The 87,071-nt window shown below is 59.2% G+C and carries 87 protein-coding genes; 49 read left to right on the top strand and 38 right to left on the bottom strand.

Translation table 11 applies throughout. The features are described 5' to 3' along the window. Nucleotides 1-925: 925 nt before the first annotated feature. On the bottom strand, nt 926-1,189 hold the full coding sequence (locus AN476_RS16665; RefSeq protein WP_054462728.1) for a DUF2312 domain-containing protein: 264 nt from the start codon (nt 1,187-1,189) through the stop codon (nt 926-928). Between the two features lie 210 nt (nt 1,190-1,399). On the opposite strand from AN476_RS16665, the gene AN476_RS16660 reads away from it, so the two are divergent. Then, complete coding sequence (locus AN476_RS16660) at nt 1,400-1,618, top strand: hypothetical protein (RefSeq protein WP_054462727.1); 219 nt, start codon at nt 1,400-1,402, stop codon at nt 1,616-1,618. 70 nt (nt 1,619-1,688) lie between these two features. Here the strand turns inward: AN476_RS16660 and AN476_RS16655 are convergent, their stop codons facing one another. Beyond that, entirely contained in the window at nt 1,689-1,901 is a 213-nt protein-coding gene (locus AN476_RS16655; protein ID WP_054462726.1) for a hypothetical protein, read from the bottom strand. A 431-nt stretch (nt 1,902-2,332) separates the two neighbouring features. On the opposite strand from AN476_RS16655, the gene AN476_RS16650 reads away from it, so the two are divergent. The 4 genes from AN476_RS16650 (at nt 2,333) to AN476_RS16635 (ending at nt 4,677) form a co-directional block, all read left to right on the top strand. Continuing rightward, nucleotides 2,333-3,196: an MBL fold metallo-hydrolase gene (locus AN476_RS16650; RefSeq protein WP_054462725.1), complete on the top strand. Its 864-nt coding sequence runs from the start codon at nt 2,333-2,335 to the stop codon at nt 3,194-3,196. 183 nt (nt 3,197-3,379) lie between these two features. Beyond that, a complete protein-coding gene (locus tag AN476_RS16645; RefSeq protein WP_054462724.1) occupies nt 3,380-3,808 on the top strand; it encodes a YeeE/YedE family protein in 429 nt (142 codons plus the stop codon). Then, nucleotides 3,808-4,242, top strand: coding sequence for a DUF6691 family protein (locus tag AN476_RS16640; protein ID WP_054462723.1), 435 nt, complete (start codon nt 3,808-3,810; stop codon nt 4,240-4,242). Before AN476_RS16645 ends, AN476_RS16640 begins: the two co-directional genes overlap by 1 nt. A gap of 9 nt (nt 4,243-4,251) precedes the next feature. Beyond that, the gene (locus AN476_RS16635) at nt 4,252-4,677 is read left to right on the top strand and encodes a TIGR01244 family sulfur transferase (RefSeq protein ID WP_054462722.1); all 426 of its coding nucleotides are present in this window, start codon (nt 4,252-4,254) and stop codon (nt 4,675-4,677) included. 251 nt (nt 4,678-4,928) lie between these two features. Here the strand turns inward: AN476_RS16635 and AN476_RS16630 are convergent, their stop codons facing one another. The 5 genes from AN476_RS16630 to AN476_RS16610 form a co-directional block, all read right to left on the bottom strand. Then, nucleotides 4,929-6,284 (bottom strand): FliM/FliN family flagellar motor C-terminal domain-containing protein, encoded by a 1,356-nt coding sequence (locus tag AN476_RS16630; RefSeq protein WP_054462721.1) that lies wholly within the window; start codon nt 6,282-6,284, stop codon nt 4,929-4,931. 68 nt (nt 6,285-6,352) lie between these two features. Beyond that, nucleotides 6,353-9,046 carry a sensor histidine kinase gene (locus AN476_RS16625; protein ID WP_054462720.1) on the bottom strand — a complete coding sequence of 898 codons (2,694 nt, stop codon included), beginning with the start codon at nt 9,044-9,046 and terminating at the stop codon, nt 6,353-6,355. Next, nucleotides 9,046-9,381, bottom strand: coding sequence for a hypothetical protein (locus tag AN476_RS16620; RefSeq protein WP_172684843.1), 336 nt, complete (start codon nt 9,379-9,381; stop codon nt 9,046-9,048). Before AN476_RS16620 ends, AN476_RS16625 begins: the two co-directional genes overlap by 1 nt. 73 nt (nt 9,382-9,454) lie before the next feature. Continuing rightward, on the bottom strand, nt 9,455-9,868 hold the full coding sequence (locus AN476_RS16615; RefSeq protein WP_054462719.1) for a response regulator transcription factor: 414 nt from the start codon (nt 9,866-9,868) through the stop codon (nt 9,455-9,457). A gap of 95 nt (nt 9,869-9,963) precedes the next feature. Further along, a complete protein-coding gene (locus AN476_RS16610; protein WP_054462718.1) occupies nt 9,964-11,262 on the bottom strand; it encodes a helix-turn-helix domain-containing protein in 1,299 nt (432 codons plus the stop codon). A gap of 233 nt (nt 11,263-11,495) precedes the next feature. Between AN476_RS16610 and AN476_RS16605 the strand changes: the two genes are divergently transcribed. The 5 genes from AN476_RS16605 to AN476_RS16585 all read left to right on the top strand — a co-directional run bounded on the left by AN476_RS16605 (nt 11,496) and on the right by AN476_RS16585 (nt 16,847). Continuing rightward, nucleotides 11,496-12,842 carry a substrate-binding protein gene (locus AN476_RS16605; RefSeq protein ID WP_054462717.1) on the top strand — a complete coding sequence of 449 codons (1,347 nt, stop codon included), beginning with the start codon at nt 11,496-11,498 and terminating at the stop codon, nt 12,840-12,842. 177 nt (nt 12,843-13,019) lie between these two features. Further along, nucleotides 13,020-14,042: a branched-chain amino acid ABC transporter permease gene (locus tag AN476_RS16600; protein ID WP_054462716.1), complete on the top strand. Its 1,023-nt coding sequence runs from the start codon at nt 13,020-13,022 to the stop codon at nt 14,040-14,042. Nucleotides 14,043-14,045: 3 nt separating this feature from the next. After that, nucleotides 14,046-15,248 carry a branched-chain amino acid ABC transporter permease gene (locus AN476_RS16595; RefSeq protein WP_054462715.1) on the top strand — a complete coding sequence of 401 codons (1,203 nt, stop codon included), beginning with the start codon at nt 14,046-14,048 and terminating at the stop codon, nt 15,246-15,248. Between the two features lie 12 nt (nt 15,249-15,260). Next, nucleotides 15,261-16,016: an ABC transporter ATP-binding protein gene (locus tag AN476_RS16590; RefSeq protein WP_054462714.1), complete on the top strand. Its 756-nt coding sequence runs from the start codon at nt 15,261-15,263 to the stop codon at nt 16,014-16,016. 75 nt (nt 16,017-16,091) lie between these two features. Then, on the top strand, nt 16,092-16,847 hold the full coding sequence (locus AN476_RS16585) for an ABC transporter ATP-binding protein (RefSeq protein WP_054462713.1): 756 nt from the start codon (nt 16,092-16,094) through the stop codon (nt 16,845-16,847). Between the two features lie 156 nt (nt 16,848-17,003). Here the strand turns inward: AN476_RS16585 and AN476_RS16580 are convergent, their stop codons facing one another. Further along, nucleotides 17,004-17,387: a CVNH domain-containing protein gene (locus AN476_RS16580; RefSeq protein WP_054462712.1), complete on the bottom strand. Its 384-nt coding sequence runs from the start codon at nt 17,385-17,387 to the stop codon at nt 17,004-17,006. Nucleotides 17,388-17,503: 116 nt separating this feature from the next. Continuing rightward, on the bottom strand, nt 17,504-19,024 hold the full coding sequence (locus AN476_RS16575; protein ID WP_054462711.1) for a class I adenylate-forming enzyme family protein: 1,521 nt from the start codon (nt 19,022-19,024) through the stop codon (nt 17,504-17,506). A 134-nt stretch (nt 19,025-19,158) separates the two neighbouring features. Here AN476_RS16575 and AN476_RS16570 point away from each other — a divergent pair, with 134 nt between their 5' ends. The 4 genes from AN476_RS16570 (at nt 19,159) to aat (ending at nt 22,480) form a co-directional block, all read left to right on the top strand. Further along, nucleotides 19,159-19,698 (top strand): LuxR C-terminal-related transcriptional regulator, encoded by a 540-nt coding sequence (locus tag AN476_RS16570; protein WP_054462710.1) that lies wholly within the window; start codon nt 19,159-19,161, stop codon nt 19,696-19,698. A 194-nt stretch (nt 19,699-19,892) separates the two neighbouring features. Further along, nucleotides 19,893-20,393, top strand: a complete 501-nt coding sequence (gene accB / locus AN476_RS16565) for an acetyl-CoA carboxylase biotin carboxyl carrier protein (protein WP_054462709.1) — start codon at nt 19,893-19,895, stop codon at nt 20,391-20,393. A 9-nt stretch (nt 20,394-20,402) separates the two neighbouring features. Continuing rightward, nucleotides 20,403-21,752, top strand: a complete 1,350-nt coding sequence (accC, locus tag AN476_RS16560) for an acetyl-CoA carboxylase biotin carboxylase subunit (protein ID WP_054462708.1) — start codon at nt 20,403-20,405, stop codon at nt 21,750-21,752. A gap of 95 nt (nt 21,753-21,847) precedes the next feature. Then, on the top strand, nt 21,848-22,480 hold the full coding sequence (gene aat, locus AN476_RS16555; protein WP_054462707.1) for a leucyl/phenylalanyl-tRNA--protein transferase: 633 nt from the start codon (nt 21,848-21,850) through the stop codon (nt 22,478-22,480). Here aat and AN476_RS16550 read toward each other — a convergent pair. The 7 genes from AN476_RS16550 to AN476_RS16520 all read right to left on the bottom strand — a co-directional run bounded on the left by AN476_RS16550 (nt 22,429) and on the right by AN476_RS16520 (nt 27,213). Next, nucleotides 22,429-22,821: a DUF2155 domain-containing protein gene (locus AN476_RS16550; protein WP_371257360.1), complete on the bottom strand. Its 393-nt coding sequence runs from the start codon at nt 22,819-22,821 to the stop codon at nt 22,429-22,431. The two genes, aat and AN476_RS16550, sit on opposite strands and share 52 nt — an antisense overlap. Further along, nucleotides 22,821-23,273, bottom strand: coding sequence for an outer membrane lipid asymmetry maintenance protein MlaD (gene mlaD, locus AN476_RS16545; RefSeq protein ID WP_054462706.1), 453 nt, complete (start codon nt 23,271-23,273; stop codon nt 22,821-22,823). Before mlaD ends, AN476_RS16550 begins: the two co-directional genes overlap by 1 nt. Nucleotides 23,274-23,374: 101 nt before the next feature. Then, nucleotides 23,375-23,761, bottom strand: coding sequence for an NADH:ubiquinone oxidoreductase subunit NDUFA12 (locus tag AN476_RS16540; protein WP_054462705.1), 387 nt, complete (start codon nt 23,759-23,761; stop codon nt 23,375-23,377). A 113-nt stretch (nt 23,762-23,874) separates the two neighbouring features. Beyond that, nucleotides 23,875-24,438 (bottom strand): glyoxalase superfamily protein, encoded by a 564-nt coding sequence (locus AN476_RS16535; protein ID WP_054462704.1) that lies wholly within the window; start codon nt 24,436-24,438, stop codon nt 23,875-23,877. A gap of 195 nt (nt 24,439-24,633) precedes the next feature. After that, nucleotides 24,634-25,005, bottom strand: a complete 372-nt coding sequence (locus tag AN476_RS16530) for a RidA family protein (RefSeq protein WP_054462703.1) — start codon at nt 25,003-25,005, stop codon at nt 24,634-24,636. A 163-nt stretch (nt 25,006-25,168) separates the two neighbouring features. Next, nucleotides 25,169-26,437: an ATP-dependent Clp protease ATP-binding subunit ClpX gene (clpX, locus tag AN476_RS16525; RefSeq protein WP_054462702.1), complete on the bottom strand. Its 1,269-nt coding sequence runs from the start codon at nt 26,435-26,437 to the stop codon at nt 25,169-25,171. A 143-nt stretch (nt 26,438-26,580) separates the two neighbouring features. Continuing rightward, nucleotides 26,581-27,213 (bottom strand): ATP-dependent Clp protease proteolytic subunit, encoded by a 633-nt coding sequence (locus tag AN476_RS16520; RefSeq protein ID WP_054462701.1) that lies wholly within the window; start codon nt 27,211-27,213, stop codon nt 26,581-26,583. Nucleotides 27,214-27,560: 347 nt separating this feature from the next. On the opposite strand from AN476_RS16520, the gene AN476_RS16515 reads away from it, so the two are divergent. Then, on the top strand, nt 27,561-28,568 hold the full coding sequence (locus tag AN476_RS16515; RefSeq protein ID WP_054462700.1) for a GlxA family transcriptional regulator: 1,008 nt from the start codon (nt 27,561-27,563) through the stop codon (nt 28,566-28,568). Between the two features lie 91 nt (nt 28,569-28,659). On the opposite strand, the gene AN476_RS16510 is transcribed toward AN476_RS16515, so the two are convergent. Continuing rightward, entirely contained in the window at nt 28,660-30,270 is a 1,611-nt protein-coding gene (locus AN476_RS16510; protein WP_054462699.1) for a class I SAM-dependent methyltransferase, read from the bottom strand. 331 nt (nt 30,271-30,601) lie between these two features. Between AN476_RS16510 and AN476_RS16505 the strand changes: the two genes are divergently transcribed. Beyond that, nucleotides 30,602-31,969: a hypothetical protein gene (locus tag AN476_RS16505; RefSeq protein WP_054462698.1), complete on the top strand. Its 1,368-nt coding sequence runs from the start codon at nt 30,602-30,604 to the stop codon at nt 31,967-31,969. A gap of 102 nt (nt 31,970-32,071) precedes the next feature. Here AN476_RS16505 and AN476_RS16500 read toward each other — a convergent pair whose 3' ends face one another. The 9 genes from AN476_RS16500 to AN476_RS16460 form a co-directional block, all read right to left on the bottom strand. Then, nucleotides 32,072-33,127, bottom strand: coding sequence for a c-type cytochrome (locus AN476_RS16500; protein WP_054462697.1), 1,056 nt, complete (start codon nt 33,125-33,127; stop codon nt 32,072-32,074). Next, complete coding sequence (gene soxC, locus AN476_RS16495; RefSeq protein ID WP_054462696.1) at nt 33,111-34,403, bottom strand: sulfite dehydrogenase; 1,293 nt, start codon at nt 34,401-34,403, stop codon at nt 33,111-33,113. The genes AN476_RS16500 and soxC overlap by 17 nt, the downstream gene beginning before the upstream one ends. 112 nt (nt 34,404-34,515) lie before the next feature. Next, entirely contained in the window at nt 34,516-36,213 is a 1,698-nt protein-coding gene (gene soxB / locus AN476_RS16490) for a thiosulfohydrolase SoxB (RefSeq protein ID WP_054462695.1), read from the bottom strand. Between the two features lie 113 nt (nt 36,214-36,326). Further along, nucleotides 36,327-37,178, bottom strand: a complete 852-nt coding sequence (soxA, locus tag AN476_RS16485) for a sulfur oxidation c-type cytochrome SoxA (RefSeq protein WP_054462694.1) — start codon at nt 37,176-37,178, stop codon at nt 36,327-36,329. A 75-nt stretch (nt 37,179-37,253) separates the two neighbouring features. Then, nucleotides 37,254-37,583: a thiosulfate oxidation carrier complex protein SoxZ gene (soxZ, locus tag AN476_RS16480; RefSeq protein ID WP_054462693.1), complete on the bottom strand. Its 330-nt coding sequence runs from the start codon at nt 37,581-37,583 to the stop codon at nt 37,254-37,256. Between the two features lie 67 nt (nt 37,584-37,650). After that, the gene (gene soxY / locus AN476_RS16475; RefSeq protein ID WP_054462692.1) at nt 37,651-38,070 is read right to left on the bottom strand and encodes a thiosulfate oxidation carrier protein SoxY; all 420 of its coding nucleotides are present in this window, start codon (nt 38,068-38,070) and stop codon (nt 37,651-37,653) included. A 51-nt stretch (nt 38,071-38,121) separates the two neighbouring features. Next, nucleotides 38,122-38,598, bottom strand: a complete 477-nt coding sequence (gene soxX, locus AN476_RS16470) for a sulfur oxidation c-type cytochrome SoxX (protein ID WP_054462691.1) — start codon at nt 38,596-38,598, stop codon at nt 38,122-38,124. 125 nt (nt 38,599-38,723) lie between these two features. After that, nucleotides 38,724-39,317: a thioredoxin family protein gene (locus AN476_RS16465; protein WP_054462690.1), complete on the bottom strand. Its 594-nt coding sequence runs from the start codon at nt 39,315-39,317 to the stop codon at nt 38,724-38,726. A gap of 65 nt (nt 39,318-39,382) precedes the next feature. Continuing rightward, entirely contained in the window at nt 39,383-40,120 is a 738-nt protein-coding gene (locus AN476_RS16460) for a cytochrome c biogenesis CcdA family protein (protein ID WP_054462689.1), read from the bottom strand. Nucleotides 40,121-40,250: 130 nt separating this feature from the next. Between AN476_RS16460 and AN476_RS16455 the strand changes: the two genes are divergently transcribed. The 11 genes from AN476_RS16455 to mdoH all read left to right on the top strand — a co-directional run bounded on the left by AN476_RS16455 (nt 40,251) and on the right by mdoH (nt 54,729). Further along, entirely contained in the window at nt 40,251-40,703 is a 453-nt protein-coding gene (locus AN476_RS16455) for a hypothetical protein (protein ID WP_157063785.1), read from the top strand. Between the two features lie 64 nt (nt 40,704-40,767). Beyond that, nucleotides 40,768-41,109: a helix-turn-helix transcriptional regulator gene (locus AN476_RS16450; protein WP_054462688.1), complete on the top strand. Its 342-nt coding sequence runs from the start codon at nt 40,768-40,770 to the stop codon at nt 41,107-41,109. A 195-nt stretch (nt 41,110-41,304) separates the two neighbouring features. Next, nucleotides 41,305-42,363: a YeeE/YedE family protein gene (locus AN476_RS16445; protein ID WP_054462687.1), complete on the top strand. Its 1,059-nt coding sequence runs from the start codon at nt 41,305-41,307 to the stop codon at nt 42,361-42,363. Between the two features lie 164 nt (nt 42,364-42,527). Then, on the top strand, nt 42,528-44,558 hold the full coding sequence (locus tag AN476_RS16440; protein WP_054462686.1) for a PhoX family phosphatase: 2,031 nt from the start codon (nt 42,528-42,530) through the stop codon (nt 44,556-44,558). Nucleotides 44,559-44,832: 274 nt separating this feature from the next. Beyond that, the gene (locus tag AN476_RS16435) at nt 44,833-45,321 is read left to right on the top strand and encodes a DUF302 domain-containing protein (RefSeq protein ID WP_054462735.1); all 489 of its coding nucleotides are present in this window, start codon (nt 44,833-44,835) and stop codon (nt 45,319-45,321) included. Nucleotides 45,322-45,469: 148 nt separating this feature from the next. Further along, entirely contained in the window at nt 45,470-47,089 is a 1,620-nt protein-coding gene (locus AN476_RS16430; protein ID WP_054462685.1) for a thiamine pyrophosphate-binding protein, read from the top strand. Beyond that, nucleotides 47,076-48,317, top strand: coding sequence for a CaiB/BaiF CoA-transferase family protein (locus AN476_RS16425; protein ID WP_054462734.1), 1,242 nt, complete (start codon nt 47,076-47,078; stop codon nt 48,315-48,317). Before AN476_RS16430 ends, AN476_RS16425 begins: the two co-directional genes overlap by 14 nt. A gap of 276 nt (nt 48,318-48,593) precedes the next feature. Continuing rightward, complete coding sequence (locus AN476_RS16420) at nt 48,594-49,958, top strand: tetratricopeptide repeat protein (RefSeq protein ID WP_054462684.1); 1,365 nt, start codon at nt 48,594-48,596, stop codon at nt 49,956-49,958. 84 nt (nt 49,959-50,042) lie between these two features. Further along, nucleotides 50,043-51,323 carry an OpgC family protein gene (locus AN476_RS16415; protein WP_054462683.1) on the top strand — a complete coding sequence of 427 codons (1,281 nt, stop codon included), beginning with the start codon at nt 50,043-50,045 and terminating at the stop codon, nt 51,321-51,323. Further along, nucleotides 51,320-52,828: a glucan biosynthesis protein gene (locus AN476_RS16410; protein WP_054462682.1), complete on the top strand. Its 1,509-nt coding sequence runs from the start codon at nt 51,320-51,322 to the stop codon at nt 52,826-52,828. The genes AN476_RS16415 and AN476_RS16410 overlap by 4 nt, the downstream gene beginning before the upstream one ends. After that, nucleotides 52,825-54,729, top strand: a complete 1,905-nt coding sequence (mdoH, locus tag AN476_RS16405) for a glucans biosynthesis glucosyltransferase MdoH (RefSeq protein WP_256363956.1) — start codon at nt 52,825-52,827, stop codon at nt 54,727-54,729. Before AN476_RS16410 ends, mdoH begins: the two co-directional genes overlap by 4 nt. Before the next feature lie 168 nt (nt 54,730-54,897). Here the strand turns inward: mdoH and AN476_RS16400 are convergent, their stop codons facing one another. Together AN476_RS16400 and AN476_RS16395 are read right to left on the bottom strand one after the other, a co-directional pair. Next, complete coding sequence (locus tag AN476_RS16400) at nt 54,898-55,779, bottom strand: PHB depolymerase family esterase (RefSeq protein WP_054462681.1); 882 nt, start codon at nt 55,777-55,779, stop codon at nt 54,898-54,900. Further along, entirely contained in the window at nt 55,767-56,273 is a 507-nt protein-coding gene (locus AN476_RS16395) for a rhodanese-like domain-containing protein (RefSeq protein ID WP_054462680.1), read from the bottom strand. The genes AN476_RS16400 and AN476_RS16395 overlap by 13 nt, the downstream gene beginning before the upstream one ends. 366 nt (nt 56,274-56,639) lie before the next feature. Between AN476_RS16395 and AN476_RS16390 the strand changes: the two genes are divergently transcribed. From AN476_RS16390 to selD, 7 genes are all read left to right on the top strand, one after another. Then, complete coding sequence (locus tag AN476_RS16390) at nt 56,640-59,510, top strand: monovalent cation/H+ antiporter subunit A (protein ID WP_054462679.1); 2,871 nt, start codon at nt 56,640-56,642, stop codon at nt 59,508-59,510. Nucleotides 59,511-59,527: 17 nt separating this feature from the next. After that, nucleotides 59,528-59,881, top strand: coding sequence for a Na+/H+ antiporter subunit C (locus AN476_RS16385; RefSeq protein ID WP_054462732.1), 354 nt, complete (start codon nt 59,528-59,530; stop codon nt 59,879-59,881). Then, nucleotides 59,878-61,440, top strand: a complete 1,563-nt coding sequence (locus AN476_RS16380; protein WP_054462678.1) for a monovalent cation/H+ antiporter subunit D — start codon at nt 59,878-59,880, stop codon at nt 61,438-61,440. Before AN476_RS16385 ends, AN476_RS16380 begins: the two co-directional genes overlap by 4 nt. Next, on the top strand, nt 61,437-61,934 hold the full coding sequence (locus tag AN476_RS16375) for a Na+/H+ antiporter subunit E (protein ID WP_054462677.1): 498 nt from the start codon (nt 61,437-61,439) through the stop codon (nt 61,932-61,934). Before AN476_RS16380 ends, AN476_RS16375 begins: the two co-directional genes overlap by 4 nt. Further along, entirely contained in the window at nt 61,931-62,203 is a 273-nt protein-coding gene (locus AN476_RS16370; protein WP_157063783.1) for a K+/H+ antiporter subunit F, read from the top strand. Before AN476_RS16375 ends, AN476_RS16370 begins: the two co-directional genes overlap by 4 nt. Nucleotides 62,204-62,218: 15 nt before the next feature. Further along, the gene (locus tag AN476_RS16365) at nt 62,219-62,605 is read left to right on the top strand and encodes a Na+/H+ antiporter subunit G (protein ID WP_054462676.1); all 387 of its coding nucleotides are present in this window, start codon (nt 62,219-62,221) and stop codon (nt 62,603-62,605) included. Between the two features lie 145 nt (nt 62,606-62,750). Further along, complete coding sequence (selD, locus tag AN476_RS16360; RefSeq protein ID WP_054462675.1) at nt 62,751-64,910, top strand: selenide, water dikinase SelD; 2,160 nt, start codon at nt 62,751-62,753, stop codon at nt 64,908-64,910. An 11-nt stretch (nt 64,911-64,921) separates the two neighbouring features. Here selD and mnmH read toward each other — a convergent pair whose 3' ends face one another. The 4 genes from mnmH to AN476_RS16340 form a co-directional block, all read right to left on the bottom strand. Then, a complete protein-coding gene (mnmH, locus tag AN476_RS16355; protein ID WP_054462674.1) occupies nt 64,922-65,974 on the bottom strand; it encodes a tRNA 2-selenouridine(34) synthase MnmH in 1,053 nt (350 codons plus the stop codon). 81 nt (nt 65,975-66,055) lie between these two features. Further along, nucleotides 66,056-66,802, bottom strand: coding sequence for an SOS response-associated peptidase (locus AN476_RS16350; protein WP_054462673.1), 747 nt, complete (start codon nt 66,800-66,802; stop codon nt 66,056-66,058). Nucleotides 66,803-66,861: 59 nt separating this feature from the next. Then, a complete protein-coding gene (locus AN476_RS16345; protein ID WP_054462672.1) occupies nt 66,862-67,170 on the bottom strand; it encodes a DUF1992 domain-containing protein in 309 nt (102 codons plus the stop codon). Nucleotides 67,171-67,273: 103 nt separating this feature from the next. Continuing rightward, the gene (locus tag AN476_RS16340; RefSeq protein ID WP_054462730.1) at nt 67,274-68,860 is read right to left on the bottom strand and encodes a bifunctional UDP-sugar hydrolase/5'-nucleotidase; all 1,587 of its coding nucleotides are present in this window, start codon (nt 68,858-68,860) and stop codon (nt 67,274-67,276) included. A 225-nt stretch (nt 68,861-69,085) separates the two neighbouring features. Here AN476_RS16340 and AN476_RS16335 point away from each other — a divergent pair, with 225 nt between their 5' ends. From AN476_RS16335 to arsC, 4 genes are read left to right on the top strand one after another with little or no spacing between them, the layout of a single operon-like run. Beyond that, nucleotides 69,086-69,424: a DUF952 domain-containing protein gene (locus tag AN476_RS16335; protein ID WP_054462671.1), complete on the top strand. Its 339-nt coding sequence runs from the start codon at nt 69,086-69,088 to the stop codon at nt 69,422-69,424. Then, nucleotides 69,421-69,852, top strand: a complete 432-nt coding sequence (locus AN476_RS16330; RefSeq protein WP_054462670.1) for a DUF1330 domain-containing protein — start codon at nt 69,421-69,423, stop codon at nt 69,850-69,852. Before AN476_RS16335 ends, AN476_RS16330 begins: the two co-directional genes overlap by 4 nt. Beyond that, the gene (locus AN476_RS16325) at nt 69,849-70,907 is read left to right on the top strand and encodes a quinone-dependent dihydroorotate dehydrogenase (protein ID WP_054462669.1); all 1,059 of its coding nucleotides are present in this window, start codon (nt 69,849-69,851) and stop codon (nt 70,905-70,907) included. The genes AN476_RS16330 and AN476_RS16325 overlap by 4 nt, the downstream gene beginning before the upstream one ends. After that, nucleotides 70,904-71,245, top strand: coding sequence for an arsenate reductase (glutaredoxin) (arsC, locus tag AN476_RS16320; protein WP_054462668.1), 342 nt, complete (start codon nt 70,904-70,906; stop codon nt 71,243-71,245). Before AN476_RS16325 ends, arsC begins: the two co-directional genes overlap by 4 nt. Before the next feature lie 7 nt (nt 71,246-71,252). Here arsC and AN476_RS16315 read toward each other — a convergent pair whose 3' ends face one another. From AN476_RS16315 to AN476_RS16305, 3 genes are all read right to left on the bottom strand, one after another. Next, nucleotides 71,253-72,572, bottom strand: a complete 1,320-nt coding sequence (locus AN476_RS16315) for an MATE family efflux transporter (protein WP_054462667.1) — start codon at nt 72,570-72,572, stop codon at nt 71,253-71,255. Between the two features lie 66 nt (nt 72,573-72,638). After that, nucleotides 72,639-73,154 (bottom strand): PaaI family thioesterase, encoded by a 516-nt coding sequence (locus AN476_RS16310; RefSeq protein ID WP_054462666.1) that lies wholly within the window; start codon nt 73,152-73,154, stop codon nt 72,639-72,641. Beyond that, entirely contained in the window at nt 73,151-73,573 is a 423-nt protein-coding gene (locus AN476_RS16305; protein ID WP_054462665.1) for a PaaI family thioesterase, read from the bottom strand. Before AN476_RS16305 ends, AN476_RS16310 begins: the two co-directional genes overlap by 4 nt. Before the next feature lie 128 nt (nt 73,574-73,701). Between AN476_RS16305 and AN476_RS16300 the strand changes: the two genes are divergently transcribed. From AN476_RS16300 to AN476_RS16250, 11 genes are all read left to right on the top strand, one after another. Continuing rightward, nucleotides 73,702-74,070, top strand: coding sequence for a MerR family DNA-binding transcriptional regulator (locus AN476_RS16300; protein WP_054462664.1), 369 nt, complete (start codon nt 73,702-73,704; stop codon nt 74,068-74,070). A gap of 372 nt (nt 74,071-74,442) precedes the next feature. Further along, nucleotides 74,443-74,847, top strand: a complete 405-nt coding sequence (locus AN476_RS16295) for a MerR family DNA-binding transcriptional regulator (RefSeq protein ID WP_054462729.1) — start codon at nt 74,443-74,445, stop codon at nt 74,845-74,847. An 83-nt stretch (nt 74,848-74,930) separates the two neighbouring features. Beyond that, nucleotides 74,931-76,712 carry an acyl-CoA dehydrogenase C-terminal domain-containing protein gene (locus AN476_RS16290; protein ID WP_054462663.1) on the top strand — a complete coding sequence of 594 codons (1,782 nt, stop codon included), beginning with the start codon at nt 74,931-74,933 and terminating at the stop codon, nt 76,710-76,712. A gap of 89 nt (nt 76,713-76,801) precedes the next feature. After that, the gene (locus tag AN476_RS16285; protein ID WP_054462662.1) at nt 76,802-77,014 is read left to right on the top strand and encodes a hypothetical protein; all 213 of its coding nucleotides are present in this window, start codon (nt 76,802-76,804) and stop codon (nt 77,012-77,014) included. A 43-nt stretch (nt 77,015-77,057) separates the two neighbouring features. Then, nucleotides 77,058-78,209 (top strand): acyl-CoA dehydrogenase family protein, encoded by a 1,152-nt coding sequence (locus AN476_RS16280; RefSeq protein WP_054462661.1) that lies wholly within the window; start codon nt 77,058-77,060, stop codon nt 78,207-78,209. A 280-nt stretch (nt 78,210-78,489) separates the two neighbouring features. Further along, entirely contained in the window at nt 78,490-79,122 is a 633-nt protein-coding gene (locus AN476_RS16275; RefSeq protein WP_054462660.1) for a glutathione S-transferase family protein, read from the top strand. 10 nt (nt 79,123-79,132) lie between these two features. Continuing rightward, nucleotides 79,133-80,344, top strand: coding sequence for an acetyl-CoA C-acetyltransferase (locus tag AN476_RS16270; protein ID WP_054462659.1), 1,212 nt, complete (start codon nt 79,133-79,135; stop codon nt 80,342-80,344). Beyond that, nucleotides 80,344-80,829, top strand: coding sequence for a cupin domain-containing protein (locus tag AN476_RS16265; RefSeq protein ID WP_054462658.1), 486 nt, complete (start codon nt 80,344-80,346; stop codon nt 80,827-80,829). Before AN476_RS16270 ends, AN476_RS16265 begins: the two co-directional genes overlap by 1 nt. After that, entirely contained in the window at nt 80,826-83,030 is a 2,205-nt protein-coding gene (locus AN476_RS16260) for a 3-hydroxyacyl-CoA dehydrogenase NAD-binding domain-containing protein (RefSeq protein ID WP_054462657.1), read from the top strand. Before AN476_RS16265 ends, AN476_RS16260 begins: the two co-directional genes overlap by 4 nt. Before the next feature lie 251 nt (nt 83,031-83,281). Continuing rightward, nucleotides 83,282-83,620 carry a hypothetical protein gene (locus tag AN476_RS16255; RefSeq protein ID WP_054462656.1) on the top strand — a complete coding sequence of 113 codons (339 nt, stop codon included), beginning with the start codon at nt 83,282-83,284 and terminating at the stop codon, nt 83,618-83,620. Nucleotides 83,621-83,881: 261 nt separating this feature from the next. Beyond that, complete coding sequence (locus AN476_RS16250; RefSeq protein ID WP_054462655.1) at nt 83,882-84,976, top strand: hypothetical protein; 1,095 nt, start codon at nt 83,882-83,884, stop codon at nt 84,974-84,976. A 231-nt stretch (nt 84,977-85,207) separates the two neighbouring features. On the opposite strand, the gene AN476_RS16245 is transcribed toward AN476_RS16250, so the two are convergent. The 3 genes from AN476_RS16245 to AN476_RS22500 all read right to left on the bottom strand — a co-directional run. Continuing rightward, the gene (locus tag AN476_RS16245; RefSeq protein WP_054462654.1) at nt 85,208-85,870 is read right to left on the bottom strand and encodes a Hint domain-containing protein; all 663 of its coding nucleotides are present in this window, start codon (nt 85,868-85,870) and stop codon (nt 85,208-85,210) included. A 100-nt stretch (nt 85,871-85,970) separates the two neighbouring features. Next, a complete protein-coding gene (locus AN476_RS16240) occupies nt 85,971-86,660 on the bottom strand; it encodes a sulfotransferase family 2 domain-containing protein (RefSeq protein WP_054462653.1) in 690 nt (229 codons plus the stop codon). A 228-nt stretch (nt 86,661-86,888) separates the two neighbouring features. Then, nucleotides 86,889-87,071: IS30 family transposase (locus AN476_RS22500; protein ID WP_172684842.1), on the bottom strand; the 183-nt coding region annotated here is incomplete at its 5' end.

Below are 87,071 nucleotides of genomic sequence, written 5' to 3'. Positions count from 1 at the left end.
TCGGGGGGCAGGTCACAACTTCGGTGAGATCTTCATCCTTCGGTCTTACAATGTGTGCCATCTGTACTAGCCCGGTGTTGGTTTGCCGCTTTTGCCGAACGTCCGAAACTTTTTTCGAACCTGCTCATCAAGGCGATAGCTAGCAGTGCAAATGAACACAGAGCGCCCAGTCAACTAAGGCAAAGTGACTTCCAGGCTTCCACCGCGTGGTTGACGGACCCTTCTCTCCGAATCTTAAAAACTGTGTCCAAAATGCACAGGTTTCATGAGAGAAGAAGGAATTTTCGGCGACCTAGCTGCTTGCCCCCGAATCTTCAAACATCTCAGAAGCAACAGGGGCTGTTTACCCTTAAGGCCAGGAAGTCGTCGGAACCGACGGGCGCTAGCCAGACGCGCGGAAGAACGCCAGCCCCTCTCTCAGCCATCTTCTCAATTCCTTCAATCCGATGTACGCATCTACTCCCGGCAGTTCAGCTGCGGTGGAACTTTGCTGTTCGAAGCGGGCTATGAAAACTCCAGTTGGCCCTATACAGGGCATAAATTAGCAGCACCTAGAGAAAGTATCGCGCCTCGATGTTGGGCCAGCGATAGTAAATAATCCAACCTCCAAGCAACAGCCACAGACATCAACTTCGTGAATAACTAGACCAGAATGATCTAGACGAATACAAGCCCCGCTCTCGAACCTTGATTCAAAAACATGACGCTTAGAGCCGCAAATTTAAAAAATGAACTCGGGGTGGAAAAGGCGATGTTTCAAGCTTCCAAATATCTCCGAAACGGTGAGTCAAAGGAACCTTCGGGCTCTACCGCCCGCTGGCCCGAAACAGCTTCACTATTTGAGGGTTACGCTGTTTCGGGCCAGCTAGTAGCTGAAGTTCCTACACAACAAGAATTTCTGGTCTCGTCGCACGTGTAAGCGCTTTTAATTCATGCCCAGGGCTTCTTTGTACATTTCAAGCACCGCTTCTTCTTCAGCGATATCGTCTTTGTCACGTTTGCGCAGGCGGATAATGGTTCGCACCACCTTTACGTCGTAGCCACGCCCTTTGAGTTCCGCAAAGACTTCTTTTTGCTGCTCTGCAATGTCCGCCTTTTCCTGATCAAGACGCTCAATACGCTCGACGAACTGTCGCAGTTCTCCTGCCGTCACTTTGTAGGAGTCGCTCGCTTCTTCATAATCTGTCATGGGTGCCTCATATTACTGCTGTCACGAGATAGGGTTTGGGGCAAGGGGATAGCCGTTGACCTGCCCTATCGCAAGGCAGGAATGGACTGGCCGCGATTTCTCGCCTTTCGCCCCTCAGGGTTCCCGCCGCCGCGCCGACGTGCCGTGGCTTGTGTCCCTGCCGACAATCCGCTAATCGCAGGCGCGTGCAAATGATGCAGGAGCCGCAGCATGTTTGAAATTCTCGTCTGGGCCGGAGCCGCCCTGTCGATTGCAGGCCTGGTCGGCCTGATGTGGTGCATCGTGCACGTGATCCTGGCGCGGCGCAAAAACCTGAGCGATGACGCGCTGCGCGCGGTAGTGCAAAAAGTCCTGCCCTACAATCTGGGCGCCCTGTTTCTGTCGGTGATTGGCTTGATGCTGGTCATGGTCGGCATTTTTCTGGGCTGAGCCCGAAAATTCCACCGTACAGTCCAGGGTCAGCCGAACCCGGCTGACCAATGGTTTATGCAATTTGCCTTTAGACCGGCATATTGTCGAATTGGTTTTCCGCTTCTTCCTCGGACAGATCTACATCCAATTGATGCAAGCGACGCGGCACCGTAACACCCTCGATTCTCAGATCGCTCATTAGGCGTGCATATTCCGACCGCAGCTTCAGACGCCCCTCTGCCGATTCCTGTCGAATTCTTTCAGCCAGCTTTTCGGCCCTATTCAGCAACTCGCTACTCATGATGTTCACTCTCCTCCAATAATTTCCGGACCTGCCTTGGTGCACGAGACCACTCCCTAGCGGCAGTCCTGATGGCCCTGCCCTCTGCCATAGCCGCTGTCACAAGTGGCTGTAACAGCCCTCTGGGCGGGCAGAAATCCGCTCTCCGGACTGAGGCGCCTGACTGGCTTCACAACCGTCAAAGCAGCTGTCACACTTGGGGCAACAGCGGCAATGTCCTACCAGGCCCTGTGGACAGACACTGCCTAACCCCAGTGAGGCAGGCCGTCTTTGAGACAGGTCAAGACCACGACAAAACAGGGCCCAAGCTGCCTATTGAGCGCCCCGCGCCACAAGTACTTTGAGAATATTCACGGATCAAAGCTACCGCAACACTTGAAACATATTCTTTATTTTGTATATATCAAATGAAACGAAAGGGAGAGCCCAAAATGAACCCCACTGTCAAAGCCTTTTTCGACGAGGCAACCAACACGGTTTCCTATGTCCTGCGGGATCCTGATGGCTCTGCCTGTGCTGTGGTCGATTCCGTTCTGGATTTTGACCATGCCTCGGGCCGCACTGATACGGCCTCGGCGGATCAGATCATCGCCTGGATCAAAGGGGAAGGCCTGCGCTGTGAATGGATTCTGGAAAGCCATGTGCACGCAGATCACCTATCGGCGGCGCCCTATCTTCAGGAGCAGCTGGGCGGCAAGATCGGCATCGGCGAGAACATCACCGTGGTCCAGGACACCTTTGGCAAGGTTTTCAACGAAGGCACCGCCTTTCAACGCGACGGCAGCCAATTTGATGCGCTGTTCAAGGAAGGCGACAGCTTTATGATCGGCCAGCTGCGCGGCGAGGTGCTGCACACCCCCGGTCATACCCCGGCTTGCCTGACCTATGTGGTCGGCGATGCTGCCTTTGTGGGCGATACATTGTTCATGCCTGATTTTGGCACCGCGCGGTGCGATTTCCCGGGCGGCTCATCTGCTGAGCTCTACCAATCGATTCAGAAAATTCTGGCGCTGCCGGATGAGACGCGCATCTTTGTCGGCCATGACTACAAGGCCCCCGGTCGGGACGATTATGCCTGGGAAACCACGGTTGGCGAACAAAAGGCGCTGAACATTCATATCGGCGAAGGCCGCCCCATCGAGGAATTTACTTCGATGCGTGACGCCCGCGATGCCACCCTGGCGATGCCTCGGCTGATCCTGCCCTCGCTGCAGGTCAACATGCGGGCAGGCCAGATGCCAGAGCCCGACGATCAGGGCGATGTCTTTTTGAAACTGCCAGTCAACAAGATCTGATCATCTGGCTTCATCACCGGGCGGCCCCTGGCCGCCCACCTTACCACGGGGTGGGCACCGTGCGACAGAGAGCACGATCTGTCGCAAAGCCTAGCAGCCCCGGACGATCTGCCTCGCCAGTACTCTCGCCAGTACTCCTGGGGCCCGAGAACTCGACACACATGACGAAGGAAACGCGCGAAAATGGAAATGGATTGGATCTGGGGGCTCGTTGGCGGCGGCCTCATCGGGTTGGGAGGCGCAGTCTTCCTGCTCGGCAATGGCCGCATCATGGGAGCCAGTGGCATCCTGGGCGGCCTGGTCGACGGCACCGGACGCGGCAACTTTACCGAACGGTTGGTCTTTCTACTTGGCGTGGTGGTCACACCGATGCTGCTTTTGCCGCTCTACAAGGATGGTGTCGACACGCATATGACCAGCAATATCGCCGTGATCATCGCGGCAGGTCTTTTGGTGGGCATCGGCACCCGAATTGCCAATGGCTGCACCTCGGGCCATGGGGTCTGTGGCATCTCGCGCCTGTCGCTGCGCGGCATCGTCGCCACTGTCTTTTACATTCTGGCAGGCGGGCTCACCATCGCCCTGTTCCGCCACATCCTGGGAGTAATCTGATGCAGCGTTTGTTTCTGTCCCTGCTCTCCGGCGCATTATTTGGGGCTGGTCTGTTTGTATCCGGCATGACGGACACCACCAAGGTACAGGGCTGGCTGGATGTTTTTGGCAATTGGGATCCGACCCTTGCCTTTGTCATGGGCGGCGCCATTGTGCCCATGTTCATCGCCTGGCGTCTGACGTCCGGGCGTCGCCCGCTGGTCGGCGGCGACTTCCCGGCGCCACCACGCCCTGAGATGGATCACCGGCTGATCACTGGCTCGGTGCTCTTTGGCATGGGCTGGGGCTTGGCGGGGCTATGCCCCGGTCCGGCGATTGCCTCGCTCAGCTATAATGGCTCTGGTGGGCTGATCTTTATGGGAACGATGCTCCTGGGCATGGTTGCAGCCCCGATTTTCGGGCGGCAACTGGACGGGCTGGCCGCAAAGGTTTAAAGACACATCATGGATGCACGTGTACTCACACCCCGCTACGCCGTCTCGCCGCAGATCTCGGTTGAAGACATGCCTGCTATTGCCGCCGAGGGCTTTAAGACGGTGATTTGTAATCGCCCCGATGCCGAAGTTCCGCCCAGTCATCAGGCCGCCGCAATCCGCGCCGCCGCCGAAGCCGCTGGTCTCGAGTTTCGTGAATTGCCGCTCACGCATCAGACGATGACACCTGAAAATGTTGCCCAACAGCGCGCCTATTACGAGGAATGCCCCGGCCCGGTTCTGGCCTATTGTGCCTCAGGGACCCGCTGTTCGGTGATTTGGTCCCTGGGCGTTGCCTCTGAAATTAACCCGGATGAAATACTCCGCATGACCAGCGCGGCTGGCTATCAGCTGGATGGGCTGCGCCCGGCGCTGGAAGCTATTGCAACCACATAAGGCTTAGCCTGCGCGCTCCGCAACAGAGGCTAATCTGACAGCGCGCTTTGCCCTTGATGCCGGGCTCGATCCACAGGGATCGGGCCCGGTTTGGCTTTGGGCGCCCGCGCATAGCAAAGGGCCGTGCCCCCTAGAGCCTTTTCTTCAACCCCGGCTCAGGAGTGGAAAGCCCCCGCAAACAGCAAAACGCCACAGAGTGACGTTTCCTTTGCCTTGGATTTTCAAATCCAAATCTCAGCTGATTTTTGATCCTAAAGACCGGGAGCGGCATCGCCTTCAAGGCCGGCAAGCTTGGAAATCTCAGCCGCCGCGTCATCGGGGTTGAATTGATCCATGCCATCGCCCAGCCCAGCAAGATCCCCCATCGGAGCCGCAGCCAGATCATTTCCGAGCCCGGCTCCCAGGTCCCCCAGATCCGCACCGAGGTCAGCGCCCAAATCTCCCCCGAGGCCAGCACCAAGGTCGCCGCCCAGTCCACCGCCCAGTCCACCGCCCAGATCGCCGCCCAATTCCATGCCCAGATCGTCAGACATAGGGTCCATCTCCAGCCCGCCTGCCGGAGCCGCAAAGCCCATAGGGTCATCCAGTGGATCCTGAAGATCCTGGGCCGCAATCCCCAGATCCAGCGCAGGAGGTTCATCCATCATCGGCAGAGCCGCAGGCGCTTCCGATCCAATACTATCCGCAAAGCCATCGCCCATCTGGCCGGTCTCGACTTCCACCGCGCGCCCTGTGCTGACCCGTATGGCCCGTGCCCCGTTCAGCTGCCCCAAACGCCCCTTGGCAATCGGCTGCCCACCAATATCGATCAAATCGGTTTCATACAGGAAAGCCTGATCCAGCGGCAGAATTTCCCCTACTTTCAGTGCCGAGAATTCATTCAGAGGCACCCGCACCTTACACAGAATCGCCGAGAGCTCCGCCCGCATGGCCCCCATACCGCCCGCCAGAGACGGCCCGGTTTTGGCACCGCTGAGGCCCAGCTCTTCCAGGCTCGGTTCCGGCAAGATCAGCTTGAGCTCGCCCTGCATGGCTCCCACGGCCAAATCAACGGTCAGGCTGATCAGGCGATAGTCTTCGGCCTCCAGCCCCAGAATTAGCGAGCGCACGTTCTCCACCTGGGCCCCATAGCGGTAGCCGGAAAAGATCATCTGATCCTTCTCGCCCTGCAACAGCGCCTGAACCTTGCCAAAGGATTTCTCCAGGAACTCCGCCGTCATGGCCGCATCGGTCGGGGTATAGTTGCGCTCAGAAGGCGCCTTGCCCATGATCTGGCCAATGGTCTGCTTTTGGATCAGGGCCGTCACCAATGCGGCATCCATGGTGGCCGCCCCAAGGCGGCCATTGGGACCATCCAGAACCACAATCAGATCTTTGTCGGACAGGTCGTCGACCAGATCTTCGGGAACTCGGTTCACCTGGCGGGCCGCCAGTACCGCCAGCGGTAGGTCGCATTGCTCGGAGGCCGCGCGCGCAAGCGATCGGCGCAGGGCTTTGAGGGTAATTGAGGCCTTTTGTGCCGCTCCCCCGTCCTTTGACGCCGCAAGTTTGCGCGCGAGTCCACTGGACCCGCCGCTACCAGCTTGCTGTTTTTCCGCTTCAGACATCAGCCATCAACCTGCACGTTTTGCGCTCCCTTTTGAATTGTCTTAACGACCGTTCGTTACCAAGATCTTTAAAACCCTGTGCCAGAGAGGATTTTCCGCTCAATCGGCAAGGAAATTCTGAAACTGCCTCCCTTTTGCCCAAGCAGGTAGCAAATATCCCCCTCCAGGCGCTGCATGATCTCGCGACAAATCGCCAAGCCAAGCCCTGCGCCCCCGGCCCTCTCTGGGCTAACACGCGAGAATTTCTCAAAAATTAACTGCTGGTGATCCAGCGGAACCCCGCTGCCATTGTCGGTGAAATCTATCCAGATCTCCCCCAGGGCACAGGTCACACGAATGGTTAACTCCGCGGAGTCTGCATCACAATACTTCTGCGCATTGGCGATCAGGTTGATAAAGACCTGCGCCAGGCGATCGAGGTCAGAGGAGATGCGGATATCTTCGGTTTTGCGATCCCGGATGACCTCGATCGGATGATCAGATCCCGCCAGAGCTGTTGAAACCGCGTGGTCCATCACCTCCTTCAGCGTGCCCGCCGACATGTTCAAACTCACCTGACCGCTTTCCAATACGCTCAGGTCCAACAGATCATTCAATAGACGGGTCAGGCGCAGGGCCTCATCATGAATGATGGTGGCATAGCGTGTTTTCTCGGCCAGAGGCATGTCGCCGTCGTCCCGCAGGATCTCTGAAAAGGCCCGGATCGAGGTCATAGGCGTCCGCAACTCGTGGCTCACCTGGCTGAGAAAGGCATCTTTTTGTTGGGAAATCTGGGTTAGCTTCTCATTCGAGACCCGCAGCTGCCGCGCGGTGCGGGACAGCTCAGCGGATTGTTCTTCCAACTGGTTGGAGTATTCCAGCATCTGCGCCGTTTCATCCGCCACCGCCAGAAGATCCTGCACCGACACCGAAGATCCGCCGACAATCTGGCCGATCATCGCATGGGCGGCTGCCGCACCAATGGAAGCGCCAAGCTCGCGCTCCAGTCGCTGCAGAAAGGCAGGCGTTGGCTCTGGCAGGGTGCCACGCCCCCCTTGTCGGGCCAATTCGCGATGAAAGAAGGCCTGCGCCTCGGTGGCGCCAAGAATGCGCTGTGACATCACCATCAGGTCTTCGCTCTGCGCCACTGATCCAGTCCAGCCGCGCGGACCCGAGGAATGTTCAAACACATTGACAAACTGCGCGCCCTGCAGCCGCTCGATTGGGCTGGGGAAAGTCATCAGCGAGACGACACAAAACACCACAGCATTGAGGCTCATCGACCAGAGCACCGCATGCACGGTTGAATCCAGCCCCTCGATGCCAAACAACGCCTGTGGGCGCAGCCAGGACAGGCCAAACAGCCCTTCGGCCAGGATATGATCCGGCAGCAGCCCGCCGCCGAGTGCTGGCAGCAGCATGGTATAGACCCAGATGGCAAAACCCACGGTCAGCCCGCTCAACGCCCCCGTACGGGTGGCGCCACGCCAGAACAGCCCTCCGACAAGGGCCGGCAACATCTGCGAAATCCCGGCAAAGGAGATCAGCCCCACCGCCGCCAGCGCCGCGCCGCCACCAGAGAGCTTGTAGTAGAAATAACCCAGCCCCAAAATGACCGCGATGGAGATCCGGCGAGCAAAGAGCACGACATTGCGTACATCCCCCGAAACCGAGGCGCCCTCGCCGCCCTGCAGATGCAGCCAGATCGGCATAACCATATGATTCGACACCATGGTCGACAACGCCATGGCCGCCACAATCACCATCGAGGTCGCCGAGGAAAAGCCGCCAAGAAAGGACAAGACCGCAAGCCCCTGCTGCCCCTGCGACAGCGGCACCGTCAGAACAAAGAGATCCGGGTTGGAGCCTGCCGGCAGCAGCTCCAGCCCAATCGCAGCGATCGGCACCACAAACATCGAGATCAGCAAAAGGTAGAGCGGAAAGGCCCAGGCCGCGACCCGCAGATGGCGCTCGTCTTCGTTTTCCACCACCATGACCTGAAACATCCGCGGCAGGCAGACAAAGGCGGCAGCAGAGAGGAAGGTAATGGTGGCCCAACGCCCACCATCAACCCGCCAATCCCCGATCCGCGAGGCGTCAATCCGCGCCAGGGTCTCACTCACCCCATCCGACAGGCCCCAGACCACAAAGATACCCACCGCCAGCAGCGCTACCAGCTTAACCACAGCTTCCAGAGCCACGGCAGTGACCACCCCATGATGCCGCTCATTGGCGTTCAAATTGCGGGTGCCAAACAGAATGGCAAAGATCGCCAGGCCAGCCGTCACCCAGAACACTGTCGTGGTTTCATGATAGCTGCGCAGAGGATCGGCTTCGGCAAAGATTGCAAAAGACAGGGTAATGGATTGCAATTGCAGAGAAATATATGGGGTGATGCCAATCACCGCGAGCACAGTAACGCCAATAGCCAGGGCGTTTGACTTGCCATAGCGTGCCGACAGAAGATCCGCGATGGAGGTCACCCTCTGGCTGCGCCCCACCCGGACCAGCTTGCGCAGCCCCCACCACCATCCAACCATTACCAGGGTGGGCCCCAGATAGATGGTCAGAAACTCCAGCCCGGATCGCGCCGCATATCCAACCGCCCCGTAAAAGGTCCAGGCCGTACAATAGATTGACAGCGACAGGGTGTAGATGAGCGGCGAACGCATCCAGGCCGCGCTTTGGCCACGCGCGGCGCGACGGTCCGCCAAAAAGGCGACAAAGAACAGCAGCGCCACATATCCCAGACAGACCAGAGCCAGAACATTGAGCGAAGCCATCAGTCGCGCTCGTCCTGCGGGCCGCCTTCGGTCCAGTGTCCGGTCCAATGCCCGGCCCAAAGCCGGACCGCGACGCCAAAGGCAAGGCTGGCCGCGATCAAACCGCCCCAGACCACAAAGATATAGGTGATCGCCGCTGAGGTGGTCATGCCACCATGCGTGTCAGGGGCTGGATAGGGGTCTGGATTGGGCCACATCAATGGAACGGCAAACAACAAGGCGCCCATGAGCGGCAAAAGGCGGGCAATATCCATCAACCGCCGACGCCGATAGGTGCGCCGCTCGACAAAAGGGCTATTTGGCTCATCCTGCGGCCCTGCCCCGTCACCACGCATTATCGCTTCTCCAAGCGCGGCTGCGCAGCATACTGTGCGCCCCCCGGCTCGCGATCTGCACAGGTCTGCAGGGTCACTGCGCCGCATCCTGTGCTGTCGCGGGGCGGAGATCCTGATAGGCCTGCGCATAGAGATCACGCACCGCCGTCAGCACTTCGGAATTGGAAAAGGGCTTGGTCATGAAGCGCGTCACACCGGCCTTTTCCGCCATCTCGCGATCTTTGAGCTGGCCGCGCGCGGTCAACATCAGAACCGGCAGCGGCTGCATCTCCTCCACAAGGCGCAGTTCCTGAATGACCTCCAGCCCGCTTTTTCCCGGCAACATCAGATCCAGGATCACCAGATCCGGGTTCGCGGTTTGAATCACCTCAACCGCGTCGCTGCCGTCTCCATGCACATCCACGCTCCAACCGTCGCGGGTCAACAGGAACCGAATGGCCTCTGCGATATTTGGCTCATCTTCAATCAAAACGACATGTCTGCTCATTGGCAGATATTCCTCCCAGCGCGGCTGCGTCAGACAGTTTTGCCTGTGGCCACGTTCTCATCCCGCCCCAGACTACCCTCGCGCGCCCGCACCTGTCAAAACTCTTCCTTCAGGATCGAGGGCTCACGTCGCGCTTCACAGGCCTTGCGGGGGCAGATCCGGCAGCTGGCCCCCACCGGCTGCGCCTCTGCCGGGACATCGCGCTGCGGCAAAATCAACATGACCGCGTGATAAAGCGGATCTCGCTCAAAGGAGCCAGGCACCTGGTTCCATGCCACTGCCAGGCATTCAAACCCCAGAGCGCTGCGCCCCTGCTGCACCACATTGCGCCGCAATGGCACGTCAGGCCGTTGCAGGGCCGTGTAGACAGGCCAGAGCGGACAGGAGGCGCCAAATCGCGGCAGGGCAAATCCGGCCACGGGTTTGCGAAACAGGATCGAACCCGAGACATCACAAACAACCAGCCCCGCCTCTTGTCCCAGAATATCAACGGGCAAAACCCCCAGACGACGCAGAACCACAGGCAGCGTGACACTAAACCGCAGCGCCAAGGCCGAAGGATCCACCCCTTCGGACTGTATGATCCGCGCCACCTCTTTGAGCGGCATTTGCTGCGCGTCGCTCTGATATTGCTCAAGCGCCCCGCGGGCAATCATGCGGGAGGCCTCGCTCACCAGCTGCGGCGCTGCGGCTATCAGCGTTTTGGGGTCCGTGTTCCCCTGCTCCAGTTCCGGAAAGTGATAGCCGTGCGACAGAAAGAACTCCTCGGCCTCTTCCTGCGGCACCCCGCGCCGTTCGGCGCTGCTATCACTTTCATCAAGAAAATTCACCAGTGCGCGGCTGCTTTCGGCCAGCCGTAAAGAGTCTTCATTCAGGTTATTGTGAAACCGATCGCGCCATTCCGCCTCCAGCTCGCCGGTTTCCGCCAGGATCGAGGCCGTGGATCGGATCGCAGCCGCGGTGGACAGCACTTCGTGCAACGAGGCGGCAAGATGCGGGTCATGGGTCAGCCGGTCCGACAGGGTTTCAACCGTGCGCTCCAACCGGGTGATGCGCTGATGATTGCTGGCCAGGACCTCGGCCCAGCCGGGAAAACGACCGGCGAATTCATCGGTACGGTCAAGCTCGGCCACCTTTGGCCCCGCATCCGCTGCTGCCTCGCGCAGCGCCGCGATCAAGGCGGCCTCAGCCCCCTCGGTCAGCATCGAGGGCTCCACTCCCAGAACCTGCGCCAGATCGACAAGCAATTTGCCGCCGATTCTGCGGCGATTGTGTTCGATCAGATTGAGGTAGGAGGCCGAGATACCGGCCTTGCGCGCCAGTTCCGCCTGGCGAATACCAAGCATCAAACGACGTTCCCGAATACGGCTGCCTGTCAACGTGTCGCGTGCCATGAGTTGCCCCCCTGTCAAAACTCTAACTTTTCAAAGACTTTCTGCGCCGCAACATAAGAAACTTTACAGAACCCCATCGCATACTGTGCATTTGTTTACAGAATAGATGATCATTTCAAGGGTTTTATTGCGCAATTTTACAAGTCCCTCCCATACTGATTTTGCACAAAACGTGCAGACGCCTGGGCAGAAGTGAGGAGCTGCTCAGCGTTTTACACATAAGGGAGGATTAAATGTCCAAGTCAGCATTCTCGCGTCGCGGGGTCCTGAAATCAGGCGCTCTCGCAGGCACTGGCCTTGCGCTTCCAACGATTTTCACCGCGTCTTCCGCAGCCGCGTTCACCAATAACCCAACCGGCAGCTCGGTAACCCTGGGTTTCAATGTTCCCCAGACCGGCCCCTACGCCGATGAGGGCGCCGACGAGCTGCGCGCCTATCAGCTGGCTGTTGAGCACCTGAACGGTGGCGGCGACGGCGGCATGATGAACACCTTCTCGTCCAAAGAGTTGCAGGGCAACGGTATCCTGGGCAAAGAAGTCAAGTTCGTCACCGGCGACACCCAGACCAAATCTGATGCGGCCCGCGCTTCGGCCAAGTCGATGATCGAAAAAGACGGCGCGGTCATGATCACTGGTGGCTCGTCCTCCGGTGTGGCAATCGCTGTTCAGGGTCTGTGCCAGGAAGCTGGCGTGATCTTCATGGCTGGTCTGACACACTCCAACGACACCACCGGTAAAGATAAGAAAGCCAATGGATTCCGTCACTTCTTTAACGGTTACATGTCCGGTGCTGCCCTGGCACCCGTGCTGAAGAACCTCTATGGCACCGACCGTAACGCCTACCACCTGACCGCCGACTACACCTGGGGCTGGACGCAGGAAGAATCCATCGCGGCCGCAACCGAAGCGCTCGGCTGGAACACCGTGGAAAAAGTGCGCACCCCACTGGCTGCCACTGACTTCTCGTCCTACATCGCGCCCGTTCTGAACTCCGGCGCGGACGTGCTGGTTCTGAACCACTACGGCGGCAACATGGTGAACTCGCTGACCAACGCGGTTCAGTTTGGCCTGCGTGAGAAGGTCGTGAATGGCAAGAACTTCGAAATCGTTGTTCCGCTCTATTCGCGTCTGATGGCGAAAGGTGCGGGTGCCAACGTTAAGGGCATCCACGGTTCCACCAACTGGCACTGGTCCCTGCAGGACGAAGGCAGCCAGGCCTTTGTGCGCTCCTTTGGTACAAAATATGGCTTCCCACCCAGCCAGGCTGCGCACACCGTTTACTGCCAGACATTGCTCTATGCAGATGCGGTTCAGCGCGCGGGTTCCTTTAACCCATGCGCGGTTGTCGAAGCTCTGGAAGATTATGAGTTCGACGGTCTGGGCAACGGTAAGACACTGTATCGTGGCGAAGATCACCAGTGCTTCAAAGACGTTCTGGTCGTACGTGGTAAAGAAAACCCCACGTCCGAGTTTGACCTTCTTGAAGTTGTCGAAGTCACACCTGCTGCACAGGTTACTTACCCTGCGGATCACCCAATGTTTGCCGGTGGTGCATTGGGCAGCTGTAACTCCGGCGCCTAAGTCAGGTCGCCTCAGCCGGGCGCTCTCGCTTAGCGCCCGGCACTTAATCTTTATTCTGACATCCCGGTTTCACCTGCCGCGGCCTTGGCCGTAGGGGCGTGCCGTTAAGACGGGGCATGAGGCCTCGCAGGGTCGGAATCCACCACTTCCACATCGAAGAACCCAAGGGTGGGGACTATGGACGCAATCCTATTGCAAATTTTAAACGGGCTGGACAAAGGCTCTGCCTATGCGCTGATCGCGCTAGGCCTGACACTCATTTTTGGCACGCTGGGCGTGGTGAACTTTGCGCATGGCGCCCTGTTCATGATCGGCGCCTTCTGTGCCGTCACCGTGCAGCGTATCCTCAACCTCAGCTACGAGGTCGTCGACGAAACCCAGAAGGACTTCCTCGGCAACCCGCTGAAAGTAAAGACATCCTATGTGGAAAGTTGGTTCGGTCCTGAAATGGGCGGCGCCATAATAGACTGGGCAGTGCCCATCGCCATCCTCTTTGCCATTCCGATCATGATCCTCATCGGATTTGTCATGGAACGCGGGCTGATCAAGCATTTTTACAAGCGTGAGCACGCGGATCAGATCCTGGTGACCTTTGGTCTCGCCATTGTCTTGCAGGAAGTGATCAAATACTTCTACGGTGCCAACCCAATTCAAACCGCCTCCCCCGAGGCTTTGAGCGGCGTTGCAAATGTTGGCGCGCTCTTTGGGACTGAGATTTTCTATCCGGTCTGGCGGATCGTCTACTTCTTCTTCTCGGTTGTCATCATCGGCGGCATCTTCTCCTTCTTGCAGTTCACCACCTTTGGCATGGTTGTTCGCGCAGGCATGGCAGATCGTGAGACCGTCGGATTGCTGGGCATCAATATCGACCGCCGCTTTACCATCATGTTTGGGATTGCCGCTGCCGTCGCCGGTCTTGCCGGGGTCATGTATACGCCGATCAACTCCCCCAATTACCACATGGGCATGGACTTTCTGGTGCTGAGCTTTGTGGTTGTGGTTGTGGGCGGTATGGGCTCCCTGCCCGGCGCCGTTCTGGCCGGCTTCATGCTGGGAATTCTTGAGGCCTTTGCCTCGATGAACGAGATCAAATCTATCCTTCCCGGTATCGACCAAATCATCATCTACGTCGTTGCGATCATCATTCTGCTCACCCGTCCGCGGGGTCTCATGGGCCGCAAAGGTGTGATGGAGGAATAACACATGTTCGGACTTGATAATAAAGACACTCGGTTGCTCTTGGTCGTCGCTGTACTGACGCTCTGCGCTCCCTTCATCCTCAATCCTTTCCCCACCGACAGCGCCATGGCGCAGTTCAACGCGGGCTACCCGGATCTGATGCAACGCTTTGTGATCTTTGGCATCTTTGCCATCGGTTTCAATATTCTCTTTGGCCTCACCGGCTATCTCTCCTTTGGTCACGCCGCCTTCCTGGGTGTGGGGTCCTACTCTGCGGTCTGGATGTTCAAACTTCTGAGCATGAACGTGGTGCCTGCCATCCTGCTCTCGGTGGTGATCTCAGGCCTGTTTGCGCTGCTCATCGGCTTTGTCTCGCTGCGTCGCTCTGGCATCTACTTTTCGATCCTGACACTGGCCTTTGCGCAGATGTCCTTTAACCTCGCCTATTCGGTTCTCACCCCGATCACCAATGGCGAAACCGGCCTGCAGCTCACCCTGGACGACCCACGCGTTCTGGGCGTATCGGCCACGGCTGACGGTTCAATCCCCGTGACCAACCTGTTTGGCATGGAAATGCGGTCGACCTTTGAAATGGCTCTTGGCCCCTGGGCCTTCCAGTTCAACGCCGGCTACTACCTTTGTGCCTTGATCCTGTTGGCGGCTTTTTACCTGTCGATCCGGATTTTCCGCTCGCCCTTTGGCATGATGCTGCGGGCTGTTAAATCCAACCAGCAACGGATGAACTATACTGGCCTCAACACCAAGCCCTACACATTGGCGGCCTTTGTGATTTCCGGCATGTATGCGGGTCTGGCGGGTGGTCTGATGGCCTCGATGGACCCCCTTGCAGGCGCCGAGCGTATGCAGTGGACCGCGTCGGGTGAAGTGGTTCTGATGACCATTCTCGGCGGTGCTGGCACCCTGATTGGTCCGGTTCTGGGCGCTGGCTTCATCAAATACTTCGAGAACATCTTCTCCAAGATCAACGACCACGTTCTGCACAGCTGGTTCAGCTTTATGCCAGACGGGCTCGAGGACTTTGTGGTCTTCATCATTCACCCCTTCATCGGTAAGGGCTGGCACCTGACCCTGGGCATCCTGTTCATGCTGGTTGTGGTCTTCCTGCCGGGTGGTCTGGTCGAAGGTGGTCAACGCATCGCCAAATGGGTGAAGGGTCGCAAGAACAAAGACGACTCCGCCTCTGCCACAAAAACCCCTGCGGAATAAGGAGACGGATTGATGGGTATTCTTGAAGTCAAAAACGTAGGCAAACGCTTTGGTGGCCTGCAAGCGCTGGGAGATGTCAATCTCAGCGTCAAGGAAAACACCGTCCACGCCATTATCGGACCCAATGGCGCGGGCAAATCAACCCTGCTGAACTGCCTCGTGGGCAAGCTGATCCCGGATACCGGATCAGTAATGTTCGACGGGCAGTCGGTGCTGGGGCGCAAACCCTATGAGATCAACCAGATGGGCATCAGCCGCGTCTTTCAAACCCCTGAGATCTTTGGCGATCTCTCGGTGTTGGAAAACATGCTGATCCCCTGCTTTGCCAAACGGGATGGCGCGTTCTCTCTGAATGCGATCACCTCGGTTCCCAGCGAAAAAGATGTGCTGGAAAAGGCCGAAGCCATGCTGGAAGAGATGAACATGGCGGACAAGCGGCACATGCACGCGGCCTCCATGTCGCGCGGGGATAAACGGCGCCTTGAGATCGGCATGTGCCTGTCTCAGGAACCGCGCCTGCTCTTGTTGGATGAACCCACCGCCGGTATGGCGCGGGCCGATACCAACAACACCATTGATCTGCTGAAGGAGATCAAGGAGCAGCGCGACATCACCATCGCTATCATCGAGCACGACATGCATGTGGTGTTCTCTCTTGCGGATCGGATCACCGTTCTGGCCCAGGGCACACCTCTGGTCGAGGATGATCCGCAAAACATCCGTGGCAATCCAAAAGTACGCGAAGCCTATCTCGGCGAGTCGGCGTAAACGGACATTCCCGGCCCATCCCGACAGGCGGCAAACCTGCATCGGGATGGGTCAGGGCAAGAAAGGACAAGACAGATGAACGTCAAACCCGACTTCTCCAAGAACGCCAACCAGGCGACCACCGCGCCGGCCTTTCTGTCGGTCTGGGACATGCATGCCTATTATGGCGAAAGCTATATCGTGCAGGGCATCAACTTTAACGTCCATGAGGGCGAAATCCTGGCACTGCTGGGCCGCAACGGCGCTGGCAAGACCTCAACCCTGCGCTCCATTGCCCGCACAGGATCCCCAATGGTGACCCAGGGGGAGATCTGGCTGGATCACCAGCCGCTGCACCTGATGGAGAGCCACGAGGCAGCCGCCGCCGGTCTGGGGCTGGTGCCCGAAGATCGCCGCATCATTGCCGGGCTCACGGTTGAAGAAAACCTGCAGCTGGCCCAGATTGCCCCGCCCATCGGCTGGTCGATCGACCGTCTGTATGACCTGTTCCCGCGTCTGGGCGAGCGTCGCAAGCAAGAGGGCGTGACCCTGTCAGGTGGCGAACAGCAAATGCTGGCCATCGCCCGCGCTCTGGCCCGCGATATCAAGGTGCTGCTGCTGGATGAACCCTATGAAGGCCTCGCGCCGGTGATCGTGGATGAGATCGAAAAGACACTCATGCACGTCAAAGAACAGGGCATGACCACCATTCTGGTGGAACAGAACGCAGTCCGGGCACTGGAGCTGGCCGATCGCGCTGTGATCCTGGACACCGGCGGCATCGTCTTTGACGGCACCGCAGCTGAGGTTCTGGAAAATGCCGAGCTGCGCGCCGAATACCTGGCGATCTGAATTTTAGAACACTCCCCGTTGCGCGGGCCAAAAGCCTAAAGCAACATCTCCCTGACCGGCCTCCCTTTGGGACGCCGGTCTTTTTTTTTTCATTGCAGACCACGAAAAAGGCGACACAATGTGCCGCCTCAGTTTTGCTTGGCTCAATATCGAGCGCTAGTAGGACAGAACCCCATTCTGATTGGAGATGCCTTCTATTTCGATCGAGGTTTCGAGGAATTCGCCATTTGGGGCACGGCAATTTGCCGTCAGCGTCACGGACCTGAGGTCGCTCAACAATGCGATGTTGCCACAGCTTTGCTGGAACGAGCTTGGCGCGCCATCATGGGTCAAGATGCCATTTTGATTAGAGATCCCACGGATGACGATGCTGGTCTGATTGGCCTCGCCATCGCTACGCAGGCAGGTCGCCGTAATCCCGGCCTCACTGCCCAGATACGAGAATTGGAAATTTGAGCAGGTGTTCTGAAATGAGCTCCCGGCCAAAGCGGCAGTGCTCAAGACCGCCGCGGAAACGGAAAGCGCAACAAGTAGCTTCATGGTAATACCCCCTAAGGTGAAAATAGTGCAGTCATAACAACCACACCAAGACCCTAGCCAACTTGGCCGTTAATACAAGCCAGGTCAGCCTGGCTCCGCACAGCCTCCCCAAGGCCCTATTGTTCTGAGGTAGCGTCTTTCGCCAATCGCGCTCTCAGCTCGGTCTTCAGGACCTTGCCATAGTTGTTCTTGGGCAGCTCTTGAACAAAGACAAAGGCCTTGGGGCTCTTGAAGCGGGCAATCTGATCACGACACAGCGCGTCCAGCTCGGCCTCAGATGCCTGCCCAACCACAAAGGCCACCACCTCTTCGCCCCAATCCGCATGGGGGCGCCCCACAACCGAAACCTCCTGCACCAGAGGGTGCATCAGCAGCACCTCCTCTACCTCGCGCGGGTAGATATTGGACCCGCCAGAGATGATCAGATCCTTGGAGCGGTCCTGCAGGGTCAGATAGCCCGCCGCATCCAGAACCCCCATATCGCCAGTCATAAGCCAGCCCTCTTTCAGGGTTTCTGAGGTCGCTTCGGGGTTGTTCCAATAGCCGGGCATCACCGCATCGCCACGCACCATGATCTCGCCCAGCTCACCTGCCGGCAGGGGCCTCCCCTCAGGCGAACCGATCCGCAGCTCCACCCCGCTTTGGGCCCGCCCCACACCGGCCAGACGTGCCTTCCAGTCGGGATGGCTGCGGTCGCAAACCTCGGATCGCGTAAGCGCTGTGATACCCATCGGGCATTCGCCCTGGCCATAGATCTGGATAAAGATGGGGCCAAAATGCGCTTCGGCCTCGATGATATCGGCCAAATACATTGGCCCACCTGCATAGATCACGCTGCGCAGCCCCGCGCCGGTGCGCCCCTGGGCTTTGGCCACGGCCGTCATGCGGGTGACCATGGTGGGCGCGGCAAAGATCTGCACCCGGGTAAAATGCGCTGCCAGATCAAAGATCTCCATCTCGTTAAAGCCGCCCGAAACTGGGCAGACATGGGCGGCACCAACCAGAACATGCAGCATGTTATACAGCCCGGCCCCATGGCTCATCGGAGCGGCATAGAGGATCTGATCCGCGCCCGTGGCCGCATCCACATCCGCGAAATAGCTCAATGAAACCGCCATCAGCATGCGATGGGTGATCTGCACCCCCTTTGGCTGACCCGTGGTGCCCGAGGTGTAAAACAGCCAGGCCAGATCCTGCGGGTCACGCCTAGCTGGAGCTGCCACCGGAGCGGCCTGAAACAGCGCCTCATAGGCCTCAGTTTGGGTCGAAACGACCTGTGCCTTGACCCCGACCTCGGACAGGGCCTGATCCAGACCGGGGGTGACAAAGACCATGCGGGCCCCGGAATCTTGCAAAATATACTGGGCTTCGCGCCCATGCAGCTTGGCATTGATCGGCACCGCCGCCGCCCCGGCGTACCAGATGCCGTAGAGGGCGATCAGATAGTCGGGGCAGTTCTTCATGAACAGGGCGATGCGATCGCCGGGCTCAACGCCCTGCGCCAGCAGCCAGCCTGCCAGACGGGCCGCTTTTTGATGAAATTCCTGATAATCGGCCACCAAATCCAGCCCCAGAAACAGGGCCGGACGCGCGCCATCCGATTGCGCCTGCCGATGCAGCCATTGCGCGATATTCATCGCCTCATCTCCTCCTGAACTTCCGGCTCCCGTCCTCCCTCCCCGGAGTGTTGCGACAAAGAGCCTGTCAAAAACACCCTTCCATGGTGCAGCTTTCCCTTCAATTCCGCAAAAATACCCGGTTAATAGAGGCCATGAGCGATATAGCCTTTGATCATGCCCCTGTGGGCCTCGCCGTTTTGGAAAACCGCGTCATCAAGCGATGCAATCAGCAGTTTGCCCTCACCTTTGGTGGCACACCTGCGGATCACGCCGATGTGCTGATAGCCGAGCTGTACCCCAGCCAGGAAGATTACCATCGCATTGCGCAGGTGCTGCAGCAGGATGAAGGCGCTAAAACCGGGCTCTATAATGATGAGCGTATTATGCGTCGTCTCTCCGGTGAGCTGTTCTGGTGCCGGGTCCGGGGGCGCTCCATCAGCCCCGAGGCCCCCTTTCGCACTGGTGTTTGGTCCTTTGCTGATATTTCCGAGGATCGCCCCGTTGTCAGCCTCACTCCGCGTGAGCGCGAGGTGGCGATCCTGACTTGCAAGGGCCTTTCGGCAAAGGAAATCGGACTGAAGCTGGATCTGTCCTATCGTACGATTGAAACCCATCGCGCCCATCTATTGCAGAAGTTCAACGCCCGAAAGCTGCCCGAACTGGTGGCCAAACTCAGCGGCATGCCGCTCTAGATCAGCGGCCCGGCGGCAAAAATTCAGCGCAACGATTGCGAATCCCGCCGACTCTCCCCATCTTGTGGGCCATAAATCACTGCCAACCGACAGAGCTTTCCTTGTGGTAAAGCTTGCCCTATAAGCGCTTTAATTTCGGCCTGCCGTGTGTTGGTGGGCCTGTCGGAACCGGCAGAGGACACGCTGAGGATACAATGACCAACAAAACTCACGAAGCGGACGTAGCATTCATCAAGGCTCTGGCCGAATTGCTGCAGGAGAACGACCTGACCGAACTGGAGGTCAAGCGCGATTATAGCGAAGACGACAGCCTGAATGTTCGGGTCTCGCGTCAGACACAAGTTGTTGCCGCAGCCCCTGCTCCGGTTCAGATGGCGGCCCCCGTTGCAGCCGCGGTCCCCGCCGCAGCGGCGCCTGCTGCCGCAGCGGCCCCTGCGCCTTCGGATGATCCCGCCAGTCACCCTGGTGCTGTGACCTCCCCCATGGTGGGCACGGTCTATCTGCAGGCCGAGCCCGGCTCACCCGCCTTTATCTCCGTTGGCAAACAGGTCAACGAGGGCGACACGCTGTTGATCGTCGAAGCGATGAAGACCATGAACCACATCCCGGCGCCAAAATCCGGCACCGTCAAGCGCATCCTGGTTGAAGATGGTGCCGCCGTCGAATTCGGATCTCCGCTGGCCATCATCGAGTAAGGGCAGCCCATGTTTGACAAGATCCTGATTGCCAACCGCGGAGAAATCGCCCTGCGCGTGATCCGGGCCTGCCGCGAAATGGGCATCAAATCGGTTGCGGTGCATTCCACCGCAGATGCCGATGCCATGCATGTGCGTATGGCCGATGAATCGGTCTGCATTGGTCCGCCTTCAGGCGCGCAGAGCTACCTGTCTATTCCGGCCATTATCTCGGCCTGCGAGATCACCGGCGCCCAAGCGGTGCATCCCGGCTATGGCTTTTTGTCCGAGAACGCCAATTTTGTGCAGATCATCGAAGACCACGGGCTGACCTTTATCGGCCCTTCGGCGCAAGATATCCGCACCATGGGCGACAAGATCACCGCCAAGGACACCGCGCAGAAACTGGGTATCCCGGTGGTGCCCGGTTCCGAAGGCGGCGTTCCCACTGTGGAAAGCGCCCGCAAGGCCGCTGCCGACATGGGGTACCCTGTGATCATCAAGGCCACCGCCGGTGGTGGTGGGCGCGGCATGAAGGTGGCCACCTCGGCTGCTGACATCGATGTGGCCTTTTCCACGGCACGTTCGGAAGCAAAAGCTGCCTTTGGCAATGACGAAGTCTATATGGAGAAATACCTCCAGAAGCCGCGTCACATCGAAGTGCAGGTCTTTGGCGATGGCAAGGGCAATGGTGTGCATCTGGCCGAACGCGACTGCTCTCTGCAGCGCCGCCACCAGAAGGTCTTTGAAGAGGCCCCCGGCCCCTGCATCCCCCCCGAAGAGCGGGCACGTATTGGTAAAATCTGCGCCGACGCGGTTGGTGCGATGAAATACTCAGGCGCGGGCACGGTTGAATTCCTCTATGAAGATGGCGAGTTCTATTTCATCGAGATGAACACCCGTCTACAGGTGGAACACCCGGTGACCGAGGCCATCTTTGGTGTCGACCTGGTGCGCGAACAAATCCGCGTTGCGGCCGGCCTGCCGCTGTCCTTTACCCAGGAAGACCTGCAGATCAACGGTCATGCCATCGAGGTGCGCATCAACGCGGAAAAGCTGCCGAACTTTGCGCCCTGCCCCGGCAAGATCACCGCCTACCACGCCCCTGGTGGCCTGGGCGTGCGGATGGATTCGGCACTGTATGACGGCTATTCGATCCCGCCCTATTACGACAGCCTGATTGGCAAGCTGATCGTGCATGGCCGCGACCGCCCCGAGGCGCTGGCGCGTCTCAGCCGCGCCCTGGGCGAGTTGATCGTTGATGGGATCGACACCACCGTACCGCTGTTCCACGCCCTTCTCGCAGAGCCTGACGTTCAGTCCGGCGATTACGGCATTCACTGGCTGGAACGCTGGCTGGAAGAAAACCTCGGGGCCTAAAAGTCCCTATTGAACTGGGGCGCTTCTTTGCGGAGCGCCCCTTTCACATCCCCCACCTCTGCCGCAGTTTCCCATTTTGTTGTTCAGGCAAATTGATGACCCTCACACCGGATCTCTTGCTGCACGCCTATTCCATCGGTGTATTCCCGATGTCCGAGCACCGCGAAGACGATGAGGTTTTTTGGGTTGATCCCAAACTCCGTGGCATTTTCCCGCTCGATCAGTTCCATATCTCCCGCTCTCTGGCCAAAACCATCCGCCGTGATAACTATGAGATCACGGTGAACCGCGCCTTTGCTGAGGTGGTGGAAGCCTGCGCCGAGCGCGAGGAAACCTGGATCAATGAGGACATCCATACCGGCTATCAAGAGCTGCATGACCTGGGCCATGCCCACTCGCTGGAGGTCTGGGATCAGAACAGGTTGGTGGGCGGTGTCTATGGGGTTTCACTAGGCGCTGGGTTCTTTGGCGAAAGCATGTTTTCGCGTCAGCGTGACACCTCAAAAATCGCACTCGCCTATCTGATCGACCGGCTGCGCCAGGCTGGGTTTCAACTCTGCGATACCCAGTTTCTGACGCCGCATCTGGCCTCACTGGGGGCGATCGAGATCAGCCGCGCCGCCTATAAGGCCCGGCTACAGCAAGCCCTGCAGCACGAGGCCGATTTCAGCGCACCTCAGTTGCCCTCGCCGAGGCTGCTGTTGCAGCGGATGACCCAGACATCATAGCGCGCATGATCCAGCGCCGACAGAGCCGGGCTGGAGGCAATCATCCAGCCGTCAAAGAACAGTTCACCCTTTAGCGGGTCGCGTATGGTCAAATAGGCATAGGCATCCCCCGTTGGGTTTGCCACTGGGTAGCGACATTCCGTCAGCGTGACGATCAGCCCGTAGAGTTCCGCACTGCCCCCAATCTGGATTTCCACATCCAGAGTGTGGCCGTTGACCTTATCCAGCCCCCGCAGAACGGCTGAAACACCGCGCTCCGCTGGGTCCTGGGCCGCAATCGGTGCGGCCAGGGCCAGTGCGCAGCCCCCTCCCAGCGCAAGCTTACGAAACAGTGCAGAAATCACGAGTCGCCCCCGCTGCCAGAGACAAACTTCACCAAGAGTGAGATCAGGCTTACAGCGCCCTGGGTATCCAGAACCTCGTCGCCCGGTTCAAAATTGAAAGGCGAACCACCCGGCATTATCTCCACAAAATTCCCTCCCAACAGCCCCTCGGAGGAGATGATGACCGAGCTATCATCCGGCACCTGGATGCCTTCGAGGACCGAAAACCGGGTATCGGCCCGGAAGGTTACTGCATTCAGGTCAACCCCGGTCACAGTGCCGATCTTGACCCCGGCCAGCCGCACATCAGTGCCCACGCCCACGCCTTCCAGCGAACGGAAGGAAGCGCTCAGCTCGTAGCCGCTGTTGCCTGCCGACAGGCCCGCGACCTGCCCTGCATAGACGGCAAACCCGATAGCTGCTGCCAGGACCAGCCCGCCGGTCAGAACTTCTGTTGTGTTGTGCGACATTGCGTCTCTGCCTAAATCAATGGGTCAAAAAGAGGAAAGGACCAAAGAGCCGCTCCGCCCTTGGGTCCAGTGATATGTGCAAGCAATCCCGAGGCCGGAGCTTATTCCGGCACCCAGGCCTCATAGTCGTTGCGGGCTTCCGGGCGCGCGCCACTGCGGATGGATCCGGCCGGGGCATAGGCCTTCAATGTGCCAGTCAGGTTTTCCTGATGCGGCTTTTCCCATTCCTTATGCACCAGCGGCTTCTTGCTGGGCAGCTCGTCAAAGGTGCGGTGCAGCCAGCCGTGCCAGTCAGCGCCGATGCGCGAGGCCTCGACTTCGCCGTTAAAGATCACCCAGCGACGGCTGTCATCTGCAGTGTGGTAAAACACATTGCCCTGGTCATCCTCTCCCACCTTGATTCCCTTGCGGGCGGTAAAGATCTGGGTATTCAGCGTCTGACCATTCCACCAGGTCACAGCGCGCAAAAGAGTGTTCAGGATTCCCATGAATGCCTCCGAAGATTTCCCTATCCGTATGACGTAAATTCCCGCCAAGGTCCAGTGGCTTGCACCAGCATCCAAGGGCCCTGGCGGGTTTTGGCAAGTCTATCTGGAGAGCCTTAAGTTTCGGTAGCCTCGGTCAGCTGTTCACAGAAAGTCAACCGGTTGCCAAAGGGATCAGTCAGCGTGATCTGCAGCCCCCAGGGCACGGTTTCAATAGCCGGGTTCAGATTGGGGTAATCCTTGGCCTGCAGCTCTGCATGCAAGGCCTTCAGCTGTTGCATCGGAATAAAGCAGCGCCCACCAGGCGTGGCATCGCCATGATGCTCGCTCACATGCAACAGGCAGCCAGAGCGCGAAATCTGCTGATAGAGAGGCAGATGATCCGCATGTCGATGCTCCCAATCGACCCGAAACCCCAGATACCCGACATAAAAACCCTGTGCTTTGTCGCTGTCAAAGCTGCGGATGATCGGGATCGCCGGGCTGATCGGGATCGCAGTTGGCATCGGCGAACCCTTTGATTTTGCTTTGATTTGGGAGGCCAGAACATTCCAGTCTGGCAGATCAAACTGCCGCGCCACCAGCTCCAGAGATTGCGAATGGGAAAGCTCCAGCCCCTGCTCTGCTAAAGAGCTCCGCAGAGATTTTGCCATGGCTTTGGCATCGGTAAAGTTGCGCATTGCGCCTGTCCTTAAACAACGGAAGATCGTGTTGTCAGCGCGCGCATTACCTCAAGACCTTCCTATGCAAAAGACGAAGTTCTTGGCAGTTTTGATATGTTCACCCTGTCACTATGACTGCACGCGGCAGGCCATATCAGCCTGCCACTGTTTTAGATCCAATGCCCGGACAGGACAATCAAAAAGTTTACTAAATCAGGTGGTTTTTGAGGCCAGGGCCGTCACTTCAATCTCGATGCGGTACTTTGGATCAATCAGTCCCGTCTCTATCATAGTCGCTGCAGGCGGATTACCCCCAAAAACCTCCGCCAGCATTGGCCAGCAAGCCTCAAACTCCTCAGCCTCCGGCAGATAGTAATGCACCCGAACCACATCCGAAAAACCGACTCCGGCCTCTTCCAAAGCCTTGCCGATGATTTCCAGGGCCGAGCGACACTGGCTGACAACATCCTCCCCCTGCCCCACGGTGCCGGCAACATGCACAAAACCGCCCGCCACCACCGCACGGCAATAGCCGACTTTCTTTTCAAACTCACCGCCGGACGAAATTCGCCTAATCCTCGCCATCTGTCTTCCCTTTCATTTGGCCACAAATATCCTGGGGGTGAGGGTCCATAGGGCCCGAGGGGGCAAAGCCCCCTTCTCCCCCCGCAGGCAAAACAAAATGGCCGATGTCGTAAAACATCGGCCATCCCATCTGAGCTGATCTAACACCCCAATTTCAAATCTCTTAACCTGCCGAAGCCGGTTCTTTTTCCGCATCCTCATGGATCATCAGCGGCTGCGCATCCGAGGTCACAGCCTCTTCATTCACCACCACCTTGGAAACACTTTCCATTCCCGGCAGCTCAAACATGGTCTCCAACAGCAGATCCTCAAGGATCGACCGCAGGCCCCGCGCGCCGGTCTTACGCTCAATCGCGCGTTTGGCGATGGCGCTCAGCGCTTCGGGCGTAAAGTCCAGCTCGGTCTCTTCCAGCTCGAACAGGCGCTGATACTGTTTCACCAGCGCGTTCTTGGGCTTGGTCAGAATGGTGACAAGCGCGTCCTCATCCAGATCTTCCAAGGTTGCCAGAACCGGCAGACGGCCAACAAATTCCGGGATCAGACCAAATTTCAGCAGATCTTCCGGCTCCAGCTCCTGGAAGATCTCCCCAACACCGCGGTCATCATTGTTGCGCACATCAGCGCCAAAGCCCATGGCAGAGCCCTTGCCGCGCTGCGCAATGATCCGGTCCAGACCAGCAAAGGCGCCACCGCAGATGAACAGGATATTGGTAGTGTCCACCTGCAGGAACTCCTGCTGGGGATGCTTGCGACCGCCCTGTGGCGGCACCGAAGCAACAGTGCCTTCCATCAGTTTCAGCAGCGCCTGCTGCACACCCTCGCCCGACACATCGCGGGTGATCGAGGGGTTTTCCGACTTGCGGGTGATCTTGTCGACTTCGTCAATATAAACGATACCACGCTGCGCGCGCTCAACATTGTATTCCGAGGCCTGAAGCAGTTTCAGAATGATGTTCTCGACATCCTCACCGACGTAACCCGCTTCGGTCAATGTGGTCGCATCCGCCATGGTAAAGGGCACATCCAGAATGCGGGCCAGTGTCTGGGCCAGCAGGGTCTTACCGCAGCCTGTGGGGCCAATCAGCAGGATGTTGGATTTTGCCAATTCAATATCATTGCCAGCCTTTTGCGCATGGTTCAAACGTTTGTAGTGGTTGTGAACCGCCACAGACAGAACCTTCTTCGCCATGGCCTGACCAATCACATAGTCATCCAGAACTTCGCAGATATCTTTGGGGCTGGGCACACCATCGGTGGCCTTCAAACCAGAGGCTTTCGTCTCTTCACGGATGATATCCATGCAAAGTTCAACGCATTCGTCGCAGATGAACACGGTGGGGCCCGCAATCAGTTTGCGCACCTCATGTTGGCTTTTGCCACAAAAGCTGCAGTAAAGCGTGTTCTTGCTGTCGCCACTCGAATTCGTCGCCATGGTCTACCTTTCAGTCCGCTCGCAGTGCCGGCTTCTCCGGGCTCTGCGCCTATCAGTCAGCTTATGACAGCCCAGCGGCGGCCACAATGTCAAAATATGCGCCCCGCAGAACCGGGGCACATAGTGTAACTTATCAGCGAGCCTTAGCTCTTCTCGTCGTCACCTTTGGCGCGGTTTTCAACGATTTCGTCAATCAGACCAAAGGCTTTGGCCTCTTCAGGATCCATGAAGTTATCCCGTTCCAGCGCCGCTTCAACCTTCTCCAACTCCTGACCGGTGTGCTTAACATAGATCTCGTTCAAGCGGCGCTTCAGTTTCAGCGTCTCTTCAGCGTGGATCATGATGTCGGTGGCCTGGCCCTGGAAGCCGCCAGAGGGCTGGTGCACCATGACCCGGGAATTGGGCAGCGAGAACCGCATGCCTTTTTCACCAGCCGTCAGCAGCAGCGAACCCATCGAAGCCGCCTGACCAATCACCAGGGTCGAAACCTTGGGTTTGATGTACTGCATGGTGTCATAGATCGACAGCCCCGAGGTCACAACGCCACCAGGGGAGTTGATATACATCGAGATCTCTTTGCTTGGGTTCTCGGCCTCGAGATGCAAGAGCTGCGCCACGATCAGCGAGGACATGCCGTCATGTACCGGACCGTTGAGGAAGATAATCCGCTCTTTCAGCAGGCGGGAAAAAATATCATAGGCCCGTTCGCCGCGGCTGGTCTGTTCGACCACCATAGGGACGAGGGTATTCATGTAAGTTTCTCTGGGATCAATCATGCGAACCTGCCTGCGTTGTGTTATGTCTGGCACCATACCAGACAGAGTGTTACCCGAGTCTTAGTATCGCCCCCTTGGGGCTGCAAGAGGTGGCTTTTGTTTTTACGCCCCTGTCCCCTATCCAGCACTGCCGCAATTCCCAACTGTGGCACAGGCGTCGCAAATCGTCTGAACGCTGTCGCTATTTCAGGGCTGCTGGCCGCGCAAGCACAGTAAACGCTAAACAGGACAGGTGCAAAACAAGGCCGCATTGTGATGTCGCAAATCGACCCCTGGCGGCAGCTTTACACCTTGGCCCCCCTCTTGCCTCAGCGGATACCCCCCGCTCTTTGGACCAGGACATCGCCATGACAGATGACAATTTTGTTCAAAAAGGTGCCGCAGCCACCCTGGCCGTCCCCCATTCCGGCGCACCACAGGATTTTTATTTCCTTTTGTTGCCCAAGGCGACAATGCTGCCAGTGGCCGCCGCGATCGAACCGCTGCGCATTGCCAATCAGGTGACAAACACCAAACTCTACCGCTGGTTCATCATGACAGAGGACGGTGCACCAATCCGCTGTTCTAACGGCATGATGGTGACACCGGATATGGCACTGCAACCGCTGCCCACCGATGCTTTGGGATTTGTCTGCGCCGGGGTCGAGCCACAGTCCACTGCAGGGGATCCCACTTTGAACTGGCTGCGCCGCGAAAGCCGGTTTGGCCGCTCGATTGGTGGGATCTGTACCGGCGCCTTTGCCCTTGCCCAGGCGGGGTTGATCCGCGATCAGGCCTTTACGCTGCATTGGGAAAACCAGCCCGGTTTTCAAGAGAGTTACCCAGAGCTAGCGCCTTCGGCCAATAGTTTTGAGATCAGCGGCCCCCTGATGACCTGTGGTGGCGGCAATGCGGCGACAGATCTGATGCTCAACCTGATCGAAGCCCGCCATGGCAAGCAGCTGGCAATCATCGTGGCCGACATGTGTCTGCATGTGCGCTCTGGTGGGCAGGCCACCCCTCAGAAATCCAACTATGCCGTCGCCATCGGCAGCCGCAATCAGCGGCTGTTGAACGCGCTGCAACTGATGCAATCCGCCATTGAGGATCCGCTCACGATCGGGGAACTTTGTGACCAGCTCGACATTTCGCGTCGCCAACTTGAGCGCCTGTTCTCGCGCTATCTGGATCAAAGCCCAATGCATGTCTACTTTGACATGCGCCTGGCTCATGCCTTTGCCTTGATGAATGAAACCGCGATGAGCGTCACTGAAATCGCCCTCGCCTCAGGTTTCAACAGCTCGACGCATTTCTCCCGCCAGTTCAAACGGAAATTCGGCGCCTCCCCCCATTTTTTCCGCAAGGGCTGGAACTAGGCCTACGCAAAACGGACCGGGATGTAAAAAGACCGCAGCACTTGGGCTACGGTCTAAATCTGTGCGGTCGGCGTGCGAGCTAAGAGCGACCTTAGGCTGCGGCCTCCTCGCGGGCTTCCTGTGCAGCGATGCCAAGCGCGGCCTGCTGCCCAGATGCAGCAGGTATCAGCCCCAGGGATCGGCACAGCGGCAGGCGACGCGCCGCAAAGGCGGTCGCGCGCGCCTGCAAAAGCGCTAGGTTCTCTTCGGGTCGCTCCAGCACCTGCCCCTCATGCTGCAGGCGTTGCCCCTGCGCTGACAGGATGCCCCAGACCAAATCCGCCCATTGCGAAGGCTCGGTCTTGCCCTCGCTATAGGCCAGCAGGAACAACTGCTCAATGCGATCCAGCTCCAACCCGCCCCCCGTGACCGGCGAGGCCAGGAAACGCAGGGTTTCGCTGTCTTCAGCCCGTTTGCACACCGCCAGATTAAAGGCCTGACAGCCCTCAATGCGATCTGCGCGCCCCTCTAGGGGCAAACAGGGTGACAGAGTGCCCGAGCCGACAAGTATCGTCAGCAGGCGGGAGATCTCCGCCCAGGTCATCTGGCCAAAGGCACCTTGATCCAAAAGGCTGCGCACTGTGGCTGGCCCCGACCTAAGAGCCTGAAGGATAGGGCCGTATTGCGCCTGATCCAGCGCAATCTCCCCCTGCCGCCAGGTCAGCTTTATTGGCCCACCGCCAAAGCGTTTTACCAATGCAAATGGAGTTTCAAACCAGGCCCCAATGGCCCCGCGTTCGGTATGGCGGCGACCGCCCTTCACAAACAGATCCGAGCGAAACTGCTCATTTACCAAAACATCCCGCAGGCTTTCACGCCGCACCGGATCGATTTCACCGTCAAGCACGGCAATTTGCTCAGCGGTCAGGCAAATATCGTCGATGTGGTCCATCAAACTGGTCGGCCCCAGAAAGTTCAACTTGGCCTCTGACAGATCACCTGCGAGATCGGCAAAATGAAAGGGTGTCCAGTCAGCGTTGAACATTTCATGCGCGAGATAGTTTGCTGACATCTTACCAGCACTCTTCAACCCTGCACTGGCCATGGGGTTTGATTTAAAATACTGCGCCCCCGCCCCTTCCAGGGTCTTGGCAAAATTCAAGGCTTCACCAATCCGCTCTTCCAGCGGCCCGGCGCCCTGCGCGGCGCGGTCCAGCAGAATGCGCCGCAATGGCATTATCGCCGCCCAGGCGGACAGGGAGTTATAGCTGACATAGACTATGCCACCAGATTTCAACCGACGGCCGATAAAATCAACGATCAGCTGTTGGTTTTCCTCCGAAACCCAGCTCATCACCCCGTGCAAGGCAATAACGTCGAACTGTTTGGGGAGACCGCCCTCCTCCTCAAAATCGGCAAAGGAGCGTTCGTAGAACTGAATGTTGTTCAGCCCCCCTTCAGCCGCCAGCTCGCGGGCGCCGGCAATATGGGCTGGATTGAAGTCCATCGCATGAAACTGGATATGTGGATTGGCTGCAGCCAGTAGATTGGAGGTGAACCCCTGCCCGCAGCCTAGCTCGCAATAGCTGAGCTCAGACTGGTTCAAACCGTGTTTCTGCCCTTTGGATGTTGCAGTCAGGGCCAGAACTGCCGGGGTCATTTCGTGAAAAAAATCATGGGTATAGTCAACCTCAGCCACATAGCCGGAAGTCCAGTCGCTCATCTAGTACCTCTTGGTCTCGTTTGAAAAAGGGCGCTTCATGGCAACCTGACAAATATTGGTGATCAAGAGGTTAAACTCGCTACATTTCTTTTCAAGTTGTCGAGATCAGTCCGGAGACGAAGAAGCCAGGCCCGACCGACCATTGCCCGCGTACTGCTCTCCCGACAGCACTACCTCCCCCCTGACACCCCAAGAAATGCAGCTCAGGGTTGATTGCTCTCATGCAACAAAATACGCTGCCTCTTACACGCCCTTTGGGCAGTGCCAAAGCCAAACCCCAGGAGATCTCAACCGCAATTTTCAAGACCCCCCCATTTTAGCAGAGGTCACAATGTTAGATTATTTAAAAAAATCGCCACGCAAGAGCTCTAACCTGCAGATGCTCTATCAGTTTCGCGACACCCTGCAGGCGAATCTTCTGTCAGTGCCAGCTGATGTGACCAGTATGTCCCCGACCCTGGCCGCCTTGCGCAAAAAGATGCAGGAGGTTCTTGACGCCCCAGACTTCACCTGGGCGGCCGCCTATCAGGCCGAAAAGATCCTAGCCCATATCCGGCCCAAAGAGTCTTTGGAAATTGAAATCACCAAACAGATTTCCGCCCTTGCAAAAGTTGATCAGCCAGCTGCGGCCTTGTTCACCAAGGAACTTGAAAAACTGACCGATGCCGCAGCTTCAGCAGATCTAACCTCTCCTCAGGATGACACAGACACAACGGCGGGTAAGGCAGCCGCGGAAGCTGCGGCAGCCCCTGCGCCAAAAAAACCCAAAAACAAGGAAGAGCCTGAAAAGGAGGACCCCTCTGAGACCCCACCTGCTCAGGACCCCCCAAAAAAAGAAACCGACCCAAAGACCGCAGGCGCGGGGAAATCAAACAGCCAAGCCCAAATCGGCGAGAGGACCAGTACTTTGGCCCTGCGGCACTTGCTGGAACGGGTGCTCAACGATGTGCATTGGAAGTATTCGCAACGCTATTTCAACCGTTTGATTGTTGATCGTTTTTCCATTTTTGTCTTCATCACTGGGGCACTGTTAGCGCTTTTGTTCTTTGGAACTCTGTTTGCCACTGGAGTCATCGAAAAAGACTCCCCCATGTTCATGAACTGGTCCTTTGCGGGGTTTTTCCTCGCCGTCGTGGCCGGACTTTTGGGCGCGAGCTTTAGCGTGCTGAACCGCGACCGCGCACAGCTTGAGGGCAGCTCTATCGAGGAAACACTGCTGCAGACCGGTTTACCCAATGTCTATTTGCGGATTGGCATCGGCGGCATCAGCGCGGCCATCCTGTATTTCTTCTTCAACGCCGGATTGCTTGATGGCCTGCTTTTCCCAAATCTGGAGGCTCTTGGCTTTGCCACGCTCAGTGAGGTCAGCCCACCAAAGGTGGATGTGGCGGAAGCTTTCAAAGTGATTGCAGCCATGCAGGTCGACAGTAACAGCCCCCTCAAGTCCCTGGTCGCAGATGCAGGCAACTCAAACGTCAGCCCGCAACTGATAGAAACCGTCACAAAAGCCATCAGCGAAACCCAACCCAACCAGCCAAACCCGCTTGGGACACTTGTCCCCAATGCAGACCTCAGCAAACTCCTGGTCTGGAGCTTCATCGCGGGTTTCTTTCAACAGTTTGTTCCAAACGCCTTGAACCGGGCCAAAGATGCTACAGACAAACCTGGTGCAGACAAGCCTGATGCAGGTGGGACCTGACGCCCCCGGGGCAAACATTGCACCAATTTAGCGTTGGGGCTTCCAAACAGCAAAGGGGCGGATCAAATCCGCCCCTCGTTTATTTTGCAACTCCAGAGAAAATCAGTCGAAGCTTCTAAGATAGGCAATAACGGCCTCAATATCGCGTTCCTTACGCAGCCCGGCAAAAGACATCTTGGTGCCTTTCATAAACTTGCGAGGCTTGGCCAGGAAGGCCGCCAGAGCTTCGTCATTCCAGACCAGTCCATCTTCGCCCGCCGCCAACATCGGCTTGGAGTATTTAAAGCCAGCGACCTCACCGGCCGTTGCGCCAAAGATGCCGTTCAGAATAGGACCTGTGCTGTTCTTGGCACCCTCACCCACCTTGTGACAGGCCTTGCACTTCTTGAACACCTTAGCGCCTTTGGCGACCAGTTCCGGATCCAGGGCCACGACTTCGACCACTGGTTCTGCTGCCGCTTCAACTGCGGCTTCTTCCGCGGCGGGTGCTTCGGCTGAGGCCTCTTGAACCGCAGCCTCGCTGGTCTCTTCTTCTGGTGTCACATCCAGCACCCGCGCACGCATGGTGATTTCAACGCTGTCCTTACAATCGGACATGCAGGGCTCAGCCTTCCAAAAATGCGCTTCGCTTTCCAGTCGGTCATCGACAAAGAACCCTTCGGCATTGGGCAGCTCTACATCGGTAAATGTCTCGTTCGAGAGCACAAATTCATCATCCACCAGATCGTTGGAATAGAGGATATAGGCCACGATGGCATAGACCTCATCCGCTTCCAGCGTCTGCGCAGCGCCAAAGGGCATCGAGCGGTTCACATAGTCCCAGGTGGTGGAGAGATAGGGCCAGTAGGAACCCACGGTTTTCAGCGGATCTTCACGGTCGAGCGTGCCCTGGCCACCCGCCAGTTTTGGCCAATTGTCGACGCCTTCGGCAAAGTCGCCGTGGCAGACGGCGCATTTCTCGGCAAAGACCTCTTCTCCGGTGAAGACATCGCCAGAGCCTGCAGGCAGGCCGGTGCCATCAGGCGAGACATCAATATCCCAGGCGGCGATCTCTTCTGGCAGGGCGGGACGGCCCAGGCCATATTCGCCGGCAAAGGCAGGCAGGCCAAGCGCCAGCGAGACAGCGGCTCCGGCGATAACTTTAGGAAACTTCGACATTTTCTGCCTCCCCATCGGCTTTGACCCACCAGGTCTGGATGGCGTTGTTGTGATAGATCGAATTCAGTCCGCGCACTTCGCGCAGCTCTGCTTTTGTGGGCTGCACATAGCCGGAGCTGTCGCGCGCCCGGCTTTGCAGCAGCATTTCCGAGCCGTCCCAGTTGGTATCCAGGTAGAACCGCGTCAGCGCCTTGTCTGTTCCCGGCGCCCCCAAACGGGCCTGGGTCCAGGTCTTGCCGCCATCAATCGACACATCAACGCCGGTGATTGCACCGCGCCCCGACCAGGCCAGCCCCGTGATCACCAGCGGGCCTTTGCCATGGGTGATTGGGGCCTGCGGGCTGGGGCTGGTGACAACGGATTTTGCATCCATCTCCCAGGTCCATTTGCGGGCTGAGCCATCTTCCATGGTGTCGGTGTATTTTGAGGTCTCCTCGCGGCTTTCCACCGGGCCATCCATGACCTCGATGCGGCGCAGCCATTTGACCCACATATTGCCTTCCCAACCGGGCACAACCAAGCGCACCGGATAGCCGTGCTCCTTGCGCAGGGCCTCGCCATTGGCCTTAAAGGCCACCAGCACATCGTCCAGCGCCTTTTCCAGCGGGATGGAACGCCCGTTAGACGAGGCATCCGCGCCCTCGGCATAGACCCATTTATCCTTGAAATCACCCGCGGCCGCCAGACCGGCCTCTTCCAGCAGGGTGCGCAGTGAGACGCCAGAATATTCCATATTGTGGATCATGCCATGGGTGAACTGGGCGCCATTCAGCTGGGCCCCTGCCCATTCCATGCCCGAATTCGCGGCGCACTCGCAGAAATACACTCTGTTTTCGCGCGGGAAACGCTCCAGATCGGCATAGGAGAACACCAGAGGCGTATCGACCAAGCCGTTGATCATGAGACGATAGTCTTCTTTGCGCAGCTCGATCGCACCCGAATGGTGACGCTCAAAGGCGCAGCCCTGCGGGGTGATGGTGCCGTCGAGCGCGTGGATCGGCGTGAAGTTGATCGAGGAAATCGTATCCGCTGTCAGCCATTCCACATTGCGGCGCACCACATCCTGTTCAAACTGGATCGGCAACCCGTAGGGGGTGGCGTCAACGCCATCACCCAATCCACTGGCCCAGTCCTGCACCTCGGTGATCAGGGGGTCCGGCGTGGCGGCCTGTGCAGCCTGGCCTGCGCCAACGGCGGCGGCCCCTACTCCGGTCGCCGCCGCACCCGCCAGAAATCGGCGGCGTGAGGGGGCAAAATCATCTGCTTTATCGCTCATCTCTTGTCTCCTTACATCGATAAATTCATCATTGTGAATTCATCAGCGCAAAAAATTTTGGTCAGAAAACGCCTAGCCAATAGGGTCATTGGCTAGGCACCTGTGGCGGGGCTTAGGCGCCGACCACGTTGACCGATGTATTGGGGGTGACGGAAACCGTCCCCTGTTTGCGAATGTGGTCCTCGACCACATCCCAGATCATTGGACCCTCGGTACCCTCGTTGACGCTGGCCCAGCCAGAAACCACATAAGATTTGCTGGCGTCGATTTTCTCACCGGTTTTCAGCAGGGTCATTTCACTGATGCGTTCGCCCTGTGGCTTGGTGATATCAATCCGGTAGCCCATGCCACCAATGCGGACCATATCGCCGCCCTGCTGGTAATAGGGATCTGGGTTGAAGATATTATCAGCCACATCCTCCAGGATCACCTTGATGAATTCACCAGTCATTTCAGAGCGATAGGCCGCGCCATAGCTCATCGAAGTGACGTTCCAGATGTCTTCACGGGTGATGTCATCGCCCGGGTTCAGCGAAGGCCCCCAGCGCACGCCGGGGGACATGGCAATGTCTGCCTCGCGCTCGCTCAGCAAGGCGTCGCAGATCAGATCATCCCAGGTGCCGTTGAAATTGCCACGACGATAGAGCAGAGAGTCGGTCTTGCCGATCACCTCGGACAGCTGGTCCGCATAGGGCGCGCGCTGCTCGTCGATCAGTTTCGAGATCACCGGATCTGGTGCAATCACATCCGCGAAGATCGGGATCAGCTTATGGCGGATGCCCATCATCTGACCGTCGCGCACATCCAGATCCACACGGCTGACAAATTTGCCGTTGGAGCCGGAGGCAATGATATGGGTCTGCCCCACCAGAACCGGCTCGGGCAGTGCATCATGGGTGTGGCCCGACAGGATCACGTCGATGCCAGTGACAACGCCCGCCATTTTCTTATCGACGTCAAAGCCATTGTGGCTCAGCACCACAACCACATCGGCCCCGGCGGCGCGGACCTCATCGACCATCTCCTGCATGTGCTCATCCCGAATACCAAAGGAGTATTCCGGGAACATCCAGCCGGGGTTGGCGATGGGCATATAGGGGAAGGCCTGACCGATGACGGCCACCTTGGCGCCACCCCGGTCAAAGAACTTATAGGGTTTGAACAGCTCGGCGGGCTCGTCCCACTCGCTGTCAAAGATATTCTGCCCCAGCGCGGCAAAGGGAAGGCCCTCGACGATCTCATTCACCCGCTCGGATCCCAGGGTGAACTCCCAGTGGAAGGTCATCGCATCGGGTTTCAACGCGTTCATCACATTGACCATATCCTGCCCGGCGGTCTGGTGGCAGGTATAGGAGCCATGCCAGGTGTCGCCACCATCCAAGAGCAGCGCATCTGGGCGATCTGCACGGATGGCGTTGATCACGGTTGCGACACGGTCCATGCCGCCGACCCGGCCATAGCCCTGCGCCAGAGATGAGAAATCATCATGGGTCAATGCATAGGCAGAGGCACTGCCATCGGCGATGCCATAGGCCTTGCGGAAATCGGCTCCGGTGATATGTGGCACATGCCCTTTGTTGCCGCCGACGCCCAGGTTGATCGAGGGCTCGCGGAAATAGATCGGTTTCAGCTGCGCGTGAATATCGGTGATGTGGATCAGGCTGATATTGCCAAAGGTGTCAAACTGCAGCAGCTGATCTTGGGTCAGGCTCTGCTGCGCGGCCAGACGGCCCCAGTTGCCAAAACCGGACGCGCCAACCAGAGCGGAGGCGGCCATCGATACCTGCAAAAAATCACGGCGCGAGATCATATCTATCTGTCATCCTGTGCGATCATAGCAACAAATATGATTCATATTCGCATCTATGAATTCGTTGAAAGCGAGACACCCCGCGCCTGTAGAGACGCGGGGTGTTGGTGTGTTTAGTTGCGGACCGAAGGACCTTCGACCGCCAGACCATTGCCGCGCGAGGCGACATAGAGCTCAAGCGCGACAAAGTCGGAGGAGCCTGGCTTGTAGGTCTCGGCGCGGGTGTCCCGCACGCAGCCCTTGAAGCGGGCATGCACGTTGTTGAGCTTGGCGTTTTTCAGACGGTAGGTTGGGAAACCGTTGATCTGGCCCTGGCTCAGGTGATCCGCGCGGATCATCAGACCATAGCTGTCCTCGTGACAATTGGCGCAGGAAAGCTCCAGCTGGCCGGTGCGAGCATAATACATTTCCTTGCCCTGCTCCCACATCGACTGAACGGGACCGTCGATAGCCACATTGACCGGCATGCCGCGTGACTGCACCGAGATCAGCGCTTCCATCGCGGTCATGTCGCCGCCAGTGTATTTCCAGGGCTTGGCGCCCATCTGGTTCTCGCGGCAATCATTGACCTGCATCGCCAGAGTACGGACTTCGCCGGCCTGTTCATTCCACTTTGGATAAACAGCGCGCACACCTGCCATGCTCTCCTCGACGTCATCATGACAGGAGGCGCAGGATTTTTCTTCAGTGCCCTCAACAGTCTCCCAAGCATCAAAGGCCTTGTCGACAAAGACCATGGCGGGGTTTTCAAAATCATCCATCTGCAGAGCCTGGGTCTCATCCGAGCGGAAATGCCAGCCCGACATCACCTCATCCATGACATCCGACAGATGCGCAGGAGCGGCGGTCTTGGTCACCAGGGTTTCTTCTTCGTTGAGTACCAGCGTGTCGTCATCCGCATCTGCATAGGCAGACAGCGGCAGGCTCAGTGCGACAGCAATGGCGGTAAGCGCCTTATAGTTCATTCCTTGTCCTCCCTTGGGTATCCACCCGGGCCACAGATGCGGCCAGGGTGCCGTGCCTTTGAGATCCGGAAGGGATCAGGCCATAGCGATCGATTTGGTCGCGTCGTAGACCGACCCGTCATCGTCATACCAGGTGAATTTGAAATCACCGGCTTCGGGCACGATGGCCTCGAACTGGAAATAGGGGTTGGTCGAAACCGCAGGCTCGATGGTGATGTCGGTCACCAGCTGGCCGTTGAATTCGCAGGTAAAGCGATTGATGATCGAGCGCGGGATGATATTGCCCTCTTTATCCTTGCGCTGGCCGCTTTCCATCTGGTGGCTGATCAGGGTCTTGATGGTGATCGCCTCACCAGGGGTTGCCTTCTTGGGGACTTTGACGCGGGGTTTTACACCGGATGCCATGTCTTAAACTCCTTCGTATTCAGGCCATATTGCAGGCCGTAATCGGGTATCAACGGGGCTGAATGGATCAGCCGCCGCAACCGCCGATGGTCACTTTCACAGCTGCGCTTGCCTTGGCAAAGCTGCCGTCGGCCAGCTTGGCGATCGCCACCACATCCTGGGTGCCCGCAAGACGGATCCGGGTGGAGGCAGACTGGCTGCCAGCCAGCGGGCCAAAGTTGAAGGTTGCAACACCGGGGGTTGGGTTGCCGGTGGCCAGAACCATGATCGCGGTGGCGCCAGGCGCATCGACCGAGATTGGCACGGTATTGCCGTTTTCAGCAATCTCGGGCGCAGTCAGTTCAATTCCGGTGTCGGCCATGTCGGCACCACCAGTAAACTCGGCAATCCGATCATCAACGATGCTGGCACTGACGCGCAGTGGCAGGACCGTCATCACAGCAGCACCCAGGGCCAGGCCCAGGGTCTCACGGCGTGAGAACTCCATCATATGTCTCCTTTGACGTTTCGCAGAGCGACAGGGGGTTTCGCCCGCGCTTTACTCTTCTTTTAGGGTCGCAATAAATGCGATCACATCTTCAATTTCCTGGGCCGTCAGGATTGGTGTCAGCGCCTCGGTGGGGGCTTTACCAGTATAGGCGGCACCTGGACGAATAAAGCCTTCAACCTTGTAGAATGCAGGCATCATGGTGCCCTCAAAGGTCATCTTGGCATTGGTCATCAACCCGCGCAGCTCTGCCTCGGTCCAGCGATCCCCGGCGCCATCCAGCGAAGGGCCGATTTCACCGTGAAACGGCACATCTGCCAGGGCTGTCACCTGGTGACAGGCAACACAGTTGCCCAGCGATTTGGTGCCCGCGATAACGGCACCGCTTGCCGCATCGCCCGGCTGTCCGGTCAAGGAGGCTGCTACGGCGCCATCCTCGTTATACTGCACATCCTTAGGCGCGACCTCTGCCGCCAGGGTTGCACTCCCGGTCAGGCACAGGGCCAGTGTCAGAGATAGTCTCTTCATGATTCCTCCCGTTGGCTGCCACTCGCCTCCTAGCGAGCTTAGCTGTTGTATACCGTAGGGCACCCGGCCCCGATAACGCAACAACAAATTCAATAGTGTGAATTATTATATTTGTTCGTTTGCACTCAATCCGCCGACCCATTGTTGCGCTCCGAGATGCGGCGCGCATGGTAGCGTTGAAAATCTTCTCCGTTGTCAAGAAGATACCGCTTTTCGGCCACCCAGGTGAACATGTCAATTGTCGTTCCCCCACCAAAGGCTCCAGGCATGATGGCCACTGCAGCCTGTGCGGCGGTCTGCTCCTCGGCCACCTCCTCCGGCAGAAACAGAATCGTCGGGGTGAACATCACGCCCCATTTGCGCGCCATGTCCTTTTCCGACAGGGTCTCGCCGTCAAAATCGGTGACCTCTACATCTCCATAGAGGTTCATCTGCACCACAAAATAATGCTCTTCAATATAACCTCCGATCTCCGGGCGGGGGAAAATCTCGGTGTGCATCTTGGTGCAATAAATGCAGCCACGCTGTTCAAAGAACAGAGCCAGACGTTTGCCCTCGGCATTGGCCTCTTCCAGGTCTTCGCGCAGATCCTTGAAGGTGTCGCGCATCCAGGAGGTCTTGTGCAGCCCGTCATCGCCCAGTTCGATCGCCGCGGCCTCCGTGCTGATCAGTGGCAGCGCCAAGGTCAGGGCCGCCAGTTTCATCATCCAATGCTTCATCTTTTCCCCTCCGGTTACACCATCAAAATTACGCGTTACAAAAACTACAGTAGAGCCGCCTGCCCTTAGCCCAAAGTGGCAAACCCCGGCATCCAGCGGATCATCAGATCGGCAATCCAGCGCACCCCGCCGGTAACGATCAGCAGGGCAAACAGGATCAGCATGACCCCCATGATCTTTTCCACCCAGTGAAACACCGCCCGGTGCCGCGCCACCCAGGCCAGAAACGGCTTGGCAAAGAGCGCAGCCACCACAAAGGGCGCCGTCATTGCAGCACCATAGACAAAGAGCAGCGCGCCACCACGCCAGACCTCGCCCAACCCCGAGGCCACCATCAGGATCGAGGCCAGCGCCGGCCCCACACAGGGCGTCCAGCCAAAGCCAAAGGCCAGCCCCATGAGAAAGGCGCCAACCAGGCTCGACGGATCTGCCGCGCTTTCCATCCGCGCTTCGCGGTAAAGCAAGCCAATGCGGATTACGCCCAGAAAATGCAGACCAAAAACCACAAGGACCGCAGCCGCAGCATAGGCGAGGACATCCATATATTGCCCAAACAGCTGCCCCAAAGCCGTGGCCCCCATGCCCATCAGCATAAAGACCGAGGTGACCCCGGCCGCAAAGCACAGGGCCGCCAGCACCATGCGCCGCTGCGCGCCAGGCGCGATCTCGCCATCACTGCGCAGCTCAGCCATCGACAGCCCCCCGAGGTAGGACAGGTAAAAGGGCACCATCGGCAGGATGCAGGGTGTAAAGAAGCTCAACAGCCCGGCAAAGGCGGCACCCAGGTATGAAATTTCCAGCATCACGCCTAATTGATCCTCCGCGCCTTGGGCTCTGTTGGCACAAGACTTGTGTTATTCACATATTCAAATTATGTAGTATCAAGCCGCAAATTGCGCAGGCCGTCAACGGTTGAGGTCATGAATAGCTATCATGAGTAATCAAGTTCCCCCAAGTGTAACGCGCCGCAGCTTTGCAGCTTTGGCCTTTTCGATGGCTACGGCCTTGTCGCTCGCGTTGCCCCTGAATGCGCAGGCGCAGGAGGTCACATCGGATGTAGCTTCGGGGCCTGAGCTGATCATGGTCGAACAGGCGGGCTGCGAATGGTGCAAACGCTGGAACGAAGAAATCGGCCCCATCTATCCCAAAACACGCGAAGGCGCTTTTGCCCCGCTGCGGCGGGTGGATCTGCATGCGATACCACAGGATCTGCAGGTGCAACGTCGGGTCAGTTTTACCCCGACCTTCCTGATCGTCAAAGACGGTCTTGAGATGGCCCGGCTGGAAGGCTATCCGGGAGAAGATTTTTTCTGGCCTCTGATCGCCAAACTGATGAGCAAGCATCTCGAGTTCCCGCTCGACGGGGCAGAAAGCCCGGAAAGCTAGCCGCAAACGACCGCATTAGGAGCAGTGGCGCTATGAACGCGCCGCCGCCACAGGAGACGACACAATGGCACTACCGCAATTCTCGGCCGATATGGCCCCGGAAGAGCTGGACAACATGGTGGACAATGCCACCACCGCTTCGAACTTTCTCAAGGCAATCAGCCATGAGGGGCGTCTGATGATCCTGTGCCACCTGGTCACGGGCGAAAAATCGGTGACCGAACTCGAAGATCTGCTGGCCGCGCGTCAGGCCGCTGTCTCGCAGCAACTGTCGCGCCTGCGGCTGGAAGGGCTGGTGGTGCCCCGCCGAGATGGCAAAGCAATCTACTACCGTCTGGCAGATGATCGCCCGCGCCGTATCCTCGAAGTGGTCTACGAGCTGTTCTGCGCAGACGACACCAAATAGAGCCAAACCACCAAAATCTGCAGCCCAGCGCGCTGTATTGGGCAGAAAAATTCATTGCATTGAGGCCCTCAAAAACGCTTCACTGGAGACGACGCACAGTCCCTGAACCAAGACCGCCTATCGCATTGGCGGGTCTCAGCGGCATCTGTGTTGGAGGCCAGGCCCAATTGCCAGGTCCAGGAGGAGAGTTCGCCCATGTTTGATCTGTTCAGCGATCACCAGCTGGTTACGGCCATTGGCCTGTTGGGGGGCATTCTCTTGGGGTTGGCTGCCCGCCTAGGCCGGTTCTGCACCCTGGGCGCCATCGAAGACCTGCTCTATGGCGGTTCCTCGCATCGGATGCGCATGTGGGGGCTGGCCATTGCCACTGCCGTTATTGGCAGTTTCTCCCTCATTGGATTGGGTCTGCTGGATGCCTCCCTCTCCTTTTATCTTTCGGTGCGCTGGATGCCCGCCGCCTCGATCGTGGGAGGGCTGATGTTTGGCTATGGCATGGCGCTGAGCGGGAACTGCGGCTATGGCGCGATTGCACGGCTCGGCGGTGGAGATCTGCGCAGTTTTGTTATTGTGCTGGTGATGGGGGTCTCCACATATGTGGTGCTTTCGGGCCCCTTGGCGCCGCTGCGCAACCTGTTGTTTGAACAACAAGATGTCACCAGCGACCTCCCGCCGGGACTGGCCCATCACCTCGCGGCGCTGACCCAGCTGCCGCTGGCAGGCATTGGCATATGCTTTGGCGCTATATTGCTGATCATCTGCCTCTGTGATGCCGAGTTCCGCCGCGACAGCACCAGCCTGTTCTGGTCGGTCGTGGTCGGGTTGGCAGTGATCTTGGGCTGGGCAGGCACGGCCTATGTCAACACGCAGGGGTTCGAGGCCCTACCGGTTGTCTCCCATTCCTTCTCGGCCCCCCTGGGGGAAACCATTCTGTGGACCATGACCGGCAGCCTGCGTCCGCTCTCCTTTGCTGTGGGCTCCATCACCGGGGTCTGGCTGGGGGCCTTTATCGGCTCCCTGATCAAAGGCCATTTCCGCTGGGAAGCCTGCGATGACCCGCGCGAGCTGCGCCGCCAGATCTTTGGTGCCGCCATCATGGGCGCAGGCGCCGTCATCGCCATGGGCTGCACCGTGGGCCAGGGGCTTAGCGCCTTTTCCCTGCTCTCGCTTTCTGCGCCGGTGACCTTTGTGGCGATCTTTGCCGGGGCCGCCCTGGGCCTGCGCCAGCTGATCGAAGGTTTCCGCAGCGCCGCCTAGCCCATAACTCAGGCAGGCGCCGTGCCAGACACGAGGGTTTCATGACGTTTTGATTATCTCTCCGCGCCTATAACACCGCTGTTACAAACACCCCTCAGATCATTAGCCAGCTGCCGGGATCCCCCCCGGCACGCGTCTTGACAGATTGACACAGAGAGCCCGCCATGGACCGCAAGCAAATCATCAATGACCCTGAGATCGGCAACAAGGCAGAAGCCTATGAGGCCTTTGACGATATCCCCACCAATCCCAATCTGGAGGCCACCATCGGCGACGTGATCAACGCCCGCTATGGTCGTCGTGACATGCTGCGCGGCATGCTGGGGGTCTCGGCAGCGGCAACGCTGTTTGGCACCTCCGCCCTGATCGCGCCCAACCGCGCCACTGCCGCGACGGCTAGCGACAGCCGCTATCGCTTTGACGAGCTGAGCTGGGGCAATGATGAGACCCACCACATCGCCAAGGGTTATGAGGCCGATGTGCTACTGCGTTGGGGCGATCCGATCACCGCCGAGGCCCCTGATTTTGACGTCATGAACCAAAGCGCCGAAGCGCAGTTGCAGCAGTTTGGGTATAACAACGACTATGTTGGCTTTACCCCTCTGAACGGCGACGGCACCCGTGGCCTGCTCTGTGTGAACCATGAATACACCAACGAAGAGGTCATGTTCCCGGGTCTGGGCCGCCAGGACAAGGCGGGTTTTGCCGATATGACCAAAGAGCTGGTCGATATTGAGATGGCTGCCCATGGCGGCACCGTGGTGGAAATCGCCAAGAGCACCGAGGGCAAATGGTCGGTGGTGCGCGATGGCAAGATGAACCGCCGCATCACCCCGCTGAACACCGAGATGACTCTCGACGGCCCTGCCGCCGGTCACGACCGGATGCAGACCAATGCCGATCCCAGCGGCCTGTCGGTCATCGGCACGCTCAACAACTGCGCTGGCGGCATGACCCCCTGGGGCACCTATCTGATGGCCGAAGAGAACTTCCACGGCTATTTTTGGACCGATGTGGTAAACAGCGACAGCAAGCCCGACATCTCGGCCCAGCGCGAAGCAAAATCCATGAAGCGCTATGGCGTGCCTGGCCGCTGGTACGCCTGGGGCAAGTTCTACGACCGGTTCAACATCGACAAGGAACCCAATGAGCCAAACCGATTTGGCTGGGTGGTCGAGGTCGACCCGCGCAATCCCGAGGCCAAGCCGATCAAACACACCGCGCTGGGGCGGTTCCGCCATGAAGGCTGCGAGACCACCATCTCTTCTGAGGGCAAGCTGGTTGTCTATATGGGCGATGACAATCGCTTTGATTATCAGTACAAATATGTCTCCAACGGATCTGTATCCCACATTGACGATGCCAATGGGAGCCTGCTGAGCGACGGCACGCTCTACGTGGCCCGCTTTGATGCCGATGGCAGCCTGCATTGGCTACCCTTGGTGCATGGCCAGGGGCCTTTGACGGCCGAGAACGGCTTTGCCAGCCAAGCGGATGTGCTGATTGACACCCGGTTGGCAGCAGATGCCCTGGGGGCCACCCCCATGGACCGCCCCGAGGATGCCCAACCGCGCGGCGACGGCACCGCCTATATCATGCTCACCAATAACTCCAAGCGCAAGGACGCGCAGGTCAACGCCGCAAACCCCCGCGCCAAATCCAATTTTGGCCATATCATCGAGATCAAGGAAGCCGCCGGCGATCACGCCGCCACGACGGGCACATGGTCCATTCTGGTGAAATGCGGGGACCCCGAGCTGGCAGAGGTCGGTGCTCAGTGGAACCCGGAAACCAGTGAAAACGGCTGGTTCGGCTCGCCGGACAACTGTGCCTTTGACGCCGACGGCCGCCTTTGGATCTCCACCGATCAGGGTAGCAAATGGGGCAAGACCGGAAAATCCGACGGGCTCTATGCGCTGGAAACCGAAGGGGAGTTGCGGGGGCATTCCAAGCTCTTCTTCCGTTGCCCCGTAGGAGGAGAACTTTGTGGTCCTTACTTCACAGCAGACAACGAGACCCTTTTCCTCGCGGTCCAGCACCCGGGCACCGATGGCACCAAGGCGCTCAAAGGGTTCGAGCGCGCTTCGACCTTTGAAGACCCAGCCACCCGCTGGCCCGATTTTGACCCAAAGATGCCGCCGCGCCCCTCGGTGGTGGTGGTGACCAAAACCGGGGGCGGTCGCATCGCCTCCTGACCTTTTCGTGCCTTGGGCCCAGGGCAAGCTCGCCCGTCCCAAGGACCCGTCGGAAATTGGTCGAGCCCGGGCCTCTCGCCCTGGGCTCGACCCCTTTCGCCCGCGCTGTTGCGCTACGGCCAAGTGTCACGGCAAAGTGAAGCCTCGCCAAGTGCATTTCTGCTAACCTTGCGTCAAATTTAACGAGTTGGCTTTTTTCATGCAGGTCCTGTCCCAAACAAATATCGTTCTTTTGCGATTGTTTCAGCCTCTGCGGCCCCTTGGGGCGCAGATCATGTTCTTGACGCGTGCCTTCGCCCTGTCCTTGGCTCTCTTGGGGCTATCACTTGCCCTGCCTCTGCAAGCCGCCGAACTGTCCAAGCGCGAAGGCTGGGTGGTTTTTGAAAGCCAGAAACCCTATGATCAGCTGTTGAAGGACCTCCGTTCTGCAGTCAAAGCGGAAGGGCTTGTTGTGGTTACCCAGGCAGGCCCCACCCAGGCCGCTGCCGCACGTGGCATCACCATTCCCGGCAACCGGGTCATTGGGGTGTTCAACAATGACTACGCTGTACAGGTTCTGGCCCTCTCTACCGCCGCAATGATCGAGGCCCCGATCCGCTTCTACGTCACCGAAGTCGACGCCGCGCATACCCACCTTGCCTATAAGCGGCCCAGCTTTGTCTTCGCGCCCTACCTCCAGGAAGGCGGCAGCCAGCTGGTGCGGATTTCCGCCGAGCTGGATCGCCGCTTTGCCGCCATTGCCGAGGCAGCATTGACTCCGTGATCCCGCGCGCCCTGGTGCGACCATTGCCCCGCGCTCCCAGGTCCAACGCACCTCATCGTCACAGCAGGTCACAGAGCTGTGATACGGCTTGCGCCTATCCCCATAACCCGCGAATTCTAGCCACTGGAAACAGTGGGATACGGAAGACATGACACAGACCCTTCGCGCCGCCGACGTTCTGGCTCGCCGCCTCTACGAGGCCGGCTGCCGTCACGCCTTTGGAATGCCGGGCGGCGAAGTGCTGACCTTGGTCGACGCGCTGGTCAAGGCAGGCATCAAGTTTCACCTGGCCAAGCATGAAAATGCAGCAGGCTTTATGGGTGAAGGGGTGCATCACAGCGATGGTGCCCCGGTGATCCTGGTGGCCACGCTTGGACCCGGCGCGCTCAACGGGGTCAATGTGGTGGCCAATGCCCATCAGGACCGGGTGCCGATGCTGGTGCTTACCGGCTGCGTCGATGCCGCCGAAGAGCAAAGCTACACCCATCAGGTGCTGGACCACCGCGCGGTGTTCTCCCCCATCACCAAGGCCACATTCCGGCTCGATGCAGAGGCCGCAGATCTGATCGCCGACAAGGCCGTCGCCATCGCAACGGAACCGAGAAACGGGCCGGTGCATATCGACGTACCGATCTCGGTGGCGGATGCCCCGGCCAGAGATCGCGGTCTGCGCCGCGCGCCTGCCGCGCTGACCCAGCCAGAGGATGCGACCCTGGCGCAGGCGCTTTCCTGGCTCAGCGAGGCCCAGCGCCCCTTGGCCATCATCGGTCTGGATGCCCTGCAGGAAGAGGCCGCCCCAGAGATCCAGTACTTCCTCGAACAACACCAGATCCACTTTGTTACCAGCTACAAGGCCAAGGGCCTGCTGGCGGAAACCCACCCGCTCTGCCTTGGCGCAGCGGGGCTGTCCCCGCTGGCGGACAAATCCCTGCTGCCCCTGGTGCAAAAGGCCGATCTGATCCTGTCCCTGGGCTATGACCCGATTGAGATGCGCCCCGGCTGGCGCAATGTCTGGGATCCGAGCCAGCAGCGCATGATCGACATCACCCCCGAGGCCAACACCCATTACATGCATCAGGCCAGCCTGGCGCTGGTCGCCTCGCTCAAGCCGACCCTGCAGGCGCTTGCCCCCTCGGCAGAACGGGTTGAACTGCCCAAATGGCCCTGCGGCAGACCTGAGCAGGTCCGGGCCGACCTGGCCCGTGCCTTCCCCACAACCGATGACTGGGGGCCGGCCGGAGTGATCGCCGAATGCCGCGCCAGCCTGCCGCCGGAAACCCTCGCCACCGCAGACAGCGGCGCGCATCGCATTCTGCTCAGCCAGATGTGGCCTTGCCACAGCCCGCGGGATCTCATCCAGTCGTCCGGCCTGTGCACCATGGGCTGTGCTGTGCCCATGGCAATTGGCCGCAAACTCGCCGAACCCGGCCGCCCGGTGGTGAGCTTTTCCGGGGATGCCGGCTTTTTGATGGTTGCAGGTGATCTGGCCACCGCCGCCGAGCTGAATGTGGCGCCGATCTTTGTGGTCTTTGCCGATGCCAGCCTCGCCCTCATCGAGCTCAAGCAACGCGGTCGCCAGATGGCCAATGCCGGAGTTGACCTGGGGCGCCATGACTTTGCAGCCATGGGCCGCGCCTTTGGCGGCAATGGGGTAACGGTACGTAACCGCACCCAGCTGAACAAAGCCCTGCAAGAGGCCTTGGCCTCTGACCGCTTCACTGTCATCTCTGCGGAAATCGAAGCCGGAGGATATGATGGCCGCATCTGATCACACAGACAGTACAAGCCCCAGGGGCTGGACCCCGGCCGACAGCCTCGGCCATGGCGCTCTCAAAGGTGTCAAGGTTCTGGATCTGTCGCGCATTCTGGCAGGCCCGACCTGCACCCAGTTGCTGGGCGACCTAGGCGCCACAGTGGTGAAAGTGGAAAACCCCAAGTCGGGCGGCGATGACACCCGCCAATGGGGTCCGCCCTATGTTGCCGATGCCGATGGGAACCGCTCGGATCTGTCGGCCTATTTCATGGCTGCCAACCGCAACAAACGCTCTATCGCGCTGGATATCGCCAGTCCCGAAGGCCAGGCTCAGATCCGCCGCTTGGCGGCTCAGGCCGATATTCTGGTGGAGAATTTCAAACCCGGCGGGCTGGCAAAATATGGCCTCGACTATGCCAGCCTGCGGGCGGAGTTCCCTCATCTGATCTATTGCTCGATCTCCGGCTATGGCCAGACCGGCCCCAACAGCTCCAAACCCGGCTATGATCTGATGGCCCAGGGCTATGGTGGCATCATGTCCCTGACTGGCGAGCCTCAGGGTCAGCCCGTGAAAGCAGGCGTTGGCATCGCTGATGTCATGTGCGGCATGTATGCAACCATCGGCATTCTCGCCGCGCTGCACCACAAGAGCCAGACTGACGAAGGCCAGCAGATTGATCTGGCGCTGGTGGATGCTCAGGTGGCCTGGCTGATCAACGAAGGAGTCGCCTATCTCAACACCAAACAGGTGCCGCAGCGCCGGGGCAATGAACACCCCAGCATCGTGCCCTATGGGCTTTATGAGACCTCGGATGCCCATGTGATCCTGGCAGTGGGCAATGACAGCCAGTTCCGCCGCTTCATGGAGTTTCTGGGATTGGAAGGCCTGGCAGAAGACCCCCGCTTTGCCAGCAACCCCGCCCGGCTGGAACATCGCGATGCCTTGAACGATATCCTGATCCCGGCGCTCAAACGCTTTACCATGGATGCAGTGATCGCAGGCATGGAGGCCCGCAAAGTGCCCGCAGGCCCGGTGCAGAGCCTGGATCGGGTATTTGCCAGTGATCAGGTGGCCGCGCGGGAGATGGCCATTGAAATGCAATCAGGTGTCGGCCCGGTGCAGCTCCTGGGCAACCCTCTGAATTTCTCGCGCACTCCCGTAACCTACCGCCATGCGCCGCCCCAATGCGGTGCCTCTACAACAGAGATTCTGCAGGCCGAAGATCCCTTTGCCGATAGCTGAGCAGCGCTGGTGGGGGGCATACCTCCGAGCTGCCCCGGCGAATGTTACAAAACGCCTCAAGCATCCGCTCCCTTGGCGGGTGCTTGCTTGCTTTTGCAGCCGCAAAGCCCAAAAGGCGCAGAAAACCGCCTGACATAGTGGTGAATTTCGGCCTTTGCCGCCTTTGGCCACACACATCCAATCACCAAAACGCGAGCAGCGTCGCGCCGACCTCCCCGCTGGTTTACTCTTTGAAGAACAGAGAATTTAAGACCATAGGCAGAGATTGGACTCCCAATGACGCAAGACAAGTTTGGACAAGACACCAGCCTCAGCTGTGCCACGACCCTCGCAAGCTGGGATGCGGCACAGATGGGGGTGCTGGCCCATGCCGCTGCCACCGCAGATCACCTGGGCGCTGTGCTCACGGCCGCGCCGGACTTTGCCCTGGCCCAGGCCATCAAGGGGCTCTCGGTTCTCATGCTGGGACGCTCTGAACTCCTGCCCATGGCCCAGGACGCCCTGAAAGCCGCCAGAGCAGGCTACAGTGCCGCCCTACCGCGCGAACGCAAATACGTCGACGCTCTTGAAGCCTGGTTGGCCGGGCGCCCGTCACGCGCAGTTGTGCTGATGGAACAGGTGTTGGACGTCGATCCCTGTGATGCGCTGGCCATGAAGCTCAGCCATGGGATTCGCTTTATCCTTGGCGATTGCACCGGGATGCGCGCCTCGGTCGAGCGCGTCATGCCAGCCTATGCCCCGGATCACGCAGCCCGCGGCTATTTGCTGGGCTGTCACGCCTTTGCGCTTGAAGAGACCGGATCCTATGAGAAGGCCGGCATCGCCGGGCGCCAGGCGCTGTGGATGGCCCCGGATGATGCCTGGGGCTTACATGCCGTGGCCCATGTGCACGAGATGATGGGCGATGCCGCCGCCGGATTGAACTGGCTGGAAGGGCGCGAAGCCGCCTGGTCCCATTGCAACAACTTTCGCTATCACGTCTGGTGGCACAAGGCGCTGATGCATTTGGATCTGGGTCAGGCCGATCAGGCCCTCACGCTCTATGATACCGAAGTCCGGAAGGATAAAACCGATGACTACCGCGATATCTCCAATGCCACCTCGCTGCTGATGCGGCTGGAGCTCGAAGGCGTCGCAGTGGGCAACCGCTGGGAAGAACTGTCGGAACTCTGCGCCAATCGCACCGAAGACGGCAGCCTGATCTTTGCCGATCTGCACTATCTGCTGGCCCTGTCCGGACGCAACCGCCAAGCCGAAACCAAACGCCTGGTCCGCCGCATTCACGCCGATGCCCAGAAACGTGACACCGAAGCCCAGGAGCGCATGGCAACACCGGGCTGTGATGCCGCCAATGGGCTAGAGGCCTTTGGCGAGGGGAATTACGCCCTGGCCTTTACCCACCTGTGTCGCGCCAGAGGCACCATGCAATTGGCCGGGGGCAGCCATGCACAACGCGATGTCTTTGAGCGCATGACAATTGATGCGGGGCTGCGGGCCGGAGAATTCGACGCGGTCGAGGTGATCCTGGATGATCGTCGTGCCAAACGCGCCGGCGGCGAAGATAACTATGCCCTGGCGCGGCGGACTTTGATCGCAGCCGGTCGCCAAGGGCTTGACGTTCACAGCATGCCAGCAGAATAAGCCGCAAACTCAATGGGGTGCGCATAGTGCCCTGCGCGAATGCGCCCAGTCATTTCAAGATAGATCTGTAAGGATAAACCACCCATGGCGGACGTTTCGCCCTTTCCATCCCCAAAACAAGATCCGGGGCCTGCGGCCAACCGGACGGTTTCTCCTGGTGATATGGACCACATCAAGACCACAGCTCCGCGGGTGCGTGATCCGCGGCTCGATTTTTACCGTGGCATCGCCATGTTTATCATTCTGGTGGCCCATATCCCCGGCAATCGCTGGACCGGCTGGATCCCGGCGCGCTTTGGCTTCTCGGATGCGACCGAGATCTTTGTCTTCTGCTCCGGCATGGCCTCGGCCATTGCCTTTGGCGGTTCTTACGCAAAACAGGGCTGGGCCCTGGGCTCGGCGCGGGTGGTGTTTCGCTGCTGGCAAGTCTTTTGGGCTCATATCGGCCTGTTCTTCTTTGTCGCCATGACCATGGCAGCGCTGGATACCTATGGTGCCTTTGACAAGACCTATATCAATTCGCTGAACTTGCAGCACTTTTTCAACAACCCCGCGCCCAATCTGGTGGGGCTGTTTACCCTCACCTATGTGCCGAACTATTTTGACATCCTGCCGATGTACCTGGTGGTACTGGCCTTGATGCCCCTGATGATGGGCGTTGAACGCATTGGTGTCTGGGCCGTGGCACTGACCTCGGCGTTGATTTGGCTTGCCGCTAACCCCTATCTGATCGGGCTGGGGCCCGATGGCGCCTCCCTCCCGGCTGAGCCCTGGTCGGAGCGCGAGTGGTTCTTTAACCCCTTTGGCTGGCAGCTTTTGTTCTTTACCGGCTTTGCCTTCATGAAGGGCTGGCTGCCCAAGCCGCCGGTCTCTGCCCTCCTGGGCCTCGCCGCTGCCGCCTTTCTGATCCTGTCGGCCCCCTTTGGCTCGTGGAAAGTCTTTCTCTGGGTTGATGCGGCCAATGGCGATCTGGGCGATATGATCCGCCCCTGGTGGAAGACCACTGCGCAGTGGCGCGAAAAGACAGATTTTGGCCTGTTGCGCTATGCCCATTTCCTGGCGCTGGCCTATCTGGGCTGGCTGATCGCCGGGACCGGCGGCAAGCGCCTGATCGCCTCGGGGCACTCTCTGGGCGCACGGGTCTGGGCGCGCCTGCTCAAGATCATCACCAAGGTCGGCCAGCAAAGCCTTGCGGTCTTTGTGTTTTCCATGGCCCTGGCGCGGCTCATTGGCTTTGCCCTGGACCAGACAGAGCGGGGCATTGCAATCACCGCCCTCGCCAATCTGGCAGGCTTTGCCCTGATCATCACCTGCGCCTATGCGGCGGGCTGGTTCAAATCCCACCCCTGGAGGGCGAAACGATGAATCGCCGCGCCTTCCTCACTGCTGCACTCTCCTCCACGATGCTCAGCAGCCTACCCGCCTTTGCAACGGATGCCGCAAAACCCGAGCCCTTTAGCCACGATCAAGTGGTGGCGCGCGCCCGTGCTTTGGCCGCCGAAGACTACGTCCCGCGTGAAGAAGTACCACAGGACTGGCTCGATCTTTCTTATGATCAGTACAAGGCCCATCGGTTCCGCACCAAAGATGCGATCTGGTCCAAGAGTGACAGCAGCTACAATGTCGATCTCTTCCTGCCGGGGCTGTATTTTCGCCATGCGGTACAGGTGAACACCGTGCAGGCGGGCATGACGCGGCCCTTTGGCTTTGACATGTCGCTGTTTGATCGTGGCGAGATTGCCCCAGAGCTCAGCACCACAGGCGCGCTTGGCTACAGCGGCTTGCGGCTGCGTACCCAGCTGGACCAGCCCGGCAAAAAGACCGAGTTCTGCGTCTTTCAGGGCGCCAGCTATTTCCGCGCCATCGGGGTGGGTCAAGCCTATGGTCTGTCTGCCCGCGGGTTGGCGCTGAAGACTGGCGATCCCATGGGCGAGGAGTTTCCCGATTTCATCGAGTTCTGGCTGGAGGCCCCCGGGGCTGAGCAACACAGCATGGTGGTCCATGCCCTGATGGATTCCCCATCGGTGACTGGGGCATATCGCTTTACCGTCACCCCCGGCACCCCCACGGTGATGGATGTCGAGGCGCGCCTGTTCCCGCGCGAGGATCTGGACCATGCCGGTCTGGCGCCACTCACCTCGATGTTCCTGTTTGACCGCACCAACCGCAATCGCTTTGATGATTTCCGCCCCAATGTGCACGACAGCGACGGGCTCCTGATGGCCAATGGCAACGGCGAGGTGCTGTGGCGCCCGCTGGCCAATCCGACGCATCTGCAGATTTCCTCTTTCATAGATGAAGCCCCCCGTGGCTTTGGTCTGATGCAGCGGTCGCGCGCTTTGCAGGATTTCGAAGACTTCGAGGCCCATTACCACCGCCGCCCTAGTCTCTGGGTGGAGCCCAAAGGCGATTGGGGCAAGGGCGCCGTGACCCTGGTCGAGATTCCTGCCGATAAAGAAATCTACGACAACATCGTTGCCTATTGGCGCCCCCGCGCGCCCATCCCGGCTGGGTCAGACTGGCCGATTTCCTATCGGCTGAGCTGGGGAGACGATCCCAAAATGGATCTGGCGCGGGTGATTGATACAGCAGCAGGCGCCAAGATCTTTGGCGATCCCGGCCGCCTGATAACCGTGGATTTCGAGGCCCACCCGCTGCTGGCCGGCGACCCGGAAGAGATCGAGGTGCATCTGTCCTCGCCCCATGTGGAGACCAGCGAGGGTGTCTTGCAGCGCAACCCCGCCACTGGCGGGCTGCGGCTGGCCTTCAGTTTTGTGCCCAATGCCGAAAACCATGTCGAGCTGCGCCTGCAGCTGCGCCGCGAGAGCCAGGCGGCCAGTGAAGTCTGGCTCTATCGGTGGACCGGATGACCGCAGCCTCCCAATCTCCACCTGCCCGCGCCATGGAGCCGCTGATGCCACCGCTGCAGCCGCTGGCGATGCCCGAGCAGGATTTCTCTGCGCCGTTTCACGATCACAATGCTCCCGCCTTTGAGCCGCCAAAACAGCTGGCTCTCTGGCGCTTCTTGGCCTTTTCCCCTGCCATGCTGGGCACCCTGGCCCTCACCTGGGTGATGCAGGGCTGGTTTGCCAAGGGCGGTTTCATGGCGCTGGAACTGGTCCTTCTGGCGCTGATTGCTTTCAATTTCTTCTGGATCTGCTTCTCGGTCTCCACCGTGGTTCTGGGGTTGTTTTCCTTGTCCAGACGCGACCGTACACGCCCGCAAGGCAAGCCTGCGCCGCTGCGGGTTGCTCTGCTGGTGCCCGTCTACAACGAGACCCCCTGGTATGTGCTGGGCAATGTGCAATCCATGTTGCAAGAGCTGCACCAACGCGGCGGCCAACACAGCTATGATATCTTCGTGCTCTCCGATACCCGGGATGCGGCACTAGCCGAGCAGGAACGTCTGAGCGTCCAAGCCCTGCGGGCCGACCTGCCTGCAGGCACCGGGCTCTATTATCGCCGCCGGGAACAGAACACCCATCGCAAGGTTGGCAATATCAGCGACTGGCTGCGCCGCTGGGGCGCGGGCTACGAAGCCATGCTGGTGCTGGATGCGGACAGTCTGATGACCGGGCGGGCCATTGCTCGGCTGGCCAATGCCCTGTCACGAGACCCCAGCGCCGGTCTCATTCAAAGCTTCCCGCAACTCATTGGTGCACAATCCGTTTTTGGCCGCATGCAGCAATTCGCCAATGGTGTCTACGGTCTGGCCCTGGCCGAGGGCCTGGCCCGCTGGACCGGCTATGAGGGCAACTACTGGGGCCATAATGCCATCATGCGCACACAGGCTTTTGCGGCCTGTGCCGGGCTGCCGCTGCTGCGCTCGCGCCTGACGGGGCGCGACAAGCTGATCATGAGCCATGATTTTGTCGAGGCAGGTCTGCTGCGCCGGGCGGGCTGGCGGGTGCGGTTTTTGCCACGGCTGGGGGGCTCTTACGAGGAAACGCCGCCGACTCTCATCGACCATATCCTGCGGGACCGACGCTGGTGCCAGGGCAATCTGCAGCACCTGAACCTGCTGGGAGCGCGCGGTTTCCGCACCATCTCGCGGTTTCACCTGCTGCATGGGGCTATTGGCTATCTGATGGCACCCATCTGGTTTGCCCTTCTGGTGATCTGGGCGCTGATTGGCCGGGGCGAGGAAAACTCCGTCATTCACTATTTCAGCGCCGCCAATCCGTCGCGCCCCTCCTGGCCGGATATGTCAGAACCCCGCCATGTGCTGGTGATCCTGCTGATCTACGCCATGCTGCTGGCGCCAAAGCTGCTGGCGGTTTTGGCTCTGGCGGTCTCCAATGGACAGCTCTCTGACTATGGCGGCCCGCGTCGCTTTGCGGCTTCCGTGCTGTCCGAGATCCTGCTGGCGGTGCTCTATGCGCCGATCCTCATGGTTCAGCAGATGATTGCGGTGTTTCGGACCCTCTTTGGCCTGCAGCGCGGCTGGTCTCCCCAGGCGCGGGCCGGCGGGCGCTATGGGCTCATGACCCTGCTCACCTGCCACGCGCTGGAAACACTTAGCGGCCTGGTGCTCTGGGGCGGGATAGCCAGCGGCATGGTCTCGCTCTGGCTGGTGCCCATCGCCCTGTCACTGGTGCTGGCGGTGCCGCTCTCGGCGCTCTCCGGGCGGCGCGCAGGCCACCAGGGCAAACCCGGCTGGATGGCCAGCCCCGTGGTCTTTGCCGAACCGGCAGTCACCCGGGCTGCCGGTGAATACCGCGCTCGGTTGAAACGCTACCTGGATATCGCAGGTCAGCACCCGGCGGAATAGAAGCTGCGCAAAAGCACAACCTGTCGTCATGGGCTTCCATTGCAATCAGGCGCAACCGCATCCGCTGCCCCCTGGGCGGCGGATGCGCGGCCCAAGGCTTTGCCACTCATCTGTGATGAGAGGGAAAGGCGCGGGAGCCCCCCTTTTTGCCGGTCTGTTCTGTTGGGACTATCCTGCCTTGGGCGGCAGCGCCTCAAACCAGTCCAGCAGCTGGTCCGACCACCAACGCGGCACCTGATGGCCGCCGGGAAACAGCAAAAACTCAATATCCGCACCAGCACCACAGTCCCAGCGCCGCCGCAGAACATCCCCCGCCCGCCAGCGTTGATCCGGCGCGTGGTCATCGCAGCCATTGGTATCGCGCCACAACTCCAGCCCGGCAAAGATATCGCCCTGCTGAAACTGCCCGCCGTTCAAGTAGCGCCCTTCCAAGGGCACCACGGAATCCATCCAGCCGTGGCTATGGAACAACCGGATCTCTCCGGCGCAATCCGCAGGTTGTGGCCGCCAGAATCCCCCGGCAATCGGCGCATAGCCGGCAAAGGCCGTTGGCGCTGCACAGGCCAGATAGTTGACCATAAAGCCTCCGGCGGAAAACCCGGCCAGGATCATGCTGTCACGGTCCAGATCAAAACGGACTGCCGCATCTGCGGCGACCTCCTGCAAAAAGGCGATCTCATCACGGCCCTGCCAGCCCGGAAAGAAAGTCCAGGATCGCGGACCGCCGCGCCGGGGCAAGGCATCCGGCGCAATCACCGCATAGCCCCGCGCGGTCAAGCCCTTGACCATAGCCTGATTGGCCAAAGATCCAGCCCCGGAGCCGCCATAGCCATGCAGAAACAAAACCGCCGGCCCAGGCTGCGCCGCTTCCGCCACCTCAGGCAGGACGATGTGATAGCTGCCCCCCGTGAGATTGCAGGCCTCCCCAGGCTCTGGACCACAGCCCGCTGCAGCAGCGCCCCCCCCCGCCAGCAGAGACAGCGAAGCCAGAGCCGCCAGCGCAGCCCCGGAGAGGGCTCGGCCTGCCAGACCGCGCCCTAGCCCTGCCATCGCGCCACGGGCAGGTTGCCCGCCAACCAGCCAGGACCGCTGGCCGAGCCCAGCATGCCTTCGGGGACATCAATGATTCTGCTATATCCTGCCTCGACCAGAGCCCGCGTCAACCGGGCCGAGCGGACCCCACGGGCACAGATCAGTGCAACAGGAGCCGTAAGATCCCCGGCAACGGCGGCATTCAGCGCCTGCAAGAAGTCTTGGCGCCGCATGTCTATTGCAACCGCCCCCACCGGCACCCCGGTCTGGCGCCATTCCCGTGGCGTTCTGATATCAATCAAGGTGATCTCCCCAGCCCCGGCCGCCGTAAAGGCCTCAACCGGTGTCAGACGCTGATGATCATGCGCCACAGGCTGACTGCGCCACCAATTGGTCATTCCCGCCGTGGTCAGCCCCAGCCCCCCAAAAGCCAACAGCAGCTGGCGCCGGGTCAGCCCTGCGGCGCGCTCTGCCGCGGGCTCGCCTCCCTCACTCTGGTTGTCTCGTGCCATTTTGCCCTGCAGCCCTGTGGTGATCCCAATCCCTGCTCTCGCGCGGTATTGCAAAAGCCCTGCACGCTCTTAGCAGTTTTTTCTGTGGCAATCAGCACCGGGTTTTTGTCGCCTCTTCAACTTCTCGTCAGAGCCGAGGCCGCGCCCGCAGCGCGGTTTTGCAAATCTGCCGTGAAGAAATCCGCTTTGGCGGTCAAAAACTTTACCAAACTGACTACAAAAACCGCTGCCTGAAACCTAGATGGCGGGCTGAACGGCGACAAAACCTCCTTCCTGAGCCAGTTACCGGGTCGCAGGGCTGGAACAGTTGCAAAAAATTGCCTAAGCCTTTGCCTAGTGCCTAAAGCCCAGCCAGGAGAACTGCACGTGTCCCTGTTTTTGATTGCGGCCCTGCCGTTTCTCGGAGCGGTGTTTCCCGCTCTGCTTATCCGCGCCGGACGCAATGCCTCGGCCTCTGCCGCAGGTTTGACCAGCTTTCTGGCCTTTGTTGGCCTGATGCTACACGCGCCAGCGATATTTCGCGGCGAGGTGATCCAAGTCGGGGTCGATTGGCTGCCCGCACTTGGCCTCAACGCCAATTTCTTCCTCGATGGGCTTGGCTTTCTCTTTGCCTCGATGATCCTCGGCATTGGGTTGCTGATCATTCTTTATGCGCGGTTCTACCTGTCGCGCGAAGATCCCATGGGGCAGTTCTATACCTATCTGCTGCTGTTTCAGGGGGCCATGGTTGGCATCGTTCTGTCCGACAACATTTTGCTTTTACTGGTTTTCTGGGAGCTCACCTCGCTTTCCTCCTTTTTGCTGATCGGCTATTGGAAGCACCTGCCCGAAGGCCGACAAGGCGCGCGCATGGCGCTGGCGGTGACCGGGTCGGGCGGCTTGGCGATGATTGGGGGAATGATGATCCTGGGCAATATCGCCGGGTCTTATGACCTGAGCGTGATCCTGCAAAACAAGGATCTGATCCAGGCCTCGCCGCTCTATCTGCCTGCGCTGATCCTGATCCTCCTGGGCTGTTTCACCAAGTCCGCCCAGTTCCCGTTTCACTTCTGGCTGCCCCATGCCATGGCGGCGCCAACGCCTGTCTCGGCCTATCTGCATTCGGCCACCATGGTAAAGGCAGGCCTGTTCCTGATGGCGCGGCTCTGGCCGGTGCTGGCGGGCACACCCGAATGGTTCTATATCGTCGCCACAACCGGACTGGTAACAATGACCCTGGGCGCGGTGATCGCCCTGTTCAAAGATGACCTCAAATCACTCTTGGCCTTTTCCACCGTCAGCCATCTGGGGCTGATCACCATGCTTTTGGGTTTTGGCACCAAGATCGCCGCCGTGACAGCGGTGTTTCACATCATCAACCACGCCACCTTTAAGGCGGCGCTGTTTATGTCGGCCGGCATTGTCGATCACGAGGCCCATACCCGCGACATCAAACGACTAGGAGGCCTGCGTCATCTGATGCCGGTGACGGCGACCATCGCCATCGTGGCCGCGCTCTCCATGGCGGGAGTCCCGCCCTTCAACGGTTTCCTTTCCAAGGAAATGATGCTGGAAGAGACCGTGCATACGCTCTGGGGCGGCTCACACTATGTGGTGCCCGGGCTGGCGCTGCTGGCCGCGCTGTTCTCGGCGGCCTATTCCTTCCGCTTTATCGGCCATGTCTTTCTGGGCCCCATCCGCAACGACTATCCGGCAAAGCCCCATGATCCGGGCTTTGGCATGTGGGCAGGCCCGGCCTTCTTGGTCACTCTGGTGGTTCTGATTGGACTGTTCTCAGCCAAACTGGCGGGCCCGCTGGTCGCCGTTGCTGCAGGGGCTGTGATCGGCGGCGCTGAGCTGCCCTACTATTCGCTGAAACTCTGGCATGGGTTGACCCCGGCGCTCTATATGTCCGGCGTGGCGGTTGTTGGCGGCCTGCTGCTGGTCAAGCTACACGCGCCGCTGATACGGGCCTGGAACGCCGCGCCCCGCCCAGAGGCCAAGCAAATCTTTGACGCCTTGATGCGCGGGCTGACCAAGCTATCGCAGCTCATCACCGACGGGCTGCACAACGGTGCCATCACCCGCTATGCCTTTGTGATGATGCTCTTTATCATCGGCATCAGCTATTACGCCTATGCCAGTGGCACCATCACGGCCCCCACCCGCGAGGTGCAGAGCGTCGGGCCGATTACCGTGATCGCCTGGTTCTGCCTGATCGTTGCCACTCTGGCTGTGGTCGCCAAGCACCGTCAACGACAGCTATCGCTGGTGCTGATCGGCGTGGTTGGCCTGGTGGTCTCGCTGGGCTTTAACTACCTTTCCGCCCCGGATCTGGCGCTGACGCAGCTCTCGGTCGAAGTGGTCACCATGGTGCTCTTGCTGCTGGCGCTGAACTTCATGCCCAAGGACAGCCCCATCGAGGCGCCCATGTGGGTGCGCCTGCGCGATGGCGGCATTGCGGTGGTCGGCGGCTTGGGAGCTGCGGCGCTGATCTATGCGCTGATGCTGCGGGACTTTGCCCTGCCCAGCATTTCCGAATTCCATCTGGCCAATTCCTATAAGGGCGGCGGCGGCACCAATGTGGTCAACGTGATCCTGGTGGACTTCAGGGGCTATGACACCTTTGGCGAGATCATCGTTCTGGGCATTGCAGCCCTGGTGATCTATGCCCTGACCGAGGCGGTTCTGGGCTCCCGGGTGCGGGCCTATCTGCTCAACCGCAAGCCCGATATGCCCCAGGATGGCGATGCGCACCCGATGATGATGGTTGTGGCCACCCGGGTGATGATGCCGCTGGCGCTGATGGTGGCGGCCTATATCTTCTTTCGGGGTCACAATCTGCCCGGCGGCGGCTTTATCGCAGGTCTGATCGCGGCCATCGCCCTGTTGATGCAATATATGGCCTCTGGCTTTAGCTGGGCCTCCGAGCGCCAGCGGATGTTCTATCACGGCACCATCGGCTCTGGCGTGCTGATTGCAGCCGCCACCGGACTGGGCTCCTGGTTCAGCGGCAGCCCCTTCCTGACCAGCGCTTTTGGCTACCTGCATTGGTCCCCCCTGGAGGAGTTCGAATGGGCCACGGCGGCGCTGTTTGATCTAGGTGTCTTCTTGGCCGTTGTCGGTGCGGTACTCCTGGCGCTGGAAAGTCTGGCGCGTTTTGCCTGGCAACCGGGCATGTCGAGCGAGCATGCCATGGATATCAACCCGGCCCGCGATGACGCGGCAGAGGCAGCTGAAGCGAAGGGCGAGGCATGAGCATGGGTTTCCTGAATATCGAATTCCTTGTGGCTTCAGCCGTTGGGCTGCTAACGGCGGCGGGGATCTATCTGATCCTGCGACGGCGCACCTTTCCGGTGATCCTCGGCCTGTCACTGCTGACCTATGGGGTGAACATTTTCCTATTTGCCACCGGCCGGTTGATGGTGGATGCACCCCCTATTTTGAACAAATACGCAGAAGTCCCCTATACCGATCCGCTGCCCCAGGCGCTGGTGTTGACCGCGATCGTGATCTCCTTTGGCATGACGGCCGTGGTGGTGATGATCGCCCTGGCCGCCTATCTGTCGGCCCGTGATGACAAGATTGATATGCCCCATCATCCCGAAGACGAAGGGGAAGACGCATGAACCATTTCCTGATTGCCCCGGTGGTTCTGCCCGCACTGGTGGCGCCTTTCATCATCATGGTGGTACGCCACCATATGGATCTGACGCGGATTTTCTCGCTGGCCAGCACCGTCTTGCTGGTGGCGATCTCGCTGGTGCTGGCGGCGCAGGCCTCCACTGGTGAGGTACAGGTCTATGAGCTGGGCAATTGGTCGGCGCCCTTTGGCATCGTGCTGGTGCTGGATCGCCTCTCGGCCCTGATGGTCCTACTGACCTCTGTGTTGGCGCTCATCATCAATCTCTATGTGATTGGCTCGGGCTGGGACAAACGCGGCGCCAATTTCCACGCGCTGTTTCAGTTTCAGCTGATGGGTATCATCGGCGCTTTCCTGACAGGAGACGCCTTTAACCTCTTTGTTTTCTTCGAAGTTCTTCTGATCGCCTCCTATGGGCTGATGATCCACTCGGGCGGCACCCGACGGTTTCAGGCAGGGGTGCAATATGTGGTCTACAACCTCCTGGGCTCAACCCTGTTTCTCTTTGCTCTTGGCACGCTCTATTCGGTGACGGGAACCCTGAACATGGCCGATCTGGCCGTACGGGTGGCGGAAATCCCGGCTGAGGACACCGCCCTGTTGCGCGTTGGTGCCGTGATGTTGCTCTTGGTCTTTGCCATCAAGGCCGCGGTCATTCCGCTGCATTTCTGGCTTCCGGCCTCTTATGCAAATGCACCGCTGCCCATTGCAGCACTGTTTGCCATCATGACCAAGGTCGGGGCCTATGCCATCCTGCGGATGTATACATTGGTCTTTGGCCCGGATGTCGCCAGCACCGAGGGGCTGGCAGGCGCCTGGCTGATGCCGGCCGCCCTGGTCACCCTGATGATCGGGGCTATTGGCGTGCTTGGCTCTTACCGTGTCGGCCGCCTGGTGGCCTTTGGTGCGATCACCTCGATGGGCACCCTGCTCACCGCCATCGCACTGTTCTCGCCCGAGGGCGTGGCGGCGGCGCTTTACTATACCCTGCATTCCACCCTGGCGGCGGCCTTTCTGTTTCTGGTCGCGGATCTGGTGTCCGAACGGCAGGGGATCGAGATCACCGCACAGCGCCTGATGCCGCAAAGCGGGTTGATCGCAGTGCTGTTTTTTACCGGCGCAATCGCCATGGCAGGTATGCCGCCGCTCTCTGGTTTCCTCGGCAAACTACTGGTGCTGGATGCGGCGCGTGACCATGATCTGGTCTGGTGGATCTGGGGCACGATCCTGATTGGCTCCTTGATCACCATCCTAGGCATGGCGCGGGCGGGTAGCCTCCTGTTCTGGAAGAGCCATAGCATCCGCGAAACGGACGGCCCACAGGAGACCCAGCCCTATGAGGAAGAGGCGAACGAGCAGGACGAGCTTCAGCAAAGACCGCGCCCTGCCGCCCTGCCCTTTGTCGCCTGTTTTGCCCTGTTGAGCGGCTTGATCCTGCTCACCGTCTTTGCTGGCCCGGCCAGCCATTACGCCGAGGCAACAGCCGCGCAGCTCTTTGCGCCTGAGATCTATATCAAAGCCGTGCTTGGAAAGGTCACCCCATGAGACTGTTCAGACGGCTGCTGCCGCATCCAATCCTGACACTGCTGCTGACACTAACCTGGGTGCTGTTGACCAGCACCTGGACGTTGAACTCCCTGGTCTTTGGCTTTTTGCTGGGGCTGCTGATCCCCTTTTTGACCCAGCCCTATTGGCCGCAGCAAATGCGGCTGAAAAATCCGCTGATGATCATCGAATACATCCTGATCGTGCTCTATGATATTGTGGTTGCCAATCTGGTGGTGGCGCGCATCGTGGTGTTCAAACCCAACGCCAAGCGCCAGCCGGCCTGGGTGGCCGTGCCGCTGGATTTGCTGACGCCCGAAGCCATCACCGTACTGGCCGGCACCATCACCATGACACCCGGAACCGTCTCGGCGGATGTCTCAGCAGAGGGGCATGCGCTCTTGGTGCATTGTCTGGATGCCCCCGACCCGAATGCGGTACGCGACGAGATCAAACAGCGTTACGAGCGCCGCCTGAAGGAGATCTTTGAATGATTATTACCTATGCCACGCTCTTTGCCTTTGTCTGCTTTGCCCTGGCCATCCTGATGAACCTGTGGAAGATCATCTCGGCCGCTGAAATCGCCGACCGCATCCTGGCATTGGATTCCATGTTCATCAACGCTCTGGCACTGATGGTGCTCTATGGCATTGCCCTGGGCAGCGAGATCTATTTCGAGGCCTCGCTGATCATCGCCATGCTCGGCTTTGTTTCCACCGTGGCCTATGCGCGCTTTATCCTGCGCGGCAATATTATCGAGTGATGAAAGGTATCTGGCATGTTCTTTGAATATCTGATCGCTGGTTTTCTGGTCATGGCCGGGCTCTTTGGCTTTGTCGGCTCCTTTGGACTTTTGAAGCTCAACGACCCGATGTCGCGGCTACATGCCCCGACCAAGGCAACCACCCTGGGTGTTGGCGGCGTCCTGCTGGCCTCGATGCTGCACGGGGTGGTGGTCGAGGGCCATCTGTCCCTGCATGAGTTGATGATCACCCTGTTTTTGTTTCTCACAGCGCCAGTCACAGCACTGTTTATTGCCAAGGTCCACATTCATCGGCATGAGACAAAGACCAGCCTGCCAAAGGCCGGCGAAGATGGCATTTGGGCCACCCACAATGTGACAGAGACCAAAGAAGCCCCGGCAGAGGATCAGCAGCAGGGCTGAGACAGCCCCGTCTGTCACTGCGCGCGTATTCAGATCGGCGCTCTAAGGCGCGCTTAGATCTCTTCACTTGTCCTGGCTCAAAGCGCAGGCGCTTCGCCCAGCCTAAAACAGGCCCCTGACTGAAAGATACAAAGGCAAAAGCCCCATGCACAGCGCTCCTCTTCCGGCAACCAAAGATGTGGTTCTGATTGGCGGCGGCCACGCCCACGCGCTCTTGTTGTTGAAATGGGGGATGCGGCCGCTGGCGGGCGCCCGGCTTACGGTGATCAATCCCGGTCCCACCGCCCCCTATTCCGGCATGTTGCCGGGCTTTGTCGCCGGGCATTACCAGCGAGATGATCTGGATATTGATCTGGTGAAACTGGCGCGATTTGCCGGGGCCCGGGTCATCCTCGGTGCGGCGACGGGACTGGACCCGCAGGCACATTTGATCTCTGTGCCCGGACGCCCGCCGATCGCCTATGATCTGGCCTCGTTGGATGTTGGCATCACTTCAGAGATGCCAGACCTGCCGGGGTTTGCTGCGCATGGGATACCTGCCAAACCCCTGGGGGCCTTTGCCCAGAGCTGGGATCAGTTTCGCCATGCCAGCGGCCCGGCCAATATCGCCGTCATCGGCGGCGGCGTTGCTGGGGCCGAGCTGGTCTTGGCCATGGCCCATGCCTTGGCGCAACGCGGCCGTTTGGGACAGGCCAGTTTGATCGACAGCGGCCCGGTATTGGGTCAGGCCAGCCCCGAGGTCGCCAAACGCCTGCGCCGCGCGTTCACTGAACTGCGGGTTTCTGTGGTGGAGAATACCGCAGTTGAGCGGGTCGCGCCCGACGCGGTTCATCTTGCGGATGGTCGCCTTGTCCTGTCGGATTTCACCACCGGGGCCGCCGGCGCCCGCCCACATGACTGGATTGCCGAGTGCGGGTTAGAGCTGCATCAGGGTTTTGTCACCGTGGACGAGACCCTGCAAAGCTCGGACCCGGATGTCTATGCGGTGGGCGACTGCGCCCATCTGGGGTTTTCCCCCCGCCCCAAGGCCGGGGTCTATGCCGTGCGTCAGGCGCCGATCCTCTATCACAACCTGCGCGCTCGGCTGACCCAGGACCCTTTGCGCCGCTACAAGCCACAAAGGGACTATCTGAAACTGATCTCGCTGGGCCGCAAGGAAGCCCTGGGTGATCGCTTTGGTCTGCAATTCTCTGGGCCACTGGTCTGGGGCTGGAAAGACCGGATCGACCAAAACTTTATGGAACAGTTCCGCCGTTTGCCTGCGATGGATGCGGCCAAGCTGCCCGCCGAACACACCCATGATCTGCCGCAGGTGTTGGGGGAAAAGCCGATGTGCGGTGGCTGTGGCGCCAAGACCGGACGCGGGGCTTTGCGCGCCTCCCTTGGGGCCCTAGCCCCAGCCCAGCGCCCCGACGTTACGCCTCTGCCCGGCGACGATGCTGCCCTGGTGCAAATAGGGGCCGCCCGGCAGGTGATCTCGACCGATCATCTGCGTGCCTTTGTGCAGGATCCGGTGATGATGGCCCGGATCGCTGCCCTGCATGCTCTGGGGGACATCTGGGCCATGGGGGCCGAACCGCAGGTGGCCACGGCAAACCTGATCCTGCCGCGCCTATCGCCAGCGCTGCAAGAGCGCACGCTGAGCGAAATCATGGCCGCCGCCGGAGCGGTCTTCCAGCAGGCGGGCGCTGATATCGTCGGCGGCCATACCTCTGTGGGGGATGAGCTGTCTATTGGCTTTACCGTCACCGGGCTCTGCCCTGACGCGCCAGTAACCCTGGCGGGAGCGCAGCCGGGGGATGTGCTGATCTTGACCAAACCTATTGGTTCCGGCGTCATCATGGCAGCGGACATGTCTGGTGAAGCCCGTGGCGAATGGGTGGCTGCAGCACTGACCCTGATGTGCCAGCCCCAGGGGGAGGCCGCGCGCATTCTATCTGGCGCCCATGCGATGACCGATGTCACCGGCTTTGGTCTGGCCGGGCACCTGCTGGGGATATGCGAGGCCTCCGGGCTGGCCGCCAGGCTTGAGCTCTCGCAGGTGCCAGTGATGCAGGGCGCCGCCGAGCTGAGCGGCGGCGGCATCCGCTCGTCCTTGTTTGCGGAAAACCGCGCCATTGCGCCGGAACTGCCCGGTGGCGCAAAGGCGGATCTGCTGTTTGACCCACAAACCGCTGGCGGTTTGCTGGCCGCTGTCAGCGCCGATGCGGCGGATGCCCTGCTGGCGCAGCTCAGATCCGCCGGCTATCCGGCTGCCAAGATCGGCAGCCTCGCGGCTGGTGCCCCGGGCCTGACGCTGGCCTAGCAGTCCGGGGCTTACTGGCTTTGCATGTGCTCACAGATCTGCTGTGCTGCCTGCTCTAGATCAACCTCTGTCATCTGACCCAGATCCACATCAGTAATTGTGCCCGCGCCGTTGATCTTGCGGGATTTGCGGTACGACGGATCATAGTGATCCTGCATCAAGGCAAGCGTCAGCGCCGGTTTGTCGCCTGTTGCGATCAGATCAAACCAGTGATCAATCACCGCGTTAGGGCGATGACCGCGCAGGCAGTCCAGCTTCTCGCGCAGCATCTCGCCATCTGACAGGATATCGTCATAGGCTTGGGTCAGATAGCGGCAGCGCGCCTCTACCGGGGCCTGCACCTCGATCCGGGGGGCCTGTTTCATTGCCCGCCACAGGCTCGGGGGGATAATGCGCGCGCCCACCTTGCTCGATTCGGCCTCGACCAGAACCGGGCGGGCCGGGTCCATCTGCAACAGCTGCTGCGCCAGCGCGCTCTCGAAGCCCTTTTGGCTGGGCTGCGGCTGCGCCATCCCCCCCAGCAAAGAGCCCCGGTGATTGGCCAGCCCCTCCAGATCCAGCACCTGCCCGCCCAAGGCGCGCACCCGCTGCAACAGCGCGGTCTTGGCGCTGCCGGTATAGCCATCCAGCGCGATCAGGCGAAACGGCAGACTTTGATCATAGAGATAACCATAGACCAAACGGCGATAGCTTTGATACCCGCCCTCAATCAGACCTGCACGCCAGCCGATCTGTTGCAGCATCCAGGAAAAGCTGCCCGAGCGTTGGCCGCCGCGCCAGCAATAGACCAATGGGCGCCAGCCGCCGTCATGATGGCTGAGGCTGGTCTCGATATTGTTGGCGGCATTGCGAAACACCAGAGCCGCGCCCAGTTTGCGCGCTTTAAAAGGGCTGTCCTGTACATAAATGGTGCCGACCTCAGCCCGCTCTTCGTTGCTCAGCACCGGTAGGTTGATGGCACCGGGAATATGGTCTTCGGCAAATTCAGCGGGGCTGCGCACATCAATGACCGTGTCATAGCCATGGGCCATCATGTCTTGCAGAGTTTCATAGCGATTGGGCATGGTTTTGACTTACCCCGCGCCGAGCCCGAATAAAAGATGCATTTGCCGCGATCCCTGCAGCCAGGCTGCGAGGCTGCCAAATCACAGCAGGCGTGGTTCTGCTCTGCCTGTGTCCTCATCACGCGACAGTGTCTCGGCGCTCTGATCCGCTGCGGGAACATCCCCCGCCTCAAAGAAAGGCTCGATCAGCTCCGGTCCTGAGGCACGGTTGCTGTTCACCTCTGGCGCCACCCGGTGAAAGGACAGCTTGCCCTCCACGCCCGGCTGCATCAGGCTGGCCGCTCCCCGACCCGCCTCCCCCAACCAGAGCGGCCAGTCCTGCGGCTCCAGAACCAGAGGCATCCGGTGATGGATCACCCCCAGGCTCTGATTGGCTGCTGTCGTGACAATGGCGCAGGTCTTTTGCGACTCCTGGCGCCCCCAGCTTTGCCAGATCCCGGCAACGGCCAGCGGTGTGTCATCAGTGGCATGGATGTACCAGGGCAAACGATTGCCCTGCGCATCCTTGGTCCATTCATAAAACCCAGTGGCCGGGATCAGGCAGCGACGCTGGCGGCAGGCCTCGGCAAAGGCTGGTTTTTGCGCCAGGGTTTCAGCGCGGGCATTGATCAGGAGCGGCCCCGATGTCTCGCTGTCATACCAATGCGGCAAGAACCCCCAGCGCATCGACACCAGATGGCGCGCGCCCTCGGCGGCGGTCACCACATGCACCGGGTTGGTGGGGCAGATATTATAATTGGGCAGACCCGGCAGATTATTGGCAGGGCTGGCGGCAAAGAGCTGCGCCATGGCGTCATCCGGCCGCGTCAGGGAAAAACGTCCACACATGGCTGCAGGCTAGCGCCTCCCTGCCCTGCGGGCCAGCCCATTGGGCCAGGCTGGCGGGATCATTTCTTGTAGTCCTGACGGGCGAGTTCGATACGAACCTCCATCATCGACATTTCTCGCAGAATGTCCTTTCGGCGGGTACGATCGCTGGTTTCTTGCAGCTCGGACCGCAGATGCGCCAGCTCACGGGCCAGCGCCACAAATTCAGGCACCGCTCCTGCGTCCCGCAGCATCCGGTGAAACACTGTACCCTCCGGGTCTTCGATCTGGGGCAAAGGCGCGCCTGCACCTCGCAGATTGTCAAAGTCACCCTCTTCCTGAGCGGCTTTGATGCGGGCATTGATAAGAGCTTCCAGCGGGTGATCCATGCCCCAAGCCTGTCAGATTCTCAGGCAAAGAAAAAGCCCCGCCACTGCGGGCGGGGCTTTCAGGCGCTGGTCATCTGTTTCGCATGCGAAACAAACTCGGCCCTCACTCTTTGCGGCTGATCCGGCCATCCACATAGGGGCTGTAGGGCTGGTTCTTGGCCAGGAATTCGGCGGTAACATCCGCCAAATCGGGGCCAAAGTCATAGGCGTTCTTGTCGTCTCCGGCAAAGATCTTGTAGCCGTCGCCGCCATTGCGCACATAGTTGTTGGTGACCACGCCATAGGTCTTGGCCGGGTCGATCAGCTCCCAGGCGCCGCCCTGCATCACCTGCACATCGCTGATCCGACCCGCGTTTGGCGCCACAGAAATGTCAAAGGTGTATTTCAACCCCGCGACCTGCGGAAAGCGACCCTTGCCATCTTCGACCTGGCTGACGCCATTCTCCAGCGCGGTGATCACATCGGCGCCTGTGGCCTCAAAGGTCGAGAGCGTGTTCTGGAACGGCAGCACCGTCAGCACCTCGCCCATGGTGACCGCGCCGGCATCAATCGAGGCGCGCAGACCGCCGCCATTCTGGATGGCGATGGAAATACCCTGATCCTTGACCCGGTCCAACATGGCATCAGCAACCAGATTGCCCATGGCGCATTCGGTGGCGCGGCAGACATCACGCGCGCCCTCAACCGCCTCCGAGGTGGCGGCAACAACGCGCTGTTTCATCTCTTCAATTGGTGCGCCCATTTCGGCCACGCGGGCCGCAATCGCCGCATCCGGGGTAACGCTGGCATCCAGCAGGATCGGCTCACCCGCCGCCGCAGTCACAGCGCCTGTATCGTCAAAGCTGACACTCAGCTCGCCGAGGTATTTGCTATAGGCATAGGCCTGCACCACCGGCACATCGCCCACCATCACCGGATAGGCGCCTGCCGCCTTGTCATCAGTATTGGACAAAAGCGTATGGGAATGCCCCCCGACCACGACGTCGATCCCTGGCACCATTTCGGCAATCTTGAGATCCAGCGGCAGGCCCACATGGGTCAGCGCGATGATCTTGCTCACACCTTCGCTTTCCAGCGCAGCAACATCGGCCTTCAGGCTCTTGATTTCGTCCTGAAACAGCACATTGGGGCCGGGCGAAGAGGTCTCCACCGTATCCGTGGCCAGCACCGAGATAATGCCGATTTTCTCCCCGCCGACCTCCAAAACCACATGGTTGCCCACATGCCCCTGCAAGATGTTCGAGGCAGAGAGATCCAGATTGCCGGAGATCACCGGAAAATCGACCACATCGATAAAGTCGCGCAGCCCCTGCGGACCGTCATCAAACTCGTGGTTGCCCACCGCCATCACGTCATAGCCGATGGCCTGCATGAACTCGGCCTCGGCAGCACCTTTGTAGGTGGTGTAAAACAGCGAGCCCTGGAAAGGATCGCCAGCATCTAACAAGATCACATTCTGCCCCGTCAGCGCGGCACGGCGGGCATCAACCATGGCCTTGATCCGGGCAACCCCGCCAAAGCACTTGCCCTCGGCCTCACCTTCAGCGTCGCAGGTTGAATCATATTTGTTGATCGATTCAATGCGGCTGTGAATGTCATTGGTATGCAGGATTGTAAGCTTATAGTCTGCTGCGGCCATGCCCGCGGTCAGCCCCAAGGCCGCGACTGAACTCAGGAAACGCGTAAACATCATAATCACTCCCATTTTCTGTTCTTTGCCCGCAATGTTGCGACCATATGGGGGGCCAGTCAAAGGGGAAAAACAACCTAACCGGGTTCCTTTGGGGAAATGAGCATGGAATTGCGCTTATTTTAGCGGTTTCGCGCCCCCACCAAAGCAAATGCTAGGGCAAGCAAGCCTGGTGGAAATGGCTTCGGGCTTGATTCCCGACCTGCAACGGGGCATCAGACCCTCATGCTGATCTATAAAATCCTCCGCGCCGATGAATGGTCGGCCTTCCAGTCCCAAGGCGAGACCCTTGGCGCGCCCATCGACCTGAGCGATGGTTTCATTCACTTCTCGACCGCTCCCCAGGCCGCCGAAACTGCGGCCAAGCATTTTGCCGGCGCCGAGGGGCTGTGGCTCCTGGCTTTTGACGGCAGTACCATGGGGGAGGCGCTAAAATGGGAGGTCTCGCGCGGCGGGGCCGAATTCCCGCATCTCTATCGCAAACTGGCTTTGTCAGAGATGCTCTGGGCCAAGGAGCTGCCGCTCGTGGAGGGCGCACATCAGTTTCCGGCAGAGATGACATGAGCGCCCACATCGACCCGACCCGCGCCCAGTTTGAGGCTTTCAAGGCGCTGGAGCGCGGTCACCCCATCGAGATGCTCAACCTGGTGAAATTCCGCGAGAGTGCCAGCTACCCCGACGGTCATTCCCTGGCCGATCAAGGGCTGAGCGGCGCCGAGGCCTACAAGACCTACGGGCGCGAAAGCGGACCGATTTTTGCCGGATTGGGGGGCAAGATCATCTGGCGCGGCGGCTTTGAATGCACATTGATCGGCCCCAAAGATGAGACCTGGGACGAGGTCTTTGTGGCGCGCTACCCGGATGCCCATGCCTTTATGGCCATGGTCACCAACCCTGACTACCAAAGAGCCGTGGTGCACCGGCAGGCGGCGGTGGAAACCTCGCGGCTGATCCGCACCAAACCCAGCGATACCGGAGCAACATTCGGATGAAACTAACCGAAAAACTGGCGCTCAAGGCGCTACACCAAGTAGATCCCGAACTGGCCCACGGCCTGTCGATCAAGGCGCTGACCTCGGGTCTGGCGCCGACACCCGGCCCGGTGACATCGCCGCGACTGCGCTGCGAGATTGCAGGCATACAATTGCCCAACCCGGTTGGTCTGGCGGCGGGCTTTGACAAGAATGCCGAAGCGCTGCACCCGCTGTCGCAGGCCGGCTTTGGCTTTATCGAGGTGGGCGCTGCCACGCCGCGCCCGCAGCCCGGAAACCCAAAACCGCGTCTGTTCCGCCTGAGCGAAGACAAGGCGGCAATCAACCGGTTTGGCTTTAACAATGAGGGCATGGAGGTCATTGCCGCTCGTCTGGCACAGCGTCCCAAGGATGCGGTCATCGGGTTGAACCTTGGCGCCAATAAGGACAGCGACGACCGCGCGGCGGATTTTGCCCGCGTACTGGCCCATTGCGGCGCGCATTTGGATTTTGCCACCGTCAATGTATCATCGCCCAATACCGAAAAACTGCGGGATCTGCAGGGAAAGGCGGCGCTGTCGGCGCTGCTGAGTGGCGTCATCGAGACCCGTGATGGTCTGGCAAAACGCGTGCCGGTTTTCCTAAAGATCGCTCCTGATCTGGATCGGGCAGGCATCGAAGACATCGCCGCCGTAACGCTGGAAACCGGCATTGATGCGGTGATTGCTACCAATACCACCCTGTCGCGGGACGGGCTGCAAAGCGCCCACCGTGACGAGACTGGTGGGCTGTCGGGTGCACCGCTGTTTGAAAAATCCACCCGCGTGCTTGCGCAGCTCTCCGAACTGTTGGACGGCAAGGTGCCGCTGGTCGGCGTTGGCGGCATCTCAGATGCAAAACAGGCCTATGCCAAGATCTGCGCCGGGGCCTCGGCGGTGCAGCTTTATACCGCCATGGTCTATGGCGGTCTGTCGCTGGGGGCTGAGATCGCGCAGGAGCTGGACGGCTTGCTGGCCCGCGACGGTTTTGACACGGTTGCCGCCGCCGTCGGCTCCAAACGTGGGGACTGGCTATGATCACCTATTGGCACAATCCGCGCTGCTCCAAATCCCGCGCCGGGCTGGCGCTGTTTGAGGAAAAGGGCGTCACGCCAGAGCTCCGGCTCTATCTGCAAGACACCCCCAGCCTGGAGGAGTTGCAAACCCTACAGGCCGCCCTTGGCCTGCCGGTGATCCAGATGATGCGCAGCGGCGAAAAGATCTTTACGGAGCTCGGTCTGCAAAAAGACAGCCTTGAGGCGGATCTGCTGGCGGCTATGGTGGCGCATCCCATCTTGATTGAGCGCCCCCTCGCCATCAAAGGCGACAGGGTCGTGATTGGCCGCCCAACCGAGGCGTTTGCAGCGCTGCTGTGAAAGCAAACTAGTGCGCTATCCCGGCTTCCAGCCGTGGGTAACGCAGCCCCAGCGTCACGCCGCGCGCCACATTCAGCACAACCAGCGCCACCCAGAGCCCGTGATTGCCCATAAGCGGCACCAAGGCCACCAGCGCCAGCACGTAGATCGCCACTGATTGCATCATCGCCATCCGCATGTCGCGGGTCCAGGTGGCGCCGATATAGATGCCATCATACATATAGCTCGCCAATGAGATAATCGGCAGCGCCGCCGCCCAGATCAGATAGTCGCGAGCCTCTAGCCTGACCTCGGGTGATTTGGCCATCAGATCAATCAGGTAGGGGCCGCCAAGGGCAAATCCTGCGGCCAGAAGCACCGCACAGCCCAGGCCCCATTGCGCGGATATCCAGGCGGCGCGACGCAGGTTAGCCCGGTTCTTGGCGCCGATCGCGGCGCCCACCAGCGCCTCCGCCGAAAAGGCAAACCCATCCAGCGCAAAGGCGGTGATCTCGACAAATTGCAACAGCACCTGATTGGCCGCCAGAGTGACATCGCCAAACTTAGCGCCGATAAAGAGAAAGGTGGTGAAGGAACCCGTCAGCAGAACCGAGCGCACCATGATATCGCCATTGACCTGCGCCGTACGGCGAATGCGCACCGGATCAAAGACCCGAGGCCAATCGCACCACTGCCTGCCCGCAAAAGCGGCGCGACACAGCCAGAGCCCCAACAACACGCCGCTCCACTCTGCGATCAGGGTGGCAATGGCGACGCCCTCGACGCCCCAACCAAGCCCCAGCACAAACCACAGATCCAGAATGATATTGAGCCCATTCATCCAGATCTGCAGCACAAAAACGCCACGGGTGTTTTCCACCGCGATCAGCCAGCCCGTCACCGCATAAAGCGCAATGGTGGCAGGGGCGCCCCAGATCCGGATCTGCAGGTAGCTGCGCGCCAGAGTTTCCACCTCGGCGCTGGTGGGGGCCAATTGAAAAGCGCCCCAGAACAACAGCCCCTGCAACAGGATAAACGTGACGCCCGCAGCCGCAGCCAGCAGAATGCCCCGCATCAGCAATGCGCCGGTTTCAGCCACCTCCCCGGCGCCGCGGGCCTGCGCCACCAGCCCGGTGGTGCCCATGCGCAGAAAGCCAAAGATAAAATAGATCGTCGCCAGGATCACCGCGCCGATGCCAACGGCGCCAATCGGCGCAGCGGTGCCCATCTGCCCTACGACGCCCGTATCCACCGCCCCCAAGATCGGCACGGTCGCATTGGACAGCACAATCGGCACAGCGATCTTGAGCACCCGCGCATGGGTGATCTCTGCCTGCATCTCGGCCATGGGCGCGTCTCTTTCTGTTTCCCCCCTGCCCCTTAAGGATCCAGGGGGTCAGGGATTTAGGCCGGCTCAGCTCTTGTCGTCATCCTGCGGCATCAGGAAATGGCCTGATCCCTGGGCAAAAAGCTTGTCCTTGTGATCCTGCCAGGCCTCGACATGGACCGACGCATAGCGCCGTCCGGCGCGGCTGATGGTGGCGCGGGCATAGGCATCGCGCGGCAGGCCGGAACGCAGGTAATCGACGGTAAAGTCGATGGTCTTGGGCTGACGTGGCAGAATGCCCTTGGCCATTTCCTCCGGGTCCAGCGCACCGCTCTCAATGCGTTCCCACAGATGCGACCAGTTCAGCGAGATCATTGCGGTGATCTCCAGAAAGGCCGCTGTGACCCCGCCATGGATGGCGGGCAGAAAGGGGTTGCCGATGTGTTTTTCGCTGAAATTCAGCTGCGCCGTCAGCTCATCGCCGCGCCGGTCAAAGGTGACATTCAGGAATTGGATGTAAGGCACCGAATCGAGCAGCGCATTCAGCGCCGCATCACGGCGCTGTTTCACCACCTGGATATGTTCTGGACGGGGACGGCTCAAAATCCATTCTCCACTGTAAAGGCGCCGGAGGCCGTAGCCACGGGCCGGTCGGTATCATCATCCATCGCAACCGCGCGCACAAAGGCGACATTGCGGGTGATGTGATGGCAGGTGGCGCGGGTGGTGATGGTCTGGCCCGGGGTGGCCGCGCGCATGTAATCAATCCGCAGATCAATTGTCGCGGTCCCGCCGGGGGCATCCGGGTGACACATCACAGCCGCGCCGCAGCAGGTATCCATCAAGGCAGAGACCGCCCCGCCGGCAACAACGCCGCTTTTCGGATCCCCAACGAGCTTTTTGTCGTAAGGCATTGAAATACGGGCGACCCCATCGCCGATCTCTTCCAGTACCAGTCCCAGCTCATTGGCATGGGGAATGGCCTGAATGAACTGGCGGGCGAGTTTTGTCTTATCTGCCATATGGCTGTGTCCTGTTGTGACCTGGGCCTATTTGTGGCCCCGCCCGGAACAAAGAGCAAGCCCACAACACGCTGGGTGGTTGCACTGGCCAATTCAAGTGCATAGGTTGCGCGCGAGGGAGATGATGGATGACCGAAGCAAGATTGTCATTCAAGGAAATGTGTTCGGCGTTCGACGTGACGCCGCGAACCTTGCGTTATTATGAGTATATCGAACTGCTGAAACCTGACCGCGAAGGGCGGTCCCGGTTTTACGGCGCTCGGGAACGGGCGCGAATGAAGCTGATTCTGCGGGGCCGCAGATTCGGCTTTCAGCTGGAAGAAATTCGGCAGTGGCTGTTAATTTACGAAAACGAGGGCAACCAGGCCCAGATGCAGGCCTTTATTGAGATGGCCGATCGTCAGATGGGAGAGCTGCAGCAGCAGCGCGAACAATTGGACGAAGCACTGGATGAACTGGGCAGCCTGCGCGCAACGACACAGAGCCTTTTGAAGTAGACAAAATACCCAACAAGACATTTAAAATGGCCCATTCTGCCTGCGCAGGATGGGCCATTTCCTTTTGTCTCGCCCCTCATTTTGCTGTCCTTCGGCCAGCTTGTCACGGCCGGAACCTTCAAAGTCTACATCCGAAACTGCACCCGGCCGCTGCTCTATTAATCGCAGAGCCCCCCTGCCACCCCCAAGGTCCGTTGCCCGTAAATCCGGGGAAAAACCGCCGGCAGCTACGTCACTTTCAAAAGTGACGCCGCGTTCCGCTTACGTCAACGTCAAGATGCTGTTGTAAAACCATCCAGACCGTCCCAGCTTGGGTTCACAACCTGAACACTGCTGACCCATGGCCGACAAAGAGTGACGACGATGACAGAAATGACAGAAGAAGAGACAAGATCGATCCGCGAAATGTGTGATGCCTTTGGCGTCACGCCCCGCACCCTGCGCTTTTACGAGGCAAAGGAGCTGTTGTTTCCGCATCGCGATGGCCAGAAACGCCTGTTCACCAAACGTGACAGCGCCAGGCTCAAGCTGATCCTGCGCGGCAAGCGCTTTGGCTTCAGCCTGGAAGAGATCCGTCAGCTTCTGGATCTCTATCATATCGGTGACCAGCAGGTGACCCAGCTGTCGCGCACCTATGAAATCGCCTGCGACCGGCTGGCCGATATGGTGCGCCAGCGGGACGAGCTGAATGAAGCCATTGAAGAGCTTCAAGACCAGTTGAACTGGGGCGAGAAAGTCATCGCCTCGATGAAATCAGAACAAAAGGCCGCCGAATAGCGCCCTTGCCGCCCTGCGAATGACCCTGCCCGATTGGGCAGCGCACCAACCTAGACAAGATGTCTTTACCAACGAGGACCCCGATGCCAGTCTATACAGCCCCCACCAAAGACAGCCAGTTTATCCTGCATGACGTGTTGAAAGTCTCGGATGCCGCCACCCCCGGCTACGCAGATCTGGAGCGCGACTTCACCGCCGCCATTCTGGAAGAGGCCGGTAAGATCAGCTCCGAGGTTTTGCACCCGCTGAACGTGGTGGGTGATCAGGAAGGCTGCCGTCTGGAAAACGGAGTGGTCTATACCCCCACCGGTTTCAAAGCGGCTTTTGAGCAGGTCAAGGAAGGCGGCTGGACCGGTCTCGACATGCCCGAGCAATACGGTGGTCAGAACATGCCCTATGTGCTGGGCACTGCAGTGGGCGAGATGTTCTCTTCGGCGAACCAGGCCTTTGTGATGTATCAGGGCCTGACCCATGGCGCGGCGGCGGCCATCCTGGCCCATGGTACCGATGAGCAGAAGGACACCTATCTTCCCAAAATGGTCTCTTGCGAGTGGACCGGCACCATGAACCTGACCGAGCCCCATTGCGGCACCGACCTGGGTCTGATGCGCACCAAAGCAGAGCCGCAGGACGATGGCAGCTACAAGGTTTCGGGCCAGAAGATCTTTATCTCGGCCGGGGACCACGACATGTCTGACAATGTGATCCATCTGGTGCTGGCCAAGATCCCTGGCGGCCCCGATGGCATCAAAGGTGTCTCGCTCTTTATCGTACCCAAATTCGCCCTCAACGAGGATGGCACCCCCGGCGCGCGCAATGGTGTCTCGGTGGGCAATATCGAGAAAAAGATGGGCATCCACGGCAATTCCACCTGTGTGATGAACTATGACGAGGCCACTGGCTACCTGCTGGGCGATGCCCACAAGGGCATGCGCGCCATGTTCACCATGATGAATGAGGCCCGTCTGGGGGTCGGCATGCAGGGCGTGAGCCAGGCCGAAGCCGCCTATCAGAACGCGGTGGAATACGCCAAGGACCGGCTGCAGGGCCGCGACGTGACTGGCGTGAAAAACCCCGACGGCCCCGCCGATCCGCTGATCGTGCATCCTGACATTCGCCGCTCGCTGATGGATCAAAAGAGCTTTGTCGAAGGTGGCCGTGCCTTCCTGCTCTGGGGCTCCACCATGATCGACCAGGCGCATCGCGACAGCAACAAAGACGCCGACGGCCTGATCTCCCTGCTGACCCCGGTGATCAAAGGCTTCCTCTCGGATGAGGGCTACGACATGACCGTCAAGGCCCAGCAGGTCTTTGGTGGTCACGGCTATATCGAAGAGCACGGTATGAGCCAGTACACCCGCGACGCGCGTATCGCCCAGATCTATGAAGGCGCCAATGGCGTTCAGGCCCTGGATCTGGTGGGTCGCAAGCTGGCCGTGGACGGCGGCAAGCATCTGATGGGCTTCTTTGAGCTGGTTAAATCCTTCTGCAAGGACAATGCCGAGCTGAGCGAAGATTACGCCAAAGGCTTTCTCGAGCCCCTGAAAGCAGCCTCCAAGGATCTGCAGGCGGCCTCGATGTATTTCATGCAAAATGGCATGAAAAATCCAAACAACGCCCTGTCCGGTTCCTATGACTTCATGCATATGTTTGGTCATGTCTGCTTGGGCCTGATGTGGGCCAAGATGGGCAAAGCCGCCATCGAAGCGCTTGACGCAGGGGCCTCTGACGCGGCGTTCTATGAGACAAAGATTGCCACCGGCCGGTACTATATGGCGCGGAGGCTGCCCGCCACCAAACTGCATCTGGCCCGGATTGAAACAGGGGCGGATACAGTCATGGCTCTGGATGCGGCAAGCTTCTGATCCATTTGGGAAAACCACAAGGCCTCCCCTGGAAACAGGGGGTGCCTTATCCGGTCCGGGGGCTCACAGGCAATGCCAAAGGAGAACCCATGCCAAAACGTTTCCGCCTCACCCGCCGCTTTCCGGTCGCGATGACAGAAGACGGCTATCGCAGGCTTAAGCGCTTTGCCCATGAGGCCGGATTGGACGAAGGCGAAGCTCTGTCATTTCTGTTTGAGAATTTCGACAGCGTGACGGACCAAGACAACCTCGGCCACCGGCTGCGCCTGTTCAACAGCGCGCTGGAGAACCGCAAGAAATAAGGGCCCGAAAGGCGCGTATGCCAAGACGGGCAATGGGAGAGATATGACGAGCCAAACGCGTTCCGCCTGGATGACTGACGAGCACCAGATGCTGGCCGATATGACGGCGCAGTTCATCACCAACGAATGGATGCCCAAATACGAGACCTGGCGCAAACAGGGCATGATGGAGCGCGAAACCTGGACTGAAGCGGGCGCATTGGGCCTGCTCTGCCCCTCCATCCCCGAGGAATACGGCGGCGTCGGCGGTGATTTCGGCCATGAGGCGGCGATCCTGATCGAGGCCAGCCGCGCCAATCTCGCCAGCTGGGGCCATGGCATCCATTCCGGCATCGTTGCCCATTACATCCTGCAATACGGCACCGAAGAGCAGAAAATTCGCTGGCTGCCCAAGATGATCACGGGGGAGTTGGTCGGTGCCCTGGCGATGACCGAACCCTCCACAGGCTCGGACGTGCAGCGGATCAAGACCAAGGCGGTCCGCGAAGGCAATGCCTATCGTCTGTCCGGCCAAAAGACTTTCATCACCAATGGCCAGCACGCCAATCTGATCCTAGTGGCAGCCAAGACCGACCCCAGCCTCGGCTCCAAAGGCGTGTCCCTGGTTGCGTTGGAAACCGATGGGGCGGCAGGGTTTTCGCGCGGGCGTAACCTAGACAAGATCGGCTTGCACGCAGCAGATACCTCGGAGCTGTTCTTTGACAATGTCGAGATCCCGCCGGAAAACATCCTGGGCCAGGAAGAAGGCAAGGGTTTTTATCAGATGATGCAGCAACTGCCGCAGGAACGTCTGATCATCGCCTGTGGCGCGGTTGGCGCCATGGAAGGCGCCGTTGCACGTACAATAGACTATTGCAAAGAGCGCGAGGCCTTTGGCGGCCCTCTGACCCAGTTTCAGAACACCCGCTTCAAACTGGTGGAATGCCTGACCAAAACCAAGGTCGCCCGCGCCTTTCTTGACGAATGCATGGTGGAGCACCTGAGAGGGGAACTGACCGTCGAGAAAGCCGCGATGGCAAAATACTGGACCACCGACACCCAGGGCGAGGTGCTGGACGAATGCCTGCAGATGCACGGTGGCTATGGATTCATGCAGGAATATGCGGTCGCGGAAATGTGGACTGACGCCCGCGTGCAACGCATCTATGGCGGCACCAATGAGATCATGAAAGAATTGATCGGGAGGTCCCTGTGACCCAGCCCCCCGTATCACATAGGGCAACCGTGGGATGCCTCCGGCGGGAATATTTGGAGAAAGATGATATTGAAAATGCGTCCCCACCCCCAAGCCTTCGCCAAATGGGCAGGGACGACATCACCTTTCGCGGTCATCGGCTTTCCAGCCTGTACCGCCTGCCAAATATAGCACATATTCAACCAAAAGATGCAAAACCCCCATCATCTTTCCACAAATATTCCACGGGGGTTTGGGGGTGTGAAACCCCCAACGGGCAACAGTTGAGGGGGAGAGACACATGACAATCAAACTACATTGTTTTGGCGAATCCGGGCATTCCTACAAGGCAGCCCTGGCACTGGAACTGTCAGGGCAGGCCTGGGAACCAGTTTTCGTCGACTTTTTCGCAGGACAGCATCGCGGCGCAGATTATCGTGATCTCAATGTCATGGCTGAAGCGCCGGTATTGATAGATGGCGATGTGCAGCTGTCACAATCCGGGGTGATACAACAGTATATTACGGACAAGACCGGAAAATTTGGCGGCAAATCTGAGGACAAATACGAAGTCCTGCGCTGGGTGCTGTGGGACAACCACAAACTTTCGAGCCAGGTTGGAATGACCCGATTTTTGATGAACTTTCTGCCCAAAGACAAACGCCCGCAAGAGGTGATCAGCTTTATGCAGGGGCGCCTGAAAGCGGCCTTTGCCACCCTGGAGAACCAACTTGAAGGCCGCGACTGGTTGGTGGGCGACAGTATGACCAATGCCGATCTCACCTGTTGCGGCTACCTGTTTTACGATGAGCCCTTTGGCTTTGACCGCAAAGACTACCCCAATATCGACGCTTGGCTGTCGCGCATCAGCGCAACGCCCGGCTGGAAACACCCCTATGATCTAATGCCCGGCAATCCGTCGGACCGCGCTTGAGGAGACACTCATGACCGAAGCTTATATTTACGATGCCATCCGCACCCCACGGGGCAAGGGCCGCAAGGACGGGTCCTTGCACGAGGTGACCTCGGTGCGCCTTTCTGCGCTGACGCTGAATGCGATGAAAGAGCGTAACAACCTGGAAGGCCATGCCGTTGAGGATGTGATCTGGGGCAATGTGACCCAGGTGATGGAACAGGGCGGCTGTCTGGCGCGCTCTGCCGTGTTGGCCTCTGATCTGGATCAAAGCATTCCTGGCCTCGCCATCAACCGGTTCTGCGCCTCTGGGATGGAGGCCGTGAACCTGGCCGCCAACCAGGTCAAGGGCGGCGCTGGCCAGGCCTATATCGCTGGTGGTGTCGAGATGATGGGCCGCGTTGCCATGGGCTCGGATGGGGCGGCCATTGCGGTTGATCCCAGCCTGGCGATGGAGACCTATTTTGTGCCCCAGGGCATCTCGGCCGATATTATCGCCACTGAGTACGGTTTCACCCGCGAGCAGGCCGATGCTCTGGCCGTAGAGAGCCAGCGCCGCGCCAAAGCGGCCTGGGACGACAACCGGTTTTCAAAATCGGTGATCACCGTGCGCGACCAGAACGGCATCGCCATTCTGGACCACGACGAATACATGCGCCCCGGCACCGATATGCAATCGCTTGGCGCGCTGAATGCCTCGTTCCAGATGATGGGCGAGCAGATGCCCGGTTTCGACAAGGTGGCGATGCTGAAATACCCCCACCTTGAGCGGATCAACCACATCCACCACGCTGGGAACTCCTCTGGTATCGTCGATGGTGCGGCGGCTGTGCTGATCGGCAACAAGGAATTTGGTGAGCAATATGGGTTGAAGCCCCGTGCGCGCATCAAGGCCACTGCCAAGATCGGCACCGATCCCACCATCATGCTGACCGGCCCAGTGCCTGTGACCCAGAAAATCCTGGCCGACAACGGTATGGTGATCTCTGATCTGGATCTCTTTGAAGTCAACGAGGCCTTTGCCTCTGTTGTCATGCGCTTCCAGCAGGCCTTTGATGTAGATCCAGCCGTGGTCAACCCCAATGGCGGCTCCATCGCTATGGGCCACCCGCTGGGCGCAACTGGTGCCATGATCATTGGCACATTGCTGGATGAGCTGGAACGCCAAGACAAAGAAATGGGCCTGGCCACGCTTTGCATTGCCTCGGGCATGGGTGCTGCCACCATCATCGAGCGCGTCTGATGCCCAAGCTGGATCTGGCACAAATCCCCTTTCAGGGGGGCTCTAGCTACCCGGGTAAGCTGGCCGAGGCAACTGCGGGCCGCTTTGTGCAGCGCATAGGCGACGCCAGCGGGTTGACCCAATCGGGCATCAATATCGTGCGGCTTGAACCCGGCGGGCTGTCGTCACTGCGCCACTACCACATGCAACAGGATGAATTCCTGGTGATGCTGAGCGGCGCGCTGACCCTGATCGATGACGACGGGGAGCACGAGATGCTGCCCGGCGATTGCGCCAGCTTTCCAGCCGGTGAGGCCAATGGCCATCACCTGAAGAACAATACCGAGGCGCCGGCCAGCTTTCTGGTGGTGGGCACCCGGACCCCGACAGAGACCGCTTATTACAGCGATATGGACATGAAGGTAGAAATGGACGCAACGGGCGCCAGCTTTACCCGCAAAGACGGCAGCCCGCTGACGGCTGACCAAATCGGAGACGAGACATGAGTGAGTTTACGCTTTCCAAGGACGCAGATGGCGTCGCAACAATCACCTGGGATGTTCCCGGCAAAACCATGAACGTGATGTCCTTTGACGGGTTGTCACAGCTTGAGGCCTGCATCGATCAGGCCCTGGCGGATGACGAGATCAAAGGCGTGGTGATCACCTCTGGCAAAGAAGGCTCTTTTGCTGGGGGCATGGACCTGAACCTGCTGGCGGTGATGAAGGAAGAGGCCGGCGACGATCCTGCCCGCGGTGTCTTTGAAGGCACCATGAAAATGCATGCCCTGCTGCGCAAGATCGAGCTGGCCGGCATGGATCTGAAAACCAAAAAAGGCGGCAAGCCAATCGCCACCGCCCTGCCCGGCACCGCAGCAGGCATCGGCATGGAGCTGCCGCTGTCGACCCACCGGATTTTTGCAGCCGAGAACCCAAAGGCCAAGTATGGCCTGCCGGAAATCATGGTTGGCATCTTCCCTGGTGCCGGCGGCACCACCCGCATGGTGCGCAAGGTTGGCGCCATTGCCGCCGCTCCGCTCTTGCTGGAAGGCAAGATGCTGGACGTGAAAAAGGCCAAGGGTGCCGGTTATGTTGACGAGATCGCCGCTGATCCCGTTGCCGCCGCCAAGGAATGGGTGCTGAATGCTTCTGGCGCGGATCTGGTAAAGCCTTGGGATGCCAAGGGCTACAAGATGCCCGGTGGCGCCCCCTACCATCCCGCTGGCTTCATGAACTTTGTTGGTGCATCGGCCATGGTGCACGGCAAGACCCAGGGTGCCTTCCCAGCCGCCAAGGCGCTGCTGAGCGCCGTCTATGAGGGCGCGCTGGTGGACTTTGACACCGCGCTCAAGATCGAGGCGCGCTGGTTCACCTCTGTGCTGATGAACCCTTCATCTGGTGCGATGATCCGTTCATTGTTCATCAACAAGGAAGCGCTGGAAAAAGGCGCGGTGCGGCCCAAGGACATCCCCGATCAGCGCGTGCAAAAGCTCGGCGTGCTGGGCGCGGGCATGATGGGCGCTGGCATCGCGCTGGTCTCGGCCCAGGCCGGTATGGAAGTGGTTCTGATCGACCGCGACCAGGAAGCTGCCGACAAGGGCAAGGCCTATACCGAGAGCTACCTCGACAAGGGGATGAAGCGCGGCAAGGTCACTCAGGACAAGAAAGACGCGATGCTGGCCCGTATCACCGCCACCCCTGATCTGGACGCGCTGAAAGGCTGCGATCTGATCATCGAGGCGGTCTTTGAGGATCCTGCCGTGAAGGCAGAGATGACCAAGAAGGTCGAAGCCGTCATCCCCGAAGACTGCATCTTTGCCTCCAACACCTCGACCCTGCCGATCACCGGCCTGGCCGAGGCGTCAAGCCGCCCCGAGCAGTTCATCGGCATCCACTTCTTCTCGCCGGTTGAGAAGATGTTCCTGGTGGAGATCATCAAGGGCAAAGAGACTGGCCCGCGCGCCGTCGCCAAGGCACTGGACTATGTGCGCCAGATCAAGAAGACGCCGATTGTCGTCAATGACGCGCGCTTCTTCTATGCCAACCGCTGCATCATTCCTTACGTGAATGAGGGCGCACGGATGATCACCGAAGGTGTCTCGCCGGTGCTGATCGACAATGCGGCGCGTCAGCTAGGTTTCCCTGTTGGCCCCATTCAGCTCACTGATGAGACCTCGATTGATCTGGGCGCCAAAATCGCCCGCGCCACCAAGGCCGCCATGGGCAATGAATACCCCGACAGCCCAGCGGATGACATGATCTTCTGGATGGAAGATCTGGGCCGCCTGGGGCGCAAATCAAACGCGGGCTTCTTTGACTATGATGAGAAGGGCAAGCGCACAGGCTATTGGAAAGGCATGCAGGACAAATACCCGCTGGCCGAAGATCAGCCTGACCTTATCGAGGTGCAGGAACGTCTGATGTTTGCCCAGGTTCTGGAAGCGGTACGGGCGCTGGAAGAAGGCGTGTTGGAAGACATCCGCGAAGGCGATGTGGGCGCGGTTCTGGCCTGGGGCTTTGCCCCCTGGTCCGGCGGCCCGCTCAGCTGGCTCGACATCATCGGCACGCCCTATGCGGCCGAGCGCTGTGATCAGCTGACCGCAGCCTACGGCGAACGTTTCGCCTGCCCAGAGCTGCTGCGCGAAATGGCTGCCAAGGGCCAGACCTTCTACGGCCGCTTCAACCCGGACGCTGCATCTGCTGCGTAAGATCTGCAACTGGTCTGACAGAACTAACACCGCCTCCGATATATTTGGGGGCGGTTTTTTTGGGGGACTTTCCAAGAACATCGGCAGATACAGACATCCAGACTTTAACAGGTCAAGGTCGGCTCTGCGGACAAAGCGCCATTTCGCTGCAGATGCGCCAATGTCCGGTTTGGTGACTTTCCAAAAACGACCATTTTCAGTACAAGCACACGAAGATGGTTTTATCTGCAGCTAAGTTTTAGGAAGAGTATATGAAGTTTTGGGAACTATACTCCATATGCAGGCAGCACGATCACCTTTTTGAGCAGGCACTTAAAGAGGCTGAAGATCCTAGATACTATTCTTGGCTTCAAAAAATTGAGGAGGTTTGCGCAACGCAACAGCGCGACAAGCTCAATGCAAAACTGCCAGATATTTTGTGCGTTCAAGCCCTCAAAAATTATCCTGAAAAAATGTTTGAATCGGCAGAACATATCCGGTCCTATAAATTTGGTGATTATGATGCTGAAATCTCCTACCTAAATGTCTATCAAATGTATGGCGGAGCTTTCTTAGAAGAAGTCTTAGAGAAAGGTAGCATGAGAAAATAACTGATTTCACTCAAGAAAGCAGAGCTTTTTAACATCTCCGCAGAAGAACCGTTTTTGGAGCGGCCTCAGAACACCCTCATTTGCGCTGCCGAAAACTCTTTCTGAACCTATTGGTTATTGGGAAATCATATACACATCTGTGCGAGCTGACATTCGCTGCGCGGTGGAAATATGGCAAAGCGGGCTCACTGCCGCCGTTCTCCGCACCAGCACACCAAATCGGTACTGAGGCAGGAGGTCAAGGTCGGCTGAGCGGACGAAGTGAGCTTTCGCAGCTCTTGCACCAACGACCGCTTTGTCACTCTCGACAATGGACCGATATTAGCCAATGGTGGCGCTTCAATTTTCCGCGGTTTGAATTACTCAAGGTTCCTAGAATTGCCACGTACTGTTACTTTTGATTTTGAATTTATCGCTGGGCGACCCATAGCTCCTGCGGGGTACGAATACGTTTCCACATCGATCTCTACCGATGGAAAGGGCCTCTTTCTGTTTACTCAGAAGCTCCTAAAAGATCGGGTCTTGGGAGCATTCAGGAATGCGGGCGGTGCAATATTTCCCAACACGAGCATGAACGCTGAAGCCAGATTTAAACTAATCGTTTTGTATAATGGCACCGCAACGGAGATAGACCTTCCTCCGCTAGATATCACCTTTCCAATTTGTGACTTGTTTTGTGACGGACGGATATTACTCGCAGGTGCACGTTGTCGCTGGCGCGGCACTGATGACTTCGACAGGAACGGTGTCATCTTTGACCCAGCAACAGGACAGATAAGCCGGATATTACTTGGCGACGGAATTGCCAACCTAAGTATCGATGAGAACGACCGGATTTGGGTGTCGTATTTCGATGAGGGTGTATTTGGAAACTTTGGCTGGAACCATCCAGGACCGCCCGGCCCCGGCGCGGGCGGCCTAGTTTGCTTTGCCGATGACGGCAAAGAACTATGGGCATTTAACGGCCCAGAAAACTCTGCCTTCATCGGCGACTGCTATGCATTCAATGCTCAACGCGAAGAACGCTGGGCATACGTTTATAGCGACTTCGATTTGTGCTCTGTTGATGGGAACTTCCGCTCCGAGATCCTGTCTGGTGTTTCTGTTTCCGGATCAAGCGCCTTTGCTGTTGCTGACCAAGGGTTCTTGTTTTCAAGTCAATACAGAGAGCCTACAAATACGTTCCACCTATTGCAGCGAAACGGCCAGAGCCTAGGACGGCCGCAGAGTGTTATTGGGAGACTTCCAGATCGAAATTGGATCGACAGATGCCAGCTTGCCGGAAGAGGGGCTTGGATGCATGTCATCAACGATGACGGCTGGTTCGCGACTGACTTTTCAGCGCAACTTGCGTAAGCCGAAGTAACCTTAGCAGACATTCAAGCAAACTGCAGCATTGGTCACTCCGGGCTCATTCCAGAGCTTCGCTGCGCTTCCCCTAGACGACAGCCTCTGAGGCCGTTCCCCAAAGGCAAAATCAAAAGTTCTTGGAAAGCTACACGCCACAAACAAAAACTGCCCAAAGCGAGCAGGCTTTGGGCAGCTTAGCAACAGGCCAAGCGGCCTGTTTGGGCCTTGAAACCTGATCTACATCTGAAAGGCGCCCGAAGGCATCATCGGCAGGGCGCTGCCCATCATCATGGTCTCAGAAGTGGTCATTGCCTCGATCAACTCGCAGGCCTCCTCAATGGGCAGGACCTTGTAGATATCCTCTTGTAGCTCCACCCCAATGGTCAGCAAATCCCGTGGCGCCGGGCAATAGCCCAAGAGGCCCGCTTCAAGATAGATGACTTCGTCCTGCTCAAAACGCGGGGTGATCAGTTGCAGCTCATTGTCCGGGTGCAAGCGGCAGATGCCCCGGTAGCCATCCAGCGTCGAGGCAGGCACCACGGCAAAGGGATCGCCCTGGTGGTCCTCAATCAGGTCGCTTTCCATCAACACGCCCTGATCAGGCATCAGCCACATGGGCACCCGGTTGTTCAGCGCGTCGCGGGGGATATGCATGGGGCAGCGCGTTGGGTCGATCTCACCGGCCTGAAGCTGCACCGTCTCACGCACCATTTCGACCACGGTCTGCATGCCATGATCAAAGGTCAGCACCTTGTCACCGGCACAGAGCGCCTCGACCGGGCGCCAGCCCATATTGGAGGCCACATGGGTGCCTGACAGAAAACCGCCCTGCCCGACAGATACCGGCGGAACCGACAATTCTGCTCCAAAGCTCAGGCGTTTTTGAAACCAATCCAGCATTTCGATCTCTCCTCTGCGGCGGCACCTGCATCCCCTTGGGTTGTGGCGCTGCTATCCTTGTCTGGGCTCAGCCAGGCCGGAGAGAATCTCTGCTGTGATCTCACCCGGCTGCGCGGCCCCTTTGATCCAAGGCTAGGTCGAAATCGTTAAAAGAATATTCAAATCGCGTTATTTCTTCGTGGCAGGCCTGGGCAAGTGCGGCCTGCGTCTGATCGTCATAGTAATCGCGCCAGTCCCGTTGCCGGTTGGAGGCATTCTCGACAGGCAAATCCAGGTCAAAACCGAGGTGGTGAAACAGCGGCGCGGCATCGCTGGCAAAGTGTTCGAGCCGGATATAGAGCTGGCATTGCTCTGTCCCATCCGCATGGCGCATATAGCTGGGTGCGCTACTGGTCTCAAAGCTGCGCAGGACTACGGGGTGCAGGATAAACTCTTTGAACTCCAATGATTTGGATAGATGCACTGCCGGGTGATCAAATCCCTGTTCGCGCAGCCAGTGATAGTAGCTCACCGCCCGGTCCCAGGGGTTGCGCACCAGGGTAAAGGTGAACAGTGCGCTCAATTCATCCTCGGGGATCAGCCCAGAGAGGTCCGCCAGGGTGGAGTGTTTCCACAAGCGGCCTGCGGTCTTGATGCCCTGCAAACGGCGACGGCGGTTCTTGGCCTTTGGGGTATCCCCCAGCATCATATCGTCGCGCATGGCCCGCGTCTCCAGCGCCAGCGCCAGCGCGGTGCCGCCGGTTTTGGGGATATGTATGAACAGATATTTACGGCCGCGCGACAGGATCATGACGCCAAGCTACGTTATCTGGTGGCAGAAGAAAACGCCTGCTCTTTGCGGCTGGGCGAGACAGAGCTGCCATTGATCCGGGCTGACAGCTAGCGCGTCCGAACCGAGGGGTGGGACGCGAAGCGCCCGCCCCATAGGGACGGTTCGGGCGCTGCCAAAGCGGCGCTTTGGCAATTGGCGAAACAGTAGATTTCAACGGCCCATGAACGTCAGCTATCAGCGGTGGATTCAACGGGTCGACGCAAGACATGCGTTAAACCGTTCTGCTGGAGTTTCGTATCCCAGCGTTTTTCGAGGTCGTTCATTCAGTTGTCTTGCGACTGCGCTGAGCTTTGCCTGACTATGTATCGACAAATCTGTGCCCTTTGGGTAGTACTGTCTCAGCAATCGATTTGTGTTCTCGTTCGTTCC

This window comes from Phaeobacter sp. 11ANDIMAR09 (assembly GCF_001294455.1).
GTDB lineage: Bacteria > Pseudomonadota > Alphaproteobacteria > Rhodobacterales > Rhodobacteraceae > Pseudophaeobacter.
The sequence above is the reverse complement of the archived record's forward strand: the minus strand, read 5'-3'. Positions and strand labels throughout refer to the sequence as shown.

Coding starts and splice junctions, on each gene's coding strand:
- AN476_RS16665 (WP_054462728.1), bottom strand. CDS start 1,189: ATGACAGATTATGAAGAAGCGAGCGACTCCTACAAAGTGACGGCAGGA.
- AN476_RS16660 (WP_054462727.1), top strand. CDS start 1,400: ATGTTTGAAATTCTCGTCTGGGCCGGAGCCGCCCTGTCGATTGCAGGC.
- AN476_RS16655 (WP_054462726.1), bottom strand. CDS start 1,901: ATGAGTAGCGAGTTGCTGAATAGGGCCGAAAAGCTGGCTGAAAGAATT.
- AN476_RS16650 (WP_054462725.1), top strand. CDS start 2,333: ATGAACCCCACTGTCAAAGCCTTTTTCGACGAGGCAACCAACACGGTT.
- AN476_RS16645 (WP_054462724.1), top strand. CDS start 3,380: ATGGAAATGGATTGGATCTGGGGGCTCGTTGGCGGCGGCCTCATCGGG.
- AN476_RS16640 (WP_054462723.1), top strand. CDS start 3,808: ATGCAGCGTTTGTTTCTGTCCCTGCTCTCCGGCGCATTATTTGGGGCT.
- AN476_RS16635 (WP_054462722.1), top strand. CDS start 4,252: ATGGATGCACGTGTACTCACACCCCGCTACGCCGTCTCGCCGCAGATC.
- AN476_RS16630 (WP_054462721.1), bottom strand. CDS start 6,284: ATGTCTGAAGCGGAAAAACAGCAAGCTGGTAGCGGCGGGTCCAGTGGA.
- AN476_RS16625 (WP_054462720.1), bottom strand. CDS start 9,046: ATGGCTTCGCTCAATGTTCTGGCTCTGGTCTGTCTGGGATATGTGGCG.
- AN476_RS16620 (WP_172684843.1), bottom strand. CDS start 9,381: ATGCGTGGTGACGGGGCAGGGCCGCAGGATGAGCCAAATAGCCCTTTT.
- AN476_RS16615 (WP_054462719.1), bottom strand. CDS start 9,868: ATGAGCAGACATGTCGTTTTGATTGAAGATGAGCCAAATATCGCAGAG.
- AN476_RS16610 (WP_054462718.1), bottom strand. CDS start 11,262: ATGGCACGCGACACGTTGACAGGCAGCCGTATTCGGGAACGTCGTTTG.
- AN476_RS16605 (WP_054462717.1), top strand. CDS start 11,496: ATGTCCAAGTCAGCATTCTCGCGTCGCGGGGTCCTGAAATCAGGCGCT.
- AN476_RS16600 (WP_054462716.1), top strand. CDS start 13,020: ATGGACGCAATCCTATTGCAAATTTTAAACGGGCTGGACAAAGGCTCT.
- AN476_RS16595 (WP_054462715.1), top strand. CDS start 14,046: ATGTTCGGACTTGATAATAAAGACACTCGGTTGCTCTTGGTCGTCGCT.
- AN476_RS16590 (WP_054462714.1), top strand. CDS start 15,261: ATGGGTATTCTTGAAGTCAAAAACGTAGGCAAACGCTTTGGTGGCCTG.
- AN476_RS16585 (WP_054462713.1), top strand. CDS start 16,092: ATGAACGTCAAACCCGACTTCTCCAAGAACGCCAACCAGGCGACCACC.
- AN476_RS16580 (WP_054462712.1), bottom strand. CDS start 17,387: ATGAAGCTACTTGTTGCGCTTTCCGTTTCCGCGGCGGTCTTGAGCACT.
- AN476_RS16575 (WP_054462711.1), bottom strand. CDS start 19,024: ATGAATATCGCGCAATGGCTGCATCGGCAGGCGCAATCGGATGGCGCG.
- AN476_RS16570 (WP_054462710.1), top strand. CDS start 19,159: ATGAGCGATATAGCCTTTGATCATGCCCCTGTGGGCCTCGCCGTTTTG.
- accB (WP_054462709.1), top strand. CDS start 19,893: ATGACCAACAAAACTCACGAAGCGGACGTAGCATTCATCAAGGCTCTG.
- accC (WP_054462708.1), top strand. CDS start 20,403: ATGTTTGACAAGATCCTGATTGCCAACCGCGGAGAAATCGCCCTGCGC.
- aat (WP_054462707.1), top strand. CDS start 21,848: ATGACCCTCACACCGGATCTCTTGCTGCACGCCTATTCCATCGGTGTA.
- mlaD (WP_054462706.1), bottom strand. CDS start 23,273: ATGTCGCACAACACAACAGAAGTTCTGACCGGCGGGCTGGTCCTGGCA.
- AN476_RS16540 (WP_054462705.1), bottom strand. CDS start 23,761: ATGGGAATCCTGAACACTCTTTTGCGCGCTGTGACCTGGTGGAATGGT.
- AN476_RS16535 (WP_054462704.1), bottom strand. CDS start 24,438: ATGCGCAACTTTACCGATGCCAAAGCCATGGCAAAATCTCTGCGGAGC.
- AN476_RS16530 (WP_054462703.1), bottom strand. CDS start 25,005: ATGGCGAGGATTAGGCGAATTTCGTCCGGCGGTGAGTTTGAAAAGAAA.
- clpX (WP_054462702.1), bottom strand. CDS start 26,437: ATGGCGACGAATTCGAGTGGCGACAGCAAGAACACGCTTTACTGCAGC.
- AN476_RS16520 (WP_054462701.1), bottom strand. CDS start 27,213: ATGATTGATCCCAGAGAAACTTACATGAATACCCTCGTCCCTATGGTG.
- AN476_RS16515 (WP_054462700.1), top strand. CDS start 27,561: ATGACAGATGACAATTTTGTTCAAAAAGGTGCCGCAGCCACCCTGGCC.
- AN476_RS16510 (WP_054462699.1), bottom strand. CDS start 30,270: ATGAGCGACTGGACTTCCGGCTATGTGGCTGAGGTTGACTATACCCAT.
- AN476_RS16505 (WP_054462698.1), top strand. CDS start 30,602: ATGTTAGATTATTTAAAAAAATCGCCACGCAAGAGCTCTAACCTGCAG.
- AN476_RS16500 (WP_054462697.1), bottom strand. CDS start 33,127: ATGTCGAAGTTTCCTAAAGTTATCGCCGGAGCCGCTGTCTCGCTGGCG.
- soxC (WP_054462696.1), bottom strand. CDS start 34,403: ATGAGCGATAAAGCAGATGATTTTGCCCCCTCACGCCGCCGATTTCTG.
- soxB (WP_054462695.1), bottom strand. CDS start 36,213: ATGATCTCGCGCCGTGATTTTTTGCAGGTATCGATGGCCGCCTCCGCT.
- soxA (WP_054462694.1), bottom strand. CDS start 37,178: ATGAACTATAAGGCGCTTACCGCCATTGCTGTCGCACTGAGCCTGCCG.
- soxZ (WP_054462693.1), bottom strand. CDS start 37,583: ATGGCATCCGGTGTAAAACCCCGCGTCAAAGTCCCCAAGAAGGCAACC.
- soxY (WP_054462692.1), bottom strand. CDS start 38,070: ATGGAGTTCTCACGCCGTGAGACCCTGGGCCTGGCCCTGGGTGCTGCT.
- soxX (WP_054462691.1), bottom strand. CDS start 38,598: ATGAAGAGACTATCTCTGACACTGGCCCTGTGCCTGACCGGGAGTGCA.
- AN476_RS16465 (WP_054462690.1), bottom strand. CDS start 39,317: ATGAAGCATTGGATGATGAAACTGGCGGCCCTGACCTTGGCGCTGCCA.
- AN476_RS16460 (WP_054462689.1), bottom strand. CDS start 40,120: ATGCTGGAAATTTCATACCTGGGTGCCGCCTTTGCCGGGCTGTTGAGC.
- AN476_RS16455 (WP_157063785.1), top strand. CDS start 40,251: ATGAGTAATCAAGTTCCCCCAAGTGTAACGCGCCGCAGCTTTGCAGCT.
- AN476_RS16450 (WP_054462688.1), top strand. CDS start 40,768: ATGGCACTACCGCAATTCTCGGCCGATATGGCCCCGGAAGAGCTGGAC.
- AN476_RS16445 (WP_054462687.1), top strand. CDS start 41,305: ATGTTTGATCTGTTCAGCGATCACCAGCTGGTTACGGCCATTGGCCTG.
- AN476_RS16440 (WP_054462686.1), top strand. CDS start 42,528: ATGGACCGCAAGCAAATCATCAATGACCCTGAGATCGGCAACAAGGCA.
- AN476_RS16435 (WP_054462735.1), top strand. CDS start 44,833: ATGTTCTTGACGCGTGCCTTCGCCCTGTCCTTGGCTCTCTTGGGGCTA.
- AN476_RS16430 (WP_054462685.1), top strand. CDS start 45,470: ATGACACAGACCCTTCGCGCCGCCGACGTTCTGGCTCGCCGCCTCTAC.
- AN476_RS16425 (WP_054462734.1), top strand. CDS start 47,076: ATGGCCGCATCTGATCACACAGACAGTACAAGCCCCAGGGGCTGGACC.
- AN476_RS16420 (WP_054462684.1), top strand. CDS start 48,594: ATGACGCAAGACAAGTTTGGACAAGACACCAGCCTCAGCTGTGCCACG.
- AN476_RS16415 (WP_054462683.1), top strand. CDS start 50,043: ATGGCGGACGTTTCGCCCTTTCCATCCCCAAAACAAGATCCGGGGCCT.
- AN476_RS16410 (WP_054462682.1), top strand. CDS start 51,320: ATGAATCGCCGCGCCTTCCTCACTGCTGCACTCTCCTCCACGATGCTC.
- mdoH (WP_256363956.1), top strand. CDS start 52,825: ATGACCGCAGCCTCCCAATCTCCACCTGCCCGCGCCATGGAGCCGCTG.
- AN476_RS16400 (WP_054462681.1), bottom strand. CDS start 55,779: ATGGCAGGGCTAGGGCGCGGTCTGGCAGGCCGAGCCCTCTCCGGGGCT.
- AN476_RS16395 (WP_054462680.1), bottom strand. CDS start 56,273: ATGGCACGAGACAACCAGAGTGAGGGAGGCGAGCCCGCGGCAGAGCGC.
- AN476_RS16380 (WP_054462678.1), top strand. CDS start 59,878: ATGAACCATTTCCTGATTGCCCCGGTGGTTCTGCCCGCACTGGTGGCG.
- AN476_RS16375 (WP_054462677.1), top strand. CDS start 61,437: ATGAGACTGTTCAGACGGCTGCTGCCGCATCCAATCCTGACACTGCTG.
- AN476_RS16370 (WP_157063783.1), top strand. CDS start 61,931: ATGATTATTACCTATGCCACGCTCTTTGCCTTTGTCTGCTTTGCCCTG.
- AN476_RS16365 (WP_054462676.1), top strand. CDS start 62,219: ATGTTCTTTGAATATCTGATCGCTGGTTTTCTGGTCATGGCCGGGCTC.
- selD (WP_054462675.1), top strand. CDS start 62,751: ATGCACAGCGCTCCTCTTCCGGCAACCAAAGATGTGGTTCTGATTGGC.
- mnmH (WP_054462674.1), bottom strand. CDS start 65,974: ATGCCCAATCGCTATGAAACTCTGCAAGACATGATGGCCCATGGCTAT.
- AN476_RS16350 (WP_054462673.1), bottom strand. CDS start 66,802: ATGTGTGGACGTTTTTCCCTGACGCGGCCGGATGACGCCATGGCGCAG.
- AN476_RS16345 (WP_054462672.1), bottom strand. CDS start 67,170: ATGGATCACCCGCTGGAAGCTCTTATCAATGCCCGCATCAAAGCCGCT.
- AN476_RS16340 (WP_054462730.1), bottom strand. CDS start 68,860: ATGTTTACGCGTTTCCTGAGTTCAGTCGCGGCCTTGGGGCTGACCGCG.
- AN476_RS16335 (WP_054462671.1), top strand. CDS start 69,086: ATGCTGATCTATAAAATCCTCCGCGCCGATGAATGGTCGGCCTTCCAG.
- AN476_RS16330 (WP_054462670.1), top strand. CDS start 69,421: ATGAGCGCCCACATCGACCCGACCCGCGCCCAGTTTGAGGCTTTCAAG.
- AN476_RS16325 (WP_054462669.1), top strand. CDS start 69,849: ATGAAACTAACCGAAAAACTGGCGCTCAAGGCGCTACACCAAGTAGAT.
- arsC (WP_054462668.1), top strand. CDS start 70,904: ATGATCACCTATTGGCACAATCCGCGCTGCTCCAAATCCCGCGCCGGG.
- AN476_RS16315 (WP_054462667.1), bottom strand. CDS start 72,572: ATGGCCGAGATGCAGGCAGAGATCACCCATGCGCGGGTGCTCAAGATC.
- AN476_RS16305 (WP_054462665.1), bottom strand. CDS start 73,573: ATGGCAGATAAGACAAAACTCGCCCGCCAGTTCATTCAGGCCATTCCC.
- AN476_RS16300 (WP_054462664.1), top strand. CDS start 73,702: ATGACCGAAGCAAGATTGTCATTCAAGGAAATGTGTTCGGCGTTCGAC.
- AN476_RS16295 (WP_054462729.1), top strand. CDS start 74,443: ATGACAGAAGAAGAGACAAGATCGATCCGCGAAATGTGTGATGCCTTT.
- AN476_RS16290 (WP_054462663.1), top strand. CDS start 74,931: ATGCCAGTCTATACAGCCCCCACCAAAGACAGCCAGTTTATCCTGCAT.
- AN476_RS16285 (WP_054462662.1), top strand. CDS start 76,802: ATGCCAAAACGTTTCCGCCTCACCCGCCGCTTTCCGGTCGCGATGACA.
- AN476_RS16280 (WP_054462661.1), top strand. CDS start 77,058: ATGACGAGCCAAACGCGTTCCGCCTGGATGACTGACGAGCACCAGATG.
- AN476_RS16275 (WP_054462660.1), top strand. CDS start 78,490: ATGACAATCAAACTACATTGTTTTGGCGAATCCGGGCATTCCTACAAG.
- AN476_RS16270 (WP_054462659.1), top strand. CDS start 79,133: ATGACCGAAGCTTATATTTACGATGCCATCCGCACCCCACGGGGCAAG.
- AN476_RS16265 (WP_054462658.1), top strand. CDS start 80,344: ATGCCCAAGCTGGATCTGGCACAAATCCCCTTTCAGGGGGGCTCTAGC.
- AN476_RS16260 (WP_054462657.1), top strand. CDS start 80,826: ATGAGTGAGTTTACGCTTTCCAAGGACGCAGATGGCGTCGCAACAATC.
- AN476_RS16255 (WP_054462656.1), top strand. CDS start 83,282: ATGAAGTTTTGGGAACTATACTCCATATGCAGGCAGCACGATCACCTT.
- AN476_RS16245 (WP_054462654.1), bottom strand. CDS start 85,870: ATGCTGGATTGGTTTCAAAAACGCCTGAGCTTTGGAGCAGAATTGTCG.
- AN476_RS16240 (WP_054462653.1), bottom strand. CDS start 86,660: ATGATCCTGTCGCGCGGCCGTAAATATCTGTTCATACATATCCCCAAA.